This is a genomic window from Herbaspirillum aquaticum (genome assembly GCF_002213425.1).
Classification (GTDB): Bacteria; Pseudomonadota; Gammaproteobacteria; order Burkholderiales; family Burkholderiaceae_D; genus Herbaspirillum; species Herbaspirillum aquaticum.
Genome location: NZ_NJGV01000011.1, coordinates 1 through 115,343, shown reverse-complemented (window position 1 = coordinate 115,343; position 115,343 = coordinate 1). Strand labels below are relative to the sequence as shown.

Genomic DNA, 115,343 nt, shown 5'->3' with positions numbered 1-115,343 from the left:
TCTTCCTCGATCAGGGCCAGCGCCAGGTCGATCCCGGCGGAAATCCCGGCCGAGGTCCACACCTTGCCATCGCAGCAATAGATGCGGTCGCTGTCCACCTTTACCTGCGGATGCATCTGCTGCAGCTTGGCCGCCATGCGCCAATGCGTGGTGGCGCGCTTGCCATCGAGCAGGCCCGCCGCCGCCAGCACGAAGGCCCCGGTGCACACGCCCGCGATGCGGCGCGAACGGCTGGCTGCGCGCAGCACGTAGCGGCGCAGCGCCTCGGACACCAGCCCCTCGCGCGGTGCACCGCCACCGGCGACCACCACGGTATCGAAGGTGGCGCGGCCGATGCGCTCAGTCTGGATCATCGCCCCGGCCGAACTGCGGATCAGGCCGCCCGGCTCGGAATGCAGCGTGATCCGGTAGAGCGTGCGCGCACTCACGCGGTTGGCGGCATCGAATGCTGACAGCGGACCGGTGAAGTCGAGCATGCTGCAATCGGCAAAAATGAGGAAGGCGATGTCGCGCGCGGGCATGGTGCAGAAAACGTCAAATGGCTGGCAATGCCGGAATTATGACATCCAAGCCATGAGGCTGCACGCCACACTGAAAGGCCTGATTCCTACCGGAGACTGCCTTGTACACGCTATCCACTTCTCCCGAAAGCATCGCCGGCGCTCCCCCAGCCCATCGCTGGAAGGTCCTGGCCGCAGGCGTTGCCGCCAATGCCAGCTTCTCGGCCGTGTTCTCCGGCATCCCGGTGACTTCGCTGGTGCTGCGCAGCGACTATCACCTGAGCAATGCGCAATTGGGCCTGGCACTGGGCTTGCTGAGCCTGGGCGTGGCCCTGGGCGAACTGCCCTGGGGTGTACTGACTGATCGCCTGGGCGACCGCAAGGTGCTGCTGGCCGGACTGCTGGGGACCAGCGCTGCGCTGTGCCTGCTGATGGCGATGGCGCGGCCGGGGCGGGGCGTATCACCCTTTGTATGGTTATGCGTCGGCCTGACGCTGGCCGGATTGCTGGGCGGCAGTGTCAACGGCGCCAGCGGACGCGCCATCATGGCCTGGTTCGCCGAGGGCGAGCGGGGTCTGGCCATGAGCATCCGCCAGACGGCGGTGCCGCTGGGCGGCGGCATCGGCGCCTTGCTCTTGCCCACGTTGGCAGCGCGCGCCGGGTTCGGTGCGGTGTATGGCTTGCTGATGGCACTTTGCCTGGCCAGCGTCGCGCTGGTGTTGCTCTGGCTGCGCGAGCCGCACAAGGCAACGCACGCGCACGCGGCATCCCCGGTTGCGATGCCGGCCCTGCGCAGTCCGCTGGTCTGGAGACTGGCACTGGGCACCGGCTTGCTGTGCGCGCCGCAGGTGGCGCTGATCAGCTTCGGCGGCATCTTCCTGCATGAAGCGGGGCAGGCCAGTCTGCTCCTCATCAGTGTGCTGCTCACGCTGGTGCAAGTGGGTGCGGCGGTGGCGCGCATCGCCAGTGGCCGCTGGACCGACCGGCGCGGCCAGCGTCGTCCCTATCTGCGCGCTTGCGCATTGGGCAGTGCACTGCTGTTCCTGCTGCTGGGCGTGTCTTCACTCGACGCACTCTCCGTATCGCTGCCCTGGCTGGGCGGGTTTGTGGTCGTGGCCGGCGTGGTGGTCTCCGCATGGCATGGCGTGGCCTATACCGAACTGGCCGTGGCCGCCGGTCCGGCCCAGGTCGGCACGGCCCTGGGATTGGGCAACAGCTGCGTCTTCGGTGTCTTCTTCCTCACTGCCCAGGTCGTCCCGCTGCTGCTGCACTGGCACGGCTGGCCCGCCGTGTGGATCGGTACCGCTGGGGCAGCCTTGCTGGTGTGGCCGCTGTTTCCACCCGCGCGCAAGTCACCGGCATCAAGCTGATCCGGCAAAAAGGACCGGTCTTAGACGACCGGTCTAATTTTCCGTTAGAATGGGCCGCATGCGAGAACACTACGACCACAACAAGCGTCACATCCTGCAAGCCGGCCATGCGCTCATCGCGCAGAAGGGCTACACCGGCGTCGGCCTGGCCGAGATTCTGGCGGCTGCGCAGATTCCCAAGGGTTCCTTCTATCACTACTTCGGATCGAAGGAACAATATGGCCGCGAACTGATCGAGCATTATGTGGCCGGCTACCTGGAACGATTGGATCACGTCCTGTCCGACCATCGCCAGGGCGACAGTGCCCGCGAGCGCCTGCTGACTTACTGGGGTTACTGGCTGGAAAGCCAGTGCTGCGAGGAAGCCGAGCAGCGCTGCCTGGTGGTCAAGCTCTCGGCCGAAGTGGCCGACCTCTCCGACGACATGCGCCAGGTATTGCACGGCGGCACGCAGCGCTTCATCGAACGCATCGCCGCCTGCATCGAAGAGGGCATCGCCGAAGGCTCGCTGCACACCGTGCTGCAACCGCTGGCCACGGCCACCATGCTGTACCAGCAGTGGCTGGGTGCCAGCCTGCTGTCCAAGCTGGGCCGTGACCGTGCGCCGATGGAAGCGGCCATGCTGGTCACGCGCCACGTGCTGGTGGCACCGCAGTAATCACGACTGATCTGATAGTTTCGATGGCGCGCTGCGCCTCCCGATGAACCGAATACGGAAAGGATTTCCATGACCCAATTGCCCAAGACCAATCGCCGCATCGTCCTCGCCTCGCGTCCCGCTGCCGCCCCCACCGCCGAGAATTTCCGCCTGGAAGAAGTGGCCATCCCGGAAGTACAGGAAGGCCAGATGCTGCTGCGCGGTGAGTGGCTCTCGCTGGACCCCTACATGCGCGGCCGCATGAGCGATGCCCCTTCCTACGCACCGCCGGTGGAAATCGACGGCGTCATGACCGGCGGCGTGGTCTCGCGCGTGGTCAGTTCGCGCCATCCCGATTTCAAGGAAGGCGACCTGGTCATGGCCTACACAGGCTGGCAGGAATACGCCATCTCCGACGGCAGCGGCGCCAACAAGCTGCCCGCCGACTTCGCCCATCCCTCGCATGCGCTGGGCGTGCTGGGCATGCCCGGCTACACCGCCTATGCCGGCCTGATCGACATCGGCCAGCCGCGCGCAGGCGAAACGGTGGTCGTGGCCGCCGCCACCGGCGCGGTCGGTTCGCTGGTCGGCCAGATCGCCAAGCAGCGTGGCTGCCACGTGGTCGGTATCGCCGGTGGCGCGCAGAAGTGTGAATCGGCGGTCAAGGAACTGGGTTTCGATGCCTGTATCGACCACCGTGCACCTGACTTCGCCGGGCAATTGAAAGCGGCCTGCCCGCGCGGCATCGACGTCTATTTCGAAAACGTCGGCGGTGCCGTGCTCGACGCCGTCATCCCGCTGCTCAACATCCACGCTCGCGTGCCGGTATGCGGCCTGATCGCCCATTACAACGGCGGCAGCCTGGCCACCGAGAGCAGCGCCATCCTGCGCCGCCTGCTGACCCAGCGCATCCGCGTGCAGGGCTTCATCATCTTCGACTACTACGTCAATCGCCCTGACCTGTACGCCGCTTTCCAGAAGGAAGTCGGCACCTGGCTCAAGGAAGGCAAGCTGCATTACCGCGAAGACGTGGTGCATGGCCTGGAGAAGGCCCCCGAGGCCTTCATGGGCCTGCTGCAAGGCAAGAACTTCGGCAAGCTGGTAGTGAAGCTGGACTAAGTCCGCGCACCGAACACAGCAAGCCTTTTCCGGGGAAGCTACCCGGCCACCGGCACGGCCTCCAAGGGCCGTGCCGACTCGACAAGGATTCCTGCATGATCCCGTTTTCCGTCCTCGACCTGTCCCCCATCAACCAGGGCAGCACTGCCGCCCACGCCTTCCACAACAGCAAGGAGCTGGCGCAGCGCGCCGAGGCCCTGGGCTACAAGCGCTACTGGCTGGCCGAGCACCACAACATGCCCGGCATCGCCAGCGCTGCCACGGCCCTGGTGATCTCGCACGTGGCGGCCAATACCAGGACCATCCGCGTCGGCTCCGGCGGCATCATGCTGCCCAACCACTCGCCGCTGGTCATCGCCGAGCAGTTCGGCACGCTGGAGTCGCTCTATCCCGGCCGCATCGACCTGGGCCTGGGCCGCGCGCCCGGTTCCGACCAGCGCACCGCGCGCGCCCTGCGCCGCCATATGGGTGGGGATACGGCAGAGAACTTCCCGCAGGACGTCATCGAACTGCAGGAATATTTTGATGAGCCTTCGGATTACCAGAACCTGCGCGCCGTTCCGGGCAGCGGCCTGAAAGTGCCGATCTGGCTGCTGGGTTCCAGCATGTTCAGCGCGCAGCTGGCGGCCGAACTCGGTTTGCCGTTCGCCTTCGCTTCGCACTTTGCACCGGGCTTCATGAAGTCGGCCGTGCAGATCTACCGCGAGCGCTTCAAGCCGTCGGCGACCTTGAAGAAACCTTACGTGATGCTGGCCCTGAACGTCTTCGCCGCCGATACCCAGCGTGAGGCCGAGCGCCTCTTCACCTCGCTGCAGCAGCAGTTCCTCAATCTCATCCGTGGCACGCCTGGCCAGCTGCGCCCGCCGGTGGATGACATCGATGCACTGTGGCAGCCCGGAGAACAGGCCCACGTCGAGCGCTCGCTGTCCTGTGCCGTGGTCGGTGACCGCGAGACCGTGGAAGAAGGCCTGCAAGCCTTCATCGATGAACATGCGCCCGATGAGCTCATCATCACCGCGCAGATCTACGATCACGCGGCTCGCCTGCATTCCTTCGAGATTGCAGCGCAGGCACGCGAGGCATTGAAGGAGCCGGTCACGATCTGACCGATGCTGGCCACGTAAAAATGGCGGCAGGGACTTCGGTCCCTGCCGCCATTTTTTCATCCCTGCGAGGTGATGTGGATGATGCGGGTGATGCGGGTGATGACCTTATTCCATCCCCAGCATCCGCGCCAGGCTGTTGCCGCTCTTTTCGCTCACCAGGTGGATGTGTTCCTCCAGCGAGACCAGATGCGCTTCCATGGCAGCGACTGCACCCTCGCTGTCACCGCGTTCGATCAGGTCGACGATATGCGTGTGTTCATCATGCTCGCAGGCGGCATACCCGGCCGGCTCATGCAGGGCCACGATCAGCGAGCAGCGTGACACCAGTTCGCCCAGGTAGCGCTGCAGCGTGGCATTGCGCGACAGTTCGGCCACCCGCATGTGGAAAGAGGAGGCCAGGCGCGCCCAGTGGGTCTGCGCATAGCTGTGCATGACCTGGTGCTCTTCCTTCAACTGGCGGCGCAGCTTGGCGAGGTCGGCGCGGGTAGCGTTGCGCACGGCCAGGCGCATGATGGCACCTTCCAGTGCGCGCCGTGCCTCGAAGATCTCGCGCGTCTCTTCCGGCGTGGGCATGGCCACCACGGCGCCACGATTGGGCCGCAACTCGACGATGTGCTCGTGCGCCAGTTTCTGCAGCGCCTTCTGTACCACCGTGCGGCCCACGCCGAACAGTTCGCACAGCGCTGCCTCCGGCAGCTTGGTGCCGGGGGTGAGGCGCTGGCTCATCACGCTGTCGAAGACAGTCTGGTAGATGCGCACGATGATGTCTTCGCCCGCTTCGCCTTCCAGGACCAGGGGCGCGGTATCGGCCAGGTCATCGTGCCGCACGCGCGGACGCCCGGCGCGGCTCTGGCGGGCCGGGGCCGGTGCTGGTTTGGTGGCGTGCTCCTGGGACTTGCCAGTGCGGGAAGACGGCTTGGCCGTCTTGCGGGGAGAGAGGTCGCTCATCGTCTGGTCATAGGGTGGATCGTGCCCGGCCTCACTGCGCTGCCTGCAGGCTGCGCCACAGGCGCGTTGCCAGCCCGATCAGGGCCAGGTCGCTGCCGGCCGGGCCGAGCAATGATACGCCGATCGGCAGTCCGGCGGGAGTGGTGAAGGGCATGCTCACCTGCGGCAAGCCCGCCAGTCCGGCCACGCAGGTCAGGCGGAAGGTGCGCGCACGCACCTGGTCGATCTCGGCCGCGCTGGCATCGCGCAGGGGCGCCACGCTGGAGGCCGAAGGAATCACCGCGACCCCGTCGGCCCCCAGCAGCGAACGCACGCGATGCCGGACCAGGTCCTGCTTCTCGCGCGCGGCGCGGGCAGTCTCGGCGCTGATGTCGCGTGCCATGTCCCAGCGTGCCTGCACTGCCGGACCGAACAGCGGACGTGTTGCCGCGATCCACGCGCCATGGCATTGCCAGGCATCGAAGGCGGACGCCTGGATGTAGGCCTGGCGCCATTTCTCCAGTTCGCCTTCCTCGCCCGACAGGCGCATGTGCTGGCCGGGCAGTTCGCTGCGCAGCGCATCGTAGACCCGGTGGAGCGCCGGATGGAAGTCGGCATCGGCCAGTTCCAGCATGTCGAAGGGCAGCAGCACCTGGCGCAAGGGCAGCGTGCCGGTCTTGGGCAACAGGACCTGGCCGACGCGCTCGAAGGTGTCGGCGTCATGGGCCAGCCAGGTCGCCGTATCGAAGCTGGGACACAGCGGTGCCATGCTGGCCGTGGAGAGCAGGCCGAAGCTGGTGCGCAAGCCCCACACGCCGCAATAGCTGGCCGGCACGCGGGTCGAGCCGCCGGTATCGGTGCCCAGCGCGAAGTCGCACAGGCGCGCCGCCACCGCAGCAGCCGAACCACTGGAGGAACCGCCCGGCACGCGGTCCGGTGCGGCGCTGTTGACCGGCGTGCCGTAGTGATGGTTGTCGCCGTGGATGCTGTAGGCCAATTCATCGGTGACGGTCTTGCCGGCCAGGGTGGCACCGGCCTGCAGCAATTGGTCCACCAGCGCATTGCTGCGCGTGGGGACGGGATGGCTGCGCAGCCAGTCCGGGTTGCCGGCGCCGGTGGGGTGGCCGGCCACGTCGAACAAGTCCTTGGCCGCGAAGCGCAACCCGGCCAGCGGACCGCTGGCAGCGCCCGGCAGGGTGAAGCGGCCATGCGGCACGAAGGCGCCCACGTGGTCATTGATCTCGAAGGCAGTAGTGCGGTTGGCCGTGGCCTGGGCAGTGCTCAATTCATTCTCCTGGTGCGTCATGCCGGCTCAGAACGGCTGGCGTAATTGTTCGAGGCTGTCCACGTGGTCGCAGATGGCGCCGGGTGTGGTGAACCAGATCTCGCCGCGATCGCGTGCCGCCGCCAGGTGCTGCAGGGCGGTGCGCAGGTGGCGCAGGCGATAGGGCTGGCCGACCAGGTAGGGATGCAGGGCAATGCCCATCACCAGTGGCTGGCGCAGCGCCTGTTCGCGCATCTCGTCGAAGTTGTCCACGATCATGCGGGCGAAGTCGCGGCCATCCATCTGGCGCGCCACGATCATGGGGATGTCGTTCAATTCCTGCGGATAGGGAATCGACCACAGCGTCTCGCCGGTACGGGTGCGCATGCGCACCGGCTGGTCGTCATGGGCCCAGTTGAGGTTGTAGCGATAGCCGGTTTCCTGCAGCAGGTCGGGCGTGACCAGGCTCTCCGAAATCCAGGGCGAGAGCCAGCCCGTGGCCTGTACGCCGCTCTCGGCCTGGATGCGGCTGCGGCAGTGGCGCAGCAGGGCGGCTTCGGCCTCCTCATCGAGCGTGCCTTGCTGGTGCGCGTTGGTGTGGCCATGGCCGATCAGTTCATCGCCGCGCGCGGCGAACGCTTCCACCAGTTCCGGGCAATGATCGTAGAGCGCGGTATTGATGAGCACGCCGGCCGGCAGGCCGAGTTGCTCGAACAATTCCAGGCAGCGCCAGGCACCGACGCGGTTGCCGTATTCACGCCAGGCATAGTTGAGCACGTCGGGCTCCGGACAGACCGGTCCCAGCTTGGCCCCCAGGCCCTCCCCGAAGGCGAAGTGCTCGATGTTGAAGCCCAGGTACACCGCCAGCCTGGCGCCGTTGGGCCAGCAGTAATCGGGTCGGCGATGGATGGGCGAATAGCCGAAGCGGCCATGCGAGCGCAGCACCCCATAGGGGTTGCGTCCATCATCATGGCCCAGCGCCTCCTCGGCATTGGGCGGCAGGATCGTCGCTTGCATGCGGCCTCCTTACAGCTCGGCCAGGCCGGCGCGCACCAGCAGGCGTTCGGCACTGTCGTTCCACACATCCATCTGCACGATCAGGCCGTGGCGGATCACGTAGCGGTCCACGTAGCGATTGCCTTCGAAGGCCTCGCCATCGGGCCACACGCCATACAGGGTGCCCCGGTTGTAGACGATGGCCTGTTCCACCGTGGCACCGGCCACCACTTCGGTTCCCTCGAAACGCTTCTTGACCCAGCCATAGCGGGTGGCATTGAAGGCCGCGCACTGTGCCGGGTCGATCATTTCCCGGCCGCCGGTAAAGCGGATCTTCAGCTCCGGCGAGACGAAGCGACGCGCGGCCACCGGGTCGGGAATCATCAGCACGCGCAGGTATTCGTCCACCAGGGCGGCCGGATCATAGGGCAGGGGAGGCAGGGCTGCACCCTGCGGGGTGATTGATGATGGTGCGGCGTGCATCATTTTCTCCATGGTTTGCACAAGTATTGTGCATTATTGAATGCAAGTTAAATATCCGATCAGCAGCAATATGAGGTATTTAATGCCGCCACTATTAGATAGATATTGTCGGCAAAAATTAAGCCTTGCTGCTGCGCTTGGCATAGCCCTTGCATAAGTCATGCCGGGCAAAGCCACACTCACTTCTCGCAAACCTTTGGAGGCAACACCATGATTCGCCTGACCCGCCGTACCCTCATCGCCGCCGCAGCTGCCACCCTCGCCGCCGCCATGTCGCCGCTGGCAATGGCCGCCGACCCCATCAAGATCGGCCTGGTCACGGCCCTCTCCGGCCAGTCGGCGCAGGCCGGCGAAGCCTTGACGCGCGGCATGAGCATTGCCATCGACGAGATCAACGCCAAGGGCGGCCTGCTGGGCGGGCGCAAGCTGGAGCTGGTGCGCCGCGATGACGAAGGCAACCCGGCCAAGGGCGTGGTGGCCGCACGCGAACTGATCTTCAAGGAAAAGGTGGCCGTGCTCTTCGGCGGCCTGGATACGCCGGTCTCGATGGCCATCGTGCCCATCATCAACCAGGAGAAAGTGCCCTTCGTCGGTCCCTGGGCGGCCGGCACCGGCGTGACCAAGAATGGCGCCAATCCCAACTACGCTTTCCGCGTCTCGGCGGTGGATGAACTGGTGGACAAGGCCATGCTCAACTACGCCCAGAAGACCTTCAAGAGCAGCAAGGCCGGCCTGATCCTGGTCAACAACCCCTGGGGCGAATCCAATGAAAAAGGCATCGTCGCCGCGCTCGCCGAGAAGGGCTTGAAGCCGGCCGGTGTCGAGAAATTCGAAGCCAGCGACGTCGACGTGGTGCCGCAACTGAGCCGCCTGAAGGCGGCCGGTGCCGATACGCTGTACCTGGTGGGCAACGTCGGTCCCTCGGCCCAGGTGGTCAAGTCGCTCGACCGCATGGGCTGGAAGGTGCCGGTGGTCTCGCACTGGGGCCCGGCGGGTGGGCGCTTCACCGAGCTGGCCGGACCGAATGCGAAGAACGTGCACTTCATCCAGACCTTCAGCTTCTTCGGCAAGCTCTCGCCGGTGGGCGAGAAGGTGGTGGCCGAACTGAAGGCCAAGTATCCCGCCATCAAGGGGCCGGACGACATCACCCCGGCCGTGGGCGTGGCCAATGCCTATGACGGCATGCAGCTGGCCGCACTGGCCATCGCCAAGGCCGGCTCCACCAATGGCGATGCGGTGCGCGAGGGCTTCTACAAGATCGACCGCTATGAAGGTCTCATCAAGACCTACGTCAAGCCCTTCAGCCCGACCGTGCATGATGCCCTGCAAGCCGATGACTACGTCTGGGCGCAATTCATCGACAACCGCATCCTGCCGGTTGGCCTGACCCAGTAATACCTTTTGCAAAGACGATGCGCCGCCGCTGCCTGCATGAGCGGGCAGGGTGGCGCCAGGAGAACGCGATGCTGCTGTTGTCGGCACTGATCAGCGGATTCGGACTGGGCAGCATGTACGGTCTGATGGCGCTGGGTTTTTACATGACGTATGCCGTCTCCGGCACCGTCAATTTTGCACAGGGCAGCTCCATGATGCTGGGCGCCGTGCTGTGCTTCACCTTCGCCCAGACGCTGGGTTGGCCGATGTGGCTGGCCATCGTGCTGGCGCTGGCCGCCTGCGCGCTCTACGGCATGCTGGTGGAGGTGCTGGCCGTGCGCCCCTTCGCGCGCCAGGGCTCCAATGCCTGGCTGATGTCCACCGTGGCGCTGGGCATCGTGCTGGACAACCTGGTCATGCATACCTTCGGCAAGGAGCCGCGCAGCCTGCCTTCGCCGCTGGCGCAGTCCTCCATCGAACTGGGCGGCATGGGCCTGGGCGTGTATCCGCTGCACTTGCTGATCCCGGCCATCGGCCTGGCGCTGGCCGCGCTCTTGCACACGATCTCGCGCCGCACGCGCTGGGGCACGGCCCTGCTGGCGGTGGTGCAGAACCGTGATGCGGCGCGCCTGATGGGCATCCCCATCACGCGCGCCATCGCGGTGGCCTTCGCGCTCTCGACGCTGCTGGCCGGTGTGGCCGGCGTGCTCATTGCGCCGCTCTTCAACGTCAATGCCGACATGGGCACGCTGTTTGGCCTCAAGGCCTTTGCGGTGGCCATCCTCGGCGGCATCACCAGCGCCTGGGGCGTGATGATCGCGGGCCTGCTGTTCGGCATGGCCGAGGCGCTCATCACGGCCACGCTCGGTTCCGGCTACACCCAGATCATCACCTTCGCGCTGGTGATCGCGGTGCTGGCCATTCGTCCCAACGGCCTGTTCGGCCGCGCACAGGTGAAAAAGGTATGAATCGTTTACCCCATTCCATCGCCCGCAGCCTGCAGGCGGCCGCGCGGCCCGCAGTGGCCCCCGCGGCTGGCAAGATCAAGCTCGGCCTGGGCACACCCGCGGCGCTGGCGTTTTCTGCCGTGGGCCTGATCGCGGCCATGACGCTGGCCCTGTCGATCAACAGCTATTACGTGTTCGTGCTGGCCGGCATCGCGCTGGTGGCCATCGTCGGCATCGGGCTCAATGTGCTCATCGGGCTGACTGGCCAAGTCTCCTTCGGCCATGTCGGCTTCTACGCCGTCGGTGCCTACACGGTGGCCATCCTCACCACCAAGGTGCAACTCTCATTCTGGCTGGCCTGGCCGCTGGCGGCCGTGGTGGCCGGTGCGCTGGGCGTGCTGCTGGCCTTGCCGGCGCTGCGGGTGAAGGGGCCGTACCTGGCGATGATCACGATTGCCTTCAGCTTCATCATCCAGCACGCCATCATCGAACTGCGCGACCTGACCGGCGGCCAGAACGGCATCATGGGCCTGGCGGCACCTGCCTTCCTGGGTTTGCAGGCGGAGCGTGCGATTGCAGTACTGGGGCTGATCACGGCCGCCGTCGTGCTGGCCGCCTACTGCTGGCTCTCGCGCGGCAGCTGGGGCGCAGCCATGCGTGCGGTGCGCGACAGCGAGACCGCCGCCGAATCCATTGGCTTGAATCCGCTGGTCATCAAGACCGTGGCCTTCGCGCTCTCGGCGGCGCTGGCCGGTCTCGCGGGTGGTCTCTTCGCGCCGCTCTCCACCTTCGTCACACCGGATACCTTCAGCTTCATGCAGTCCATCCTGTTCGTGCTGGTGGTGGTGCTGGGGGGCTCGGGCTCCATCCTCGGTCCGGTGATCGGTGCAGTGATCGTGGGGGCCTTGCCGGAACTGCTCTCCAGCCTGGAGGACTATCGCCTTCTCTTCTTCGGTGCCTTGCTGCTGCTGGTGCTGTGGGTGGCCCCCGATGGCGTGACCGGCCTGGTAGGCAAGCTGGCGTCACGCCTGCGCAAGCCGGTGGAGCCTGCGCCCGATGCCGCTTTGCAAGAGGATGCGGAAGAAGTCGCGCTGCCGGTGCGCGCACGCCGCACGCTCGCCGCCGACGGCCTGACCATGGTGTTCGGTGGCGTGCGGGCCGTCAGCGATTTAGGTTTCGAGGTCCCGGGCGGTGCGGTCACCAGTCTCATCGGTCCCAATGGCGCGGGCAAGACCACGGCGCTGAACATGCTCTCCGGTTTCTATCGTCCCAGCGCCGGCCAGTTCACGCTGGGCCAGACGCCGCTGGCAGGGCTGGCCGCCTTCCGCATCGCGCGCCACGGCGTGGCGCGTACCTACCAGACCTCGCAATTGTTCGGCAGCCTCACGGTGGCCGACAACGTGGCGCTGGCCTGCGGCCGCGGCCGCCTGGGTGGCCTGCTCTCGGCGCGGGGCTTCGTCTCCGGCGAGGTGCGTGCGCGTTGCCGCCACCTGCTCGACTTCTGCGGCTATCGCGGTGCGCTCGATATCCCCAGTGCCGACCTGGCCCACGTCGATCGCCGCCTGGTGGAAATCGCTCGCGCGCTGGCCGCCGATCCCGATGTACTGCTGCTGGACGAACCTGCCGCCGGCCTCTCGCGCGAAGACAAGACCATGCTCGCGCAGCTGCTGACCAGGATCGCCGATGCCGGCATCAGTGTGGTGGTGGTCGAGCACGACATGGAACTGGTCATGCAGATCTCGCGCCGCATCGTCGTGCTTGATGCCGGCCAGCGACTGGCCATCGGCACACCGCAGGAAGTGCAGAACGATCCGGCGGTGCGCAAGGCTTATCTCGGCGAGGGCACGCAGCAGGCCGTGGCGGCCGTGCGCGCTGCCGTCAGCGGCGCCGACGAATTGCTGGGCGTGGGCGAGCTGGTCACCGGCTATGGTGCCGAACCGGTCCTGCACGGCATCAACCTGCAGGTGCGGCAAGGCGAGATGATTGCGCTGCTGGGCGCCAACGGCGCCGGCAAGTCCACCCTGATGCGGTCGCTGGCCGGGCTGCATCGGCCTGTCCAAGGCGGTATCCACGCCGGTGGCGTGAACCTGATGCACCTGCGCGCCGAACAGATCGTGCGCCAGGGCGTGGTGCTGGTGCCGGAAGGGCGGCAGGTGTTTCCGGAGTTGTCGGTGCTGGACAATATCCGACTCGGTGCTTTCCTCTATCCGCAGGATGTGGAGGCCCGCGTGGAAGAAATGCTGGGCCGTTTCCCGCGCTTGCGCGAGCGCCTGCATCACCGCGCCGGGCTGCTCTCCGGTGGCGAGCAGCAGATGCTGGCCATCGCACGCGGCCTGATGTCGCGTCCGCGCGTGCTGTTGCTGGACGAGCCATCGCTGGGCCTGGCTCCCAAGGTGATCGCCGAATTGTTTGCCGCCCTCGATCAACTGCGCCGCGAAAACATGACCATCGTGCTGGTCGACCAGATGGCCGCATTGGCCCTGTCGCTGGCCGACCGCGCCTACGTCATCGAAGGCGGACGCGTGGTGGCGCAAGGCACGGCCGCCGAGATCGCTGCCAATGACGCGCTGGCCAAGGCCTATCTCGGCGCGCATTGACGCCGGGTCACTGCAAGGATTGAACATGGAATCGACCCAGCCTTACGCCATCAACCTGCCCGACGTGGTGGACGAAGTGCGCCGCGCTTTTGAACGCTACGAAGTGGCCCTCACCACCAACCAGGTCGAGGTGCTCGATGAACTGTTCCTGGACAGTCCCCAGACGGTGCGCTACGGCGCCACCGAGAACCTGGTGGGCACCGAGGCCATCCGCGCCTTCCGCCAGGGACGTTCACCGAAGAACCTCATGCGCAAGCTGCGCGCCACCGTCATCACCACCTATGGCCAGGACTATGCCGTGGCCGATACCGAATTCACCCGCGAGGGCGAGGCGCGCATCGGCCGCCAGAGCCATACCTGGCTGCGTTGTCCGCAAGGCTGGCGCATCGTGGCCGCGCACGTCTCATGGATGGACGCGCCCAAGGCGCCGGCCTCCTGAAAGCCTGGCCATCCGCAGGTATCATCCTCGCAGCAGTTTTTTCATCTCGACAAGAACATCAGGAGTCAGCCATGTTGTACAGCAAGACCTGTCTGGGCGGAATGGTCACCGCTCCCCATCACCTGGCCGCGCAGGCGGGCGCGCAGATCCTGCGCGAGGGTGGCAATGCGGTCGAAGCGATGGTCGCGGCCGCGGCCGCCATCGCGGTGGTCTATCCGCACATGAACGGCATCGGTGGCGATGGCTTCTGGGTCATCAGCGAACCCGGCCAGGAGCCGGTGGCCATCCGCGCCTGCGGTCCCTCGGCGGCGCTGGCGACCAAGGATTTCTATGCGCAGCACGGCCACAGCGCCGTGCCCACGCGCGGGCCCCATGCGGCGCTGACGGTGGCCGGTGCGGTCGGTGGCTGGGCAGCAGCGCTGGACCATGCGCGCCGCTTCGGCCGTGCGCTGCCCTTGCCGGTGCTACTGGCCGATGCCATCCGCCATGCAAAGAACGGCGTGCCCGTCACCCGTTCGCAACATGAGCTCACCCGCGACAAATGGAGCGAGCTCAAAGACCAGCCCGGCTTTGCCGCCACCTATGCCGCCGACGGCATCCCGGCCCAGGGCAAGGTGCTGAAACAGTCAGCCCTGGCCGAGAGCCTGTCGCGCCTGGCCGAGGCCGGACTCGATGATTTCTATCGCGGCGACCTCGCGCAACGCCTTGCTGCAGGCCTGGAAGCGGCCGGCAGCCCCTTACGCCGCAGTGACCTGGAGGCCTTCCGCGCCCAGGTGGTCAAACCGCTGATGGTGCAGTTAACGTCAGGCCGGGTCTACAACCTGCCACCGCCGACACAGGGTGTCTCGGCCCTGATGATCATCGGCCTGTTCGACCGCCTCGGCATCGCGCAGGCGGAAGGCTTCGAACACATCCACGGCCTGGTGGAGGCCACCAAGCGCGCCTTCATCCTGCGCAACCAGCACGTCACCGATCCCGCCCACATGAGCGTGGATGCCGCGCACTGGCTGCTGGCCGAGGCGCTGGACCAGGAGGCCCAACAGATCGACATGCAGCGCGCCGCGCCCTGGCCGCATCCGGCCAAGCCTGGCGATACCATCTGGATGGGTGCCGCCGACGCGCAAGGCCGCGTGGTGAGCTACATCCAGAGCATCTTCTGGGAATTCGGCAGCGGCGTGGTCGTGCCCGACACCGGCATCGTGTGGCAGAACCGTGGCGCCAGCTTCACGCTGGATGACGGTGCCAACCAGTTGCAGCCGGGCAAGCTGCCCTTCCATACGCTGAACCCCTCGCTGGCACGGCTCAACGATGGCCGCACCCTGGCCTACGGCACCATGGGCGGGGAAGGGCAGCCGCAGACGCAGGCCGCGGTCTTCACGCGTCATGTGCTGTTCGGGCAAAACCTGCAGGCGGCTGTCAGTGCGCCGCGCTGGCTGCTGGGCCGCACATGGGGCGATGTTTCCACCAACCTGAAGGTCGAAGGTCGGGTACCGGCGGCCACCATCGAGGCTTTGCGCAATGCCGGCCATGAAGTGCAGGTGGTGGAGGACTACACCGACATGATGGGTCACGCCGGCGCCGTGTGCGTGCATCCGGATGGCCTGATCGAAGGGGCTACCGATCCGCGTGCCGATGGCGTTTGTGCCGGCGTCTGAGCACCAGCCCTGCCAATCCGCATTGCCTTTCCCTGCGCAGCCGGCACTGCCGGCTTGCGTGCCACCTTTGACGCAGGGCAGATCCTCACCAAGACTCGCCCTCCGTTGTCTTTTTGCATTTCCCGTTTGACAGGAAATGACGCTTATTGCGCTCTTTTACCGCGTTTGTCTCGGGTTTGAATCGCGAGGATTGGTGAGTTTTTTGCCGTAGAAAAAAATTCTCGAAGTTTTTCGGGAAATGCGATGAAAAACCATAGCTGTTCTGGCAAGATGCCGTAAACCTATGCGGTTCACAGGGGAGCCGTCATGCATCAAGCCGCGTCGCAATTTTGTCTGAATTGAACAAGAATAAAGCCCCATCCCCGCCCAATCTGTCTTCACTGATTACGCTGGGGGTGGTCATTACCGTGCTCATCACGACCGTGTCGGTACTGATCCTGGTGGATCAGTTCACCCGCGGTTATGCGCGTTCGGAAAGCGAAACGCGCATGAAGCAGCTGGCCTGGCAGATGCAGGACGCGCTGGAGCGCGGCATGCGGGAGCGCGAAATCGACCTGCGCCTGCTGGTGCAGCGGCCGTCGGTGCGTGCCGGCCGCGACTTGCCGCGGGTGCGCCGGGTCTTCAACGAACTGCAGGCCAATGTGCCGCATTACGCCTGGATCGGCCTGGCCAATCCGGAGGGCACCGTGATGGTGGCCACCAATGGCCTGCTCGAAGGCGCCAGCGTAGCCCAGCGTCCCTGGTTCCAGGAAGGCAGCAAGGGCGAATACGCTGCCGATTTCCATCCGGCCGTGCTGCTGGCGCAGAAGCTCCCGCCGCAATCCAATCCCTGGCGTTTCGTCGACCTGTCGGCCCCGGTGCATGACCTGGACGGCCATTACCTCGGGGTGGTCGGCCTGCACCTGTCCTGGTCGTGGGCGCGCGACATCGCCGCCAAGCTGCTGGATCCGGCCGGCAATCGTTACGACGTCGAGGTCATCATCGTGCGCGATGATGGCACCGTCATCCTCGGCCCCAAGGGCATGGAAGAGACCAAGCTCGACACGCCCAGCGTGCGCGCCGCGCAGGCGGCCGACAACGGTGGTTCGGTCATCGAGACCGGACCCGATGGCCGCCGCTACGTCAGCGGCTACGCCCGTACGGGTGTCAAGGGCGGCATGAAGCTGCACTGGAGCGTGATCGTGCGCCAACCCGAGACGGTGGCCCTGGCAGCCTTCCGCGACCTGGAAAAGCGCGTCATCGTGGTGGGTGCGCTCTCCGGCGTGGTGCTGGTGCTGCTGGCCATCCTGCTCACGCGGCGCCTGGTGGGGCCCATCAATGCCTTGTCGGCGGCACTGGAACTGCGTGCGGCCGGCCGACCCGACGTGCCTATCCCCCAGATCAACAGCTACCGCGAAATCCAGCTGCTCTCCTCGACCCTGGTCAACATGGTCGAGCGCGAAGAGACCTACCTGCGCGAAGTGCGCTCCCTCAACGAGAGCCTGGAGCAGCGCGTGGCCGAGCGCACCAGCCGCCTGCACGAGACCGCCAGCGCCCTGCAGGAAGCACTGGACCAGCAGCAGGCCAACCAGATCCAGCTGGAAGAAAGCGCGGCTGAGCTGCGCGCCATCCTGGAAAACGCCCAGGATGCCTTCATCGCCGCCGACGAGCACGGCCACGTGGTCGAGTGGAACCGCCAGGCCGAGCTGCTGCTGGGCTGGCCGCGCGACCAGGTGATGGGCCGCGACATGGCCGAACTGATCATCCCGCCCGACATGCGCGGCGCCCACAATCGCGGCATGGCGCAGTTCCTCAAGGATGGCACCAGCGTGGTCATCAACAACCGCATCGAGCTGCAGGCCCTGCATCACGACGGCCACGAGCTGCCCATCGAGATCACGGTAGGCCATGTCAAGCGCCAGAGCGGCCACCTGTTCATCGCCTTCCTGCACGACATCACCGAGCGCCTGGCCTTCCGCGACCAGATGCGCGAACTGGCCCTGACCGACGTGCTGACCAGCCTGCCCAACCGCCGTGCCTTCAGCGACCGCCTGCCCGAAGGCATGATGCGGGCGCGCCGAGCCGACCAGTTGCTGGCTCTGTTCTTCATGGACATCGACGGCTTCAAGGGGGTCAATGACCGCTATGGCCACGAAGCGGGCGATGAGCTGCTCATCGAGTTCGCGCGCCGCCTGCAGCGTTCGGTGCGCGATGTCGATACCGTGGCGCGCCTGGCCGGTGACGAGTTCGTGGTGATCCTGGAGAACCTGCAGACCCAGGAAGATGCCGTGATGGTGGCCGAGAAGATCCTGGTGACCATCCGCGAACCCTTCCAGCTGACACACTCCACCGTCAACATCTCCAGCAGTATCGGCGTGGCCGTCTACCAGCCCAACCTGGATGGCGAAGTCGGCCCCGAGGAACTGCTGTCCATGGCCGACAAGGCCATGTACGCCGCCAAGCGCCTGGGCAAGAACCGCGTCGAACTGGGGCGCGCAGGCGACGCCTGATCCGCCGGGGGCGATCCCGCCCGGCTTTTTCCTTTCCGTCATCCTTTCCTTTTTTCTTCCTCTGCCGCTGCGTCATTGCTGACGAGGCGCACCGTCTCATTTACGGTTTGTTTACGCTCCCGCGCCAAACATTTACCGGGATTTGATGCTGCTTTCCCTATCGTTCGACTGTCTCGTTTTCCGTCCCTGGAAGCGAACAACAACGTCAACAATGGAGTGGGAAATGTTGCAAACGGATTTTCTCTACATAGGCATGCTGCTCGTCTGCGGCCTCTCGATGTGGGGCTTCATCGCCCTGTGCAGCCGTCTGGAACGGCAGGAAGGGGAGAAGAAATGAACCTCATGACCCTGCTGGGGCTGGTGGTCTCCATCGCCCTCCTGCTGTACCTGGTCTACGCCCTGATCAAGCCGGAGGATTTCTGACATGGACAGCAACAATTATCTCCAGCTCGGTCTCTACCTGGCCGTCCTGCTGGTGCTCTCCCTGCCGCTGGGCTGGTACATGGCCCGCGTGATGGAAGGCAAGTCCCGCGTGAACCGGCTCTTCGGCGGCATCGAGCGCGTCTTCTATCGCCTCTGCGGCATCAGCCGCGAGCACGAGATGGACTGGAAGCAGTACGCCATCGCGGCCGTGCTGTTCAATTTCCTGGGCCTGATCGTGGTCTACCTGCTGCAGCGCGTGCAGCAATGGCTGCCGCTGAACCCGGCCGCACTGGCCAACGTCAGCCCGGATTCGTCCTTCAACACGGCGCTCAGTTTCGTCACCAACACCAACTGGCAGGGCTATGCGGGTGAAGCCACCATGAGCTACCTGACCCAGATGGCTGCACTGGCGGTGCAGAACTTCCTCTCGGCCGCCACCGGGATCGCGATTGCCTTCGCCCTGATCCGCGGCTTTGCCCGCCACAGCAGCAAGGGCATCGGCAACTTCTGGGTCGACATGACCCGCAGCACGCTCTACGTGCTGCTGCCGCTGTCGGTGGTGTTCGCGCTGGTGCTGGTGCAGCAGGGCAGCATCCAGAACTTCCGTTCCTACCAGGACGTGAAGACGCTGGAAGTGACCCACTACACCGTGCCCAAGCTGGATGCTGCAGGCCAGCCCCTGAAGGATGCCAAGGGCGAACCGGTGACCGAAGCGCAAAGCACCGACAAGCAGACCTTGCCCATGGGGCCGGTGGCGTCCCAGGAAGCCATCAAGATGATCGGTACCAACGGTGGTGGCTTCTTCAACGCCAACTCGGCGCACCCGTATGAGAACCCGACGCCGCTGACCAACTTCCTGCAGATGCTGGCCATCCTCATCATCCCGGCCGCCCTCTGTACCAGTTTCGGTGTGCTGGTCGGCGACCGCCGCCAGGGCTGGGCCATCCTGGCCTCGATGACGATCTTGTTCGTGGTGTTGACGCTGGTGTTGATGGTTGCGGAGTCGCAGCCCAACCCGATGCTGGCCTCGCTGCACGCTTCCGGTCCCGGCATGATGGAAGGCAAGGAAACCCGCTTCGGCATCCCGGCCTCGGCGCTGTTCGCCTCCGTCACCACGGCCGCCTCTTGCGGTGCCGTCAATGCCATGCACGACTCGCTCTCGCCGCTGGGTGGACTGGTGCCGATGCTGCAGATGCAGCTGGGTGAAGTGGTCTTCGGCGGGGTGGGTTCGGGCCTGTACGGCATGCTGATCTTTGCGGTACTGGCGGTGTTCATCGCGGGCCTGATGATCGGCCGCACGCCCGAATACCTGGGCAAGAAGATCGGCGTATTCGACATGAAGATGATGTCCATCGCCATCCTCATGACCCCGGCGCTGGTGCTCATCTTCACGGCGATCTCGGTGATGGTCGAAGCGGGCCTGGCCGGTATCGCCAACCCGGGGGCGCACGGTTTCTCGGAAATCCTCTACGCCTTCAGTTCGGCCGCCAACAACAACGGCAGTGCCTTCGCCGGGCTCTCGGCCAACACGCCGTACTACAACATCACCACCGGCCTCTGCACCTGGCTGGGCCGCTTCGGCATCATCGTGCCGGTGCTGGCCATGGCCGGTTCGCTGGCCGGCAAGAAGCGCCTCGCCGCTACCTCCGGCACCCTGCCCACGCACGGCCCGCTGTTCGTGGCGCTGCTGATCGGTGCGGTGATCCTGGTCGGTGCCCTGACCTATGTGCCGGCGCTGGCGCTGGGACCGGTGGTCGAGCACCTGCAGATGATGGCGATGTAAATGATTGGATGGATTCTGCCGGGCGCTGCGCCCGGCAGAGCAACCCGCAACGGATACCCTTATGACTACCCCTTCCAGCAATACTCCGGCTGCCAGCACCCAAGCCGTGCCGGCCGATGCCCTTCCTTCCGCCGCGCAGACTGCGCGCTGGATGTTCGATCCCAAGATCGTCAAGCCGGCCCTGGCCGATTCTTTCCGCAAGCTGTCGCCGCGCGTGCAATGGCGCAATCCGGTGATGTTCGTGGTCTACCTCGGCAGCATCCTGACCACGCTGCTGTTCATCCAGGCCGTCACCGGCAAGGGTGAGGCCCCGGCTGGCTTCATCTTCGCCATTGCTGCCTGGCTGTGGTTCACGGTGCTCTTTGCCAACTTCGCCGAAGCGCTGGCCGAAGGCCGCAGCAAGGCGCAAGCCGCTGCCCTGCGCGGCGTCAAGAAGAGCGTGATGGCCAAGAAGCTGCGCAGCAGCGACCAGACACGCGGCGGCGTAGCTGCGGCCGCCGTCCAGTGTGAAGTCGTCGAAGGCGGCAGCCTGCGCAAGGGTGACCTGGTGCTCATCGAAGCGGGCGATACGGTGCCCGCCGATGGTGACGTCATCGAAGGCGTGGCCACTGTCGACGAGAGCGCCATCACCGGCGAATCGGCGCCGGTGATCCGCGAATCCGGCGGCGACTTCTCGGCCGTCACCGGCGGCACGCGCGTGCTGTCGGACTGGATCGTGGTGCGCGTGTCGGTCAATCCGGGCGAAGCCTTCCTGGACCGCATGATCGCCATGGTCGAAGGCGCCCGCCGCCAGAAGACCCCCAACGAACTGGCGCTGACCCTGCTGCTGGTGGCGCTGACGCTGGTGTTCCTGCTGGTGACGGTGACCTTGCTGCCGTTCTCGATCTTCTCGGTCACCGCCGCCGGTGCCGGTTCGCCGGTCACGGTGACGGCGTTGATCGCCCTGCTGGTATGCCTCATCCCGACCACCATTGGCGGCCTGCTCTCGGCCATCGGCGTGGCCGGCATGAGCCGCATGATGCAGGCCAACGTGATTGCCACCTCCGGCCGTGCGGTGGAAGCCGCCGGTGACGTCGACGTACTGCTGCTGGACAAGACCGGCACCATCACCCTGGGCAACCGCCAGGCCGCCGCCTTCATGCCGGCTCCCGGCGTGGCCGAGCGCGAATTGGCCGACGTCGCCCAACTGGCCTCGCTGGCCGATGAAACGCCGGAAGGCCGCAGCATCGTGGTGCTGGCCAAGAACCGGTTCAACCTGCGCGAACGCGAGATGGCCAACCTGGGCGCGGAGTTCATTCCCTTCTCGGCGCAGACCCGTGTCTCGGGCATCGACATCGGCACGCGCCGCATCCGCAAGGGCGCAGCCGACGCCATCCGCAAGCTGGTGCGTTCGGCCGACCAGCGCCTGCCGGCCCAGGTGGAAAGCGATGTGGAAGCCATTGCCCGCCGTGGCGGCACGCCGCTGGTGGTGATCGAATGGAACAACGAGGCAGCCGTGATCAACCAGGGCGCACCGATCCGCATCCTCGGTACGGTGGAGTTGAAGGACATCGTCAAGGGCGGCATCAAGGAACGTTTCGGCGAACTGCGCCGCATGGGCATCAAGACCGTCATGATCACCGGCGACAACCGCCTGACGGCCGCGGCCATCGCCGCCGAAGCCGGGGTCGATGACTTCCTCGCCGAAGCCACGCCGGAACAGAAGCTGGCCCTGATCCGCCAGCACCAGGCCGAAGGCAAGCTGGTGGCCATGACCGGCGACGGCACCAATGACGCCCCGGCGCTGGCCCAGGCCGACGTGGCCGTGGCCATGAACAGCGGCACCCAGGCGGCCAAGGAAGCCGGCAACATGGTCGACCTCGACTCCAATCCGACCAAGCTGATCGAGATCGTCGAGATCGGCAAGCAGATGCTGATGACACGCGGCAGTCTCACCACCTTCAGCATCGCCAATGACGTGGCCAAGTACTTCGCCATCATCCCGGCCATGTTCGTGGCCAGCTATCCGCAGCTGGGCGCGCTCAACGTGATGCATCTGTCCAGCCCCGATTCGGCCATCATGTCGGCGGTGATCTTCAATGCGCTGGTGATCGTGGGACTGATCCCGCTGGCCCTGCGTGGCGTGCGCTATCGCGCCCTGGGCGCGGCCGTGCTCCTGCGCCGCAACCTGCTGATCTATGGCGTCGGTGGCCTGGTGGTGCCGTTCGTGGGCATCAAGCTGATCGACCTGCTGCTGACCGCCTTCGGCCTGGTCTGAACCCGATTACGACTCTCAAGGAAAGTCACATGAAAACCTCGACTCCCCATCCGCTGCGTCCGGCCATCACGCTCTTCCTCCTGTTGGGTGTGCTGCTGGGCGGCCTGTATCCGCTCCTGGTGACCACGCTGGCGCAGGCCTTCTTCCCGCAGCAGGCCAATGGCAGCCTGATCGAACGGCAAGGCCAGGTGGTCGGTTCGGAACTGATCGGCCAGAACTTCACCAGCCCGGCCTACTTCTGGGGCCGTCCTTCGGCGGCCGGTACCTTCCCCAACAATGGCATGGCCTCCGGCGGCAGCAACCTGGGACCAACCAACCCGGCCTTGACGCAAGCCGCTGAAGACCGCGCCAAGGCCCTGCAGGAAGCCGACCCCGACAACAAGGGGGCGATTCCCATCGACCTGCTGACGGCCTCGGCCAGCGGCCTGGATCCGCAGATCAGCCCGGCTGCGGCCGAGTACCAGGCCGGCCGTGTGGCCCGTGCGCGCGGCATCACCCTGGAGCAGGTGCGTGCCTTGGTGCGCGTCAACAGCGAGGCGCCGCAATGGGGCCTGTTCGGGGAACCGCGCGTCAATGTGCTCAAGCTGAACCTGGCGCTGGATGCGGCGGCGCCCTTGCCCAAGGCGGACGCGGTCAAGTAATCCCCTGCTGCCTGCAGCATGGCCGGTGGCACGCAACCCGCGTGCCACCGGCTTTTTGCCACTACAATGCTCCAACCCTGAACGCCCGACATGAACACCCGCCCCGACCCCGACGACCTGCTGGAACGCGTGATGCGCGACGAAGAGCGCCAGGCGCGCGGCCGCCTGAAGATCTTCTTCGGCTTCTCGGCCGGTGTCGGCAAGACCTTCGCCATGCTGGAAGCCGCCCAGGCGCTGGCTGCACAAGGCACGGATGTGATCGCCGGCGTGGTCGAGACCCATGGCCGCGCCGAGACCGAGGCCCAGCTCGCCGGTCTCACGCGCCTGCCCATGCACATGGTGCCGTACCGCGATCGGCAGTTGCCCGAGTTCGACCTGGATGCCGCACTGGAACGCCAGCCCGGCGTGATCCTGGTCGACGAACTGGCGCACTCCAACGTGCCCGGCTCGCGCCATGCCAAACGTTGGCAGGACATCGATGAACTGCTGCGCGCCGGCATCGATGTCTACACCACCCTCAACGTGCAGCACATCGAAAGCCTCAACGACGTGGTCGGCCAGATCACCGGCATCCGCGTCTTCGAGACGGTGCCCGACCATGTCTTCGATGAAGCCGACGACGTCATGCTGGTGGACATCCCGCCCGATGAATTGCTGGCCCGCCTGCAGCAGGGCAAGGTCTACCTGCCGCAGCAGGCCGAAAAGGCCGGGCGCCATTTCTTCCGCAAAGGCAACCTGATCGCGCTGCGCGAGATCGCCTTGCGCCGTACCGCCGACCGCGTCGATGCGGACATGCGACAGTACCGCGCCGACCGCTCCATTGCCCAGCTGTGGCAGGCGCGCGAGCGTATCGTGGTGGCCGTCGGCAGCGGTGCCGGCGAGGAACGCCTGATCCGCGAAGCCGCGCGCCTGGCTGCCAAGCTGCAGGCCGAGTGGCTGGCGGTTCACGTGGACCTGCCGGGCCAGCGCCAGGCGATGGAAGCGCGCGAGCGCGTAGTCTCTTATCTCAAACTGGCGCAATCCCTGGGCGCGGAAACGGCCAGCATCAGCGGTGAGGAATTGTCCGTTGCGCTGCTGCAATTCGCCCGCAGCCGCAATGCCGGCAAGCTGGTGATCGGCCAGGAAGCGGGCGGCCTGCGCCAGCTGCTGCGCTGGCCGCGTGGCACCCTGGCCCAGCGCATCGCCCGCAGCGGCGGTGAGATCGACCTCTACACCATCGCCCGCAGCCGCACCCGCGTGCAGCAGGAACAGTCCGGCACCGACAGCGCCGCCAGCGCCGCCGAAGCGTTGCTCACGCGTCGCCGCCGCACGCGCGGCACCTTGTGGGCGCTGGCCAGTTGCGCCGTCACCACCACGCTGGCCTTCGTGCTCGATGGCAAGCTGCATCCGGCCAACGTCATCATGCTCTACCTCGTCGGCGTGATGCTGGTGGCGATGCGCTATGGCCGTGCGGCCTCGGCGCTGGTGTCGGTGCTGTCGGTACTGTCCTTTGATTTTTTCTTCGTCGATCCGCGCTTCTCGATCACGGTCTCCGATGCGCAGTACCTGCTGACGCTGGCGGTGATGCTGGCGGTGTCGCTGTTCATCAGCTCGCTCACCGCGCGCCTGCGCCGCCAGGCCAGCGTGGCCATGCAGCGTGAAGGACGGGCCGCCAATCTCTACATGCTGGGCAAGGAATTGTCGGCGCTGCTGACGCTGGACCAGATCCTGGAAATCGGCCGCCGTCACCTGGCCGCCGTGTTCGGTGCGCGCATCGCCTTCTTCCTGCCCGACAGCGCCGACCAGTTGCGCCTGGCCGAGCCCGAGCAGGACAGCGGTGGTCCGCACGTCTTGAAGAGCGTGGATGCAGGCGTGGCGCAATGGGTCTACGACAACGGCCAGGCTGCCGGCAAGGGCACGGCGACCTTGCCCTCGGCTGCGGCGCTGTACCTGCCGCTGACGGCGACCATGCGCACGCGCGGCGTGCTGGCGTTTGCCATCGAGGGCGCCAGTGAAGAGGAGCGCCAACTGGCTGCCGCTCAACTGGCCTTGCCCGAGAATCGCCAGATGCTGGAAATTTTCTGCTCGCAGATCGCCATGGCCATCGAGCGCCTGCACTATGCCGAGGTAGCCCAGGATGCGCTGGTGACGATGGAATCGGAACGCCTGCGCAATTCGCTCCTCTCGGCCATCTCGCATGACCTGCGCACGCCGCTGACCTCGCTGGTGGGCAGCGCCGACGTGCTGGCCGCCAACGAGCGCCTGGATGAGGACGCCCGCGCCATGGCGCGTACCATCAGCGAACAGTCGCAGAAGATGGTCGGGCTGATGAACAACCTGCTGGACATGGCGCGCCTGCAGGCGGGCGTGGTGACCTTGAATCGCCAATGGAATGCGCTGGAGGAATTGACCGGCTCGGCCCTGCGCCTGCTGTCCAAGGCACTGGAAGGACGCCAGGTGGAGACGCGCATCGCGCCCGACCTGCCGCTGTTGCGGGTCGATGCCGTGCTGCTTGAACGGGTGTTGGCCAACCTGGTGGAGAACGCCATCAAGTATTCCCCGGCCGGCAGTGCCATTGCCATCAGCGCGCATGTGGAAGACAGCGATGGCCAGCCCCAGGTCAAGGTCTGCGTGAGCGACCACGGGCGTGGTTTCCCGCCGGCCATGACGCAGCATGCCTTTGAAAAATTCACGCGCGGCGACAATGAATCGTCCACCCCCGGCGTCGGCCTGGGCCTGGCGATCTGCCGCGCCATCATCGAGGCGCACCAGGGCCGCATCTGGATCGCGCCGCAGGAAGCCGGGCAGGGCGCAACCGTCTGCTTCATGCTGCCGGTGGAAACGCAACCCGCCCTGCCGGAAGAATAAGGACACCCCATGCAAGAACACGCAGGCAACATCGTCTTCATCGAAGATGACCCGCACATCCGCAAACTGGTCAGGAGTGCGCTCGAACAGGAGGGCTTCATCGTCCATGAAGCCAAGAGCGCACGCGAAGGCGTTACCGAAGCCGGGACCCGCAAGCCCGACCTCATCATCCTCGACCTGGGTTTGCCCGATGGCGACGGCAAGCAGGTCATCAGCGAAATCCGCAACTGGAGCAGCGTGCCCATCGTGATTCTCTCGGCGCGCACGCAGGAGTCAGAAAAGGTGGAAGCCCTCGACGCCGGTGCCGACGACTACCTGGTCAAGCCCTTCGGCATGCCCGAACTGCTGGCCCGCATGCGTGCGCAATTGCGCCGCCATGCGCGCGCGTCAGGCGCAGGGAAGTCCAGCGGCCGCTATCGTCTCGGGGAGGTGGTGGTGGACCTGCCGGCGCGCAGCGTGAGCCGCAATGGCGAGGCGCTGCACCTGACGCAGATTGAATATCGCTTGCTGGCCACCTTGTTGCGCGATGCAGGGCGCGTCATCACGCACCGCCAGTTGCTGGTGGCCGGATGGGGGCCGTCGCATGCGGAGGATGGCCACTACCTGCGCATCTACATGCAGCGCCTGCGCCAGAAACTGGAGCGCGATGCGGCCCAGCCGGTGCATATCCTCACCGAGATCGGCGTGGGCTATCGGGTGGCCGACGTGGTGGCCGAATGAAACTGGAGTGAACCGGCCTCAAGGCCAGTTCAGCAGCGGCAGGGCCAGTACCACCATCACGATGCAGCCCAGGTTCAACAGCATGCGCTGGCGCTTGAGCACGAAGGAGAGCAGCCAGGCCCCGGCCAGGAAGACGATGAAGTTGGCGAGGTATTGCTTGCCCGCCGCGGCCACCGGCAGCTCGGGCGCATCGGCCAGTCCCGAGAATTTCCAGGCGCAGACCAGTGCGGCCAGCACGGCGCAGTTGAAGTAGGTATTGACGGTCGGGAAGCTTTCTTCCAGATGGTCGGACACATCCACGCTCTCGCAGCGGCCCTCGCGATAGAGCGCCTCCAGCCAGTGCCGTTCGCCGCGCCAACGATAGAGCGTGGCACCGTCTTCGCGCGCTTCCTGCGCATGGGGCCTGCCCAGTCGCGCGTGCATGAAGTCCGGTGCGGTGTTGCGCCATTCGGCGGTCTGGGCAGCGCGAAAGCGTTGTTCCAGCGCGCGCGCCTTGCGGCGGCGTCCCAGCTGCTTCAGGGCCAGCTGGGCCAGGGCCAGGGAATTGAACAGGTAGATCCACTGCAGGATGGTGGCGTAGTCGGCTTGCATGGGCAGGTCGGTCAAGTGGGGCATGGATAAGGATGCCGCATCTTGCCGTCAGCTCGCCCGATTGTCCAGCCCGGCTGTGTGCCCAGACGGGAATGCCCGCCGGACGGCGGTTCTAGCGCGATATGAACCTAAAGATCCCCCCAGATATCGATCTGGCGGCGGATCTGGCCGGTACGCGCATCGCAGATGAAGAGAACTTCCCGCAGCGCATGGCGCACCACGTAGCGGAAGTATTCGTGGTCGGTACGGGCCACGAATTCCTCGCTCTCGATCTTCCCGGGCATGGAGTCGCTGATCTGCTGTCGGCATTCGTTGCGATGCTGCAGGGCTTGCGGCGAGGGGCCGTAGTCTTCCGGCGAGCGATAGGGGGCCACGGCCTGCGTGAGGGGCGCCATGCTGGCGCAGAGCACGAAGATCAGCAGCGCTACCAGCACGCAGCGATAGCGGCGGCGCTGGGCGGTACGCAGGAAGAGATGGCGCGGCGAGAGCGGGTGGAGGCGATCCTCGCCACGTTTCCAGTGCAGACGGCTACGCATGATGATGCACCTCTTTGTGATGATTCTTTTTGTCAGGCGACGGGCAGGACTCAGAAGCTCTTGTTGACCGAAGCGATCCACTGGTTGCTGCCGATGTTCTTGCCACGCAGCGTGTAGCCGGCAGCGGGCGCATTGCTGCTGGTCCAGGCCAGGCCCAGCACGTAACCGGAGAAGTCGCGCGAGAGGCCCAGTTTCCAGTCGGTGTAGGAGAGGTTGGCGGCATTGGGGCCGGTGTAGCGCTGGCGGCCGATGTGGGCCAGGCCGGTGATGCCGGCGAAGAGTTCATGGTTCACCGAGAGGTCGGCGTAGGTGCTGCCGCGCGTATCGGCATTGCCGAAGGTATTGCCGGTGCTGTACGAATACTTGAAGGCGATCCACTTGGCATCCACGCCGAGGTAGACCTCGGTGGTATCGGGTTTGGTCATGCCGGCCGGGTAGCTGCCGGGATAGGCGTAGTGCAGCACGCCGATGTCGCCGGTGAGCCAATCGGTGAGGGCCGGTTTCCAGCCGCCGTAGACATCGGCTTCGAGGCTGGCCGAGGCGGCCGGATTGGTGTCCGAGATCCAGCTGATGTTGGACATCCAGACACCGGCATAGAGGCCATTGTCATGGGTCAGGTCGAAGCCGCCTTGCAGGGCCGGTTTCTGGTTGGTCTGGGTGGTGCCGCGGAAGACGTATTGGCTGACGATGCCGATGTTGCCGGCCAGGTGCAGCGGCGAGGCGTTGGCATCCGGCGTGGCGGGTGCTGCTTCCTGCGCCTGGACCGGTGCGATCACGGCGATGGCCAGCAGAGCGCCTGCGGCGGCCAGCGTGGCCAGGCCCGCCAGCTGCGCACGGCGCAGGCGACGCTGGCCCAGCGGTGCCATGTCTTGCTGTGCGGGATAGTCGATGTGTTGTGGCGTGTGGCGGTTCATGATGCTGGTGGCTCCGTGGGTTGAAGAGCCGCAAGCTTAGAATCGCCGGTGTTTAATCCTGGTAAAACTTGAACCCGGTCCCGTAAACTTCATGTAAAGAAGCACCAGGTCATTGCCACTGCGGCGCCCGCTTTTCCAGAAACGCCTGTATCCCCTCCATCGCCTCCGCATCCATGATGTTGCAGGCCATCACCTCGGCTGCATGGGCGTAAGCATCAGGCAGCGCCATCATCTGCTGGCGGTACACCATGCCCTTGCCGCGCGCAATCGAGATGGCAGGCTTGCTGCAGATCTCCCGCGCCAGCGCTTCGGTGGCCGCATCGAGTTCGTCCGCGCGCACCGCCTGGTTGATGAGCCCCCATTGCGCGGCCGTGTCGGCATCGATGAATTTGCCCGTGACCAGCATCTCGAAGGCGCGCTTGATCGGCAGGTTGCGCGTCAAGGCCACCGCCGGGGTGGAACAGAACAAGCCAACGTTGATGCCCGAGACCGCAAAGCGCGCCCCCTCGCTGGCCACCGCCAGGTCGCAGGCAGCCACCATCTGGCAGCCGGCCGCCGTGGCCAGTCCCTGCACCTTGGCGATGACGGGTACCGGCAGCGCACGCAAGGACTGCATCAGGCGGCTGCAACGATCAAACAATTGCTGGTAATACGCCTGCTCGGGCGTGGCACGCATCTCGCGCAGGTCGTGGCCGGCGCAGAAGGCGCGGCCGTTGGCGGCCAGGATCACGCAGCGTACCTGCGGGTCCTGCTCCAGCGCATCGAGCTGCGCCTGCAGCGCCGCCAGCATGGCTTCCGAGAGCGCATTGAATTGCGCCGGGCGGTTCAGGGTGAGGGTGGTGATGCCCTGCGCATCATGGCGTAGCAGCAGGTCCTGGCTTGCCTCTTGCATGGTCTGGTCTCCACAGGTGATGGGCGCCCGTATCATGGTCGCGCCGGGCTTTCTCGGAAGACTAACTCAAGCGAGCCCCGCGTGCAGGGGGAAGGCGCTAGACCATCCCCAGCAACGCCTCGAGGTCTTCATCCTCACCCTGCGGCGCGGACATGTCGAGCACGCTTTCAATGTGGTGCAGGTGCGCCAGCATGGTCTCCACCGCCTCTTCGGTACGGCCGGCGGAGATGGCATCGATGATGTCGCCATGGTCGTCGTGGGTGCAGGCCGGCACCGTCGGCGAATCGTACAGCACGATGATGAGACAGGTCAGCGATGCCAGCTCGCGCATCATCTTGCTCATCACCGGGTTGTCCACCATGTCGGCGATGCGGATGTGGAATTCGCCCGACAGCCGGATGATGGCGCGGCGGTCGTTGTTGGCGCGCGCCTGCGCTTCCTCGGCCACGTGGGCGCGCAGCAGCGCGATGTGTTCAGGACGCGTGTGCTCGCAAAGATGGCGCAGCAGAGCCGGTTCCAGCATGCGGCGCGCGGCAAAGATGTTGCGTGCCTCTTCCGGCGTCGGGCTGGCCACGAAGGCACCGCGATTGGGAATGGTCGTGATCAGGCCCTCATGCGCCAGCCGCGCCAGCACCTCACGCACCCGCGTACGGTTCACGCCGAAGATACCGGCCAGTTTCTCCTCGACCAGCTTGGTGCCGGGCGTGAGGCGGTGTTCCATGATGGCGCCGACGATGCGCTCATAGATCGCATCCCCCGCCAGCGGTCGCACGCTGAAGGCCTGGCCGGGCAGGGGGCTGTTGTCCGGATGCTCGTGCTTGCTGTGTTTCTTGCGAGGGCTGCTGGCGGGAGTCGGGCGCATGGGTCTCTGTAGTGGCATTGGTTTGCCCGTCATGATAGCGGAAAATTGTGGGATTTGATTGTCACAAAATTGGCTGCCTACTGTTGCACTCTTGCGGGGCGAAGTTGTGCCCCGGCTTGGCGGAATTGGCTTGCTTTGGTGCGGACTCCCCTGTTTCTCGTCGGCAATGACAATCGCGGAAAATTCCCAGAACCCGCCATGCGAAAGGGGTTTGAGGCGCTTTCCCAAGCGCTGCGACATCCGCTTTCACGGCTGGCACAGGCTTTGCATAAACGGTGGCAATAGAAATCAGGATTGTCACAAAATAATTCATTCCGATTGTCCACCTGGGAGAAAACCATGCAACAGCAAGTCCGCAAGTCCCCCTCCGGCCTGTTCTTCAAGGCGCTTGCCCTGGCCGGCCTCGTGGCCTGCAGTACCTTGGGCGCCGGTTCGGCCATGGCCCAGGCCAAGCCCAAGATCAAGCTGGCCTACGCCAAGTGTGCGCATTGCATGTCCATGGCCATGGTGCCGGGGCTGGCCCAGAACGTGGAGATCGAAGGCATCAACTTCACCGCCGGCAGCGATGCCCTGACCGCGCTGGTGTCCAAGAGCGTGGACATCGCCCAGGTCACCTACCTGGCCTACGTCAGCGGATTGGACAAGGGCTTTGACCTGGTGGCCGTGTCGGGCCAGGTCAATGGCGGCTCGGAGATGCTGGTGGGCAAGGACAGCAAGCTGGCCTCGGATGACTGGGCCGGTCTCAAGAAGCTGATCGCGCAATACAAGGCCGAAGGCAAGCCCTTCCGCATCGCCGCCTCGCGCGGCAATGCGCAGGACCTGCACATGCGGGGCGAACTGGCCGGTCACGGCATCGATCCCTCCAAGGACGTGCAGTTCGTCAACATCCCCAATCCTTCCGATCACGCCGCTGCACTCTCGCGCGGTGAAGTGGAACTGATCTGTTCGGTCGAACCCTTCGCGTCGCAGATCCGCATGACCGGGGTTGGCAAGCATTTTGCGTATCCGTATGACCAGGCGGCCGGGCGCCTGACCAACCTGATCGTCACGCGTTCGGATGTCATCAAGGAGCAACCGGCTGCGGTCAAGGAAACGGTGGCAGCAGTGGTCAAGCTGGTGGATGTCCTGCAGAAGGACAAGCAGGGCTGGATCAACAGCATCGTCAAGGGCACCGGCCTGGATCCCAAGATCGCCACCGAAGCCCTCAACAATGCCTATCCCGACTACCGCATGTACCGCACGCAAACCAAGGCCATCGCCGGGATGATGAAAGACCTGAAATACGTTTCCACCGACGTGTCTGCGCTGGCCGAGAAGAACATGGACTACAGCTTCCTGATGAGCGTGACCGGCAAGCCCAAGACCGAACTGGGTTATTGATCCAGCACCCCACCAGTATTGAAGGAATCAACATGAGCGGATGGAAACAATCCCTGTCGGAAGCCAAGTGGCGCTTTGCGGTGCCGCTGTTGCTGGTGCTGTTCTGGGAGGCCTTCTCCCGCTCGGGCGTGATTCCGGCCTCCCTGCTGCCGGCACCCTCGCGGGTGTTCGCCACCTGGATGGACTGGATCTTCGGCATCAACGAAGCCGCCCAGGACAGCAGCGGCAAATGGATCTACGACGCCATGGCCAGCTGCCTGCGCGTGACCGCGGGCTACCTCATCGCCGCGCTCTCGGGCATCGCCCTGGGCGTGGCCATCGGCTGGTGGCGCTGGGTCGAGCGCACCATCGAACCGACGGTGCAGATGCTGCGGCCGATTCCGCCGGTGTCGTGGATTCCGCTGGCCATCATCTGGTTCGGCATCGCCAACAAGCCGGCCATCTTCCTGGTGTTCCTGGGGGCGTTCTTCCCTATCCTGATGAATACCGTCCACGGCGTCAAAACCGCCGACCGCAACCTGCTGCGCGCGGCCGCCATGGCCGGTGCAAAGCAGGGCCAGCTGCTGCGCTTCGTGATCCTGCCGGCGGCCATGCCCAGCATCTTTGCGGGCCTGCGCATCGGCATCGGCAGCGCCTGGATGCTCACCGTCACCGCCGAGATGGTGGCCGTCAAGAGCGGGCTCGGCTATGCGCTGTGGGATTCGTATTACTTCCTGCGCTATGACCTGGTGATCGCGGCGATGATCAGCATCGGCCTGCTCGGTTTCCTGGCGGACTGGATCCTCAAGCAGATCATGCATTCCATGCTGCGCTGGCAGCACGTGGCCACCGTGCAGGGCAAGGCCTGAACCAGCACCTCAACGATCAAGGACATCGCATCATGGCATTCATCGAACTGAACGATATCGTCAAGGTCTTCAAGGACCGCAAGCGCGGCACCGACATGCTGGCCATCGACCACGTGAGCCTGCGCCTGGAGAAGAAGGAATTCCTCTGCCTGCTCGGCCCCTCCGGTTGCGGCAAGTCCACGTTGCTGAACATGATCGCCGGCTTCGAGTTCCCGACCAGCGGCGTGGTCACGGTCGCCGGCAAGCCCATCACCGGCCCCGGTGCCGATCGCGGCATGGTGTTCCAGCAGGCCAACCTCATGCCCTGGCTGCCGGTATGGGACAACGTCGCCTTCTCGCTCAAGCTGCAGGGCAAGAGCGCAGCCGAGCGGCGCGCGGCGGCGCAGCCTTTCATCGAGACGGTCAAGCTCAAGGGTTTCGAGAACCACTATCCGAGCGAACTCTCGGGCGGCATGGCACAGCGTGTGGGCATTGCGCGCGCGCTGCTGCAGAACCCCTCGGTGATCCTGATGGACGAACCCTTCGCCGCACTCGATGCACAGACCAAGATGGAGATGCAGGAAGAACTGGTGGCCTTGTGGCAGCGCTACGAAGGCACCATCGTCTTCGTCACCCATAGCGTCGACGAAGCCCTGATCCTGGCCACCAAGGTGGCCGTGATGACGCATCGCCCGGGCCGCATGCGCGAGCTGATCGACATCGACCTGCCGCGTCCGCGCGATACCACCACACCCGAATTCAACCAGTACAAACGCCACGTGCTGAGCCTGATCCGCGAGGAATCGGCGCTGGCCCATGCTGACGCTGCCCTGCTGGCCGCCTGAAAGGAAACCCCATGATCCCCCGCACCCTGCTCGGCATGCTCACGCCGTCCTCCAACACCACGCTGGAGCCGGTCACCACCGCCATGCTGGCTGATATCCCTGAAGCCAGCGCCCACTTCGGCCGCTTCCGCGTGACCGAGATCGCGCTGTCCAACCAGGCGCTGGCCCAGTTCGATGACAGCGAAATCCTGCGCGCCGCCGAACTGCTCTCGCATGCCAAGGTCGGCAGCATCGCCTGGAACGGGACCTCCTCGGGCTGGCTGGGTTTCGATGCCGATGAACGCCTGTGCCGCCGCATCACCGAAGCCACCGGCATCCCGGCCTGTACTTCCGTGCTGGCCTTGAACGAGATCTTCGATCTCACCGGCGTGAAGCGCTTCGGGCTGGTCACCCCTTACCTGGACGAGGTGCAGGCCGCCATCATCGAGAACTACGCGGCCTCGGGGCTGGAATGCGTGTCCGAACGCCACCTGCGCAAGCAGGACAATTTCTCCTTCTCCGAAGTGGGGGCGCAAGAGCTGCGCGCCATGGTGCATGAAGTGGCCAAGGACAAACCGCAGGCCATCACCATCTTCTGCACCAACCTGCGCGGTGCACCGCTGGTGGAAGAACTGGAGCGCGAGGTCGGCATCCCGATCTACGACACCATCTCCACCGTGGTCTGGAAATCGCTGCAGCAGGCCGGTGCCGATCCTTCGCGCATTCGCGGCTGGGGCAGCCTGTTCCGCGACGTGCGCTAGCACCAACGCAGGGACCGGCCGCACCGGCGGCCTTTTCCATTTTCATTTTCAGTCTCACGCCCCGGCGCATGCCGGTGGCGCGGGGTGATACACGCTTGTTCGAAAGGAATACGGATGGAAAGCTTTGACCTGGTGATCCGCAACGGCACCGTTGCGACGGCCTCCGACATCATGCAATGCGACGTCGGCATCAAGGACGGCAAGGTCGCCATGCTGGGACGGGGCCTGCCGCCCGGCCGCGAGGAGATCGATGCCAGCGGCAAGCTGGTGCTGCCCGGCGGCGTGGATGCGCATTGCCACCTGGACCAGCCCATGGAAGAGGGCCTCAAAATGGCCGACGATTTCAGGAGCGGCACCATCTCTGCTGCCTGCGGCGGCACCACCACCGTGATCCCGTTTGCGGCCCAGGCCAAGGGCGGCTCGCTGCGCGCGGCCGTGGAGGATTATCATCGCCGCGCCGACGGCAAGGCGGTGATCGACTATGCTTTCCACATGATCGTCAGCGACCCCAGCGAGGAGGTGCTCAAGAACGAACTGCCGCAACTGGTGCGCGAGGGCTATACCTCCTTCAAGATCTACATGACCTATGACGATCTCAAGCTCAATGACCGCCAGATCCTCGACCTGCTGGCGCTGGCCCGCAGGGAAGGGGCGCTGGTCATGGTGCACGCGGAAAATGCCGACTGCATCGGCTGGCTCACCGAGCAGCTGGAAGAGGCCGGCCTGACCGCGCCGAAGTATCACGCCCACTCGCGCCCGATGATGGTCGAGCGCGAAGCCACCCATCGTGCCATTGCGCTCTCGGAGCTGGTGGATGTGCCCATCCTGATCGTGCATGTCTCCGGTCGTGAAGCCATCGAGCAGATCCGCTGGGCGCACGGTCACGGCCTGCGCATCCACGCCGAGACCTGCCCGCAATACCTGGTGCTGACGGCTGATCATCTCGATGACGGCTACCACGGCGCCAAGTGCATCTGCAGCCCGCCGCCGCGCGACAAGGCCAACCAGCAGTATGTCTGGGATGGCCTGGCCAGCGGCCTGTTCACGGTCTTCTCTTCCGACCACGCGCCTTTCCGCTACGAAGATCCGCAAGGCAAGAAGCCGGGCGGCAAGGAGGTACCGTTCCGCTACATCCCCAATGGCACGCCGGGACTGGAGACGCGCATGCCCATCCTGTTTTCCGAAGGCGTGGGCCGCGGCCGCATCGATCTCAACCGTTTCGTGGCGCTGACCGCCACCGACCCGGCCAAGATGTATGGCCTCTATCCGCGCAAGGGCACCATTGCCATCGGCAGCGATGCCGACATCGCCATCTGGGATCCGCATCGCCAGGTCACGGTCCGCAACAGCATGCTGCATCACGATGTGGACTACACGCCCTATGAGGGCATGTCGCTGACCGGCTGGCCGGTGCTCACGCTCTCGCGCGGCGAGATCGTCTGGCGCGATGGCGAGGTGCTGGGCACCCCTGGGCGCGGGCAATTCCTCCCCTGCGGCTTGCCGGACCCGGCCCGGCCCAAGGTGCAGATTCCTGGCTAACAGGAATTTATAAACAATTTATCGATTAATTGTCAGTTTGGCCTTTAGCGGGCGTGTTGCCAGCCGTAACCTGCATGGGGGGAGGATCGCCATGCATTGCCTGGCGGCAAGCTGGGGCCGCGTGGTCGTGTCATTCCCGCCAATGACGTTCCGTTCGCCATTCCCATAACGACCACGCCTCCACGCCCATGATGAATCGACTCTCGCTGAAGAAAAAACTCTGGCTGCCCCTGGTGTTTTCCTGGATAGCCTTGCTGTTCCTCTCCGTCTGGCACGCTTACCAGACCCGTGACCTGCAGATCGCCGAACGCCAGCGCGGCCTGGAGGACGTGACCGAAATGGCCTATACCACCGTGGCCGGTTTCGCCAAGCTGGAGGCCGACGGCAAGCTCTCCCGCGCCGAAGCCCAGCAAGGCGCCATTGCCCGCGTGCGCGACCAGCGCTACACCGGCGACGGCTATGCCACCCTGGTGGGTGCGGACTCCACCATCGTCATGCATCCCATCAACACCAAGCTCGATGGCCGCAACATGCTGTCCTTCAAGGATGCCAAGGGCAACGAGCTCTACAAGATGATCGCCGCCACCGGTGCCTCGCCGGCCGGCAAGGGTTTCCTCGAATACTGGTGGCCGCGCCCCGGCAGCGACAAACCGAGTCCCAAGATGGGCTTCGTCAAGCGCTTCAAGCCCTGGAATTGGGACTTGATCTGCAGCGTCTATTCCGATGACATCGAGGCCGACTTCCGCCGCGCCCTGGTGCAGGCCGTGGTGGTGCTGGTCGCCTTGGGCGTGCTGCTGTCCATCATCGCCGGGCTGGTCTCGCGCAACATCTTCCGCTCCATCGGCGGCGAGCCGGCCGAAGCGGCTGAGATGGCCCGCAAGATCGCCGGCGGCGACCTCACCGGCACCATCCGCACCAGCGGCGGCGACCAGCACAGCCTGGTGGCGGCCGTCGCCTACACGCGCGACCGACTGGTCGAGACCGTGCAGGGCATCCAGGGCGCGACCACCTCCATCAAGACCTCGGTCGATGAAATCGCCAACGGCAACATGGATCTCTCCAACCGCACCGAGCAACAGGCCGGTTCGCTGGAGGAGACCGCCTCCGCAATGGAAGAGCTGACCTCCACCGTCAAGCAGAACGCCGCCAATGCCCAGCACGCCAATGAGCTGGCCTCGGGGGCCGCCAAGGTGGCGATCCAGGGCGGCGAAGTGGTGGGCCAGGTGGTGCAGACCATGGCTTCCATCAATGCCTCCTCGCGCAAGATCGTGGACATCATCAGCGTCATCGACGGCATCGCCTTCCAGACCAATATCCTGGCCCTGAATGCCGCCGTGGAAGCGGCACGCGCCGGTGAGCAGGGACGCGGCTTTGCCGTGGTGGCCTCCGAAGTGCGCTCGCTGGCGCAGCGTTCGGCTGCCGCCGCCAAGGAGATCAAGCAGCTGATCGATGATTCGGTGGGCAAGGTCGATGCCGGTACGCACCTGGTGCAGCAGGCCGGGCAGACCATGCAGGAAGTGGTGGCCAGCATCCAGGGCGTCTCCACGGTCGTCAGCGAGATTGCCACCGCCAGCCACGAGCAGAGCGCCGGTATCGAACAGGTCGGTGAAGCCATCACCCAGATGGATGAAACCACCCAGCAGAATGCCGCCCTGGTCGAACAGGCTGCGGCCGCCGCGCAGTCGCTGCAGGAGCAGGCGGACAAGCTGGTCAATCTGGTCGGGATCTTCACCCTGGGTCGACAGGGGCAGGCGGGCTTGGCCGTGCGCTGAGGCTTGGCGACCGCCTGGCCGCTTTTTCTTTCAACTCGACCAAATACGGGGCGGTTGCTGCGGGACGGCAGGCCGCCCTTTTTGCATGGGGCGACGATGGGGCCGGAGTGGTGCATGCTGCACCAAATGCGTTATCGCGGATAAATAATCTTCAAATCAGCAATTTCGCGGCATGAAGTGCTGTGCAGGGAGTTTCCTCCCGTCAAATACGGCAGCACTATCTGCCGCCTCTTCTCTACCATGGGAGCCGTTTGGATGCGCTGCAGCATGCCTGCTGCGGCGCGCCGTTTCCTCTGGAGCCCCTGATGTCCACCGCCATTGCCGCACCCGCCCGATCCGCCAGCACCCCTTCCTCCCGGCCGCAGCCGATGAGCCGGCTGTTCCTGGTATGCGTGGTGCTGGCCATCTGCATCTGGGGCGGCAACTGGCCGGTGATGAAATTCGGCAGCCAGTTCATCCCGCCGCTGTGGTTTGCGGCCAGCCGTTTCCTGTCGGCGGCGATCCTCAGTTTCATCATCGCCGCAGCGCTCGGCAAGCTGCGCCTGCCCACCCGCCAGGAGTGGCCGGTGGTGGCCGGGGTGGGCGTGCTGCAGATGGGCCTCTTCACGGCCCTGGTGACGGGCGCCTTGCACTTCGTCATGCCGGGCCGCGCCTCGCTGATCGCTTATGCCACCTCGATCTGGGTGGTGCCGGGCGCAGCGCTGGTGTTGAAGCACAAGCTGAGTACCCAGCAATCGCTGGCCACCGTCTGCAGCTATGCGGGCATGGCCGTGATCGTGCTGCCGGCACTGCTGCATGCGGACATGCACAGCATGATCGGCTACCTGATGCTGAGTGCGGCTTCGCTGTCCTGGGCCATGAACATCCTGCAGATCAAGATGACGCCGGGCGTGAAGCTGGACTTTGACCTCCTGCCCTGGCAGACCCTGGTGGCCGCCGTGCCGCTGTGCGTGCTGGCCTTGCTGGTGGATGGCGCGCCGACGTTCCTGGCCGATCCGCACTCCTGGGGCGTGATCGCCTACACCGGTCCGCTGGCCACTGCGCTGACCTTCCTGATCGTGCTGCAGATGACCCAGCGCCTCTCGCCGGTGACGGTGTCGGTGTGCATGCTGGGGGTGCCGGTGGTGGGACTGACGCTGTCTTCGCTGGTCTTCGGCGAGAAGCTCTCGGCGGACCTGCTGCTGGGCATGGGCCTGCTGTGCCTGGGCCTGGTGTTGCCGGCGCTGCCGTCGCTGAGTTTGCGCCGCGTGCTCAGCAAGGCTTGATGTTTTCTGGCTAGCGATCGGTGAGATAACGCGCCACGCGCTCCCCGAGCAATTCACGCAGGGCACGCACCGTGGGCGAGAGGCTCATGCGATGCGTGCAGACCAGGTTCAGCGGCGACGCCTCACCCTGGTAATCCTCCATCAGCGCTTCCAGTTTTCCGTTGCGCAGGTCGGCCAGCACGTCCAGCCGCGACTTGTAGGCAATGCCACGGCCTTCCACGGCCCAGCGGTGCACCAGTTCTCCATCGTCGCAGACGCGGTCGCCGCTGACCTGCACCTGGATCGGTGCGCCGTCCTTGAAGAAGGTCCATTGCGAATGCAGCATGTCCGAGAGCAGATAGCGCAGGCAATTGTGCTGGCGCAGGTCGGCCGGCGTGCGCGGGCGGCCGTGGCGGGCCAGATAGTCGGGCGAGGCGCACAGCACGCGGCGGTTGTCCGGGGCCAGGGGCAGGGCCACCAGGCTGGAATCTTCCGGCGGGCTGTAGCGGATGGCCACCTCCACCGGCTGGCGGAACATGTCGGCCACGCGGTCGCTGATGCGCACCTGCAGGCTCACGGCCGGATGCTGGTCGAGGAATTCATCGAGCCACTGGCACATCAGGTTGCGCCCGAGATCGGAGGGCACCGACAACGACAGGTTGCCGCCGACCACGCGCCGGCCATGGGCCACGGCATCGCGTCCGGCATTGACTTCGGCCAGCACGTTGCGGGCATATTGCAGGTAGCGCTCGCCATCGGGCGTCAGGCGCAGGCTGCGGGTGGAGCGCGCCAGCAGGCGGGCGCCGAGTTCGCCTTCGAGGCGCTTCATGGCGGCACTGGCCACGGCGGGGGTGACGTCGTGCTGGCGGGCAGCGGCGGAGAGGCTGCCGTTGTCGGCGGCGCAGACGAAGATGGCGAGGTCTTCCAGGCGGATCATGAGCGGGAACGAGGACGAAGACGAATCAAAGCGCTCATTCTACTTTCAAATTATTTTTGAAAATGTTTCTGCCACGCTCCTCTTTTTTGAAACCGCATCCTGCCCGATGATGTCATTCAAGCCGCACCAGTCAATTCAGGAGCATTAAGCGCAATTTAATGCTCAACGCCAAACCATTAAACGCAAGGAAACCCCATGAGCCTGCTCCAAGCCGCCCGCAAACGCCACTCCACCAAGGCCTTCGACCCCAGCCGCAAGATCCCCGAAAACATCATTGCCGAACTGCGCGAGCTGCTGCGCCTGGCCCCGTCCTCGGTGAACTCGCAGCCCTGGCATTTCGTGGTGGCCTCCAGCGATGCCGCCAAGGCCCGCATCGGCAAGGCCGCCGAAGCCGGTTATCCCTACAACCTGCCCAAGATCCTCAACGCCTCGCACGTGCTGGTGCTGTGCGCCCGCACCGGCATCAGCGAGCCGCACCTGGAGGCCCTGCTGGAGAAAGAAGAAGCCGACGGCCGCTTCGTCAACGCCGATGCCAAGGCCGGCCAGCGCGGTTCGCGCCTGCTTTACAGCAACCTGCATCGCTATGAATTGAAGGATGCCCAGCACTGGATGGAAAAGCAGGTCTACCTGGCCCTCGGTACGCTGCTCCTGGGCGCGGCCGAACTGGAAGTGGATGCCGTGCCGATGGAAGGTTTCAATGCCAAGGTGCTGGATGAGGAACTGGGCCTGCGCGAGAAGGGTTTCACCAGCGTCGTGCTGGTCAGCCTCGGTTACAGCGGCGCCGATGACTTCAACGCCAAGCTGCCGAAGTCGCGCCTGGCGGCCGAGACGGTCTTCACCGACCTGTAATCGGCATCACGCATCGGCATCACGCGCTGGTCCCTCACACCTGATGGATCAGCGCATTGGCTGCCTGCTGCAAGGCGGGCAGCACGCGCGCCAGCGTCTGTTCCTGCGATTCCACCGCCAGCGGGAAGCTGAGGCTGAGCGCCCCCACCACCTTGGCATGCCGATTCTTGAGCGGCACCGCAATGCCGCGAACCCCCGTCTGCAATTGCTGCTCCACCAGGGCATAACCCTGCTGGCGCGCCTGCGCGATCAATTCGTAGAGGCGATCCGGATCGGTGATGGTGTGGGGCGTGAAGGGCGTCATGGCACAGGTGGCCAGCCACTCGCGCACCTGCTGCTCGGGCAGCGCGCCCAGCATCACGATGCCCGGTGAAGCCAGCTGCGCCGGTACCCGCGCGCCCAGCACGAAGCCGGTGGTCATCACGCGCGACGTGCCATTGCGCGCGATGAAGACCAGGTCCCAGCCATCGAGCACGCTGGCATAGACGGCCTCGCCGGTCTGCCCGGTGATCTGCTGCAGGTGGGGCTGCAGGATGCGCGGCAACGGTGCCGAATCGAAATACGACCAGCCCACTTTCAGCACCCTGGGCGTCAGGGCGAAGGTCTTGCCTTCGCTGTGCAGGTAGCCCAGGTGCTCCAGCGTGAGCAGGTAACGCCGCGCGGCCGTGCGCGACAGCCCGGTACGGGCCGCCACTTGCGCCGAGGTCATGCGCTGGTTGTCGTAGTCGAAGGCTTCCAGGATCAGCAAGCCCTTCTCCAATCCGGCAATCCAGTCGCGCCGGGCCAGGCCGCCCTCGCCAGCCTCGCTGCTGTCTTCCGGCAAGTCGATTCTCTCCACATCGCTCATCGCGGACTCCTCCTGTGCACGGTCCTCATACCCACATCATCAAGGTATTGGCCGTGGTCTGCAGCGCCGGCACACCGCGCGCGATGGCGTCCTCGCGCGAGCACGCGGCGATGTTGGAGGTCACGCTCAGGGCACCGATGACGCGGCCATTGCGGTTCTTGACCGGGATGGCGATGCCGCGCATGCCCATCTCGAACTGGTTCTCGGTGATGCCGTAACCCTGCTTGCGCATGGTGACGATCTCGGCAAAGAGCGCCGCCTTGTCGGTCATGGCCATGTGGGTGTGCGGGATCAGGGTGACGCGGTCGAGATAGGCGGTGATCTCCGCATCCTCGCGCATGCCCAGCAGCACCCGGCCAGCCGTGGTGGTGTAGGCCGGCAGGCGCGTGCCGGGTTCGAAACCGGCATTGACCAGTTGCGCGGCGGTCACGCGGGTGACGTAGACGATCTCGTCGCCATCGAGCAGCGAGAAGTTGGTGGATTCCTGCAACTGCTGCGTCAAGCGCTGCAGGAAGGGCACCACCGCGCGCGGCACGCGGGCCGATTCCAGGTAGGACTGGCCCAGGTTCAGCAGGCGCGGCATGAGCCAGAACTTCTTGCCGTCCGAGGCCGCCATGCCGGTATGCACCAGCGTCAACAGGTAGCGGCGCGCAGCGCTGCGGGTCAGTCCCACCCGCTCAGCCACTTCGCTGGCGGTCAGCTGGGGCGACTCGCTGGTGAAGGCCGTGATGACGTCAAAACCCTTCATCAATCCCTCGATCAGGTCACGCTTCTGGATGTCCAGTTCTACCGGGTTTTGGTCGATCATCGTAAAAAAATTCCAGAAATGAGTGATTGGCGAACAAGTTGCGCGATTATCGCACGTTTTGCTTCATATCGACCTTTTTGCAGGGGGTGGGCTTGGCTATACTCGGCTCCGAGACAAATCATCGGGATCATGATGAACACCATAGAAAACAATCCTGTCCCCACCAATCCGCTGGGCATCGATGGCATCGAGTTCATCGAATACGCCACCACCGAGCCTTTGGCGCTGGGTGCGGTGCTGGAGCGCATGGGCTTCGAACAGGTCGGCCGCCATCGCTCGCGCGAAGTGGTGCTCTACACCCAGGGCGAGATGAACGTGATCGTCAACGCCGACGTGTCGGCCTGGTCCGGCTTCGACCATGAGGTGCAGGCCACCAACCTGAGCGCCATCGCGCTGCGCGTGCGTGATGCCAACGAGGCCTATCGCCGCGTCACCGAACTGGGGGCCTGGCCCATTCCCACCCGCGCCGGGGCCATGGAACTGAACATCCCGGGCGTGCATGGCTGCGGCGACTCCATCATCTACTTCGTCGACCGCTATCGCGACTTCTCCATCTACGACGTCGACTTCAAGCCCTCCAGCCAGGAGCGGCGCAAGACCACGGCGTTGTCGGGCATGCATTTCTTCGGCCTAGTGCAGGCCGTGGGACCGGAGCGCACGCGTGAATGGATCGACTTCTATTCCTCATTGATGGGATTTTCGGTGCTGCCCGAGGGGCAGTTCTTCGGCATCCTGCCCAAGGGCAACCTGCTGGCCAGCCCTTGCCGCCAGTTCTACATCCAGTTGGTGGAACCGCCCGAAGGCACCGAAGACATCCAGTGGGAAGAAGAGTGGCTGCGTCTCGGCCTGGGCACGCCCGACGTGCTGCAGGCGGTGCGGCAATTGCAGGAGCGCGGCGTGATCTTCGTCGACCGCGCGCCTACCCAGATCAGCGAGCGCGGTGCGCTCACCCAGCTTTACAAGGGCGGCGTCAGTTTCGAACTGGTGCGCAGCCAGAAAGACAAGAACTGAGACCATGAAGGAAATCACAGGCACTACCCGCATCTTCCCCGTCATCGGCTGGCCGGTGGAACAGGTGAAGGCACCGACGCTCTTCAATGCGTATTTCAAGCGCCACGATCTGGATGCCCGCGTCATCCCGTTCAAGATCGAACCGGAGCGCTATTGCGAGGCCGTGCGCATGTTCATGAAGACCGAGAACGTCGGCGGCATCTTCGTCTCCATCCCGCACAAGCCCATGACGCTCGATGCAGTCGAACAAGCCACCCTGCGCGCCCGCGTGGCCGGCGCCTGCAATGCGGTCTACCGCGATGCCGAGGGTGTCATCTGGGGCGACCTGATCGATGGCGAAGGCTTCATCCGCGCGCTGGCGCGCACCGCCGCCGACCGTCCGCTGGTGTGGAACAAGACGCGCGCCCTGGTGGTCGGCACGGGGGGCGTGGGCTGCGCCATCGTCGCCTCGCTGGCGGCGCAGGGCGTGGCCGAGATCAGCGTGTTCGATACCAATCGTGCCGGCGCCGACGCCTTGCTGGCGCGCGTGGAAGCCGCCTATCCGGCGACCCGCGTGCGCTTTGCCCAGCCCGATGCAAGCGGCGTCGACCTGCTGGTGAACTGCACGCCGCTGGGCATGCACGTGGGTGATCCGATGCCCTTCGCGCTGGAGGGGGTGAGTGCGCAGGCCATCGTCGCCGACTGCGGCATGAAGATCGAGATGAGCCAGCTGCTGGTTCAGGCACAGGCCAAGGGCTGCCGCATCCAGAAGGGCAAGGAAATGCTGATCGAGCAGGCGCCGCTGTATCTCGAGCTGTTCGGCTGGCCCGGCGTGGCCGCGGACGACTTCCGTACACTGGGGGCATTGTGAACCTCGACAATTTCGGCATGGATACCATCACCCTGCCGGGTGGGCTGGAATCCAAGCTGGCTGCTTCCAAGGCGGCCGGTTTCTCGCAGCTCATGCTGTGGTCCAAGGACCTGGTGGGCTATCCCGGCGGGCTGGAGGCGGCCGTGAAGCTGGTGCGCGAGAGCGGCGTGCGCGTGACCGGCATCCAGGTCATGCGCGACTACGAGGGTTTGCAGGGCAGCCTGCACGACTACAAGGTGGACGTGGCCCGCAACCTGCTGCAGATCTGCAAGGCGGTCGGCGCACCGCTGCTGATGGTGTGCTCCTCGACCTCGCAGCATGCCAGCGGCGATACGCGCCACATCGCGCGCGACCTCGCCAAGCTGGCCAACCTGGCGGTGCCGCTGGGCATCCGCGTGGGCTTCGAGGCCTTGTCCTGGGGACGTCACATCAACCAATACATGCAGGCCTGGGAAGTGGTGGAGATGGCCGATCACGCCAACCTGGGCGTGGTCATCGATTCCTTCCACATCCTCGCCAACCGCGGCGCGCTGGAAGACCTGGATGCCATTCCCGGCCGTCGCATCGTGATGGTCCAGTTGTCGGATTTCATGTGGCGCGAGATCCGCACGCCCGAAGAACGGCTGGAGACGGCGCGCCATCTGCGGGTCTTCCCCGGCGAGGGCGAGCATTCGCTGGAGCTCTCCGACATGGTGCGGCGCCTGCATCGCGGCGGCTATCGCGGCGACTACAGCTTTGAAGTGTTCAATGACGATTACCTGCAGATGTCGCCGGCCGTGGTGGCCGAGCGTGCGCGCCGCTCGGCCAAGTGGGTCACCGACCAGGTGCTGCGGCGCGGCCTGCGGGTGCGCGAAGCGGTGGCCGCGTGAACGCGCAGCGCGACCTTTAACCTGCAGTCAACAATCTGAAAATCAGCAATTGGCAATCAGCAGCACCAACAGCTCGCCACAACAAAACCATAGCGAGCGGGTTTGACGATGCGTCACCGCCCTTTCAGGGAACGGGCCGCATGACGACAACAGAGGAGACCCCATGACACCGCAGCGCCCTTCATCCTGATCCCCCAGCCCCTTCCCTGCACACGCCAGGGTGCCGCGGGCCACCCGTTTCCTCCCGTTCGGAACATGCCGCGCAGCGCGCCGGCAGGGGACGCATTGCGTGTGCCGGGAGTCACGCTCCACCACCATCACCACAACCACAAACACAACAGAGATCCGAGACATGACAACACGATCCACCCGCCCATCAAGCGCACTGCGCACGCCCGTCGCCATGGGCCTGCTGCTGGCCGCCTCCGGCACGGCCCTGGCGCAGAGCACCGGCAACGTCACCCTCTATGGCACCGTCGACCAGTACCTGGGCTACATGCACAGCAGCAGCGGCAAGAGCCTGTGGGCGCTCAATGATGGCGCCATCCTGCGCAGCCGTATCGGCCTCAAAGGCTATGAGGATCTGGGCGGCGGCTATGCGGCCACATTCACGCTGGAAAACGGATTCGCCGGCGACACCGGCGGCCTGGCCGACAGCACGCGCCTGTTCGACCGCCAGTCCTGGGTCGGCATCAAGACCCCGGCCGCAGGTGAATTCCGCGTGGGCCGCCAGAACAGCGTGCCCTTCTTCATCGGCGGCGCCATCGACTACACCGAGCGCACCACCTACGGCTCCATCATCAATACCTTCGGCGTACCGTCGCGTTTCGACAATGACCTGTCGTGGAAGTCGCCGCGCTGGGCCGGTTTCCAGTTCGATATCCACTACGCCATGCCGGAGACCGCAGGCGAGGGACTGGGCCGTCGTGGTGTCTATCAGTTCGGTCTGGATTACACTAACGGCCCGTATCGCGCAGGCTATGCCGGCCTGGTGGCAAAACCCAATGCCGGCGGCCTTTACAGCAATACGGTGCAATACCATAACGTGTATGCCGACTACGACTACGGCCCGGGCAAGATCTACCTGGCCTACGTACGGAGCAACAACACCACCGCCAACGCCAATGGCAACAATGCCGCGACCATCCTCAACAATGTCAGCAATCCCAACAATTTCTTCGCCGGTAACGATGCGAATATCCAGCGCTTCTACAACGTCTACCAGGTCTCGGCGGACTATCGCCTGACCCCGCAGCTGCGCATCGGCGCGCTGTATGGCGTGATGGTCGACACCTCCCACAAGGACGGTGGTGCACAGGGCGGCAACGTGGGCGCCTACTACGACCTCTCCAAGCGGACCACGCTCTATGGCTTCGCCAACACCATGAAGAACCAGGCCAATGCCGGCTGGCGCTTCAGCGGTTCGGCCGGACCGGGCAGCAACCTGGCCGGGGCTGACGTCAATGGCAAGAGCCTGATCGGGCTGCAGATGGGCATCCTGCATCGCTTCTGAGTTCGCCCCGAGCCAGCCATTTCTTAATTTCGGCGGGCCGTCATCGCATCAGCATGACGGCCCGCCCGGCAACACCACGGAGACACCATGCAATCCTCTCATTCCAGCGATCACTCGCAGCAGAGCAAGAAGGCCGCCGCCAGCGGCTGGATCGGCTCGGCGCTCGAATACTATGACTTCTTCATCTATGCCACGGCCGCTTCGCTGATCTTCCCGCAGCTGTTCTTCCCCAAGGGCGATCCGACCACCGCCATCATCGCCTCGCTGGCCACCTATGGCGTGGGCTATGTGGCACGTCCCATCGGCGCCTTCGTGCTGGGTCACCTGGGCGACACCCACGGCCGCAAGAAGGTGCTGCTGTGGTGCATGTTCCTGATGGGCTTTTCCACCATCGGGGTCGGGCTGTTGCCGACCTATGACCAGGTCGGCCTGTGGGCCCCCGCGCTGCTGGTGCTCATGCGCCTGGCCCAGGGCTTTGCCGTGGCCGGTGAAATCTCCGGGGCCAGTTCCATGATCCTGGAGCACTCTCCCTTCGGGCGGCGCGGCTACTACTCCAGCTTCACCCTGCAAGGGGTGCAGGCCGGACAGATCCTGGCGGCCGCCGTGTTCCTGCCGCTGGCGCATTACATGCCGGCCGAACAGTTCAACGTATGGGGCTGGCGCATTCCCTTCCTGCTGAGCTTCCTGGTCATCATCGCCGGCTGGATCATTCGCCGCACCGTGGATGAGACGCCGCTGTTCAAGGCCACCGACAAGAATGAACTCAAGCGCCGCTCGCCGGTGGTGGAAGCCTTCCGCGACAGTTCGCCCAACATGCTGCGCGTGGTCTGCATGGCGCTCATGAACGTGATCCCGGTGGTGGCCACCATCTTCGGCGCAGCCTATGCGGTGCAGCCGGCCTATGGCATCGGCTTCGCCAAGGACGTCTACCTGTGGATCCCGGTGGTGGGCAATATCGTGGCAGTGCTGGTCATTCCCTATGTGGGCAAGCTGTCGGACCGCATTGGCCGCCGTCCGCCCATCATCGTGGGTTCCTTGCTGGCGGGCCTGTTCGCCTTCGCCTACCTGTATGCGATCAGCATCCGCAACGTGCAGCTTGCCTTCGTGATGTCGATCCTGATGTGGGGCGTGGTCTACCAGGGCTACAACGCGGTCTTCCCCAGCTTCTATCCGGAACTGTTCCCGGCCCGTTCGCGCGTCTCGGCCATGGCCATTGCGCAGAACGTGGGCACGGCCATCACGGCGATGCTGCCGGCCCTGTTTACCGCCGTGGCGCCCCCGGGCTCCAGCAACATCTGGCTGACCGTGGGCGGCATCGCCTTCGGCATCACCATCGTGTCGGCACTGGCAGCGCTGTCCGCCCGCGAGACCTATCGCATCCCGCTGGAAAAATTGGGCGAGCGTGATGCCCAGCCGATGCCGCGCAACGAGTACGAGCGTCTGCGTGCGCAGGCTGATCTGGAAGGGCGTTACGCCAAGTCCTGATCCGGTCTGGCTGTAGAAAAGACGTAAAAAAAGCGCTGTTCCTTCTGAGGGGAACAGCGCTTTTTTGTATGGCACGTAAATTATTTCCAGTCGTTCTCGGGATCGATGCGCTTGCGTCGCAGCAGCATCAGTGCTCCCAGCAACAGCAGCAGTGCCACCACCACCGCGCCCACGCCCATGCCGATGCGCGCCACCAGCAGCAGCGGCGAACGCGGGCCGCCCGCGCGGATCACGGCCACGTCCTCCGGTTTTACCTTGAGGTCGGGGTTGCCGTAATACTTCAGCAGATAGTTCGACAGCGCTGCCACGTCCTCATTGGAGAGCTTGTTGAGCGCATTGTGCTGATCGCCAAAGGGTGGCATGAAGACATGGCCGCCTTCAGCCGTCTCGCGTTCCACACCATAGAGGATGGTGGCGATCAGGTTGTTGGCATTCACGCCCGCCGTGGCCGAGTTGTGGAACAGCGAAGGATAGTAGCCATCGCGCGTACCTTGTCCGTTGTAGCCGTGGCAGGAAGCGCAGCTGGCCGAGAACAGGCGCGCACCGCGGATCTCCTCGGGACTGTCGGCGCCCAGTGTGCGGCCACGGAACTGCGCCAGCGCATTGCCGGCCTTGCCCTGTTCGAAGCGCGTGCCCAGCGTGGGCGGCGTCGACGAATCCGGGCCGATGGCCGGGGTCTCCTTGAGGTAGACGGCGATGGCGCGCAGGTCCTCGTCGGTCAGTTTGGAGAAGCTGTGCGTGATCGCCTCGGCCATGCTGCCGGCGGCCTGGGCGCGGCCTTCCACGCGTCCGCTCTTGAGATAGGCGACCAGCTCATCCTGGCTCCAGGTGCCGATGCCGGCCGTGGGATGCGGCGTGATGTTGGGCGCATACCAGGGACCGACCTGGGCACCGGAGAGCGCGAGATTGGTTTTCTCCTGCATCAGGAAGCCGCGTGGTGTGTGGCAGCTGCTGCAATGCGCCGGGCCTTCGGCCAGGTAGCGTCCGCGCAGCCATTGCGCAGAACGCTGCGGGGCCGGGGCCAGCGGCTGGTCCTTCAGGAACAGCGCATTCCACACCTTCATCGACGCCCGGATATTCATCGGGAAGGGCAGCGCGGTCTCGCGCGTCGGGGTATCGACCGCTGCCACGCCCTTCATGAAATACGCATACAGCGCATGCACGTCTGCATCGTTCAATGCGGCATACGCGGTGTACGGCATGGCCGGATACAGGTTGGCGCCATCGGCGCGCACGCCGCGCCGCAGGGCGGCGGCGAATTGCGCTTCGCTGTAGTTGCCGATGCCGTGCGACTTGGAGGGCGTGATGTTGGTCGCGATGATCTCACCGACCGGCGAGGCGATGGCCAGGCCACCGGCCATGGGTTTGCCGCGCGGCGCGGTGTGGCAGGCGATGCAGTCGGAGGCCACCGCCAGGTAGCGGCCGCGCTCGATCAGTGCCGCTTCGGGCGAGACGGTCGGGGCCGGTGCTGCGGCGGGCACATCAGGTGGCGCGCTCGCCGGCTCGGGTGTCTGCGCCAGCGCAGACGTGGCCAGCAGGGCAGCGGCGAGGACGAGGAGGTTCAGTGGTCGCATGCTCGTCCTCAGGCTTTCTGCAGTTGACGCACGATGGCATCGGCCGCCTTCAGGCCCAGTGCCGCCATGCTCAGGGTGCTGTTGCCGCAGGCGGTGCTGGGCATGGCCCCGCCGCCGGGCAGGAACAGGTTGTCGTGATCGTGCGCGCGGCAGTCGGGATCGACCACCGAATTGGCCGCATCCATGCCCATGATGGTGCCACCCATGATGTGTTTGCTCTGCGCAAAGGCGGGACTGACCTTGACGTCGGTCGCCCCCATCGCTGCCGCGATCTTGCGGCCGATCGGCAGCGAATACTGCTCGGCCGACTTGCGCGTGTAGTCGCCCACGTCGTAATGAATGGATGGACGGGGCAGGCCCAGCCAGTCCTTCTTGGCCGACAGCGTGAGCCGATTTTCCGGATCGGGCAGCACTTCATGGGCCAGCACGACGTCGGCGGTGCAGGCGGTCATGCGGCGGATTTCTTCGTCCAGCGCCTGGCCGACCAGGCCCTTCTTCAAGGCCGCGAAGGTCACGAAACGATTGCGCGCGAAATTGTTGTAGCGGAAGTAGGCGCCCGCATGTTCGGAACGGAAGCTGCCCTGCGAGGTTTCCATGATGCCGCTGTTGACCACCGGGCCGACACCGGACCAGTAGGGTTCGGACAGCGTGAGGGTCATGGTCAGTTGCGGATGGTCCATCATGTTGCGGCCGACCTGGTCGGAGCTGTTGGCCAGCCCGTGCGGGTTGCGGCTGTTGGCCGACATCAGCAGCAGCTTGGGGGTTTCGATACCGTTGCAGGCCAGTACGAAGATCTTGCCGGTGACGCGATGGCTGACCTTGTTGGCATCGAAATAGCTGACCGCGTTCACGCGGTTGGCCTCATCGGTCTCGACCCGGTACACCACGGCATCGGTGAGGATGGTCGCGCCCTTGGATTCGAGGCGCGCCAGCGCAGTGGCGGCATCGTACTTGGCACCGACCGGACAGACCGGCACGCAGTTGTTGTTGGCGCAGCAGGCCGGGCGCTCATCGTAGGGCATGCCGCTGTTGCGCGCCTGGGCCGTGGGGATGTTGTGGTAACCCAGTTCCCTGACCACGTCGGTGAAACGCTGCTCGCCCGGGCTGAAGGGCAGGGCCGGCATGGGGTAGGGCGCCGAGCGTTGCGGCGGCCATTGCAGGGCCGGGTCGGACGGACCGCAGATGCCCAGCTTGTGTTCGACGCGGGTGTAATACGGTTCCAGCACGTCGTAGCCGAAGGCCCAGTCGCGGCCCACGCCGTAGAGCGTGTGCAGCTGCATGTCTTCCGGCGTGAGGCGCCAGCAGGTGCCGGCCCAGTGCCAGGTGGAGCCGCCGGCGTAGCGGATGAAGGTCTGGGCGTATTTGTCGGGACCGGAGAGTTCCAGGTAGTGGTCGTCCGGATTCTCGCTGGAGGGCATGGGATGCGGTGCCCACGGACGCGGCGGATAGCAGGAGGAAGGATCGCCCTTGAGCGCCAGCGGCAGGTTGCGGAAGTTCTCCACCACCTCGGCACGTGCCACGCGCGGGCCGGCCTCCAGCATGAGCACGGGGATGCCTGCATCCAGCAGTTGTTCGGCGATCAGGACGCCCACCACGCCGGTGCCGACGATGACGACGTCGGCTTTGTCGTTGCTGTTCATACGATGAAATTGTCCCAGGTTGATCAGAAGCGCGGCATGTCGGCCAGCGGCACGGTGGCCTGGCGCCAGAGGTTGGGGCCGCTGATGCCGTAGGAGGGAATGGCGACCACGTCCAGCGTGGTCTGGTAGGTCAGCGCCTCTTCATAGGTGAAGACGGTGGCATTGCGCTTGGGCGAGGAGCAGCCGGTATACCAGGCGAAGATGATCCAGTAGGCCAGCGTCTGCTGCGCGCCGGCGGGGATGTCGGCGAAGAAGTCTTCCACACGGCGGGCCTGCTTCTGTTCGGCGATGGCCAGCAGCTGGCGCATCAGGGTGTCCAGGTCGGCATGTTCGCGCGCGGCCACTTCGAGCATGCGCGCGCCCACGGCGGGATTCAGGCGGTGGTTGACCAGCAGCGCGGACAGGCGCATGAAGGGCGCCAGTTGCGGGCTGTCAGCTTGCGGGATGGCCCAGGAGGGCAGGCTGGACAAGGCGACGTAGCTGCCCAAGAGGCTCACCCCGGTCAGCAGCAGGCTGCGCCGGGACATGGTGACTTGGCGGGGAAATCGGTTCATTGGCGTCGTTGGCATGTGCCTGGTGCGAGGAGGGGCCGAAGACCGCGGCCTCGATGGCCAAGACGATGCGTATTGTGGTGGAGAATGCGTGCAGCTGTCTTTAAGCTGTATTGCTGGTGGTATTGCTTCTGTATCGGTACTGTATTGGTGCTTCGTTGCGACTGTATTGCTCACTGTTTGCTGACCGTTCGCTGACGTGATGCTGCAGCATGAACGGTGCGCATGTTAACAGGGTTTGCCTTGAGGTGCAGGAAGGGTGTTGCAGCAAGGCATCTGCCCCATCATTCCGAAGTGCGCTCGCTGGTGCAGCGGTGTGCCGCCTCGCAAGGCTGCGCGCGGCGCCGGTATTTACCTCCCCAGGGTGCAACTTTTACGCTGTATGACAACCTTAGTCATACCGTGGGCAATCGTATAATGTCGAAAAATCACTAATCCTTTGCACAATAAAAACACCTGGCCTTCATCCACATGAGCGATCACCTGCCGTCCCATCCACCTGCCGCCCCGTCGACGCTGCGGCCCAGTCGCATTTCGTTGATCAGTACCGGTATCGCCGGTTTCGATGAGATCCTGGGCGGTGGCCTGCCGGCCGGCAGCCTCTACCTGATCCAGGGGCTGGCGGGCAGCGGCAAGACCACGCTGGCTTCGCAGGTCGGGTTTGCGGTGGCGCGCAGCGGCAACAAGGTGATGCTCCTGACGCTGATCGCCGAATCGCATGCCAAGATGCTCAATCATGTGAGCAATTTTGACTTCTTCGATGAAAACCTGGTCGGCGACCAGATGCAGCTGTTAAGCGGCTATGGCGCGCTGGCCAGCGAAGGACTGCGCGGCCTGCTGCGCCTGATCAGCGCCGAACTGAATCGCCATCGCCCGGCCATGCTGATCATCGACGGTTTCCGTTCGGTGCGCGATTCCGGGCCGTCGGACCTGAACCTGTCGGAGTTCATGCATTCCCTGAATGCACTGGTGTTCACCATGAATTGCACCACCTTGCTGCTCTCGCCGGTGGAAGGCAACATGCCCGAGTCCGAGAACACCCTGGTCGACGGCGTCATCGAACTGAGCCAGCTCGAGTCCGGCATGCAGCTGGTGCGCGAGATCAAGGTCTTCAAGCTGCGCGGGGCCAACCACCTGCTGGGCAAGCACGTCTTCGAGATCAACCAGAGCGGGGTCGAAATCTTCCCCCGCTTCGAAGCCACCGCCACCCGCGCCGGCAAGGTGCCGGGGACCTCGGATCGCTATGTCAGCGTGGGCATTGCGTCGTGGGACAAGTGCATCGGCGGGGGCGTGGTCAGCGGTTCGCTGACCTGTCTGCTGGGCAGTCCCGGCGTGGGCAAGACCCTCATGGGGCTGCACTTCATCGAACAGGGATTGAAGGACGGCCAGCAATGCCTGATCCTGGGCTTCTACGAATCGCCCGAGCGCCTGCTGGCCAAGGCCCGCAAGGCCGGCATGCAGCTCGATGAACATATCGACAGCGGCGCATTGCAGATGATGTGGCAGCTGCCGCTGGAGATGCTGTGCGACGACCTGGCCAAGCGCATGCTGGACAACATCGCCCGCCGTGGGGTGACGCGCCTGTTGATCGATGGCGTGGACGGCCTGCGCAGCATCGTGGTGCAGCAGCAGCGCATGCGGCCTTTCCTGGTGGCGCTGACCAATGAGTTGCGCGCGCGCGGCGTGACCACCTTCATCACCGAACAACTGCCGTATTTCCGCGAATCGCAGCCGCAGGTCGACCCCAATTCCTCGCAACTGTACGAAAACATGATGCTGCTGGAATACGTGGTGCAGGACAACGTCAACCGCCGCCAGATCTCGGTGATGAAGCTGCGGGAAAACGGCTACGACGGCGCCAGCCGCCTGATGAACATTTCGGATGCCGGCATCGAGATCGATGGGCTGGTAACCCCACATGCCGCGCCGGTTGCGGATGGACGTTGACCATGTCTGGTGTGTCACCCCCACAGCAGGCGGCACTGCCCCTGCTCCTGATCGTCGACGATGAGATTGATATCATCGACACCTATGCCATGCTGCTGGAGCTGCATGGCTATCGGGTGATCACGGCTGGGCACGGCGCCGATGCGCTGGCCAAGGCGCAGCAGCAATGGCCCGACCTGGTCATCTCGGACTGCATGATGCCGGTGATGAACGGGCTGGAGCTGTGTGCGGCCCTGCGCTCGCTGCCCGGCGGCACTACGCTGCCCATCATCCTCTGCAGCGGCGCCCCGGAGCGCCACGATCTGTCGCAATCCAGTCACAACCTGTTCCTGCGCAAGCCGGTTTTCTTCGAGCAATTGCTGGCCGAGATTGCGCGCCTGCTGCCGCCGCGTTCCTGATTCCTCCCTCTTCCTGACATTGCGCCCGGCCAAGCTCAGCCTTGGCCGGGCGCGGACTTGTGCTGCCGCCCCCTTCGCTTTTGCCCGGCTGCCCCCTGTGTTGCGTGCAGGGCGCACCAGCCTTGCGCCAGCGCAATGTTGTCCAACTTTCAGGAATTTCCTGATATCGCATTTTGTCGCCAACCATCACCATCAATCACGACAAGTCACCGTGACATCAGGTACGGGATAGAGGGCAGGAGGAGAAGTGATGGGAACTAGCAGCAAGGCACCGACCGTCCTGGTCGTGGAAGATCATGCCGAGTCGCGCGAGATGCTGTGCGGGATATTGCAGCAGGGCGGACTGCAGGCCAAGGGGGCGGCCGATGGTGTGGATGCCATTGCGCTCATGCAGGAGCAGGCCCCCAGCCTGGTGCTGACCGACCTGCGCATGCCGCGCATGGACGGCATGGAGCTGGCGCGCTACATCAAGTCGCATGAACGTTTTTCCCAGATCCCGGTGGTGCTGATCAGCGCCCACCTCCCGGCAGCCAGCGCGCGCATTCCAACGATTGCCGCTTTCCTGCTCAAACCCTGTTCGGTCGACCACCTCCTCGGAACGGTCACGGGGCTCTTGCGCCAACACGCGCAAAGCCACGCCCAGTGGAGTTTTCAGGTGTAAGGCATCTGCGAGTTTTTATGATTTTATGCGCAGATATTTTCTGTATAACGTTGTGATTATGGAAAGCATTTCCGCGCCTGCAGATGGTTCCGGGGTCACCTCCCGGCGGGGAGCGGGGATGCTCCGGCAGTCATAAAAACAGGTTTCGTCCGGAACATAAGAGTGATGAAAGTACTTATCGTAGAAAGCGATCTCGACTGGCGTAATACGTTGAGCGCACATGTGGGGGAATTGGGTTACGAAATCTCGGTCTGCTCGGCACTGGGCCAGGCCAAGGATATCCTCAAGAGTCGTCAGCCCGACATCCTGTTATCCGACATCGGCTTGCCAGACGGCAGCCTGCTGCCCGAGCTGGCATCGTTGCGGCAGAATTTCCCGTCCATGGGCATCATCATCCTCACGGCAGCTACGCGCAGCGAGGAGCGGGTGCGCTGCATGAGCGACGGCGCCGATTACTACCTGGTCAAACCGGTCAAGCTGGAAGAAGTCTCGGCCACGCTGACCGCCCTGGCGCGCCGCATGAAGACCGCGCCGCACCAGAGTTCGCCGCAGTCGGAGAAGTGGGCCTTCAACCGCCGCTCGGGGCGCCTGTCCAGCAATGGCTCGGTGGCGCTGCAATTCACCGACAAGGAAAGCATCGCCCTGGCCGCGCTGCTGCAAAGCCCCAATTATCCGGTCTCGCACACGCAACTGTTCGACCTGCTGCGTTCGGGCGGGGAGGAATACGATGCGCATCGCATCGACGCCCTGATCTACCGCGTGCGCCAGAAATTGCGCTCGCTGGAGGAAGCGCCCATGCAAATCCGCAACATCTACGGCGAAGGTTTCCTGATGCTGCGCCGCTCCTCGGCGGTCGATATCGTGCTCGAATCCTGAACCCGCGCCGCTGCCCCGGGCTCGCATGGGCGGGCAGGGCGCTGGTGCAATCCGGCTTTTGCTTCACCTTCCCTTGAAGCTCGCTTTGCAGCAGTGGCTGCCGGGCGGGCTTCTTTGCTTTTCCAGGTCAGGAAAATTCACATCATCCCGAACCAGCATGGATGCTGCCACCCTGCATGAAGGCGGCAAGAAATGCTGCGTTGCGGAAGCTTCGCCGCTTTTCGGGTATCATTAAGCAAGTTTCGACGCTAAATCGTATTTCTTCGCTTTACGTTTTCCGCTGAATCTGTCCTTCGCAGACATGCCCCGTGGTTTCCTGGCATGCCCTCTGCGGCCACCCGACCGAACAAGTTGAAGCAGGCCACCCGGCCCGCTGCGGCATTGCCATGGACCTCCTGGTCCCGGTGATGCTGGCGGCGGACTGTCGACCCGCTTTGCCGTTAGTGAACCATCATGACCACTTCCGCCCGATCTGCTGAATTTACCGGGGCTCTGAACGAGTCCCAGCACCGCCCGCTCACTTCCTCCGACTACCGCACGCTGGGCCTGTCCGCCCTGGGCGGCACGCTGGAGTTCTACGACTTCGTCATCTACGTGTTCTTCGCGGCGGTGGTCGGCAAGCTGTTCTTCCCCGCCGACATGCCGGAATGGCTGCGCATGCTGCAGACCTTCGGCATCTTCGCCGCCGGTTACCTGGCGCGTCCGGTGGGCGGCATCATCATCGCCCACTACGGCGACGTGATCGGCCGCAAGCGCATGTTCACGCTCTCCATCTTCCTGATGGCGGTGCCGACCCTGGTCATCGGCCTCTTGCCGACCTATGCCAGCATCGGCGTGGCCGCACCCATCCTGCTGCTGTTGATGCGCACCCTGCAGGGCGCTGCCATCGGCGGTGAAATGCCGGGCGCCTGGGTCTTCGTGGCCGAGCACGTACCGGCCAACCGCTACAGTTTCGGCGTCGGTTCGCTGACCGCCGGCATCACCGGCGGCATCCTGCTGGGTTCGCTCATGGGCATCTTCATCAACAGCGTCTACGCGCCGGAGGAAGTGGCGGGCTACGCCTGGCGCATTCCCTTCATCCTGGGTGGCGTGTTCGGACTGGTGTCGGTGTACCTGCGCCGCTACCTGGAAGAGACCCCGGTGTTTCGCGAGCTGGCCGCGCGCCGCAAGGAGTCCAATGAACTGCCGCTCAAGACCGTGCTGCGCGAACACCGCGCCGCCAGCGTCCTGACCGCCGGCATGACCTGGTGCCTGTCGGGCGCGGTGGTGGTGGTGATCCTGATGACGCCGTCCTACCTGCAGACCGTGCACCACCTGCCGGCCAAGCTGGTGATGCAGGCCAACTGCGCCGGCACCTTGATGCTGACCATCGGCTGCCTGGCCATCGGCTGGCTGTGCGACCGCATCGGCACCCGCGCCAGCATGATCATCGGCTGGGGTGGCCTGGGCCTGTCGACCTGGTGGTTCTACGGCCAGCTGCCGGGTTCGCCCGAGTCGCTGATCTGGGGCTATGCGCTGGTGGGCCTGTTCGTGGGCAGCATCTCGCTCACCCCCATCGTCTCCACCCGCGCTTTCCCGCCGCCGGTGCGCTTTACCGGCCTGTCCTTCGCCTACAACATGGCCTATGCCGTCTTCGGCGGCCTCACGCCGGTGCTGATCTCGCTGTGGATCAAGGCCGATCCGCAGGGGCCGGCGCTGTATGTGATCGGCTTGTCCATCCTGGGCGTGCTGCTGGCCTTCGTGCCGATGAGCAGCAAGGGCTACAAGGCCTGACCGCTCCCGTAAAGCAAGGCTGACCAGGCCCGGTAACCGCAAGGTACCGGGCCTGGTTTTTTTGTGCCTCGCCTCGCGTACAATGCCGGCCAACCGGAACTCCCCTCAGCGTTGACCATGCCCCTCGTCTTCCTGCCCGCGCGCTTTGCCAGGCGCAGTTGCCTGTGCCTGACCTGGATGCTGCTGGCCTTGCTGCTGGCGGCGTGTTCCCGCCATCCCCTGCCTGCCGAAAAGCTTTCCCAGGATGTCTACATCTGGCAGCGCCAGTGGACCCCGGCCCTGCGCACGGCGCTCTCTGCCTCCAATGCCCAGGTGGCGCGCTGGCACGTGCTGGCCGCCGAACTGGGGGCCTCCGGCCGCTGGATCGATATCGCACCGGATGCCGAGGCGCTGGCCAATACCGGTCGCCCGTTGATCATGACGGTGCGCATCAACGGCCAGCTGGCGCGCTTCGATGCCGCCGCGATCCAGGACCATCTGCTCGAACTGCTGGCCGCCTGGCGCCAGCGCGGCCTGCAACCGGCTGCGCTGGAGATCGACTACGACTGCGCCACGGCGCGCCTGCCCGAATACACCGCCTTCCTGCGCAGCCTCAAGGCCCGCATTGCGCCGACCGACCTGACCGTGACCGCCTTGCCGACCTGGCTGGCCAGCCCGCAGCTGGCATCGCTGCTGGCGGTGGCCGATGCCTCCACGCTGCAGGTACACGCCGTGCTCGATCCGCGCCTGGGTCTCTTCGATGGCGAGCGCGCCCGGGACTGGATGGGCCAGTACGCCGCGCAGACGCGCCGCCCCTGGCACGTGGCGCTGCCGGCCTACGGCTCGCGCGTGAGCTGGGATGCCCAGGGCCGTGTCGCCGCAGTGGAAAGCGAACGTCCGCTCCTGGCCGGTGGCCTGGGGCGCGAACTGATGGCCGAACCGCAGGTGATGGCGCGCTTCGTGGCCGAGGTGGAAGCGGCGCCGCCGCCGGGACTGGCCGGCCTGGTCTGGTTCCGCCTGCCGACCGGGGATGACCGCCGCGCCTGGAGTCTGTCGACCTGGCTGGCGGTGCTGGAACGCAAGCCACTCAAGGGCGGCCTGGCCGTGCAGCTGGTCGCCGGGCAGGGGAGCAATGCTCCCGCCGATATCCGTATCGACAATGCCGGCAATGCCGACCTGCCCTTGCCATTGCGCGTGCGCGTGAACCTTGCACCGCGTGAGGCCGCCTTTTCAGGGAACGTCTGCAGCGGTGACGGCATCAATGGCTACACGCTGGAAAGCGATGCCCGGGGACGCTACCTGCGCCTGGGCCAAGCCGGCCTGCTGCGCGCCGGCAGCAGCCGCACCATCGGATGGCTGCGCTGTGCCGACGGCACGCCGGCCCCCGAACTCACACTGGAAATGGGATCCTGATGACCAACATGAAGTTTTCTGCCGCTGCCCCCCGTGCCACGGGCCAGCGCAGCCTGCCCCGCCTGGGCCGCATGACCAAGATCGCCTGCGCCGCCAGCAGCCTGCTGGTGTTGGGCGCGGCCACGGTGGTGGCCTGCGGGCCGGATTTCCCGCTGCAGTTGCTGGATGACCGCGCCGGTACCCTCAGCAATACGCCCGCCAACTCTTTCGCCTGGGAAGCCGCCCATCTGGTGACCCCGGCCGACAAGCTGCAAGCCGATGAAGGCAGCGGCTACGAGCAGGTCGCGGGCCGGCCTGACGATCCGCACTCGCTGCGCATGATCGAGAAGGGGCAGCTGGAGGGCGCACAGTGGGCGGCTTTGCAGGCCATGCGCGCTGCGCCCGATGGCGAGGCCGCCTATGCGGCCGGTGCTGCCTTGCCACCGGCCATTCGTCTCTACACGGCCGGCGCCCAGGACTTCCGCGCCAATGCCCTGGCAGCGGCACGCCAGCGTTTTGAAGCGGTGCTGGCGCTGCCGCCGCAACAGGCCAGCGAACGCGCGGTGTGGGCGGCCTTCATGCTGGGCCGCCTGCACGCCATCGAGGGCCGCCGCGCCGAGGCCATCGCCAGTTTCACCAAGGCGCGTGCGCTGGCCGTGGGCGGTGCGCCCGATCCGCTGGGGCTGGCCGTGGCCAGTTACGGCGAACAGGCGCGGCTGATGCTGGTGGGGCAGAGCGGTCCCTGCAACTGGTCCGATTTCAATGAAGGGCGCGATTGCGGCGAGACCATCGCGCCGGTCGATTTCAAAGAGGCCATTCGCTTGTATGCAGAGCAGGCCGCACGCTGCTCAAGCAGCGCCCGGGATTCCCTGACGGCGCTGGCCGCATGGAGCCTGGGCCACGCCGACACCAGCGCCGCGCTCATCGATGATCCGGTCGCACAGCGGCTGCTGGTGGCCTATGCGCTGGCGCGCGTGGGCGACCTGGCCGAAGGCAGCGGCAACGGCGACAGCTACTACGATCCGTCCGCGCCCAACTCCGGTTCGTCCGGCTATCCCGATGCGGCGCGCAGCCCCAAGGTCAAGCCCAACAGCGTGCTGGTGACGCTGGTCGATGCCCTCAAGCGGCGCGGCCTGGAAAAGATCGAAGGGGCCGACCGCGTGGCCGCGCTGGCCTATCGCACCGGCCGCTACGACCTCGCTGCCACGCTGGCGAACCGGCAGGAGACTGCCTTGTCCTGGTGGGTGCGCGCCAAGCTGGCGCTGCGTCGTGGCGACACCGCCGCCGCCGTGCAAGCCTACGCGCGCGCCGCGCAAGCCTTCCCGCGCAACGATGACAGCCTGGACCCGGCCAATGCCAGCTTGCTCATGGGTGAACAGGGCGTGCTGACGCTCTCGCGAGGGCAGTACGTGGAAGCCCTGGCGCAGTTCCACCGAGCGGCCAGCGAGAGCGAGCGCCAGTCACGCGGTACTTACTACAACTATTTCGGTGGGGCTAGCTATGCCAGTGATTTGTCTTATGTGGCCGAACGTGTACTGACCACCGATGAACTGAAGACCTACGTCGATGCCCATGCCCCGGCCTCGCCCATGCCCGCTCCGGAAGCCGTGGCCAAGGCGGCTCAGAAGGAGGGGCAAGGCCAGTCCTCGCTGCACTGGGTGGCGGTGGGCCTGTCGCCCGTCACCGTGGAAGACAACCTGCGCCAGCTGCTTGCGCGACGCCTGGTGCGCGAGGGGCGGGTGGAGGAGGCACTGCCCTATTTCCCGGATGATCGCGACGAGCGCTTTGCGCAGAGTACCTATGATGCCGAGGGGCGTGAGGTCCTTGCCACTTGGCGACTGCGGGCCAAGGCGCGCGAGTACGGCCAGGCACTGGAGCGCGGCCAGCATGCCTGGCGCGCCAACAGTCGCGCCCAAGGCTGGTACGAGGCCGCCGTGATCGCGCGCCGCCAGGGCATGGAGATCATGGGGTATGAACAGGGCCCGGATTTCACCGTCTTTTCAGGCAGCCTGCCGGGGGGTGTTGGACGTGGCATGGGCATGTATGGCAACGAAGACAAGCCCTTGCCGGACAACCCGCAAGCCAGGGCCCAGGCCGATCTCCCGGGTCCGCTGGTGACAGACGGCGAGCGCCAGCGCTATGCCGCCACGGAAGCCAAGCCCTACAAGCGTTTCCATTACCGGGATATCGCGGCGGACTACGTCATGAAGTCCGCCGATGCCTTGCCCGCGCGCTCACAAGCCTTCGCGGCGGTGCTGTGCCAGGGGGTGAATTTCGTGTATTACGATCAGCCGCGCGCAGAACAGCTCTACCTGCGCTACGTGAAGGAAGGGGCGGCCGTGCCGTTCTCGGCCGACTTCGGCCAGAATTGTGTGGAGCCGGATTTTGCTGCCGCGGCCCGCTTCCCGTACGTACAGGCATGGCGCACCACCCGTCGCTGGGTGGCGCAGCATCGCGCCCTCAGTGCAGCGCTGTTGCTGGCGGCGGTGGCGGGCACAGGATTCGGCGTGGCGCAGTGGCGCCGCCGACGTGCGCCCAAGACGGTCGCTTGATCTTCAGTTGACCAGCTCGCGCTTCAATTCGGAGATGAGGGCGGGGTGCAGCGAGCCTGCACACAGGAAGGCCGGCCACTGCCCCTTGACCAGATCCATCTCGCGCTCGTCGCGGCACAGCAGGATCACCGGCACGTCGGCCAGTTGCGCCTGCGCCTTGAGGTAATGCGCCAGGCGCAGGCCGCTCATGCCTTCCATGGCCAGTTGCGCCAGCACCACGTCAGGGCGGTCCAGGGCAATGTGCTCGATGGCGTCGTTGCCGCTGCTGGCGATCTGGATGTCGATGTCGTTGATGGCCAGCCATTCCGTCAGCGCGCGGCTGACTTCCGGCTGGGTGGTGGCGATCAGGGCGGTCTTGTGCATGATTGGGCTCGCGCGAAGTCATGGGGCAAGCTCATCATGCGCTGGCGGCAACATGGCCGCCATCGGGGTTTTCCTGAGGCAACTGTCGCCTGCGCATGCAGGGGTAGCGTGGGGCGATGCCTGCAGACAAGATCAGGTGTTGACGATCTCCCCGCCATTGGGATGCAGTACCTGCCCGGTCATGTAGGAGGCGCCTTCGGTGGCGAGAAAGACATAGGCCGGCGCCACCTCATCTGGCTGGCCGGGCCGCCCCAGCGGTACGTTCTTGCCGAAGCTGGCCACTTCTTCCTCACTGAAGCTGGCGGGAATCAAGGGTGTCCAGATCGGCCCCGGTGCCACCGCATTGACGTGGATGCCGGCCGGGGCCAGCTGCTGTGACAGTGAGCGCGTGAAGGCCACGATGGCCCCCTTGGTGGCCGCGTAGTCCACCAGGTGCTTGCTGCCGCGATAAGCGGTCACCGAGGTGGTGTTGATGATGCGCGCGCCACGCGTGAGGAAGGGCATGGCTTCCTTGACCAGGTAGAACATCGAGAAGATGTTGGTGCGGAAGGTGTGCTCCAGCTGCTCGGCCGAGATCTGTTCGATGCTCTGTGCCGGGTACTGCTGGGCCGCATTGTTGACCAGCACGTCCAGGCGGCCGTAGGCATCCATCACGGCGCGCACGGCGCTGCGGCAGAAATCGGGCGAACCGACGTCGCCGGGGATCAGCAGGCAGGGCGCATCCATGGCCTGGATATCCTTTTGGGTCTGGCGGGCGTCTTCCTCCTCATCCAGATAGACGATGGCCAGTCTCGCCCCTTCGCGCGCGTAGGCCAGCGCCACGGCGCGGCCGATGCCGCTGTCGCCACCCGTGATGAGCGCGACCTTGCCCGCCAGCCGTCGCCCGGGTTCGCCGGCCGGTGCGCTGTGCGGGCGCGGCTGCATCTCCTGTTCGCTGCCCGGTTGATGGGTTTGGTGCTGGGGCGGAAGGCCTTCGGGTCTGGTTTCGCTCATGCTGTCCTCCTTGTATGGATTACTTATAGTAAAAAGTCCATACGAACCGGTCTGTAGTCCCGCACCGTGAGTTGGGTGCGGTCGCGCACTGACGGTGATGACGGAGAGGCTGAAGATGAGGTCATCGCATATTGTTATGCACAGCGGTTCGTTGACGGCAGTGGTGTGCGCACACACACTGTCAGGCCCATGGAAAGCGCTGCAAATGATTTATAGTCGTGCTTTGAACCGGCGCAGCCCGGTCGCGGCAGGCCGCAACATCCGTTTTAGGGCCTGTTCACATTAAATCTGCGAGATGCGTTGCCCCCAGAAGGCGTGGTGGCAAGGCGCGCGTCAGGGCTGGTGGTGGTGCCACCAGCCCTGACGTGCAACGCGGCCAGCGCGCCTTCTGGGGGCAACCCTCCGGGAGAGGCCGCCAAGCGTCGCCTGCCGTTGTTGCAGCTCCTTGCCGTGGCACCACCACGGCGCGTCGCCGCGCCTAGGCAGACAACGCTTGGCGACCTCTCGCACTCGCAGATTTAATGTGAACAGGCCCTAGAGAAAGGGAGACATGTCAACACCCCATCCAGCTGGCAAGCAGCTCTGGCGCTTGCGCGAATTCGTGACCGGGTTTGCCGGCCTGCTCGATGCGCGTGCCGACCAGGCTGCGATCCTGCACGGCGGCGCCGCCTTGCTGCGCCAACTGGTCGCCCATGATGACTGGCTGCCCGATGCCTATGCCCAGCCGCATCCCGAGCGTTACCAGCAATTCCTGCTGCATGCCGATTCGGCGCAGCGCTTCTCGGTGGTGAGCTTTGTATGGGGACCTGGACAGCGCACCCCCATACATGACCACACGGTCTGGGGCTTGATCGGCGTGCTGCGCGGTGCCGAGCATGCGCAATCCTTTGCCTGGGAACACCAGCAACTGCAGCCCGCAGGCGAACGCACGCTCCTGCAGGCGGGGCAGGTGGAGGCGGTGTCGCCGGACCTGCCCTCCCTGCACGATGTGCACCAGGTCAGCAATGCGCATGCCGACCAGGTGTCCGTCAGCATCCACGTCTATGGCGCCAACATCGGCGCGGTGCGGCGTTCGGTCTACCATCCCGATGGTCGGCGGGTGCCGTTCATCTCGGGATATTCCAATTCCACCTTGCCCAACATCTGGGACCTGTCCATCGAAACTGCCACCCCATGAGTCAAGAACACGCTACTGCCGTCCTGCCCGTCGTGAGTTATGCCGAAGTGCGCGCCGCCTTGCTGGCGCGCGAGGAAATCGCCCTGCTCGACGTGCGCGAGGAAGCGCCGCATGCGCAATCCCATCCGCTGTTCGCAGCCAATTTCCCGTTCTCGCATCTGGAGTTGAATGCCTTTGCACGCCTGCCGCGCCGCGATGTGCGCATCGTCACGCTCGACGACGGCGAAGGCCTGGCCGTGCGCGCCGCGCTGCGCCTGCGTGCGCTCGGTTATAGTCACGTCGGCGTGCTGGCTGGCGGCGTGCGGGGCTGGAGGGAAGCAGGAGGCGAACTGTTCCAGGATGTGAACGTACCCAGCAAGGCCTTTGGCGAACTGGTCGAATCGAAGCGGCATACCCCCTCGCTGGCGGCCGAAGAGGTCCAGGCCCTGCTCGACAGCGGCGAGGATGTGGTGGTGGTCGATGCGCGCCGCTTCGACGAATACCAGAACATGAACATTCCCGGTTCCATCAGCGTGCCCGGTGCGGAACTGGTGCTGCGCCTGCCTGCCATTGCCCCCGATCCGAAGACGCGTGTGATCGTCAACTGTGCAGGCCGCACGCGCAGCATCATCGGTACGCAGTCGCTGGTCAATGCAGGGCTGCCCAATCCGGTCCATGCATTGCGCAATGGCACCATCGGCTGGACCCTGGCAGGGCAGGCGCTGGAACACGGTCAGGCGCGCCGCTTCCCGGAAACGGTCGAGGCCAGCCAGCGTGAACAGGCGCGTCGGCAGGCGCGCAGCGTCGCTGACCGGGCGGGCGTCAAGCGCATTGCGCTGGCACGCTTGGGCGACCTGGCGCAACCGGACCGCACCGTCTATCGCTTCGATGTACGGACGCCCGAGCAATACCGATCCGGACATCTGCCGGATTTCCTGTCCGCGCCCGGCGGGCAGCTGGTGCAGGAAACCGAGATGAATGCCCCCGTGCGCGGTGCGCGCATCGTGCTGGTCGATGACGATGGCGTGCGCGCTGACATGACTGCCTCATGGCTGGCGCAGATGGCGTGGGAAGTCCATGTGGTCGACGGCGTGACGGCGGCCGATTTCACGGTCAGCGGCGACGCCCCGCGCGACTTGCCGGAGGTGGCACTGCGGCCTGAGCAGCGCATCAGCGCGCAGCAGCTGCAGCGCTGGCTGGAGGCCGATGACGGTACGGTGGTGCTGGATGTGGCCCTGAGCGCGCGTTATGTGGCCGGACATGTTCCGGGGGCCTGGTTCGTGCTGCGCTCGGAGATTGCGGCAGCAGCGCGCCGCTTCCCCTCGGCCACGCGCTTCGTGATCACTTGCGGCAGCGCCTTGCTGGCGCAGTTTGCAGTACCGGATTTGCAGGCGCTGGTGAGCCAGCCGGTGTTCTTGCTCGAAGGCGGCAACGCAGCCTGGTCACAGGCCGGCCTGCCGCTGGAGAAAGGCGAGGCCCATCTGCTCTCGCCGCGTATCGACCGTTATCGCCGTCCCTATGAAGGTACCGACAATCCGGCCAGCGCGATGCAGGCTTATCTCGATTGGGAATTCGGATTGGTGGAACAGCTGGGGCGGGATGGGACGCATGGGTTCTTCGTGATTTGACAAGACGACCCGTGTCGTGCAATTGGTTGACTGTCGCTTAACAGCGTCACATTGCTGTCACAGGAATGAAATATGATCCGCGGTCTATCCAAAAATCACGACGCGGGCGAGCACGGTGGAAAGTCATTTCAGTCTGACTCCGGCGACAGGGAGCAAGTTGTTCCAACCGACAGCGGGAGCGCTGGCGGTCCAGGTGCCGGTGGTCCAGTTCGATGAGAACAATGCTACCGTCCTGGAGATCTTCGGCCAGCACAAGGAGCTGGTGAGCCTGCCCGTGGTGGAGCGGCAGCGGCCCATCGGGCTCATCAGCCGCCACATCTTCATGTCCCAGATGTCCAAGCCGTATCACCGCGAGCTCTACGAGCGCAAGAGCTGCATCGCGTTCATGGACAAGGACCCCCTCATCGTCGAAGCCGATACCCCCATCGAAACCCTGGGCGCGCTGGCCGTGGCCTCGGGCGACAAGACCCTGGCCGATGGTTTCATCATCGTCGATCAGGGCCAGCTGGCCGGGCTCGGTGCGGGACTGGCCTTGATGCGTGAACTGGTGGCGATGCAGGAAGAGAAGAACCGCCAGGTCATGCAAAGCATCGACTACGCCAGCGTGATCCAGCGCGCCATGTTGAGCGCCTCGCGCGCGGCCATGACCGAGGCGCTGGACGATGCCTGCCTGGTCTGGGAACCGCGCGACGTGGTCGGCGGCGACTTCTATCATTTCGAAGCGCATCCCGGTGGCTGGTTTGCTGCGGTCGCAGACTGCACCGGCCATGGCGTGCCGGGCGCGTTCCTGACCCTGATCGCTTCCTCGGCGTTGAAGCAGGCGCTGGAACTGCACGGCCCGCACGATCCGGCGCGCCTCATGCGCGACGTCAACCGCAGCATGAAGCGCGTGCTGGGGCAGCACGGCCAGTCCGGCAAGCCCTCCGAATCGGACGATGGCATGGATGCCTGCTTCTTCTGGTTCGACCGCGCCACCCGTACCCTCACCAGCAGCAGCGCCAAGATGCCGCTGTTCCTGCTGGTGGCCGATGGCACCGAGGTACTGACCATCGAAGGCAAGCGCGTCGGCCTGGGCTACGTCGATACGCCCGACGACATGCAGTGGGACAACCACAGCCAGCACCTGGCACCGGGGGCCATGATCTTCGTCTGTACCGATGGCGTGATCGACCAGATCGGCGGCCCCAAGCACATCGCCTTCGGCAAGCAGCGCCTGCGCCGCACCCTGCTGGAGCACGGCAAGCTGGCCATGCCTGAGCTGGGCCGCGTGGTCATGGACATCCATGCGCATTACCAGGGCACGCAGCGGCGGCGTGACGACATCTGCTTCTTCGGCGTCCGCCTGGACGCCGCCCATCAAGATTCTCAACACGGAACACAGGCATGAACAGCATCCAGCAGGAGTGGGCGGAGTTCCACAGCTATGTCGCACGGCGCGATATCGTCTTCTACTACGTCGGCTATTTTTCCCAAACCATCATCGCCGCCATGGCCGAGGCCGTGAAGCTGCGCGCCGAGCACACCGGCGCGCTGGCGCAGACCCGACGCAAGTTGTTCTCTTCCTTCATCGAGATGGCGCAGAACATCGTGCACTATTCGGCAGACCTGCACGAGAAGGAAGGAAAAGTCACAGAGCCGCCGATGCGTCACGGTGCGGTCTACATCACCCAGACCGATGGCCGCTACTTCCTGCATTGCGCCAACCCGGTCGACACCGAGATGGCCGACAAGCTGCGCGAAAAACTGGAACACCTGCGCTCGCTGACCAACGACGAAATCAAGGCCGCCTACAAGGAAATGCTGCGTGCCGAAACACCGGCCGACAGCAAGGGTGCGGGCCTGGGTTTCCTGACGGTGGCGCGCGATGCCAGTGCGCCGCTGGACTTCGAATTCTCCCGGCCCGCCGACGATGGCGCGCAGACCTTCTATCTCCGGGCCACCATCTGAGGGCCCGCTGCCTCTGACACACGACATCATGGACAATCTATTCATCGCCGCCAGCGCCAGCTCTCCCGAAGTGGACTTCCGCTTCGACCAGCGCACGCTTTCGCTGAAGGGCGAATCCTATCCCGAGAATGCCGCCCAGTTCTGGGGCGAGATCATCACCACCTTGCGCCGCTTCCTGGCCGACGATGAGCAGGGCAGCACGATTACCGTCAACGTGGCGCTGGCCTACTTCAACAGCTCCAGCACCAAGATGCTGTTCTCGCTTTTCGACGCCCTGAACGAAAAGGCCGAAAGCGGCACCGAAGTGGTCCTGAACTGGTACCACGACGAGGAAGACGACACCATCTTCGAATTCGGCCAGGAGCTTCAGGAAGATTTCTCCGCGCTGGTCTTCCACGATCACGCGGTCCAGAGCTGATGGACGGCGGCGACCTTTTTGCGGCCGAAGCCGAAGCCCTGCATCGCGCCACAGCGGTGCTGGCCGATCCTGCCAGCGAGCCCGCCAGCCATCGTGCGGCGCTGGAAGAACTGGTGCAGCACTATGGCCAGCTGATGCGCCAGAGTCGCCGCCTGATTTCGCGCAGCGACCGCACCGAGCGCGAGCTGAACCTGCTCAATGCACGCCTGACGCAATTGAGCGATGAGCTCGATTACAAGGCGCGCCACGACAATCTTACGGGCGCCCTCAATCGCGGCGCCGTGTTCGAGCAGGCACACCGGATCCTGGAAAATTCGGCGATGTCGCTGATCGTGCTGGACATTGATTTCTTCAAGCGCATCAACGATGAATTCGGCCATCCGGCCGGCGATGCGGTGATCCGTGAACTGGTCGCGCGCCTGCGCACCGGGCTTGCCGGCCAGGGCGTCATCGGCCGCGTAGGTGGCGAAGAATTCACCATCCTGCTGGCCGGCGTGGCGCTGGAGCAGGCGGTGGTTCTGGCCGGCAAGATCCGCCAGGCCATCGCTGGCGAACGCTTCCAGTGCCTGCCGGCTCGTCCGGTCACTTCCAGCTTCGGCGTGGCCTGGGCGGCAGCGGGCACGGATTTCGAAGAAGCCTATGCGCGTGCGGACCAGGCCTTGTACCAGGCCAAGCGCAGCGGACGCAATCGGGTGGAATCGGAGGAGTCGGTCACCGGCTGAGCGCCGGTGGCCGTCATGGATGCAGGGTAGCGCGGGCAGGCAAGCCAGGGGCGGGTTCCTGACCGGCCGGCTTTCTCAGTAACGGGTCATCGCTGCCACCAGCGCGGCCAGCGAGCCAGCATGCATCTTGCGCATGACCTGCTGGCGATGGGCTTTCACGGTGCGTTCGGAGGTGCCCAGTTCGGCGGCGATCTGCTTGTTGAGCCGTCCCTTCACCAATCTTTCCAGCACTTCGCGTTCCCGCCGGGTCAGGGTCTTGAGCCGCTGGTAGTGCTCCTGCCGCTGCTGCATCTGCGGGCCGGATTCGTCGAAGGGCATGAGAGCGCCACGGAAGGCCTCCACCAACTGCTGGCGCAGCATCGGTTGGGGGCCGTGCTCTGCGGTGGATGCCAGCGGGATGTGTTGTCCTTCTTCCTGGAGGCCGCCGTAGCGGGGCGCTTCCGGGGCATTGGCGGCCGCCGCACCGGTGATGACGATCAGGGGACGGCCCAGTTCACGTTCATCGAGCAGCGAGCGCAAGCGCGGGGCATCCAGGTTCTGCATGTGAACTTCCAGCACCAGGCCGCCAGGGGCGTTGCCGTTGGTCTGTTGCAGGAACTGGTCGGCCGAGCGGTGGTGGGCGACGTGGAATCCGGCGGCTTCCAGCAGGCGGACCAGCGGTCCACCGTGGGAATCTTCACCACCGACGATATGAGCGAGATGTGCAGTTGTCATGTTTTTCTTCCTTGACCGATAGGAACGCATCGAACGGGTCTAATGGGCTTCACCGCTCCCTCGCCGGATGAGACTGTTGTAGTTGGCGAGGACATGCGGGAAGAAAAACGCAGTTTTACCGGGATGTCGAAAATAGTCGACGAAGCTCGAAATTCAGGCCGGTGAGTTCAAATTTATTCGGAAATTACCTCGTGATATTTCGAGAGTGTGTCGCAGTGCAATGTGCGATACGGTCGCGGCATGCCCCCACAAGCCCCTCAACGCGGAACGGAACAAGCGGACATTGCGCCTGGGGCCATGTGGCCGAGGCGGTGCGGCGCCGGCATTGCGGCGTTGGGTGGGGCGGTAGTGTCAGCAGGTGCAGTGGCCGGCCGGGCGTATTGCCTGGTCAGGGCAGCGGGGCCGGGGCGGCGGTATCAACCTGGATCCCGCCAACGACCTGGGCGCGTCCCAGGGCTTTGGCCTGGTACAGGTTCTTGTCGGCCAGGGCCACCAGCGCGGCCGGCGTGCTGCTGTGGCCGGGGGCCTGCACCGAGGCCACGCCGATGCTGAGGGTGACGAATTCGCTGGCCTCCGAGCGGGCATGCGGCAGATGCAAGCGGGCCACGGATTCGCAGACGGCCTTGGCCAGCATCACGGCCTGCTCAGGGCCGGCCATGGGCAGGATGCAGGCAAACTCCTCACCGCCATAGCGCGCCACGCAATCGTAGCTGCGGTGGAAATTGCTGCGGATGGCGTGCGCCACGTCGGCCAGGCAGCGGTCGCCGGCCTGGTGGCCATAGTGGTCGTTGTATTTCTTGAAGTAATCGATATCGATCATCAAGAGCGACATGGCCTGGCCGGAACGCTTGCACAGCTCCCACTTCTCGGCCAGCTCGCTGTCGAACTTGCGGCGGTTGAACAGACCCGTGAGCGAATCGGTGACGGCGATATTGCGATAGAAATCGGATTGCAGCTTCAGCGTCAGGTGGGTCAGCACCCGCGCCTTGAGGACCGTGCCGTTGATGGGCTTGCTGATGAAGTCCACCCCGCCCGCATCGAAGCCCTTGACCTCGTCTTCTTCGCTTTGCAGCCCCGTCAGGAAAATCACCGGAATGCCCAGCGTGGCGGTGTTCTGCTTGAGCCGTTCGCAGGTCTCATAGCCGTTCAGGCCGGGCATTTTCACATCCATCAGGATCAGGTCCGGCACCACCTTTTCGCACAGCTCCATGGCCTGCATGCCGCTGGTGGCCATGAAGATCTCGTAGTCCCCTTTGAGCAGGGCATTGGCCAGGCGGATGTTGATGGGCTGATCGTCACACAACAGCACGCGCGGGCGGCTGCCACGCAGCGAAGAGAGTTCTTCCAGGATGCGTTTCAACGGGGTTCTCCGAAATGTTGATCGAGATGCGCCAAGGCTGCCGGAAAATCGAGTCGTTCGATCAGCGCCCACAACTGCTGGTAGCTGGGCTGTTGCAGCAGTCCATGGCGCTTGCCCAGCGCTTCAGCCAGGTCCAGTGCTTCGAGATTGCTCGACAATAACAAGGCCCGCAGTGCTTGCCTATCAGGAAAATCGGAAGCCTCTGCAGTGGCATCGGCCGGCTCCGCGCCAACCGGCGGCGTCGCCGTGCCAGGGGCAGTGGATATCCCCTGCAGCGCCTGTACCGCCAGTTGCTGCAAGACCACACCCGCATCGCGCCGTACCGCGCCCAACTCCTCTTTCCAGGCCGTGGGAATGACATTGGAGCTTGTACTTTGGCCAGCCCGGCACACGCGCTCGATCCCGGCGAAATACCCGGCCAGGCCACTGGCTCCGATGGTGGCACACAAGCCCTTGAGCGCGTGCGCGACCTGTTCGATGCCGCCTTGCGAGGACTGCGCCAGCGCTGCCTCGTAGTCCGCGAAGAGGCGCTGCAGTTCCGGCCCGGCAGCGTCCAGCGTGGTGCGATACACGTCACTGGCCTGGCGGAAGCGGCGCATCAGTTCGGCATGGGTGTCGACCTGCTGGCGATCGGCGGGCTGCTCTTCAACGGGCGTGGTCTCATCCGGCTCCCTCTCCAGCACAGGTGTGCTGCGGTCATGCTGGAGGTGCGACAGCAGTGTCGGCACCAGCGTGCTCACGTCGATGGGCTTGGCGATGTGGCCGGCCATGCCGGCATCGATACAACGGCGACGGTCTTCCGGCGAGGCGTTGGCGGTCATGGCCAGGATGGGGATGTGGCGCAGGTCCGGCTGGCGGCGGATGCGGCGGGTGGCTTCAATGCCGTCGATCCCCGGCATCTGCAGGTCCATCAGGATCAGGTCGAAGCAGCGTTCGGGATCGCTGGCCATGGCCACGCCCGCACTGCCGTTCTCGGCGCAGCTGACCTGCGCGCCGTACAGCGCGAGCAGGCCGGTGGCGACCTGGCGATTGACGGCATTGTCTTCCACCAGCAGGATGCGCACGCCCTCCAGTTCGCGTGCAGTCTCGCCGGCGGGCGGATGGTCGGCCGGCGTGGGCTGGTCCGCCGCGCGCGCCTGCGAGAGCGGCGTGGGGTCATCGATCTCCATGGACAGGTCGAACCAGAAGCGGCTGCCGCGTCCCGGTTCGCTGCTCACCTGCAGCTGTCCGCCCATGAGCTCTACCAGATGGCGGCTGATGGCCAGTCCCAGTCCGGTGCCGCCGTAGCGGCGGGTGGTGGAGGCTTCGGCCTGGGTAAAGGCATCGAAGATGTCCTGCAGGCGTTCCGGAGCAATGCCGATGCCGGTGTCGCTGACTTCTATTCGCAGCATCACTTGCCGGGCATTGTCCCCCGCCAGGCGCCGCAGGGCCACGTCGACGCGCCCCAGGTGCGTGAACTTGAGGGCGTTGCTGATCAGGTTCACCAGCACTTGCTGGAGGCGATAGACATCGCCCACCACGCGTTGCGGCAGGTCGCCATCCAGCACGATATCCAGGCTCACGCCCTCCTGCGGCGGGTTGCCGGCCAGGATCGCCGCCAGGTCGCTGCGGAAATGCTCCAGCGAGAACGGCTGCAGATCCAGGTGCACCTGCCGGGCATCCATCTTGGAGAAATCCAGCAGGTCATTGAGCAGGTTGAGCAGGGACTTGGCCGATATCTCGGCCTTGTTCAGGTAGTCTCGCTGGGCCGGCTGCGGTTGCGTTCTCTGCAGCAGCTGGATCATGCCCAGCACGCCATTCATCGGGGTGCGGATCTCGTGGCTGACGCTGGCCAGGAACATGCTCTTGGCGGAGTTGGCCTGTTCGGCCTTGAGGCGCGCTTCGACCAGGTTGTTTTCAAATTCGATGCGCTGGGTGATGTCCAGGTTGATACCGATCACACGCACCGGCACACCCATGCCGTTGCGGTCGACGTGGGCGCGTGCCTGCACGAAGCGGATGCTGCCGTCGGCGCGCACCACGCGAAACACCGGTTCGAACTCCCCGGTGCCGGCCAGCGCAGCCTGCAGGGCCGATTCCACATAGCCGACATCGTCCGGATGCACGCGCCTGCGCCAGCCTTCATAGGTGGTGACCTGGCCGCTGCTGCCATCGCCGATGCCGTAGATCTCGGCGATCTGGCGGTTGAATTCGAACGTGTCGCCGGCACGATCCCAGACCCACACGCCCAGCTTGGCCACTTCGGCGGCCAGCATGAGCTGGTCGCGAGCCGCCGCCAGCTCGGCTTCCTGCTGGCGCTGCAGGCTCATGTCCACGGCAATGTAGAGGTCGCCCAGGTGGCGCTGGCGGTGATCCAGCATGGACGTCTGCTGACGGGTGACCGGCAGCGTCACGCCATCCTTGCGGCGGTAGCGCAGGTCGCTCACGGCCTTCTCTTCCAGCGCCGCCTGGGCGCGGATGGCGGGATTGTTGAGGCGGCCCGAGAAGGCCTCTTCCTTCATCTGCCCGATCACTTCCTCGGCGCGATAGCCCAGCATCCGTTCGGCACCGCGATTGAACAGCGTGATCATGCCATCCGGTGCGGTGGCGATGATGGCCACGCCGGTGGCCGAACTGAGCACGTTGTTGAGCAGGGCATTGGCTTGCTGCACCTGGTCCAGCAGCGACTGGTTCTGTGCCAGTGCATCGCTGAGCTGGTTGCGGTTGTGGGTGATTTCGGTGACGTCGTGGGCCACCACATAGAAGCCGATCACCTCGCCTTCCTCGGTGATGTCGGGGATGTAGGTGGTCAGGACGTGCTTGTAACCGTTGACGGCATCGGTGAACGTCCGCTCGAAGGTCTGCTTCTCGCCGGCCAGCACGGCATCGATATGCGGCAAGGCCGATTCGAACAGCTCGTAGCCGACCAGGTCGGGCATGTACATGCCCGTGATCTCGCCGGGGCCGCGCCCGAAGACGCGTTCGTAGGAGGCATTGGCGAAGCGGTTGATGAGATGCTTGTCCCAGTAGCCGACCAGCGAGGGCATCACGTTGAGCACGGTCTGCAGCATGGTCTTGGCCTGGTGCAGCGCATCGGTGCGCTGTTGCACGGTCAGCTCCAGTTCCTCGTTGATGCGGTGCAGTTCACGTTCGATGCGTTTTTCGCGGGTCACATCGCGCAGCATGAAGGCTTTGCCGATCTGTTTTCCGCTCCTGTCGCGCAAGGGGAACAGCAGTGCCGAGGCATAGCCCACGGCTTCGCCCGGCAGGCTGATCACGTGTGGCGACTCGTGCCGCTCAGCGGCGGCGCCCAGGCCGGGTTGCGGTTGCAGCCCGCTGCGGCGCTGGTCCAGATCGTGCAATGCCGCGTGCGTGGACAGGGGCGTGCCCAGCGCCATGGATTCGGGTACCCGCAAGGTGTCGGTAGCGCCCTTGTTCCAGGAAGTGATGCGGCCCTGGGCGTCGGTGGTCACGATGGCATCCGGTGAGCTGTCCACTACGGCGGCCAGCAGCGCACGTGCTTCCTGCAGCTTGCCTTCGCGAGTGGAGAAACTATGGTAGGCCAGGGCGATGGCCACGATCAGCATGACCAGCGTCGCGCACGAGAGCAGCATGGCGCGGTCGCTGACGAACTGGTGCGCATAGGTGTATTCGGGCGCCGCCCGCACGACCAGTTTCCAGGCCCGTCCGTAGAGGGGCACCGCAGTGTCCAGGCTGACGGCGTCATTGAGCTGGTCAAAGCCGTCGCTGCGGAACAGTTCGACGGCGGGTTCGCCAGTGGCCACGTCCTCCACCCGGATCTCCAGCGAATGCATGCTCCAGCGCCGGTTCAGTTCGGAGAGGATGTCATGCACCGACAAGGGGGCATAGGCCCAGCCGATGATCTTCTCCTGGCGCTGTTCCATGGTCGGCGGGGTGAACGAGCCGGCATAGATGGGCAGCAGGAACAGGTAGCCGTTGGCGGTATTGCCTTGCCTTTGCACCAGCCTGATCGGCGTGGTCAGTTCGGCGCGGCCGGTGAGCATGGCGTGGTCGGCCGCCGAGCGGCGCTGCGGCGAGGAGGCGATGTCCAGTCCCAGCGCCTGGCGGTTGGGCCCGATGGGCTCGATGTATTCGATGACGTAGCGCTCGCCGGGATTGCTGGTCATCTCGGTAATGTTGGAGAAGAGGAAGTGATCCTCCCGCATCTTCTTTTCATAGGCCGCGCGTTCGGCCTGGGAGACGTAGCGGATGAAACCGAAGCCACCGGCCCAGGGGAACTCCTGGGTCAGGTCGCGGCTGTCCACGTAGCGCAGCAGCTTTTCCCGGTTCAGGTCGTTGGCCCCGATGGCCAGGATGGCGCCTCGGGTGCCACGCAGTCCATGTTCATAGCGGCGCAGCAGGGATTCGATATCGTCGCGAATCCAGCGGCTGTCCCGCGACAGGCTGTCGTGCACCTCCCTCTGGTTCAGCTGGGACAGGCCGGCGACGCCGGCCAGCAGCAGACTCAAGGCGATCAGCAGGAAAAGTCCGGTATTTCTGGTGATTCTGGTCATGGTTTTCCATTTTTCTTGTGAAACTGCATCGCGTCCCCCAACGCGAACAGGCGCCATGCGCCTGAACGTCTTGCTGATTGCACCAGCCTCACGGCGCGTCGGCAATCGGGAAATTCCCGGGTGCACCCGCCAGCTGGCAGGCTTGCTTCGACGCCTGGGTGTTGCTGTACGAATGCTGATGCGTCAATGCAACAGGATCCTGGCCTTCAGCGGCATTTCATCGATCTCTTCAAAGCGCCGCAACCGCGCCAGGATGGCTTCGTCCAGCACGTGTTCCTTGTTCAGCAGCAACACGCCGGACCGGGTGCGCAGATCCTCGGCCAGCTTCATGCCCACGCGCAGGTCTTGCGGCGCCAGCAGGCGGGTCTGCTGTTCGAGTGCCAGCCGTTGTTCTTCCATCATGGCGATGAAGGTGTTGACTATCACCGGGTCATAGCGATGGCCGGCGTGCGTGCGCAGCATGGACAGGGCTTTTTCGGGACTCACGTTGTGGCTGGTGATGCCGCCATTGCACAGGCCCTCGAAGTCGCGCACCACGGCCAGGATGCGCGAGCCCATCGGGATGGCGTCGCCCGAGAGGCTTTCCGGCACGCCACGGCCGTCATAGCGCTCGTGCTGGTGGCGGATGATCTCGCCGGTCTCGGCCAGGGTCGGGATGGGCGTGAGCAGCATCTGGCCCTTCACCGGGTGCCACAGGAAACGCTGCAGTTCCTCGCTGCTCATCTTTTCGATGGGTTTCCTGACCAGTTCATCGGAGAGATCCAGCTTGCCGATGCCGTGCAGCATGCCGGCCATCATGGTGTCCTTGGCGTGGTGGCTGTTCATGCCCATGCGCAGCGCCAGCTGTTCGCACCAGCGCGCGATGCGGGCTGACTGGCCATTGGCCAGGCCGGCGCGCAGTTCACTGATGTCGGAGAACACGTGCAGCATCGAGAGGAAGGCCTTCTGTTCCTCTTCCTGGGCGTTCTCCAGGAACAGGACCGTCTGCCGCAGCTCTTCCGTGCGGGCTTGCACCTGGCGTTCCAGCTGGCGGTTGAAATCGGCCAGTTGCAGGTTCTGTTCGCGTACCTTGCGTTCCAGTGACATCTTCTGCTTGCGCAGCTGCTGTTCCTCCAGCGCGTGGGCTACGATCATGAGCAGCTCGCGGTCTTCCCAGGGCTTGGAGAGGTAATGGTGGATGCCGCCATCGTTGATGGCCGAGATGGTGCTGCCGATCTCGGAGTAGCCGGTCAGCAGGATGCGCATGGTGGCCGGCCATTGCTGCTTGACCTGGGCCAGGAACTGGGCGCCGTTCATGCCGGGCATGCGCATGTCGGAGATCACCAGGTCGACCTCGGCGCTGGCCAGGATATCGAGCCCGGCTTCGGCGCTGGTGGCCGTGAGCAGGCGGTAGCCCTGCGGCCGGAAGGTGCGTTTGAGTGCCGACAGGATGCTCTGTTCATCATCGACCAGCAGCACGCAGGGCGGCGGCAGGGCGAACGGGTCGGCTTGTTGCAGGGTCTGGAGTTCCTGGCTCTGGATGGCGGTCATGATGCGTCTCCTGGTTCGTCCGATGCTGTGCTCGGTGGCTGGGCGCTGGCGGGATCGATGGGCAGTTCGATCCGGAAGGTGGTGCCTTTGCCCATTTCACTGCTGACATGAATATCGCCGCCATGCTTCTTGATGATGCCGTAGGACAGCGACAATCCAAGCCCGGTCCCGCTGCCGACCGGCTTGGTGGTGAAGAAAGGTTCGAAGATGCGGTTGATGTGTTCCGGCGCGATGCCGTGTCCGGTATCGCTGATGGAGACGGCCACGCGCTGGCCGCAGCGTTCGGTGCGGATGGTCACGCTGCCGCGTTCCTGGATGGCCTGGGCCGCATTGACCAGCAGGTTCATGAAGACCTGGTTCAGTTCCGACGCCAGGCACTTGATCATGGGCAGCTCGCCATATTGCTTGATGATGGTGACCTTGTACTTCAGTTCGTTGTTGGCGATGTTGAGGGTACTGTCCAGGCCGCGATGCAGGTCGGCCATCTGCCAGTTGCTTTCGCCGGTACGGGAGAAATCCTTCAGGGACTGCACGATGTTCTTGACGCGTTGCAAGCCCTCGTTGGATTCAGCCAGCAGTTCGGTGACGTCTTCGCTCAGGAACTGCAGGTCGGCCCGTTCCTCGAAGGCCTGCATCTCCGACTGCGCCACGCTGGAAGGCAGGCTGCCGTTGGTGACGCACTGGTACAGCTTGATGCCTTCCAGCAGCGTGGCCACGTAGTTGCCCAAGGTGTTGAGGTTGGCGTTGACGAAGCCGATCGGATTGTTGATCTCATGCGCCACCCCGGCGGCCAGCTGCCCGATGGAGGCCAGCTTCTCGGACTGCATCAGCTGGGCCTGGGCCATCTTGAGCTGTTCGATCAAAGCGCTCTGCTCCTCGGCCTGGCGCTGCAGGGTGTCTTCCATCTGCTTGCGGCCGGTGATGTCGGTCATGAGACCGATCACTTCCAGCGGTGTCCCCTCGGCATCGCGAATCAGGCGCAGGGTGTCGTGCATCCACAGGTAGCTGCCGTCGTGGGTGCGGAAACGGTATTCGTAGATCTTCTGGTCCTCCACGAACAGCATGGCCAGGCTGGAGAAGATCGCTGCCGTGTCGTCGGGGTGGATGTGGTTGAACCAGAAGTTGGGATCGTCCAGCATTTCCCAGGGCTCGTAACCCAGCACGCGGGAGGCGTTTTCGCTCACGAAGGTGAGCTGGAAATCGCCCGAGGGCACGCTGCTGTAGATGATGGCAGGGGTATTGCCGATGATGTGGCGATACCGTGCGTTGGCCTTGACCAGCGCCCGGGTGTCGGGCGCGTCATCGGCATGGGTGCGTTGGCTGGCGCACTCGTTGGCCATCAATGCTTCGCTGTGTCCCATGTTCGCCTCCTCAGCGATGGCTCCGGATCAGGGGCTGGAGCCGCGCCCTCCAGGTCATGCGGCGCGGGGCAGGGCCATGCGCTTGTCTTCTTGCGTGGGCAAGGCCACGACCGTCGCGGCCATGCCATCCAGGTTGAATACGCTGATGGCCTGGATCATCTGCTGCGTCGACTCTTCCAGGCTGCCGGCGGCGGCCGCAGCCTCCTCCACCAGCGCTGCATTGCGCTGGGTCACTTCATCCATCAGGACCACGGCTTCGTTGACCTGCTGGATGCCGGTCTGCTGTTCGCCCGACGCGGCGGTGATCTCGGCCACGGCGGTAGCGGCCTGCGTCACCGAGCGCATGATGCCGCCCATGGTGTCGCGCATGTCGCCGGCCAGCTTCACGCCGGTGCTGACCCGCTGCGAGGATTCGTCGATGAGCAGCTTGATTTCCTTGGTGGCCTGGGCCGAGCGCTGTGCCAGGTTGCGCACCTCACCGGCCACCACTGCAAAGCCGCGTCCCTGCTCACCGGCGCGTGCCGCTTCCACGGCCGCATTCAAGGCCAGGATATTGGTCTGGAAGGCGATCCCGTCGATCAGCCCGGTGATCTGCTTGATCTGCTCGGCGCTTTTGTGGATCGCATCCATGGTGTCGTTGATGTGGTGGATGGAGGCTTCGCCATCGCGCGTGGTGGCCAGCGCTTCTTCCACCAGGCGGTTGGCCTGGCGCGCGTTCTCGCTGTTCTGGGTCACGGTGGAGGCCAGCTCTTCCATGCTGGCAGCGGTTTCTTCGAGGCTGCTGGCTTGCGATTCGGTGCGGGAGGACAGGTCCATGTTGCCGCGTGCGATCTCGCCGGTGGCCTGGGCAATGTGCAAGCCGCTGCGGCGCACGTCGCCCACCGATGCCACCAGGTTGACCCGCATCTGTTCCATGGCCTGCAGCAGGGCGCCCATTTCATCGCGGCGGGCCTGCAGGTCGGCCGCGGACAGGTCGCCACCCGCGACCCGGCGCGCCTGCCCCACGGCACGCCGCAAGGGGGTGAAGATGCGCTTGGCCAAGGTCATGCGCAGCAGCGCCAGGCTGCCCAGGGCGGCGCCCGTGGCGACCAGGGTTGGCAGGCTGCTGGCGTGATCGGCGCACTGCCCGTTCAAGAAGGCCAGCGCACAGATACCGGCCGCAGCCGTGCCCAGTCCCAGATCCAGGCGTGTCTTCAGCGAGACCTGCGAAACCTGGCGCAACTTGCCGCGCAGGCCGGTCGGCACCACTTCTCCGCGATGTACGGCGATGCGGGCGCCTTCCTTCTTCAGTTCCTGGTAGGCCTGCTCGGCGGCGGCGATCTCGGCGCGTGCGGGCTTGGTGCGGACCGACATGTAGCCGGTGCATTTGCCGCGTTCCCAGATGGGCGTGACGTTGGCCTTGACCCAGTAGAAGTCGCCATTCTTGCAGCGGTTCTTGACCAGTCCGGTCCAGGGCAGGCCAGCCTTGAGGGTGCTCCACAGGTCGGCGAAGGCCAGTTCAGGCATGTCGGGATGGCGCACGATGTTCTGCGGCGCACCGATGAGCTCTTCTTCCGTGAAGCCGCTGATGTGGATGAAGGTCGGGTTGACGTAGGTGATGCGCCCCTTGGTGTCGGTCTTGGACACGATGGAGCAATGAGCATCGATTTCGCGCTCTTGTTGAGTGACCGGCAGGTTCAGGCGCATGTTCATTCCCCGAAAAATTGTTTGATGGAATCATTAAAGCACAAAATCATTGAAATCACTAAAAAAATGATTCTTTATGGGAATAAACGATAAATTCGTTGCTCCGACCCCACTGTGTTGTCAAGGCGAAAAGTCTGCTGCAGATCTTCGTGTTGACATCCTTTGTCATTGATTTTTAAGGATAAATGCTAATTGGCGCGGCCTTGTTGAGGCGCCTTTCCCAAGCATTGGAAAGACCGTTCCTTGATTCTTAAAATGATTAAATTGATTTAATTGTTTATTTGCGCTCTAATGATGAGCATCAGAAGGGAATTCCGGGGCGAACTGGTCGCGACGCAAGCGGCGGTAAAAGGGGGAGGATGTGAACAACAAAAGCAAGGTGGTGGTCCTGACCATCATCGCCACCATCGTGGCGGCCACGGTGCCGGTGATCGGCATGCTGTGGCTGTCGCGCCAGGCAGTGATCCAGTCCGAACATGAACGCCTGGCTCGCTATGCGGAAAGCGTGGTGGACCGCGCCGAGGCCACCTTCCAGAACAGCCAGCGCGCGCTGCGGTCGCTGTCGCCCTTGCTGCTCTTGCCCTGCTCGGATGAGCACATCGCACAGATGCGGCTGATCGCGGTCAATTCCGGTGCCATCGAGGAAATGGGCTATTACGAGTCCGGGCAGTTGAAATGCACTTCCTGGGATCGCCGTGCCCAGGCGCTGCGCCGACCACTGCCGGAACTGGCCTTTACCACCGAGGACGGCATCGGTGTGGCGCTGGCCGAAAACTCCTTCGTCACCGACGGGCCCAGCATGATGGCGCTCCAGTACGGTGCTCACGTGGCGCTGGTCCAGCGCCAACGATTCATCGACGTGGTGCTGGAAGATGGTGTGCACGTGGTGCTGGCACGCAATGGTTTCGGGCTGGTCGCGCAATACGGCATGCCGGTGTCGGCCGGCATGGCCGGCCGCGCGCTGCGCGGGCTGGGCACCCAGGATTTCGATGGTTTCTTCGTCTCGACTGTCAGCCGCGATGGCTGGACCGCCGCCGCCATCATCGATGGCCAGCAGGTGGTGGAGACCATGACCAGTGAACAACGCTGGTTCCTGCCGGTGGGCGTGCTGCTGGGCCTGGGCCTGGTCCTGCTGGTGCTGCGGGTGTCGCAGGCACGCCTGTCGCCGCTGGCCGATTTGCAGCTGGCGGTGCGCAAGAAGGAATTCATCGTCTTCTACCAGCCCATCATCGAACTGGCCACCGGACGTTGCATCGGTGCCGAGGCGCTCATCCGCTGGCGCAGGCCGGACGGCAGCATCGTGCGGCCGGACCTGTTCGTGCCGCTGGCCGAGGAGAGCGGCCTGATCCTGCCCATGACCGACCTCGTGATCGCCGCCGTGGTGGATGAACTGGGCGACACCTTGCGCGCTGACCGTGCACTGCATGTGGCCGTGAACGTGGCGGCCCAGGATATCAAGACCGGGCGCATCATCGACGTGGTCAGCCAGACGCTGGCCGGTACCGACATCCGTACCGAACAGCTCTGGATGGAAGCCACCGAGCGCGGCTGCATGGACATCGCCTCGGCCCGCGTGACGCTGGCGCGGGCGCGCGAACTGGGACATTCGATGGCGCTCGATGACTTCGGGACCGGTTATTCCAACCTGCAGTACCTGCAGGGGCTGCCCATGGATGCGCTCAAGATCGACAAGTCCTTCGTCAGCACCATCGGTACGGGCGCGGCCACCAGTGCGGTGATCGATCACATCATCGCCATGGCCAAGAGCCTGAACCTGTTCATCGTCGCCGAAGGCGTGGAAACCCTGGCGCAGGCCGCCTACCTGAGCGAGCACGGGGTCAATTTCGCCCAGGGCTGGCTGTTCGCCAAGCCCTTGCCGGCAGATGAGTTCATTGATTTCTATCGGTCCACGCTGGCCGATTACGGCACCGGGCCGGAGAACATCCGCGTCCCCGAGCCCGGCCTGGCCTGACCTGACCTGGCTTCCCCGCCATTCTTGATGGCCTGATCCGCCTACGGCGCATCAGCGCTTGCCCGAGCCTGTGCCCTGCATGCGCAAGGCCAGCGCCAGCGCCTGGTCCATCCCCGCCATGTGCCGCACCAGCATGGCCGGGATCATGCCCATGACGATGTCGGCCAGGGGCGCATTGCCATCATCCAGGTAGGGCCGCAGGCGATGCAGCAGTGCCAGCAGCTCGGCATGGTCGCGGCGATGGGCACGGATCTCGCCGTAGCCGATCTGGTCCATCATCTCTTCTTCTTCCCGGAATCCTGCTTCGATCTGCGCTACCAGGGCCGCATAGGCGCTGGCAAACCGCGTCGGCGGCACCACCGCCAGCGCGGCCACGCTCTCCAGGACTTCACGATGCTCGGCATCCATCGCAGCCAGCAGGGCCGGGATGCCTTGGGCCGGTCCCTTGCTGCCGGCGCAAGGGACGAGGGAAACGACACGTTCAGAAGTGGGAACCATGGCCAGCCTCCTGGGACAGGACGACCGCACGCGGGTCGGGGCGGAGACATCCGCATCGCCGGCCCAGGCGTGCCGGAGGGATGTTCAGTCCTGATTCTAGGAGCCTGGTCTCGAAATAATTTGAGGTAGCTCAAGCCAGTCGGGATTGGTCAGGCGCTGGAGCCAGCCAGGCTGGCAAAAAGCCCCACGGCACCGGGAGGGTGGCGTGGGGCTTGTCCTGCTGGCCGACAGGGTGTCGGCCGTGCGCTTGTAAAAAGCGCCGTTCCTGGCTCTGCAGTAGGTGCCGTCAGGGGGGCAGCACCTTGCGCAGCATTGCTGCCAGTTCAGGCGGTGAAAACTTGGCGACGTAACCATTGGCGCCTACCGAGCGCACATGGTCTTCGTTGGCCGCGCCGGTGAGTGAAGAATGGATCACCACCGGCAATTGTTTGTAGAGGTCCGAGGCCTTGATCTTGCGGGTCAGGGTGAAGCCATCCATCTCCGGCATTTCCAGGTCGGTCAGCACCATGGCGACCTTGTCGGTGAGGGGCTTGTGTTCCTGTTCCGCTTCGCGGGCCAGCTCCTGCAATTTCTTCCAGGCTTGCAAGCCATCGGTGGCCATCACATAGGGCAGCTTGAGATCGTTCAGGCATTGCTCGATGAGGGCACGCGCCATGCGCGAGTCGTCGGCCGCCAGTACCACCGAGCCCGGCTTGATCTTGAGTTCGTTGTTGCCCGGCGCGGGCGGCTGCATCTGTTCCTTGACCGGCGAGACCATGTTGAGGATCTGCTCCACGTCCAGCACCTGCACCAGCCGGCCACCGTCCTGGGCCGAATCGAGACGGGCGATGCTGGTGACCACGTTGCCGGAGGCATTGGAGTCGGCCGGCAGGACCTGGCTCCAGTCCAGGCGCACGATTTCTTCCACCGACTCGACCGCGAAGGCCTGGGTATGCCGGGCGAACTCGGTGATGAGCAGGATGTTCAAGCCGTGGCCCGGCTTGCAGCCAGCCACCGCCGGCAGGTCCACCACCGACATCACCTGGCCGCGGATGTTGACCATGCCCAGCATCGGGGAGCGCATGCCGGCGGCGGCGGTGATGTCCATCATCGGGACGATCTCGCGGATCTTAAAGACGTTGATGCCGTACAGTTCGCCCGGCTTGTCGGTGCTGCCTTCGGGGTTGCCGAGGCGGAACAGCAGCAGCTCGAACTTGTTGCTGGAGGTCAGGTTGGTCCGTTCGTCGATTTCTTTTTGGAAGGCGTCCATGGTGTCCTCAGGTCTTCAGAATTGTTCCCAGTCACCGTTGTCGGCGCTGTCGTGCTGGCTCTTGGCCGGTGCCGACGGACGTGCTGCCGGGGCTGACGGGGCGATGGCCTTGGGGCGCGCTGCGCTCACTGCCGGGCGTGCCGGGGTGATGTTGCGCGGGGCAGCGGACATCATGGTCGGCTTGGCGCTCACCGTTGCCGGCACGTCGCTGGCATCGAGGCGGAACACGCCCACCGTCTGGCTCAGGCGCGCTGCCTGTTCCTGCAGGGCCTTGGCGGCAGCGGCAGCCTGTTCGACCAGGGCGGCATTCTGCTGGGTGTTTTCATCCATGTGCACGACCGCATTGTTGATCTGCTCGATGCCCTGGCTCTGCTCGGCACCGGCGGCGGTGATTTCGGCCACGATGTCGGAGACGCGCTTGACGCTGGCCACCACCTCGTCCATGGTCTGGCCGGCTTCGCCGACCAGCTTGGTGCCGGTATCCACCTTGCTCACCGAGTCGTCGATCAGGGCCTTGATTTCATGCGCTGCGGAGGCACTGCGCTGGGCCAGCGAACGCACTTCCGAGGCGACCACCGCGAAACCGCGTCCCTGCTCCCCGGCTCGGGCCGCTTCCACGGCGGCGTTCAGGGCCAGGATGTTGGTCTGGAAAGCGATCCCGTCGATGACGCCGATGATGTCGGCGATTTTGCGCGAAGATTCATTGATGGCATCCATGGTGTGAACAACCTTGCCCACTACCTGGCCGCCGGCCTGGGCCACCTCGGACGCGGTGACCGCCAACTGGTTGGCCTGGCGGGCATTGTCGGAGTTCTGGCGTACGGTGGAGGTCAGTTCTTCCATGGCCGAGGCAGTTTCTTCCAGGGCACCGGCCTGTTGCTCGGTGCGGGAAGACAAGTCCATGTTGCCGGTGGCGATTTCGGCCGAGGCGGTGCTGATGGTGTCGGTACCGATGCGCACTTCCTGCACGATGGTGAGCAGGTTGTCGTTCATCTGCTTCAAGGCGCCCATCAGTTGGGCGGTTTCGTCGCGACCCGTGTTCTCGGGAATGCGGGCGGTCAAGTCGCCTTCGGCCACCTGCCGGGCAATCGAGACGGCCTGGGTCAGCGGACGGGCCACCAGGCGGGCAATCCACCAGGACAGGGTCATGGCCAGCACGACGCAGGTGGCGATCAGGGCAAAGATGGCCATACGGGCCTGTTCGTAGACGGTGCTGGCCTGCTGTTCCGAGGCGGCCGCGCCTTTGCTGTTGACCTCGCTCAGTTCATTGATCTGGTCCTGCAGCTTGCGGTAGACGGGGGTGGAGTCGGTCATCAGGACGGCGTAGGCAGCCTGCTTCTGGCCATCGATGAACAGTTTCTCCATGCGGTCATGGGCGGCCTTGTAGGCGGCGATGTTGCGCTGGATTTCCGGGTAAAGCTCCTTTTCGCGCGGCTCCGAGATCAGGCTGCCGTAATGCGCCACTTCCTTTTCCAGCACGGCCATCTGCTTGTTGCCACGCTCACGTGCAGCCTGCTCTTCCTTCTTGTCTTCAGTCAGCACTTGCTGCATGTCGAAACTGCGCGAGCGCGCCAGTGCCAGGCTGATCTTGGACAGGGTGTCGATGCTGGGCAGCCAGTTGCGCGCGATGTCGGTGGAACTCTGGTTGACCTGCGCCAATTGCGCAATGGAGAAACCGCCCAGCGCCACGATGAACATCAGCACGACGAGGAAGCCGGCATTGAGTTTGTGGGCTATCTTCAGATCGTAGAACCATTTCATGATGACACTCCTGATAAATGCGCCGTGTTGGAATATTCATGTGCGCTCAGGAACCATCATAAGACGGCTAAACAAATAAATCAAATAAAACGATTTAATCAGTTGTTTTATTTTCGTAAGGATTTTCCTGAATTCAACTCAGGTTTATCGATCTCAGGCTTTTTGCAGCCACTTTTCCACGGCATTCATCAGGCCGACCTGGGTGAAGGGCTTGCTGAGGTAGTCGTCCATGCCGGCATCGAGGCAGCGCTGGCGGTCGCCTTCGATGGCGCTGGCGGTCAGGGCGATGATGGGCGTGCGCGGGCGGCCATGGGCTTGCTCGAAGCTGCGGATCTCGCTGGTGGCCTGGTAGCCGTCCATGATGGGCATCATGCAATCCATGAGCACCAGGTCATAGTTGCCGTTGCGGATGGCCTCCAGCGCCAGCTGGCCGTTCTCCACCTCCTGCAGGATGCAGCCGCGCCGCGCCAGCAGGATGCGCAGCAACTGGCGGTTGATCTCGGTATCCTCGGCCACCAGGATGCGGGCGCCGGTCAGGGCAGAGGGGGCGGCCGTGGTGGTCGGCGTCAGTGGGGCGAGCGGGTTCACCTGGGCCGGCGATACCGGTGCAGCGGGGGCAGGGCTGGCGGCGGGTTGCGGGGCAGGTGAAGCATCATTCTTCATGGCCGCCTGCGGCGGGGCCTCGGGGCGATCCGTGGTCACGCCTTCCGGGCAAAGGATGTCGAAACTGAATTTGGTGGATTGTCCGGGCACGCTCTGGCAGGCGATCTTGCCGCCCATCAGTTCCACCAGGTTCTTGCTCATGGCCAAGCCCAGTCCGGTCCCGCCAAAGCGGCGCGAAATCGAGGTGTCGGCCTGGGTGAAGGGCTGGAACAGCTGGGCCAGGGCTTCCGGGGAAATGCCGATGCCGCTGTCGGCCACGGTAAAGAAGACCCGCCAGCGCGCAGGCGAGGATTCTTCCCGTTGCGCCGACATGCTCAGCCGCACGTAGCCGGCCTGGGTGAACTTGATGGCATTGCTCAGCAGGTTGCCCAGCACCTGCTTGAGCCGCGACGGGTCGCCCACCAGGCAGAGCGCGTCATCGCAATCGATGCGCACATCCAGCTGCACCTCCTTGTTGTGGATCGAAGGCCGGTACAGCTCGGCAACTTCGCGCACCAGCCGCGCCGGATGGAAGGCCACGCCCTCCAGATCGAGCTTGCCGGATTCGATCTTGGAAAAATCAAGGATGTCGTTGATGATGCGCACCAGTCCGCCGGTGGCGCTGTGGATGCTGTCGGCATAGTGCTGCTGCTTGCTCGACAGGCCTGACTCCATCAGCAGTTCGGACAAGCCCAGGATGCCATTCATGGGCGTGCGCACTTCATGGCTGACCATGGCCAGGAAGCGCGACTTGGCCTGGTTGGCCTGGTCTGCTTCTTCCTTGAGATGCAAGGCCAGTTGCGCATCCTGCTCGCGTCGCTGGACCTGGCGCAGGGCCATGCCAAAACCGCCGATGAGGCCCACCAGGCTGATGGCGGCCACCAGCATCAAGGGATACATCGACTCCAGCCATTCGGTGAAATAGACCTTGTCGGTGACCCCGATCTCCAGGTACATCGGCGCATTGCGCACCGGCCGGTGGATACCCAGCCAGTGCGCCTGCATGAAGTAGTAGGGTTGCTTGGCGCTGGTGCCGGCCGGGCGCGGCAGGTGCAGGTCAGCCAGCGGCTTGATGTCACGCCGCACCGTGGTGTCGTGCACCAGGGATGTGGTGATGAGGGGCTTCTCGTCTTCCCGCGCCAGCAGGATGGAAAAGGGCTTGTCCTTGGTCACGGCACTGAAGAACTCTTCAAAGAACGAGTTGGGCAGGGCCACCACCACGATGGCCAGCATGCGGCCCTGGCGGTCATTGATGCGGCGGGTGAGGTAGAAGGTCGGCACGCCGGCCGCGCGCGAATTGACGGTTTCGCTCAGGAAATCCTCGGTCGAGGCATTCTGGCTGTGATGGAAAAAATAGTCGCGGTCGGTCAGGTCCAGCGGCGGCGCCGGGAATACCCGCGACAGGCTCACGATGCGGCCCTGGGCATTGCTGATGCCGATGCCCGAGATGAAGGGCAGGCCGCGGATCTTTTCGCGCATGGTGCGGGAATACTCGGGCGTGCTGACGTGTTCGCGCAGCTGGGTGTCGTCGTTGACGTTGGCGGCTTCGATGTCGGACTGGATGCTGTCCAGCACCAGCCGGGCCGAGGAAATGGTCTGGGCGGTGCTCTCGGCCAGCACCGTGGAAAGCGTGGCGAGGTCGTTGCGCCAGTCGTTGAGGCTGGCACGGTACAGCAGGCTGCCGGAAATGATGACAGTGGCCGCCAGCAGCGCCAGCAGCAAGGCGCCCAGGGTAACGGCGGACTTGCGGATGCGCGGCGGGGCGGGAAGCGGGCCGGAGGCGGGCGTGGAGGGTGTCATGGACGGGCAGGCAGGGCAGGGAGTGCCCCCGCAGGTCAGGACTGGGGCTGCGAGCGCGCGCAGCGCCCGATCTCATCCAGCACCGGTGCAAAGCTGGCCTGCAGCTGCACCAGGTCCTCCGGACGCGGTGACTGTCCTTGGCGGGCGGCCTGTTCGGTCTGCTGCAGCAGCGCCGTCAGCGGCTGCGCCTGGAACATGGCACTCATGCCTTTCAAGGCATGGCTCTCATGCCGGATGCGCTCGGCGTTGCCGGCCAGGGCAGCTTCTTGCAGGCGGGCGAAGATGGGCGGCGCGCTCTCCAGGAAAGTGCGCGCCAGCGACGCCACGGTGCCGGCGTCCCCGCCCACGGCATCGAGCAGCTGGCTCGGGTCGATATGGTGATAGTCGGTCAGTGGCTGGCCCGGTTGCACGGTATTCCCCTCTCTTCTTTGCGGCCGATTACTTCGGCTCTTGCAGCGGCAATGTGAAGCTGAACGTCGATCCTTGATGTTGTTTCGACTGTAACATGAGTTGGCCGCCCATGAGCGTCACGAGGCGCTGCGCAATGGTCAGTCCCAGGCCCGCGCCGTCCCTGGCGCGCTGTTCGCTGTCATCAGCCTGGGTGAACTTCTCGAAGATGGTATCGACTTGTCCGGCGGCAATGCCGATGCCGGTGTCCTTGATGCGGATGGCCAGCTGGTCGCTGCTGCGGTCGACTTCCACCAGTACGCGCCCGGTGTCGGTGTAGCGTACGGCATTGCCGATCAGGTTTTCCAGCACGCGCAGTACCTTGCGCTGGTCGCATACGATGATCTGCGGAACATCGTCGCTGATGCGGCATTCCAGCTGCAGGCCCTTGGTCTGGGCCGCCTGGTAATGGCGGGCGATGGCCTGGCTGACCAGTTCGCGGATGTTCTCGGGTTCGCTGTGCACGGCCACGCGGCGGTCTTCCAGGGCGGTGACTTCGAGGATGGACTCGACCAGTCCCAAGAGGCGGTTGCCGCTGTCATGGATGGCAGTGGCATATTGCGCCAGCGGCGACTCATCCAGCTCTTCGCGCAGCGCATCCGAATAGCCCAGCACGCCGTTGAGCGGAGTGCGGAATTCATGCGACATGTTGGACAGGAAGCGTGACTTGGCCTGGCTGGCCTGCATGGCTTCCTGGCGGCTCCTCACCAGCGAGCCGGCCATCCAGATCAGCACCGCATTGAAAACCAGAACGGCCAGGGTAATGAGCGAGGCCAGCGTCAGGGTGCGGTTGCGTTCGCGGTAGTAGGGGGCCAGGCGCTCTTCGATGTCGATGCCCACCGAGGCGTAGAGCGGATAGTCGCGCAGCTTGTGGAAGGCGTAGATGCGCTCGCGGCCATCGACCCGGCTGAAGGCTTCAACCACCCCCTTGCCTTGCGCCAGCATGGCGGCGTAGACCTTGCCGCCGTTGACCTGCTCGCCCATGGCATCCATGTCTCCCGTGCGGCGCACGCGCGCGATACCGTCGGCCCCGACCAGGGTGATGACACCGTGGTGGCCCACATCGATCTGGTGGTACAGGCTGGTGAAATACTGCGGATCGATGGACACCACGATCACGCCGCCAAAGCTGCCGTCAGGACGGTTGATGCGGCGCGTGAGCTGCAGCGACCATTTCTTGGACACGCGCCCCAGCACCGGCTTGCTGATGAAGAGCTTGTCCTCGCCGCCTTGCACCTGCACGTGTTCGCGGTCGGCCAGGTTCAGCGGGGTAAAGGGTTTGCTGGAGAGCACCACGTCACCCTTGGCGTCGACGATGGTGAAGAGGTTGTAGACATTGCGCGCCACCAGGCCGTTGGAGATTTCGGTGGCCAGGTCCAGGGACTGGCCGCGCTCGGCATAGCGATAGCGCAGGTAGAGTGCGGCCTGGTCGGCAGCCTCGACAGTGCGGTAGGCGTGTTCGAGGAACAACCGCGACAGCGACTGGGCATCGCGGCGGGCGTCCTGCAGGTGGTTCTCGCGGCTGGCGTTGAGTTCCTTGAACGCGCCCAGCCACAGGCCGCAGATCAGCAACAGCGAAAACAGGCCCAGGGCCAGGCGCAGGTCGATGCGCACGAACCGGAGGGAGAGAGGGGGGTGTTTCCGGTCATCCATGGCACTGCTGGCCTTTCCTGTGTGGGCCCTTAGCGGGTCTCGCGCTCCCTGCGGGCACAGCAGGCCCGCATGTAACCGCGCAATTCATCAAAATTGACCGGTTTGGGGAAAAACACCACCCCGGCCGGGATACCACCGCGCATGGTCATCTCTTCCTCGTCCAGGCTGCTGACGATGGCAATGCTCACATCCTGCAGCTCCGGATCGTGGAGGATGGTCTTGACCACTTCGTAGCCATCCATGCCTTCCATCACGATATCGGCCAGCACCACATCGGGTTTGCTGCGCGCGATCTCCAGCAGCGCCTTGTAACCGTTGTCGCAATACACCAGGTCCAGCGGCAAGCCCCAGGAACCCATTGCACCGGCATAAAGCTCGCGCTGCAGCCGGTTGTCTTCGATCACCAGGACTGCCGTGCGGCCGTTGCTAGGGCGTGGCGCCGCACTGCTGCGGCCATGTTCTGCGGCCTCGCCCGCCGACGACGAGCCGGGCGTGGACTTGTAGGCATGCACGGCCGCCAGCGGAATGCGGCGATGTCCACCCTTGGTCTTCCAGGCCTCGATGATGCCGGCCTCCACCAGTTGCTGGACGGAGGACACCGAGATACCCAGGATGTGCGCCGCTTCCTGCGTGGTGCACACCTCGGAGCTGGTTGTCTTTGCGGTTTTCATAAATTCATTATCGGTATTTTACCCAAATAAATCAAATTCATTATTTAGAATTTGAATTCGGTATAATCGGTTTTCGACGAAAAGCAACAGTGCTGCCGTCAGGCAAGACTTTCGCGGCCCATTATGCAGAGAATTTCGTGACTTCGTCAGATTTTGTGTATTTTGCCTGCTTTTACAGGATCCGGCAGCTTTATCGCGCCATGGGAGCGGCGCCCGGGAGTGTCACAGGGTATCCAGCTGGCTGCGCAGGTCGGCGGCGCGTTGTTGCAGGGCCTGGACATCCTCCGCCTGCATTTTCCTGATCTGCTGATAGGCCATGCCCATGCGCGGGTTGTTGCCGAAGGTGGACTGGTGGCGCAGGAAGAAGTCCCAGTACAGGGCGTTGAAGGGGCAGGCATCGCTGCTGGTCTTTTGCTTGGGATCGTAGGCGCAACCCTGGCAGTAGTCGCTCATGCGGCCGATATAGGCGGCGCTGCTGACGTAGGGTTTGGTGGCGATGATGCCGCCATCGGCCCATTGGCTCATGCCCAGGGTATTGGGCAGTTCCACCCACTCGAAGGCATCGATGTAGATGCCCAGGTACCAGTGATGCAGTTCTTTGGGATCAAGCCCGGCCAGGAGCGCGAAATTGCCGATTACCATGAGGCGCTGGATGTGATGCGCATGCGCCGTCTCCAGCGACTGGCCGATGGCGTGGCGCAGGCAGTTCATGCGGGTCTGGCCAGTCCAGAACCAGGCCGGCAGCGGCAGGCGGTGCGCCAGGGCGTTGCGTTCCTCGTAGCCGGGCATCTGCGACCAGTAGATGCCGCGCACATATTCACGCCATCCGATGATCTGGCGAATGAAACCTTCCACCGCCGCCAGCGGCGCGCGGCCTTCCCGATAGGCCTCCTCGGCGCGGCGCACCACTTCCAGCGGATGTAGCATCTTCACATTGAGCGCGAAAGACAGCAGCGAGTGAAACAGGCGCTGGGCCTTGCTGCTCATGGCGTCTTCATAGTCGCCGAAATGCGGCAGGACGGTAGTGATGAAATGATCGAGATGCTGCAGGGCTTCGCTGCGGTCCAGCGGCCAGCGCAGCTGCGTGGCCTGGGGATCGCCAAAGCTGCGTACGCCTTGTGCCTGCAGCATCTCCCACAGGGCGCCATGGTCGTGGGGCTGTCGCCAATCCCGGGGCTCGGGGGGATTGCCGGGCCAGCGTTTGCGATTGTCATGGTCGAAATTCCATTGGCCGCCTTCAGGCTTGCCATCGGCATCGAGCAGCAACTCGAAGCGGCGCCGCATCTGCCGGTAGAAATGTTCCATCAGCCACTGCTTGCGGCCTTCGAAGAGGCGCGGCAGTTCGTTGCGGGCGGTGAGGAAGTGTTCACTGTCGACCACGGCGGTCGCGCCCTGGTGGGCGTGCGCCCAGGCCTCGCCCCACTGCCGCAGGGCCTGGTCGACGCGCCATTCATCGGGCGACTGCCATTGGATGCAGCCAGCCTGGTAGTGCGCGGCCAGGGCGTCGAGATTGTCCACCAGCGACTGCCGGTTGCTGGGGTCGTCCAGCCGGATGTAGCGTACCCGGTGGCCCGACTCGCGCAAGTGCTCGCCGAAGGCGCGCATGGCCGCGAAGATGGCCAGGATCTTCTGCGCATGGTGCAGCACGTAATCAGTTTCGGAACGCACTTCCATGAGCACGTAGACCACCTCGGGATCGGGCTGGTCGAACCAGGAATGCTGTGCGTTCAACTGGTCGCCCAGGATCAGGCGCAGGGTGGAAGCGGGAGTGGCTTGCGCGTCGGTCTTTTTCTTCATGATCTGCGAACGGAAAATTGCTCAGGCAGCGTGCTGGCGCCCATAGCGCCCCAGTGCCACGAAGGCCGCCAGTTTCAGCACGCAGGGCAGGGCCGCGTAGACCAGCGGCAGGCTGCTGCTGGGCCCTTGCCCGGGCTGGTAATCCAGCGCCGACAGCAAGGGCAGGGCAATGCCCGCCAGTGCCAGGGCCAGCTTGCCCAGCATGGTCAGGATGCCGAAGGCCGCCCCCACCGAGGCGCGCTGCGTGACCACGCGTGCCAGCAGGACGGGTGGCAGCAGCAGGTCGGCACCCAGCGCGGCGCCGGTGGCCAGGCAGACGAGCAGGAAAGCCCAGCGGTCCCCCGGCCCCAGCAGGACCGCCCCGACGAAGCCGGCAATGGAGAGCAGCATGGCCTGGCGCCAGCAGGCGATGGTGCCGACGCGGCGCGCCAGGGCGCTCCACAGCGGCAGCCCCAGCGCGGCCGCGCCGAAGTAAGCCGCCAGGAAGCCGCCGGCCAGCGCGCGTTCCTGGAGTTGATCCTCGATGAAGAACAGCGCCAGCGTGGCCGGAATGGCGGCCGACAGGGCATTGAGCAGATAGGGGGGCAGCAGCGAACGAAACGCCCGGTTGGCCCACAGTGCGCGCAGCGAAGCGCCCCAGCGCTCGCCCTGCGCCATCATTGGCGGGGCCGGCTGGCGCAGCAGCAACAGCAACGACAAAGCCAGCACCGCGCCAAAGAACAGGCAGTACCAGGTGATGCGCTGGTCGATCAATGCCGGATCGGCGGCCAGGATGCCGACCGGCACCACGCTGGCCAGGATCACCCCGGCCAGGCCCGCGCCTTCACGCCAGGGGACGGCGCGCAGGCCTTGCTCCGGCAGGCGCGAACCCAACGAGAGGTAGGCGATGCTCAGCATGCTGTGCGCGCCATAGGCCAGCACCAGCATCGCCACCAGCCATACCATGGCGGCCTGCGGCGAGGACGGCGGTTTCCAGAGGCAAATGAAGGCTGCTGCAAGCACCACGCCTGCGGCCGCCATCCAGCGCTTCTGCCGTTGCGCCGAGCGATCCAGCAAGTGACCAAACAGGGGATCCTGCAGCATGTCCAAGAGTCGCGCGGCGAACAGCACCCAGCCCAGCGGCGCCAGGGCCAGGCCCACATGGCTGGCGTAATACGCCGGGATCTGCACGAACAGCGGCAGCGCCGCCATGGCCAGGGGCGCGCCCAGCATGCCATAGGCGGCGTTGCTCCAGCCGGAGGCGGGCGCTGGCGAGGATTGCGGCACTGCGCTCAAGGCGCCTCCCCGAGCAGGCGTCGGCGCAGGTTTTCATCGCGGCTGGGCTGGCCCAGCCAGATGTTGAAGAAGGAGCGAGCCAGTTCCGGATCGGCAATCTCGGCCAGCATCTTGTCGCGGTCATACAGGCGCATGCCGCGCTGGGGCAGGTAGACGCCGACCAGCTCGTCACCATCGGCCACGTCGACGAAGGCGCGGTTCAATTCGCTCTTCCAGCGCGCCAGGGTGGTGCCGGCGATGGGGGCCGGGCTCATGCGCTGGATCTCTTCGATGGAGGTGGAGGCCAGCTTGTCGCGGCTGATCTTGACCTTGTAGTCCAGCTGCAAGGCAAACGGCTGGCTTTCATCCAGCGGTTTCTGCGGCGCCCACAGGGTGGCCTGGTAAATGCGGAAACCCAGCCAGGTCATGGTGCCGCTGCCCACCGTCTGCAACTGCGCCGGCAGGGCCTCGCGCCAAGGCTGGGCGGCCTGTGCGGCGCGGCCCGGCCAGAGCGCGAACAGGGCCAGCAGGAAGGCGCAGCACGCCAGGCGCAGCGGCTGGCAGTCAAGGGCACGGACGGTGGCGTTGGACATCGGATGTCTCCTCATGGGCAACAAGATGACTACCAGTATAAGATAAAAGCTACCAATTGGTATTTTATATTTACTGGTTGGTATGCATGGGCGGAACTGCATCGCCGGCGCTTCTCAGCGCGTCCATTTGCGCTCGTAGTCCATCTCCGCAAAATGCTGTACCAGGAAATCGACGAAGACCCGCACCTTGGCGGGCAGGTGCTTGCGGCCCTGGTAGGCGATGTTGATGGTCAGGCGCGGCAAGTCCCATTCATCCAGCACCGGTACCAGGCGGCCTGCCACCACGTCGTCATAGATGATGTAGTTGGGCTGGATCAGGATGCCCAGGCCCTCCAGCGCAGCGGCGCGGATGATCTGGCCATCGTTGGATTGCATCAGGGCGGCGATGTCGAGCTGTTGCTCGCGGCCATCGCGATGGGTGAAGCGCAACTGGTTGGGATTGTTGGAATGGCTGTAGACCAGCAGGTCATGGGTGGCCAGTTCTTCCAGCGAACGCGGCACGCCGCGCGCGGCCAGGTAGCCGGGCGAGGCCGCCAGGATGCGGCGGGTGGCGGCCAGCCGGCGTACGGCGATGTTGGAATCGGGCTCGAACTCGCGGGTACGGATGGCCACGTCGATGCCGCTGTCGAGCAGGTCGACATAGCGGTTGGCCGAGACCACGTCCAGCGTGATGTCCGGATAGAGGCGATGAAAGCGCGGTAGCAGCGGGCTGATGTGCTTCATGCAGAAAGACAGCGAGGACGTCACCCGCAGCAGCCCGCCGGGGGCGACGCTGTTGGCATTGACCAGGGCTTCGGCCTCCTTCATCTGCGTCAAGGCCGCCTTGCACTGGCGATAGAAGGCCTCGCCGGTCTGGCTCAGCCCCAGGCGGCGCGTACTGCGTTCCACCAGGCGCGCGCCCAGGCGTTCTTCCAGCGCGGCCAGGCTGCGGCTGGCGGCGGCATTGGACATGCCCAGCACCTCGGCCGCGCGCGAGAGGCTGCCCAGCTCGGCGACCTGCACGAAGAGTTCGAATTGATTCCAGCGGTCCATAGGGCGGGCTTCCTGGCGAGGTGGACGGTCTGAAGTGGAAAACAGTTTTCCACTTTCGTCATATATCTGCGAAAAGATAAGACCTATATTACCGCTCAGCGGAAAAATCAGTCTGATGACAACAACGACGAGGAGACCATGCTCAATCTCAATGAAGACACCATCACCCAGGCTGTGCTGGCGCGCCATGCCGGCATGCCCGACGAACGACTGCGCCAGATCATGACCAGCCTGGTGCAGCACCTGCACGCCTTCGCCCGCGAGGTGAAACTGACCGAGGAGGAGTGGTTCGAGGGGATCCGCTTCCTGACCGAGACCGGCCAGCTCTGCTCGGACAAGCGCCAGGAATTCATCCTCCTCTCCGACACCCTGGGTCTGTCGACCCTGGTGATGGCGCAGCAGAACCACAAGCCGGCCGGCTGCACCGAAGCCACCGTGTTCGGTCCCTTCCATGTGGAGAACTCGCCGATCTATCCCCTGGGCGCGGATATTTCCAACGGCGCCAAGGGTCAGCCCTGCTTCGTCAGCGGCACCGTGCGCGGGCTGGATGGCCAGCCCATCGCCCATGCCAAAATGGAAGTGTGGCAAGCCGATGAGGATGGGTTCTACGACGTCCAGTATCCTGACCTGGACCAGTTGCAGGCGCGCGGCACGCTGCACACCGATGCGCAGGGGCGTTACCACTTCCGCAGCATCCTTGCCAATTCCTATCCGATCCCGCATGACGGGCCGGTGGGCAAGATGCTGGAGACCCTGGGCCGTCATCCGTGGCGGCCGGCGCACCTGCATTTCCGCATCCAGGCCGAGGGCCATGAAACGCTGATCACCCACGTCTTCCGCCGGGGCGACGAATACCTGGAGTCCGATGCCGTCTTCGGCGTACGCTCCACGCTCATTGCCGACTGGCCGCGCCACGAGGCCGGACCGGCGCCCGATGGCAGCCTGTGCGACCAGCCGTTCTACACATTGGACTATGATTTCATCCTCAATCCCCAGCGCACCTGACCCTGCCATGACCTTGCCCACGCATCGCTTCACCTATACCAGCGCTGCCGCCCGTGTGATCTTCGGGGCCGGCAGCTTGCAGCACCTCGTGCGCGAAACCGAGCTGCTGGGCGCGCGCCGCGCCCTCGTGCTATGCACACCCGGCCAGCGCGCCGAGGCCGAGCGCGTTGCGGCCCTGATCGGGGATCGTTGTGCCGGCGTGTTTGACCAGGCTGTCATGCACGTGCCCATCGAGACCGCGCGCCATGCCCGCGAAGTTGCACGCGAACTCGGTGCGGATTGCGCCATCGCCATCGGTGGCGGCTCCACCATGGGATTGGGCAAGGCCATCGCGCTGGAGTCCGAGCTGCCCATCCTGGCCATCCCGACCACCTATGCCGGCAGCGAGATGACGCCCATCTACGGCATCACCGAAGCCGGCCTCAAGAAGACCGGACGCGCAGCCCGCGTGCTGCCGCGCACGGTGATCTACGATCCCGAACTGAGCGTGGGCTTGCCGCTGAAGCTGTCGGTAACCAGCGGCATCAATGCCATGGCCCATGCGGCCGAAGGCCTCTATGCACCGGACGCCAATCCCATCATGTCGCTGCTGGCCGAAGAGGGATTGCGTGCGTTGGCCGCGGGGTTGCCGCAGCTGGTCGTGCGCAGCGAGGACATCGCTGCCCGCAGCCAATGCCTGTATGGCGCCTGGCTGTGCGGCACGGTGCTGGGCAATGTCGGCATGTCGCTGCATCACAAGCTGTGCCACACCCTGGGCGGCAGCTACAACCTGCCGCATGCCGAAACACATACCGTGATCCTGCCGCACGCGCTGGCCTACAACGCGCCAGCTGCACCTGAAGCCATGCAGCGCATCGCGCGGGCTTTAGGGGCCGACGATGCCGCGCAGGGCGTGCATGCATTGGCTGCCGGGCTGCAGGCCCCGCTGTCCTTGCGCGAGCTGGGCATGCCTTATGACGAGCTGGATCGCTGCACCGACATCGCCCTGCAGAATGCCTATGCCAATCCGCGCCCGCTGGAGCGCGTGGCGCTGCGGGCCTTGCTGGAGAACGCCTGGCAGGGGCGTGCGCCCGGGTGACGTATAGTGTGGCGGTGCAAGCGTTACGTAGACGACGTTCAAACCACCAGGAGACCGCCATGCCACGAACCACCCGCAGGCCGATGCTGCATCCGGCCTTGTTGAGTCCTTTCCTCATCGCGTTGCTGGCCGCTTGCAGCAGCGCACCTGAAAAGCCTGCCAATGATCAGTCGGCGGGCACGCCACAAAGCTGCAGCCAGTTGCGCGAGATGACGCTCCCGGCTGCGGCCATCGGCTTGCCCACCGGTGGCGCGCGCGTGACTGCGACCGACACGGTGGCCGCCAGCGGCGAGGGGGCCAAGGCCATCGGTGCTTACTGCAAGGTGAGCGGCGAGATCAGCCCGGTAGATCCCGCTGCACCGGCGATCCGTTTCCAGGTGGACCTGCCGGCGCAATGGAATGGCAAGGCGTTGATGTTCGGTGGTGGCGGCTATGACGGCACCATTCCGGATGTCGCCGCCAACGTCCCCGCCGGTGCGGCCACGCAGCCCGGTCCCCTGGGGCGCGGCTATGCCACCTTCGCCAGCGATTCCGGCCACCAGGCCAATGCCACCACCTCGCGCGATGGTTCGTTTGGCAGCAATGACGAAGCCTTGCGCAATTTCGCGGGCGATGCCTTGAAGAAGACGCGCGACGCGGCGCTGGCGATTGTCACCGCGCATTATGGGAAGCGCCCGGCGCGCGTGTATTTCGCCGGCGGCTCCACGGGCGGACGCGAAGCCCTGGCCATGGCCAGCCGGTGGCACTCCGATGTGGATGGCGTGATTGCCCTGTATCCGGCCTGGAATGCCGTCGCGCTGAACCTGCAGTTCGGCCGCATGACGCAGGCCATGGCGCAGCCGGGAGCCTATCCCGATGCGGCCAAGCGCAAGCTCCTGTTCGATGCCGCCATGGCGACGTGCGACCGCCTCGACGGCGTGGCCGATGGCGTCATCAGCAACGTCGATGCCTGCAACGCGCGTTTCGATCCGGCCACGGCGTCGGTGAACGGCAAGCCCTTGCGTTGCGAGGGCGGATCAGAAGGCGGTGACGGCTGCCTGTCGGACGCGCAGATCGCCACCTTCAAGGTCTTCAGCACGCCGCTGGAGTTGCCTTATCCACTGGCCAGCGGCGAGACGCGCTATCCCGGTTTCAACACCTGGGGCACGGATTGGGGCACGGGTACGGGCAGCCCTTTCCAGGCCATCATCCAGACATTGGGGCTGGGCACCGAGCAGCCCGCCAATCCGATGCCGGCTGTGAGCGGCAAAAGCAGTCCGCCGTATCACAGTACCTTCTGGGACCAGTGGGTGCGCTACTTCGTTACGCGCGATGTGAACTTCAATCCGCTGGCGCTGGATCCGCTGCGGCCCGGTCAATACCAGGCGCGGGTGGTGGCATTGAACGGCTTGCAGGATGTGAACCAGACGGATCTCTCGGCCTTCCGCAACAAGGGCGGCAAGATCCTGATCGCGCATGGTACGGCCGATGCGCTGGTCAGCACGCAGGCTACGCGGCAGTATCTGGGGCGCTTGCAGAAAGCGATGGGACAAGATCAGCTTGAAGGCTTCGTGCGCTACTACGAAATCCCCGGCTATGGGCATGTGTTCGGTACGGCTTTCAATGCGTCCTGGGATTCACTGACGGCGCTGGAGCAATGGGTGGAGCAGGGGAAGGCACCGGTGGATCAGATCGTGGTGGATACCACCGTGGTACCGGGCCGCAGCCGGCCGTTGTGCCGGTATCCGGCTTGGCCGCAGTATCGCGGGAGCGGGTCGGTCAATGAGGCGGGGAGTTTTGTCTGTGTGGTGCGGTGATCAAGCCGAGGCCTGACAGATCGTACGCCGGACGTGAGGCACGCCTTCGTACATCGGTTCAGGCAATCGCCAGCATCTGCTCCCTGCGTGCCGTGATCTTGCGAATCTTGCGCTCCAGCGTATCTGCGTTGAAGGGCTTGACGATATAGCCGTCCGCTCCACACTCTGCAGCATGGAGGATGTTGTCCTTATGGGTCTCAGCAGTAACCATGATCACCGGGAGATGCGCCAGGTCAGGGTTGCTGCGGATCTTCTTGAGCAGCCCGATCCCATCCAAGAGCGGCATGTTCCAATCGGTCAAAACGAAGTTGATGGAACTGGCCCCAGATTCCAGGATCTTCCACGCCGTGCTGCCGTCATCTGCCTCCGTTTGGCGAGAATAGCCAATGTCTTTGAGCAGTGCGCTGACAATGCGACGCATCGGAGCGAAATCATCAACGATCAGGAAGTGGAGGTCTGCGGTGGCCATATGCCGTCCTTTCTTGCGAGTCTCGCGGTGGGGTCGCATGGAACTGCGACCATGCGATGAAGATTAGCAAGTGGGCCTGTTGTGAAAAATCATACGTTGGTATCAGACCTCTTTTTTTGTGACATGCCGGATTGCAATCGGCAACGCGCAATCGTCCTGATCAAACCGCGCAAGTGATTGCATGCGCGCGCCCAAAGCAACTGCTGTTGCCACGATGGGCAATCCTGAAAAACAGGAACCATTCAAACCAAAGCCCTGCTTGGTTCATACCTTGGTGTTACAGAAAAGTCCAAGTCCGTCGGTGATAATCTGGCGCTTGAAGTGCATCAACATCTCGACTGTGCTTTTAATGCGTATGCCGTCAATGAATGCGCACTCAGCAATCGGGGCGGTCACTGGATTGAGAAGTCACGCGTTCGCTTGGAGGGGTAATGGATTCGCACGCATTGGCAAGATGGGCTGCAACGACGTCGGCAACGTTGGTGCTGATCAAGATCGTGGAGCGGTGGCGAGCGCTACGCCAGATCGATGCTAGCGTGGCCTTGTCCTCGACATCAAAGCTGGGAAACAAAGTGTATCTGCACAATGTGACTGATCGTCCGATCATCATTACGCATTGGAGGATCTACATGGCATCGGGTCTGCGACACCAGCGCGACGTTAAAGAGATTGACCGAGCCGAATCGGGGGCGCACCGCATAACGATTGCGCCTCTTTCGTCGCACGTTCTCTTTTTTTTCGATGAGAATCATTTCAACGGAAGCGCCGAGTTCCTTGACGGACGGCGGCTCTACATCGAAATTTGTATTGCGGGCAAGTGGACCAGAACGTTAAGCCTGCTTCCCTGCAAGGATCCGCTGCTCGATTTCTTCTCCCGCAAATTGCACAGGGGAAGAAAATAGCATGCGCCAGACATGTCCCTGGCCTCTCTTGCCCCGCGGTGAATCGGGATTCCATCAAAATAAAAGAGCGGAGAGTGCGGGCTCATCCTTAGGTATAACTAGACGATCGCTGGACGGCTCTGAGACACTCCCTCCCTGACGCGAATGCTGCTGCAAGCCCTATGCTTGGTACGACTCAACTGGCCAGCGATATTCAGGAAACGGCATGAACCATTTCATCTCATTTTTTTAAAGTTGTTGGATGCAATGATTCCGTAAATTTCGCCAGCGTTCAAATGATGCATGACGCATTGTCAGCGGCCAGGCGAAGGGCGGCAGCATCATGTGCCATCGGCACCCATGTCTCCTGTGTGTTATCCGATGTATGTCTCCCGCCAGCACTTCCCTCTGGCGTTCACCGCACATGGGGCTATCCCGTGTGCGGATTTTTTTATTCCAATGAGCATCAGGAACCGATGCAATCCCGGAAGTCTGAACCTGGGGCATTCTGGTCGCGCTGGCAAAGATATTGCAACCCACCACCGGAGCATGGGGATGAGGTGATGAGGATTATTTTTCCATCACGCCGGGATGCGAGGATAGCTGTTCTGTCAGCAATTCGATGAAGGCCTTGACCTTTACCGAGCCACGCCGGTTAGCTGGATAGATGACGTAGATCCCTACGTCCATCGGGCCAGGATTTGCTTCGTAATTGTCCAACATGGAAACCAGTCGTCCGGCACGCAAATCTTCTCCAACCAGCCATCGAGCCAGCATAGCCACGCCTCTTCCGGAGATGGCCGCCTGACGGATCATCTCCGCGTTGTTTGCGAAAAAATTTCCTTGGACGTCAACCTCTTCTATATCTGCACTGTCATCCTCGTGGTGGCGGAAGCGCCATCCCCTGCGCGGCCCATCGTAACTGAACTGCAAGCAGCTGTGCGCCAGCAGGTCAGAGGGCCGCTCTGCCGGGCTGTGCGTGCGCAGATAATCGGGACTGGCACAGATGACCCGGGCATGCGCGGCCAGCCTGCGAGCGATCATATTGGGCTGGTCGCCCAGCACGCCGATTCGTACCGCTACATCGATAGACTCGTCAATCATGTTGCTCATCCCGTCGCTCAACTGTAAATCAAGTTGCAGATGAGGATAGCGACGATGTAGCTCGCGGCAGATGGGTGCCAGATAGAGCGTACTGAAGGTCACCGGAGCCGTGACTTTCAAAACGCCATGTGGCTCCTGCTCCAGATTGGCAGCTTGCGCATCAGCGCTCTCCAGCTGCTGCAGAACAGCGACCACCCGTTCATAGAATTCGCGGCCACCTTCGGTGAGCGTAACGCTGCGTGTGCTTCGGTGGAGCAGCTTTACACCGAGCCTTTCTTCCAATGCATCCACCAGCCTCAACACGGAAGAGGGAGCGAGGTCCATCTGGCGGGCGGCAGCGGAAAAACCCGCGGTGTCGGCCACTGCCACGAATGCTTGCATTTCGGAAAATTTGTTCATGAGCACCTTTGCGTTCTACGCAAGAGCCTTCGTCAATTTCCAGATATTATCAGCGCCGAGCTGGAAAGTTAGAGTGTGCGCTCATTACACCCAACGGGGGCTCACCATGAACGCATTACTCCGGCCAGTCAACATTGGCTCACTTTGCCTGTCCAACCGAATCGCCATGGCACCAGTCACACGCGCCCGTGTCGGTTCCGATGGCGTGCCTACGGCGCTGACCGCGCAATACTACCGGCAGCGCGCTTCGGCCGGACTCATCATCACCGAAGCGACCAATGTGTCCCCGATGTCGTCCGCCTTTGAGAATGCGCCAGGTCTCTACCATTCAGACCAGGCGGCCGGCTGGCGTGAGGTCGCCAGCGCTGTCCATGAGGCGGGAGGAAAGCTCTTTGTTCAGTTGTGGCATAGCGGTCGGGTGAGCTCCTACTCCCTGCTTGACGGAGCTGCACCTCTCTCACCCTCCGGGATCAACGAAGACCTCGGTCTTTTGCAGGTCTATGGCGCTCTGCGCAATGGTTACTACACGCGTATCGCAGCTTCCCCATCACGCGCCATGGACGTCCAGGAGATCTACCAGGCGATAGAAGAATTTCGTACCGCCGCACGCAACGCGGTATTGGCCGGGATCGACGGTGTGGAGATCCATGCGGCAAATGGATATCTTCCACAGCAGTTCCTCTCTTCCCATGTCAATCGGAGGGGAGATGAATTCGGCGGCAGCCTGGAGAACCGGGCACGCTTCCTCCGGTTGGTCATCGAAGCTGTACTGAAAGAATTATCAGCACAGCAGATTGGTGTGCGCCTCTCTCCCTTCGCCCTGTATAACAATGCCATTGATGGTGATACGCATCGCACGTACACCTATGTGGCGCAGATGCTCAATGAATATGGGGTCGGTTATGTGCATGCTGCAGATACCAATGCATGGGGCGGAATCAAGGACATGCCGCAGATTCTGGACATTGTGCGTCCGAATTTCCACGGCATGCTCGTTGCAAATGGCGGCTTGACTTTCGAAGACGCCGAAAAATTGATTGCTTCGGGAAGAGCAGACGTCGTGGCTTTCGGTCGCCAGTACATCGCCAATCCGGATCTTGTGATGCGTGTTGCGCAGGGAGGTCCGTTCAACGAACCCGATCCATCTACGTTCTATGGCGGGGACCATGTCGGCTACACCGATTACCCCAGCCTGAGCTGACTGTACGCAGGGCCATCACGAGTGGCGTTCCTGCGCAGGCATCCCGCATCGTCTTCTCAACTCTTGCCGGAGCGTGACCTTATGAATCGCAACCCCAGATTGCGCCTACCCCACTTGTCTATCACCCCTCGTCAAGTCCATGGCACTCAGTTTGATCAGCGAGGACAGTTCAGCTCCTTACCCCGCACTTTGCGAATGCGGCGCTTGCTCAAGAAGGAAGCGCGCAATATGCGTATCGGGCGATCGTTGCTGATGCAGCGCGGGCCTGTCAATCCTCCCGATGCGATGCATGACGGACGCAGTGAGACGTTGGCATGTCTGCAGCGCGCTCTGGACAACGCGGGGCAGGGAATACCCCATCTGGCTCTGGCCCATGTAGAGGATTGTCGGGACTACCTGCGAGCTCTGATCCCGACACTGCAAAAAGTGGAGCTTCGAAATACCAGCCAGAGCATCGAATCCCTCAACATGATTCTTGCCCAGGCACTGCACGACGCAGGCACTCTTATCGAGGCGAGTCTCTCCGCTGAATGGAAGTTGTTGGACCGCTACCGGAATTATGCGGAGCACATTTTCAATTACACCCCCAATGGATTGCTGGTCATGGATGCCCAGTTCCGCATCCGGACTATCAATCCTGTGATGCGTCGGATTCTCGACCTGTCTCCGGATGAATCTGTGGACGGTGTGGCGTTATCGACGCTATTGAAGGTACCTGCTCTGCATGACGCTGCCAAGGAGGTGCTTGCCAGCGGCGTACCGCACCAGGGGATCAATATGATGGATGAGGACGGGCGCAGATATTGTGAGCAATACCAGCTCGGCCTTTCTCGCTTCAATGATCGTGACGAGTCGCTACTGCTGCTGGTGGCGCATGATATTGCGCGTGTACTGGAAGCTAAAGCTGCGCTGTCAGACAGCGAAGAGCGTTTCAGGCTCTCTTTTCATCAGGCTGCGGTCGGACTGGTGCATTTTGACGCCAGCGGTCGCATTTTGCGCAGTAACCGAAAACTTCAACAAGTACTGGGTTACGACGCAGCCGAGATGCAGGCCTTGTATTTATGCGATTTGGCCGACCCGGAGGAAGAGTGTGATTACGACCAGATGACGCAACGTATCCTCAACGGAGAGATCCAGGACTACGTGAGCGAGAAACGCTATGTCCGCAAGGATGGCGAGTCGATCTGGGGACAGGTGACGGTCTCATCAATGCGCGAAAGTAGCGGTGAGATTCATTTCATCGCAGCTATCGAGGATATAACCGAACGCAAGGCGACGGAATACCGCATGCGTCATCTGGCCAGTCATGACCACCTGACCGGGCTGCCCAATCGCAGCCTCATGATGGACCGGCTGGCCATGGCGATTGAGCAGTCGCGGCAGGCGTACCCATCCAGGCAAACGTTGGCGGTCCTGTTTGTCGACCTGGATCGCTTCAAGAACATCAACGACAGTCTCGGCCACGATGTGGGTGACCAGGTGATCATCGAAATCGGACGACGCTTGCTGGCATGTGTTCGTCCTGGTGATACCGTGGCGCGTCTCGGTGGCGACGAGTTCGTCGTGGTTCTGGTCAATGCTGGTCAGCAGCACCATATTGCTCTCGTTGCCGACCGCATACTCAAGGCCATTTGCGCCCCCATGCTGCTCAACGGCCACGAACTGTTCCTCGGTGGAAGTATCGGTATCAGCCTGTATGACCGGGATGGTACCGATAGCGCCACCTTGCTCAAAAATGCCGACACCGCGATGTACCAGGCGAAGCAAAGCGGGAAAGGGCGCTATACCTTCTACGTCAACGAAATGAGCAAGGACGCCCTTCAGTTCCTGCGTATGGATGCCGCGTTGCGACGCGCGATGGAGCGTAAAGAGTTTCACCTGGTGTATCAGCCACAAGTGAGTATTGCTGACGGCCGCATTATCGGTTTTGAGGCCCTGTTGCGCTGGCAACCTCCGGGCGAGGCGGTGATTCCGCCGGACCAATTCATCGGTTTGGCCGAAGAGACCGGATTGATCGTCCAGATCGGAGAATGGGTGCTTCAGACCGCATGCCATCAACTGGTGGCATGGCAACGCGCTGGCCTTTGTCCGGACGACATAAAGATGTCGGTCAATCTCTCTGCTACCCAGTTTCGCCAGGCCGATATGGTGGATACGGTGCGCCGGGTGCTTTCTGCAAGCAAGTGCCCAGCACGTTGCCTGGTTTTGGAGATCACCGAGAGTGTGATCATGGATTCGCCAGAGTCAACTGTAGAGATTCTCAATGCACTGAGTTCGTTCGGCCTCCAGCTGGCAATAGATGACTTTGGCACTGGCTATTCAAGCCTGAGCTACCTGAAACGCTTTCCGATACATACGCTGAAAATCGATCGAAGCTTCATTCGTGATATCTCGATCGATGGCAACGATGCAGAGATCGTCAAGGCAGTCATCGCGTTGGCGCATGCAATGAATCGCAACATTATTGCTGAAGGCGTTGAGGATAGCGTGCAGCTTGATTTTCTCCGTCATCACGGATGCGACCAGGCGCAGGGTTTCTATTTTGGCCAAGGCATCGTTCATGAAGAGGCAGCAGCAGTCCTATCTCGTCAGCAGCTGCCTTTCCCCGCTATCCGCGCTGCGTGACAGGCGGGAACTATCATCTCATCTCAAAAAAAGGAAATCGTATGGTCAGGCTAAGCTTTCAGAAAAAACTCTGGCTTCCTTTGCTTGCCAGCCTTTGCTGCCTGTGTGCCGTGTCTTTGCTTCACATCATGGAGGCGCGGCAGCAGCGTTACGAAGAGCGGCAAACAGATTTGACCAATCTGGATAGAGCCGCCTTGAAGATCGTTGAGGGCTTTGCTGATGAAGCCGCAAAAGGCAATCTCAGTACTGAAGAGGCGCAGCGGCAGGCCAAGGCCGTACTCAAGAATATTCGCTATGGAAAAGACGGTTACATCGCAATTCTCGGAATGAATGCGACAGCGATCCAAAATCCAGGCCGGCCCGAGAACGATGGCAAGGACATGAGCGGTTTCAAGGACCCAGCGGGCTTCCCCGTGTTCTTGGAAATTGCCCGGTTAGCCGCTTCTCCTGAAGGAGAAGGGTTCATGCGGTATCTTTGGCTGCGTCCCGGGACAGATTTGCCCTCGGCCAAACTGGCGCGCATCGTCAGCTACAAACCTTGGGGCTGGGCGCTGGTGGCGGGAGTATTCGTGGATGACATCGAGGAGGCTTTCTACGCTTCGCTGGCGAGGAGTGCAGGGGGGCTTGCGCTTGTGAGTCTGTTGCTCTCGATGATTGTCGCGCTGGTCAATCGCAGTCTGATCCGCACCTTGGGCGGCAGTCCCGAATATGCCGTGTCGGTCGCGATGCGAATTGCTGAGCAAGATTTGAGTCAGCCAGTAAAGTTGCGCAAGGGGGACAGCAGCAGCCTGATCGCATCGATGGCCGTGATGCAGGACCGGCTGGCGCGGATGATTGCCTCTATCCGAGGCAGTGCCGAGGCCATTGCGGCCGCCTCAACGCAGATTGCCAGCGGGAACCTGGATTTGTCGGCCCGCACTGAAAGTCAGGCAGGTTCCCTTGAGGAAACAGCTGCGTCCATGGAGCAGCTGACCCAGACGGTAGCTTCCAACACCCAGCATGCGCTTGACGCCAACCAGTTGGCATTATCGACTTCAGATCTCGCACGACGAGGCGGGATGGCCATGCAGAAGGTGAGCCAGACGATGGAAATGATCAGCGCTAGCGCCGGACGGATTGAAGCCATCATTTCTTCCATCGATGGTATCGCGTTCCAGACAAATATCCTTGCGCTAAATGCTGCGGTAGAGGCAGCCCGTGCCGGCGAACAAGGCCGGGGCTTCGCGGTGGTTGCATCGGAAGTGCGTGTGTTGGCGCAACGAAGCGCCGCAGCTGCCAAGGAAATCAAGGGGCTCATCGACGCCTCTTCAGCCAGCATCGCTATGGGAGCCAGTATCGTGAAGGAAGCCGACGGCACAATTAGCGATGTCGTGCACAGCGTGAGCGAAGTGGTTTCGATGATTGCGGCCATTTCCGCTTCTTCGACTGAACAGCGCACTGGTATTGGTCACATCAACGTAGCGATCTCGGAGATGGATAGCGTTACCCAGCAGAATGCTGCGCTGGTGGAAGAGGCTGCAGCCTCTGCCGCCAGTCTGCGAGATCTGGCTGCGGTATTGTCCCAACTGGTCAGCCAATTTCAGCTCGGTGCGAGGGATCTCGTTGACCCCACAGTATCGCTAGGGCCGGTAGAAGCATCCTCTCCATCAAACGGGACTCCCCCCGTATTTGTTCCACCGCGACATCTGAAGCTGGTGCGCGCATAGAAGGCGGGGCTACGAAAGTACCGGAAGCGTTCTGGAAAGATGCTGTTCCAACACAGCAATGAAGGCTTGTACTTTGAGAGCAGCTTCGCGATTGGGGGGATATACCGCATACAAACCAACGTCCATGGGGCCGGGATTGGCTTCGTAGTCTGGAAGGATCCTCATCAGCCGACCTGCCAGGACATCTTCCATGACTAGCCAGACGGGTAATAGTGCTACGCCATAACCACCCAGGCAGGCCTGGCGTAGCATCTCGGAATTGTTGACCGACAATGAGCCACGTACGTCAACAGCCTGAACAGATCCATCCGGGTTGCCCAAGGGACGGAATCGCCATTGGTGCGCTTGGCCGCCATACGAAAAGATGAGGCAATCATGCCTGGCAAGATCGGCTGGTGCCAAGGGTGTGCCAAATTCATCGAAGTAGTCGGGGCTGCCGCAGATGATCCTCTCGTGCCTGGCAAGCCAGCGTGTAGTCAGGCCGGGGTGCGGGACGGGCTTGCCGATACGAATGGCAACGTCCACCGAGTCTTCTGCCAGGTCGCTGATTCCGTCATTGAGGTCGAGATGCACTTTGAGCTTGGGATACGTCTGCTGCAATTCACAAAGAGCCGGGCCCAGATAAATGGTGCTGAAGGTTACCGGTGCGGAGATCGTCAGTCGTCCCTGCGGTACGCCTTCTTGTGAGGCGAAATTCTCCGCCTCTTCGATCTGTTCCAGAATGAGCAGTACGCTGTCGTAATAAAAACGTCCGCTGTCAGTCAGTGTCACGGTACGGGTGGATCGATTGAGCAGTCTGACGCCGACACGTCTTTCCAACGCATCGACAAGACGTACCACTGATGAGGGCGCGATGCCGAGATTGCGGGCGGCTGCGGAAAAGCCGCCAGTACTGGCAACAACTGAAAATGCCTTGAGCTCAGAAAACCTGTCCATGCCGCGTCATATCCTTTGAAACCAGCATCAATGATCAATGAGGGGCAGACGCTCCTCCAGCTGGAGGCACCCCGTCCGCTGGAAGGCATTGTACCGGTGTAATGTGAAAGGAAAAGACTTGCTCCGCCAGCGGCAGCAGCATGCGGTGTGCGGTTGATGTACTTTCTGGCCAGACGCGTAGTTTGTGCTGGCTGTGCAGGTTGGGAGCGTTGCGTCAACGTCCCGATATGGTCAGGACCGTAGCAGATAAGGCGACGAAGATACCGTTTGTTTTGTCTAGGCCTGGTGGAACATCAGCAACTTCCCGGTCCTCATTCCCTGCATTAGCAATTGTTTTCCGAACGCAACCTGGCGCGGTTCCCAACTTGCCAGCGCGGCATCAATATCGGTTGTGTTGGCCTGCAAGGCATCAGCCAGGCTTAAGGCATTGGCGGCGGCTTTCAAGGTACTTGCCGCTGTATGCGGGCGTGGAATCGAAGCGGCATCGCCAAGGATCAACACTCGTCCGGTCACCATCTTGTCGACAGCCAAATCGCGCACGGCCTGTACAAATGGTGCATCAGTTGCGCGGACAATCTCTTGAAATTGGGGCGGCAAGAGCGACCCTGCTTCTTTATGCAAGTAGTCTCGCCAGCGCGCGGCAAGTCGACCTTCCGGAACCGAATAAGCGCGCTGTCGTCCGTCACGGTCCAGCATCACCTGTTCAAGCAGGGTGGCACTGGCGACTCGGTACCAGACCCAGTTGTAGAGACGTTCTTCGGGCCATATGCTGTTGCCGGCCCCAGGTACCAGATAACCCAGGATGTGTGATCCCACATTGTTCGCGAATCCGAAATTGCCGTGTAATTCGGAGCGCATCGAATTTGTCATTGCTGATTCTGGCAGGAGGCCGCGCCAAGCCAAATAGCCGGCATAACCGGGTAGCTGCGATGGCCAGATTTGCGAACGGACCTGTGAGTTTCCGCCGTCTGCGCCGACTAACAGGTCGCCACTGGCTTCACTGCCGTCCTCAAAGTAGGCCGTCACATGGCGCAGTCCATCGTCCTGTTCCACGTGGGTGAGGGTTTTATCCTGGTGGTAATGCTTCATGTCGAAAGCCGACTTGAGAGCACCGTATATCAGGGGCCAGGAGGTCTGGATTTGCGGTGCATATCGTCTTGATCGGATGTTCCCGCCCCTATCGAGCACCACGCGGTCCATCGAAGGGACACCCCAGGCTTTCCGATGCTTGTTGATCCCGATGCGCCTGAAGACCTCCAGTACCTCAGGCTGCAGGACGATACCACCGCCGCGGCTGTCGAAATCACCTGTAGAACGCTCATATATATCAACTTTCCAGCCTATCTGACGCAACAGTGTGCCGACGAATAGTCCGCTTAGCGAGCCGCCAATGATGATGGCTCGAGGTTGGTGTCCCGAGGATTCCGGGTTGACAGGAGAGTGGTGGGCCATGATGAGTCGCCATTATTTTGCTGACCTCAATATGCCGCAGATGTGCTGAAGAGAGAACCTCGTCAGGGCAGAAAAGGCTTTTGCTCGGGTTGCAAAGACCTGCTGCATGCCGTTGCATACAAGCGCAGCGGCATGTGCCTTGACCTCAATGGTTGCCGATAGACGAAAAAAATCCCCAAGCGTTTGAATTCTTGGGGATTTTAGACTCCACTGGAACTAGCTGGACTGATGTTTGGTGGGCCGGCGACACTCAAACAGCACTCGGAATGTCTTGAATATACGACGCTTTTCCATTCTGGCCGAAAAAATTACCCCTAAAAATACCCCTAAGACTGTCGATTGCAGTCGAGCTTCGTTGGATGCTATCGGATAAATCGGCGTACCTTTGAATGCCATTCGTCCCCGCTCACCCATTTTTCTGGTGTAAATTTCGTCCTTGTCCCGGCTTGACTTACATAGGGGCAATCGTTCATCATAGTTTTACTGCATCCGAAATAGACAGATGGGATTTACTTGGTGAAAACTGAAAGAAGGGTTTATTGAAGTATCAAAATTAAAATATGCGACCTAGGTACGGTTCCTCTTATTGGACTGTGCTATGGGGAGTTCGCGTGAGCACTTAGTGCCATAAAGCTTGCGACAAAGTTTTGTTGTAGGCACCCACCATACACCGTATTAATGGCCTGTTTTTCAAAACTGACGCCACTTAGCGAGTCGATTGGCACCTCTGACGTGTCAATTCGATCTGCGAACAAATATCTGAGCTGAGCTAGGTTCTGTTCCTCTTCGAGCCAAGCCGTTAACGTTCGGCCAGTACACCTCTCTAAAAATCAGCCGCAAGTAATTTGCAGTTGATCCCACAAAAATTCACCTAGAGTCAGGCGTAGTGTCTCGTAAGACTTGCGCCTTCAAACGACTCAGAGCGGCTTTTGCTGCTCACCCGGCTCCATGACTCATTTGAGTTCATTCGGCCTACGCGACCAAAAATCCAAAATTTATCGATTAATCCGCGCGGCAATAGCGCAAAGTACTGTCGCGCATTTCGGAGTGAATATGCAGAATCGCATGGTAGACATCAAGTATGTCTGTGAGATGTTTTCTATTAGTCGTTCATCGGTATACGAGAGGCTGAATGAAGAAGGGGAATATTTTGATGAGTTTTTTCCGCGCCCGGTCTCCGTTGGTAAGCGCTCAAAGCGTTGGTCTGAAAGTGAGCTAAATGCCTATCAAGAAAAGTTGCTGAGCAACGGTGATGACATGGAAGGGGGTGTGCTGTGACGACCCCATTGGCTCCTATTGAAACTCTGTCTCGTACTTCTCGCCTTTTTCTTGAAGAGAACTCGTGGTCCGATGTGGCAGACCGATTGATGATAGCCCACGTGTCCGATTGTGCCACCCACCTAACAGGCTCGTGCTTTCAGGTAGAAGACCCCAAGAGCAAGATGCCTCGACCGCTCAATACCTATAGTCTCATCGTTGCACCACCAGGATGCGGCAAGACGGACGCGGGTGAGGCAATACGACGGTTCTACGGTGAACTTGTCCAGCAGCACGAGCGAGAACGCGGAGAGATGTTGCGTTGTTATCAGGATAATCTTATCGCTTGGCAGGCACGGCAATCGGGTCTGACTAGGCGGATCAAACAGATTGAGTCCCACCATGACATGTCTGATGAGGAGCGTAATGAACGGCTTCAGGACGTTGAGCAGCGGCGGCAGCAGCTTCTTAGCGAAGAGCCCGTTGAACCTTTAACCGCGCCGTGTAGAGGTAATGATGCTTCTTTCGCTGGGATGAAGAAGCGAGTCACCGAGAACCCGAACCTGTGGATCTGCGTTGACGAAGGCGCGCTGTTCTTTGCTAAGCAAAATGACGCGACTGTCTCTCTTTTTAATAGTAGCTACAGCGGCCAGCCGCACAAGAGTCTGACGGCTAACACCTCCTCAGAGCCGGTGAAACCGATTTTGACTATCTCGATCGCGACCCAGAGAAAGCCATTAGATCAATTTCTAGACTCTGCCATGGGAGCGCTTTGCCTCGGTACCGGATTCTTTAATCGGTTTGCGGTCGTCTATGTGGATGCAGATGACGTGGCTCGTGCAAAGAAATTTGAAACGGCTGAGCCGGGACGAGCATCTGAAGCTTACTTTTCGACAATGCGCCATTTCTTCGAGGAAGGGGTCAAGCAGGGAGAAAAGGGTTACGACATGAGGCCAATCTTAAAGGTGTCGCGTCGGGCTACTCATGTTGCCGAGTCCGCTGAGCGTTGCATCAGGTCGGTTGTGGCCGAATATGCTCCGTTCTTCGATGAGCTAAATTATCCAGTTCGTGCTTACGAGCGCGTGATCCGGATGGCGGCGGTTGATCACGCTTTTGAAGGTGTCGACGGCGACATTACCGCTGAAGAGATCGAAAATGCATTAGAACGTGTGATCTGGCATATCGATAACTTCCGCTTGCTGTTCGAGCGTACTGATAAATCCTATCTTCATCTGGAAGATGCCGATCGTATCGCTGAATTGCTTTTCAGGCGAGGACGGAATCGCCCCTTCCCAATTTCGCAGATGAAGAGCATGGGGCTTGAGCTGTCGATGAGCAATTTGCGGCTCCGTAATGGGATCGCCTGTTTGCTCAAAGAACGGCGTTTAAAACAGATTGAAACACCGGGAGGGGTGCATTTCAAGTTGTGCTAGCCGCGTCCGGGATTCGCAGGAAACCGGGAAGAAATTTCTTATTATTTTTAATTTATTTTAAGAGATATCTCGGAAAGATCATCAGTTAAATAAATCCTCGGAAAAGGAGGGTGTTTGGCCTGCCATTTGTCGAACACTCTCCATCTCTCAAAACGTTGGCATTTCTGGTTTTAAATAAGATAAAGAAAATCAATCTATTTAATTTACTCAAACTACATACCTAATAAATTCAATCTGAATATTCATCCAAATATCAATCTGAGCTGTCCACAACCAACCATCATCAATCAATTCATTGATTGTGATGAAATGAAAGGAAATGAATCGATGAATCACCTGCAAAGGCATGTGGTGCCGCACTGATCATGAGTGCTGAGCTGCATAGCAGCGGCGCTGGCGAAAATGAAGTAGACAGTGCTGCTCCTGACTTATCTACGATACTAAAAGATGATTTACCCACAAGGGAGCTTGTGATGCTATTTCATCAGAAGAAAGACACGGTCTTTCTAGAAGATGGAACAGCGAGAATAACTCCAAACAAGACCAGGTTGATTTCCACTTTGTTGTCGTTCACAGAGATGGTATTCAAGGGTAAAGAACTGCCATACCGCGTGAAGATCAATAAGCACGGCGTAAGGAGCTACGAAGAGCAAAAAATGGCTAGCATGATCAAGATGATGCCCTTGTTTGCTCGGTTGATGGATAGTGACTTGGCATCTGCTCCCGATGTTTCCCTGGTCATCAATGAGTACCGTGATCATCCGGTAGCGTACTACCGAAACTTAGGCGGGGATGCCAGTGGTAGAGAGTTTGCCGAGACGGCCAATGCTTTTATTTTGCATCTGAAGAAAAGAGCAAAGGAAACCAAACTTGCCTACCGAATGAATCAGTGGTCGCGTAACGCGGATAAGAACGTGAAGAAGCTGCGTAGCTATCTGAAGTGGATTGTAGGCAAGACCGCGAGGATGGTCTGGATACGCTTGGATCTACATCTGCGAAAAGGCGATCCTCTTGAGGCCTATCGCTTAGCTGATCTTGAGCAGGAGCTTATTGAAAAAAGAGAGCGCGAATACCTGGACTTCATGGACGGAGTCAGCGCCCATGAGATCGACTTTGGCGTTGACCGTGTTAGCTTCTTCGAGATTGCTAAGGCGAGGACCGAGTACCTGGATGGTATTCGTCATCATAAGCAGCTTAAGAAGGGCTACGTCGGCTGTGTCTGGTCCTTGGAATTTGCCACTATTGAAGGATATCACCTGCATATCGCATTTTGCTACGACGGATCTGTCGTTAATGGATTTGATCATGTTGGACTGGCCGAGAGGCTGGGAGCCGCCTGGGTAAAGCACACCGAGGGTGCTGGGTATTACTTCAACTGCAATCGGAAGAAGTACGAGCGGCCCGCCTGCGGGATCGTAGAGTACTGGGATAGCGCCAAGTTATCCAATTTATGGCGTGCCTTGCTGTACTTGGCCAAGAAGAGCCAACTAGCGAAGGTCAAGGCGTCTCCACACTCTAAGACCTTTAGCACCGGTCAGATGTCTTTGAAGCGCTCTGGACGTCCTCGATCAAAGAAGGACGGCCTAGCGGAGGTGGATTTGGATTCTTCGTAGTAACTGGGGAGTACTGAGATGGTTCGACTGCGAAAATGCGAACTATCTCAGTAGCCTGGAGCGGCCATTGCCGGTCCGTCTTATGGTCGACTCCAGGCGGATTTTTGTTGACGCGCGGAACAGCGCGAATGGCACCATTCCTAATTATGTACCTGCACAGGGACTACTAATGACACACTCTTTTCAAACGACTGATACCGAAGCTGATAAATCTTTTGATATTGACAAGCTGCGTGCAGCGCTGCAGGACTATCAACTTGCGCCTCGTAACCCGAAGAAGGGGGCATTCCTGGAACTGTACCCGGTCATCCAAAAGCGCTTGACTGATGGCCTGACCGTCAAGCAGCTGCAGCAAATACTGCAGCGGAATGGATTAAGCATCTCGCATGCGACTCTCATGCGCTATTTGAAGGAAGCTCGTGAACAGTCCGAGAAACTATCAGGGCCAGTATCAGCTATGCAGCAGGCGTTGTTGGCGGGACAAAGACGTTGATAGTATTTACTTAAAACCAGAAAATAAAATGCCATCGGTGAAATTCATCCCCAAAGATCGGAGATGAATCCAACCTTTTTTGGGGTAGCATCTCGCGGGCTTTTTTATTATAAATCAGTGGCGATGGCGGTCAGCGTGTAATGCGCCGCCGTCTCTCTAGCTCGCTACCGCGTAGAATAATCAAAGAGATGAATGGTGTCAGAGTTAACGACAGAAAAATCCACCATATCGCACTTCTACCAGTTCGCTTCGCATATATGCCGATGACTACAAACATCCCTAGATATGTCATCGCGAGTAGTCCGATAATGATAGCCATTGGTCATTTTCCTTTGCTCACTTGAAGGAAAAGAAATCCCAGGATCGGATCGACCAGCATCGAAAGGAAGAACCAGACAAGGAAGCTTCTTCCAGAAGACTTGGCAGCTAGGCCAACTAGAAATGATCCAAAAAGCCAAAAAATAAAGAGAATTGGAATGGCACGCATGTGAAGAAATGATCTATGAGGGAATCGGAGTGGCACTTGTCGGGCGCCCTCCGGTTTCTTATTGAAGAAAATCGCGTAATGCAAAGTGCTGTGTGCGGGAATTGATCCTATCGGAATGAATAGGTGAAACTCCCTTGATTGGTGGTTAAGACAACTTCCTTGACGCTGCAGCTAAAGGCGAAGAGCTTCACACCTTGCCCGTATTTGAAGGTGAGCGGGAGAGGATAAATTCCTCCGAGTTTGCTTTTGCAATTGCCGCGATTGATGTTGAAGCCGGTAAGTACGATCTGATCGGCCACCGCTTGGAGTTGAACAACGCCTACTCCCTAAAGTGGACCCCGAATTTGAGACACTGATTTAAGCTGTCGTCCTGGAAGGGATGACGAGAATGAGTGAAGCAAAGAAGAAGCGAAATAGCT

93 protein-coding genes (1 of these 93 running past the window's edge) are annotated in these 115,343 nt (G+C 63.1%); 54 read left to right on the top strand and 39 right to left on the bottom strand.

Annotated features, from left to right (window positions below):
* On the bottom strand, positions 1 to 521 hold the 5' portion of the coding sequence (locus tag CEJ45_RS13825) for a GlxA family transcriptional regulator (protein WP_088755670.1). Its footprint begins 436 nt before the window's first position; 521 of the gene's 957 nt are visible here — the first part of the coding sequence; the start codon lies at positions 519 to 521; the stop codon falls past the left edge of the window.
* A gap of 101 nt (positions 522 to 622) precedes the next feature.
* Between CEJ45_RS13825 and CEJ45_RS13820 the strand changes: the two genes are divergently transcribed.
* The 4 genes from CEJ45_RS13820 to CEJ45_RS13805 all read left to right on the top strand — a co-directional run bounded on the left by CEJ45_RS13820 (position 623) and on the right by CEJ45_RS13805 (position 4,732).
* Entirely contained in the window at positions 623 to 1,870 is a 1,248-nt protein-coding gene (locus CEJ45_RS13820) for an MFS transporter (protein ID WP_088755669.1), read from the top strand.
* A 58-nt stretch (positions 1,871 to 1,928) separates the two neighbouring features.
* Complete coding sequence (locus tag CEJ45_RS13815; RefSeq protein ID WP_088755749.1) at positions 1,929 to 2,528, top strand: TetR/AcrR family transcriptional regulator; 600 nt, start codon at positions 1,929 to 1,931, stop codon at positions 2,526 to 2,528.
* A 69-nt stretch (positions 2,529 to 2,597) separates the two neighbouring features.
* Positions 2,598 to 3,626, top strand: coding sequence for an NADP-dependent oxidoreductase (locus CEJ45_RS13810; protein WP_088755668.1), 1,029 nt, complete (start codon positions 2,598 to 2,600; stop codon positions 3,624 to 3,626).
* 95 nt (positions 3,627 to 3,721) lie between these two features.
* Entirely contained in the window at positions 3,722 to 4,732 is a 1,011-nt protein-coding gene (locus CEJ45_RS13805) for an LLM class flavin-dependent oxidoreductase (RefSeq protein WP_088755667.1), read from the top strand.
* A gap of 105 nt (positions 4,733 to 4,837) precedes the next feature.
* Here CEJ45_RS13805 and CEJ45_RS13800 read toward each other — a convergent pair whose 3' ends face one another.
* From CEJ45_RS13800 to CEJ45_RS13785, 4 genes are read right to left on the bottom strand one after another with little or no spacing between them, the layout of a single operon-like run.
* Positions 4,838 to 5,680, bottom strand: coding sequence for a GntR family transcriptional regulator (locus tag CEJ45_RS13800; protein WP_088755666.1), 843 nt, complete (start codon positions 5,678 to 5,680; stop codon positions 4,838 to 4,840).
* Between the two features lie 31 nt (positions 5,681 to 5,711).
* A complete protein-coding gene (locus CEJ45_RS13795; protein WP_229296876.1) occupies positions 5,712 to 6,944 on the bottom strand; it encodes an amidase in 1,233 nt (410 codons plus the stop codon).
* 27 nt (positions 6,945 to 6,971) lie between these two features.
* Positions 6,972 to 7,940 (bottom strand): polysaccharide deacetylase family protein, encoded by a 969-nt coding sequence (locus CEJ45_RS13790; protein ID WP_187697681.1) that lies wholly within the window; start codon positions 7,938 to 7,940, stop codon positions 6,972 to 6,974.
* 9 nt (positions 7,941 to 7,949) lie between these two features.
* Positions 7,950 to 8,402 (bottom strand): hypothetical protein, encoded by a 453-nt coding sequence (locus tag CEJ45_RS13785; protein WP_088755664.1) that lies wholly within the window; start codon positions 8,400 to 8,402, stop codon positions 7,950 to 7,952.
* Between the two features lie 210 nt (positions 8,403 to 8,612).
* Between CEJ45_RS13785 and CEJ45_RS13780 the strand changes: the two genes are divergently transcribed.
* The 12 genes from CEJ45_RS13780 (at position 8,613) to CEJ45_RS13725 (ending at position 26,574) form a co-directional block, all read left to right on the top strand.
* Positions 8,613 to 9,797: an ABC transporter substrate-binding protein gene (locus CEJ45_RS13780; RefSeq protein ID WP_088755663.1), complete on the top strand. Its 1,185-nt coding sequence runs from the start codon at positions 8,613 to 8,615 to the stop codon at positions 9,795 to 9,797.
* A gap of 68 nt (positions 9,798 to 9,865) precedes the next feature.
* Positions 9,866 to 10,744, top strand: coding sequence for a branched-chain amino acid ABC transporter permease (locus CEJ45_RS13775; RefSeq protein WP_088755662.1), 879 nt, complete (start codon positions 9,866 to 9,868; stop codon positions 10,742 to 10,744).
* Complete coding sequence (locus tag CEJ45_RS13770) at positions 10,741 to 13,320, top strand: branched-chain amino acid ABC transporter ATP-binding protein/permease (protein ID WP_088755661.1); 2,580 nt, start codon at positions 10,741 to 10,743, stop codon at positions 13,318 to 13,320. Before CEJ45_RS13775 ends, CEJ45_RS13770 begins: the two co-directional genes overlap by 4 nt.
* Positions 13,321 to 13,345: 25 nt before the next feature.
* Positions 13,346 to 13,759, top strand: coding sequence for an oxalurate catabolism protein HpxZ (gene hpxZ, locus CEJ45_RS13765; protein WP_088755660.1), 414 nt, complete (start codon positions 13,346 to 13,348; stop codon positions 13,757 to 13,759).
* Between the two features lie 71 nt (positions 13,760 to 13,830).
* A complete protein-coding gene (locus CEJ45_RS13760; RefSeq protein ID WP_088755659.1) occupies positions 13,831 to 15,414 on the top strand; it encodes a gamma-glutamyltransferase family protein in 1,584 nt (527 codons plus the stop codon).
* Between the two features lie 338 nt (positions 15,415 to 15,752).
* Positions 15,753 to 17,903: a diguanylate cyclase domain-containing protein gene (locus CEJ45_RS13755; RefSeq protein ID WP_241517343.1), complete on the top strand. Its 2,151-nt coding sequence runs from the start codon at positions 15,753 to 15,755 to the stop codon at positions 17,901 to 17,903.
* Positions 17,904 to 18,236: 333 nt separating this feature from the next.
* The gene (gene kdpF, locus CEJ45_RS13750; RefSeq protein ID WP_088755657.1) at positions 18,237 to 18,326 is read left to right on the top strand and encodes a K(+)-transporting ATPase subunit F; all 90 of its coding nucleotides are present in this window, start codon (positions 18,237 to 18,239) and stop codon (positions 18,324 to 18,326) included.
* A 1-nt stretch (position 18,327) separates the two neighbouring features.
* Positions 18,328 to 20,109 carry a potassium-transporting ATPase subunit KdpA gene (gene kdpA, locus CEJ45_RS13745; RefSeq protein ID WP_088755656.1) on the top strand — a complete coding sequence of 594 codons (1,782 nt, stop codon included), beginning with the start codon at positions 18,328 to 18,330 and terminating at the stop codon, positions 20,107 to 20,109.
* Between the two features lie 61 nt (positions 20,110 to 20,170).
* A complete protein-coding gene (kdpB, locus tag CEJ45_RS13740) occupies positions 20,171 to 22,366 on the top strand; it encodes a potassium-transporting ATPase subunit KdpB (protein ID WP_088755655.1) in 2,196 nt (731 codons plus the stop codon).
* Positions 22,367 to 22,395: 29 nt separating this feature from the next.
* Positions 22,396 to 23,007 (top strand): potassium-transporting ATPase subunit KdpC, encoded by a 612-nt coding sequence (gene kdpC / locus CEJ45_RS13735; protein WP_088755654.1) that lies wholly within the window; start codon positions 22,396 to 22,398, stop codon positions 23,005 to 23,007.
* A 90-nt stretch (positions 23,008 to 23,097) separates the two neighbouring features.
* Positions 23,098 to 25,854 (top strand): sensor histidine kinase, encoded by a 2,757-nt coding sequence (locus CEJ45_RS13730; RefSeq protein WP_088755653.1) that lies wholly within the window; start codon positions 23,098 to 23,100, stop codon positions 25,852 to 25,854.
* 9 nt (positions 25,855 to 25,863) lie between these two features.
* Positions 25,864 to 26,574, top strand: coding sequence for a response regulator (locus CEJ45_RS13725; RefSeq protein ID WP_088755652.1), 711 nt, complete (start codon positions 25,864 to 25,866; stop codon positions 26,572 to 26,574).
* A gap of 18 nt (positions 26,575 to 26,592) precedes the next feature.
* Here the strand turns inward: CEJ45_RS13725 and CEJ45_RS13720 are convergent, their stop codons facing one another.
* From CEJ45_RS13720 to CEJ45_RS13700, 5 genes are all read right to left on the bottom strand, one after another.
* On the bottom strand, positions 26,593 to 27,189 hold the full coding sequence (locus CEJ45_RS13720) for a hypothetical protein (RefSeq protein WP_241517342.1): 597 nt from the start codon (positions 27,187 to 27,189) through the stop codon (positions 26,593 to 26,595).
* A gap of 104 nt (positions 27,190 to 27,293) precedes the next feature.
* Positions 27,294 to 27,701 carry a hypothetical protein gene (locus CEJ45_RS13715; protein ID WP_088755651.1) on the bottom strand — a complete coding sequence of 136 codons (408 nt, stop codon included), beginning with the start codon at positions 27,699 to 27,701 and terminating at the stop codon, positions 27,294 to 27,296.
* Positions 27,702 to 27,751: 50 nt separating this feature from the next.
* Positions 27,752 to 28,615 (bottom strand): TorF family putative porin, encoded by an 864-nt coding sequence (locus CEJ45_RS13710; protein ID WP_088755650.1) that lies wholly within the window; start codon positions 28,613 to 28,615, stop codon positions 27,752 to 27,754.
* A gap of 109 nt (positions 28,616 to 28,724) precedes the next feature.
* Positions 28,725 to 29,507, bottom strand: a complete 783-nt coding sequence (locus tag CEJ45_RS13705; RefSeq protein WP_088755649.1) for an enoyl-CoA hydratase — start codon at positions 29,505 to 29,507, stop codon at positions 28,725 to 28,727.
* Between the two features lie 97 nt (positions 29,508 to 29,604).
* Entirely contained in the window at positions 29,605 to 30,369 is a 765-nt protein-coding gene (locus CEJ45_RS13700) for a GntR family transcriptional regulator (RefSeq protein WP_088755648.1), read from the bottom strand.
* Between the two features lie 339 nt (positions 30,370 to 30,708).
* On the opposite strand from CEJ45_RS13700, the gene CEJ45_RS13695 reads away from it, so the two are divergent.
* The 7 genes from CEJ45_RS13695 to CEJ45_RS13665 all read left to right on the top strand — a co-directional run bounded on the left by CEJ45_RS13695 (position 30,709) and on the right by CEJ45_RS13665 (position 38,737).
* Entirely contained in the window at positions 30,709 to 31,749 is a 1,041-nt protein-coding gene (locus tag CEJ45_RS13695) for an ABC transporter substrate-binding protein (RefSeq protein WP_167386304.1), read from the top strand.
* A 32-nt stretch (positions 31,750 to 31,781) separates the two neighbouring features.
* Positions 31,782 to 32,597 carry an ABC transporter permease gene (locus tag CEJ45_RS13690; protein WP_088755646.1) on the top strand — a complete coding sequence of 272 codons (816 nt, stop codon included), beginning with the start codon at positions 31,782 to 31,784 and terminating at the stop codon, positions 32,595 to 32,597.
* Between the two features lie 32 nt (positions 32,598 to 32,629).
* The gene (locus CEJ45_RS13685; RefSeq protein ID WP_034330555.1) at positions 32,630 to 33,421 is read left to right on the top strand and encodes an ABC transporter ATP-binding protein; all 792 of its coding nucleotides are present in this window, start codon (positions 32,630 to 32,632) and stop codon (positions 33,419 to 33,421) included.
* An 11-nt stretch (positions 33,422 to 33,432) separates the two neighbouring features.
* Positions 33,433 to 34,161, top strand: a complete 729-nt coding sequence (locus CEJ45_RS13680; protein WP_088755645.1) for a maleate cis-trans isomerase family protein — start codon at positions 33,433 to 33,435, stop codon at positions 34,159 to 34,161.
* Positions 34,162 to 34,275: 114 nt separating this feature from the next.
* The gene (hydA, locus tag CEJ45_RS13675; protein ID WP_088755644.1) at positions 34,276 to 35,700 is read left to right on the top strand and encodes a dihydropyrimidinase; all 1,425 of its coding nucleotides are present in this window, start codon (positions 34,276 to 34,278) and stop codon (positions 35,698 to 35,700) included.
* A 188-nt stretch (positions 35,701 to 35,888) separates the two neighbouring features.
* Positions 35,889 to 37,472 (top strand): methyl-accepting chemotaxis protein, encoded by a 1,584-nt coding sequence (locus CEJ45_RS13670; RefSeq protein WP_277622424.1) that lies wholly within the window; start codon positions 35,889 to 35,891, stop codon positions 37,470 to 37,472.
* 305 nt (positions 37,473 to 37,777) lie between these two features.
* Positions 37,778 to 38,737, top strand: a complete 960-nt coding sequence (locus CEJ45_RS13665) for a DMT family transporter (protein ID WP_088755643.1) — start codon at positions 37,778 to 37,780, stop codon at positions 38,735 to 38,737.
* A gap of 10 nt (positions 38,738 to 38,747) precedes the next feature.
* On the opposite strand, the gene CEJ45_RS13660 is transcribed toward CEJ45_RS13665, so the two are convergent.
* On the bottom strand, positions 38,748 to 39,653 hold the full coding sequence (locus CEJ45_RS13660) for a LysR family transcriptional regulator (protein ID WP_088755642.1): 906 nt from the start codon (positions 39,651 to 39,653) through the stop codon (positions 38,748 to 38,750).
* A gap of 195 nt (positions 39,654 to 39,848) precedes the next feature.
* Between CEJ45_RS13660 and nfsB the strand changes: the two genes are divergently transcribed.
* The gene (gene nfsB, locus CEJ45_RS13655; RefSeq protein WP_088755641.1) at positions 39,849 to 40,502 is read left to right on the top strand and encodes an oxygen-insensitive NAD(P)H nitroreductase; all 654 of its coding nucleotides are present in this window, start codon (positions 39,849 to 39,851) and stop codon (positions 40,500 to 40,502) included.
* A gap of 34 nt (positions 40,503 to 40,536) precedes the next feature.
* Here the strand turns inward: nfsB and CEJ45_RS13650 are convergent, their stop codons facing one another.
* Both CEJ45_RS13650 and CEJ45_RS13645 read right to left on the bottom strand, forming a co-directional pair.
* On the bottom strand, positions 40,537 to 41,349 hold the full coding sequence (locus CEJ45_RS13650) for an IclR family transcriptional regulator domain-containing protein (protein ID WP_088755640.1): 813 nt from the start codon (positions 41,347 to 41,349) through the stop codon (positions 40,537 to 40,539).
* Positions 41,350 to 41,374: 25 nt separating this feature from the next.
* The gene (locus tag CEJ45_RS13645; protein ID WP_088755639.1) at positions 41,375 to 42,157 is read right to left on the bottom strand and encodes an IclR family transcriptional regulator domain-containing protein; all 783 of its coding nucleotides are present in this window, start codon (positions 42,155 to 42,157) and stop codon (positions 41,375 to 41,377) included.
* A 129-nt stretch (positions 42,158 to 42,286) separates the two neighbouring features.
* Here CEJ45_RS13645 and CEJ45_RS13640 point away from each other — a divergent pair, with 129 nt between their 5' ends.
* From CEJ45_RS13640 to CEJ45_RS13620, 5 genes are all read left to right on the top strand, one after another.
* Positions 42,287 to 43,168, top strand: a complete 882-nt coding sequence (locus tag CEJ45_RS13640) for a 4-hydroxyphenylpyruvate dioxygenase (protein WP_088755638.1) — start codon at positions 42,287 to 42,289, stop codon at positions 43,166 to 43,168.
* 4 nt (positions 43,169 to 43,172) lie between these two features.
* On the top strand, positions 43,173 to 44,018 hold the full coding sequence (locus CEJ45_RS13635) for a shikimate dehydrogenase family protein (RefSeq protein ID WP_088755637.1): 846 nt from the start codon (positions 43,173 to 43,175) through the stop codon (positions 44,016 to 44,018).
* Positions 44,015 to 44,887 carry a sugar phosphate isomerase/epimerase family protein gene (locus CEJ45_RS13630; RefSeq protein ID WP_034330567.1) on the top strand — a complete coding sequence of 291 codons (873 nt, stop codon included), beginning with the start codon at positions 44,015 to 44,017 and terminating at the stop codon, positions 44,885 to 44,887. The genes CEJ45_RS13635 and CEJ45_RS13630 overlap by 4 nt, the downstream gene beginning before the upstream one ends.
* A 352-nt stretch (positions 44,888 to 45,239) precedes the next feature.
* Complete coding sequence (locus tag CEJ45_RS13625; RefSeq protein WP_088755636.1) at positions 45,240 to 46,400, top strand: porin; 1,161 nt, start codon at positions 45,240 to 45,242, stop codon at positions 46,398 to 46,400.
* A gap of 87 nt (positions 46,401 to 46,487) precedes the next feature.
* The gene (locus CEJ45_RS13620; protein ID WP_088755635.1) at positions 46,488 to 47,885 is read left to right on the top strand and encodes an MFS transporter; all 1,398 of its coding nucleotides are present in this window, start codon (positions 46,488 to 46,490) and stop codon (positions 47,883 to 47,885) included.
* 80 nt (positions 47,886 to 47,965) lie between these two features.
* Here the strand turns inward: CEJ45_RS13620 and CEJ45_RS13615 are convergent, their stop codons facing one another.
* Genes CEJ45_RS13615 through CEJ45_RS13605 form a run of 3 tightly spaced genes read right to left on the bottom strand, consistent with a single transcriptional unit; the run spans position 47,966 to position 51,653 of the window.
* Positions 47,966 to 49,459 (bottom strand): cytochrome c, encoded by a 1,494-nt coding sequence (locus tag CEJ45_RS13615; RefSeq protein WP_088755634.1) that lies wholly within the window; start codon positions 49,457 to 49,459, stop codon positions 47,966 to 47,968.
* Between the two features lie 8 nt (positions 49,460 to 49,467).
* A complete protein-coding gene (locus tag CEJ45_RS13610; RefSeq protein WP_088755633.1) occupies positions 49,468 to 51,099 on the bottom strand; it encodes a GMC family oxidoreductase in 1,632 nt (543 codons plus the stop codon).
* A gap of 23 nt (positions 51,100 to 51,122) precedes the next feature.
* A complete protein-coding gene (locus CEJ45_RS13605; protein WP_187697680.1) occupies positions 51,123 to 51,653 on the bottom strand; it encodes a sorbitol dehydrogenase family protein in 531 nt (176 codons plus the stop codon).
* A gap of 468 nt (positions 51,654 to 52,121) precedes the next feature.
* On the opposite strand from CEJ45_RS13605, the gene CEJ45_RS13600 reads away from it, so the two are divergent.
* The 7 genes from CEJ45_RS13600 to CEJ45_RS13570 all read left to right on the top strand — a co-directional run bounded on the left by CEJ45_RS13600 (position 52,122) and on the right by CEJ45_RS13570 (position 61,228).
* Positions 52,122 to 53,597, top strand: a complete 1,476-nt coding sequence (locus CEJ45_RS13600) for an ATPase domain-containing protein (RefSeq protein WP_088755631.1) — start codon at positions 52,122 to 52,124, stop codon at positions 53,595 to 53,597.
* 2 nt (positions 53,598 to 53,599) lie between these two features.
* Positions 53,600 to 53,995, top strand: a complete 396-nt coding sequence (locus tag CEJ45_RS13595) for a response regulator (RefSeq protein ID WP_088755630.1) — start codon at positions 53,600 to 53,602, stop codon at positions 53,993 to 53,995.
* A 250-nt stretch (positions 53,996 to 54,245) separates the two neighbouring features.
* Positions 54,246 to 54,656 (top strand): response regulator, encoded by a 411-nt coding sequence (locus CEJ45_RS13590; RefSeq protein ID WP_088755629.1) that lies wholly within the window; start codon positions 54,246 to 54,248, stop codon positions 54,654 to 54,656.
* 165 nt (positions 54,657 to 54,821) lie between these two features.
* Positions 54,822 to 55,532 (top strand): response regulator transcription factor, encoded by a 711-nt coding sequence (locus CEJ45_RS13585; RefSeq protein WP_088755628.1) that lies wholly within the window; start codon positions 54,822 to 54,824, stop codon positions 55,530 to 55,532.
* A gap of 453 nt (positions 55,533 to 55,985) precedes the next feature.
* Positions 55,986 to 57,305 (top strand): MFS transporter, encoded by a 1,320-nt coding sequence (locus tag CEJ45_RS13580; protein ID WP_088755627.1) that lies wholly within the window; start codon positions 55,986 to 55,988, stop codon positions 57,303 to 57,305.
* Between the two features lie 117 nt (positions 57,306 to 57,422).
* Positions 57,423 to 58,697 (top strand): DUF3142 domain-containing protein, encoded by a 1,275-nt coding sequence (locus tag CEJ45_RS13575; RefSeq protein WP_187697679.1) that lies wholly within the window; start codon positions 57,423 to 57,425, stop codon positions 58,695 to 58,697.
* An 8-nt stretch (positions 58,698 to 58,705) separates the two neighbouring features.
* Positions 58,706 to 61,228 carry a hypothetical protein gene (locus CEJ45_RS13570; protein WP_088755744.1) on the top strand — a complete coding sequence of 841 codons (2,523 nt, stop codon included), beginning with the start codon at positions 58,706 to 58,708 and terminating at the stop codon, positions 61,226 to 61,228.
* 3 nt (positions 61,229 to 61,231) lie between these two features.
* Here CEJ45_RS13570 and CEJ45_RS13565 read toward each other — a convergent pair whose 3' ends face one another.
* Together CEJ45_RS13565 and CEJ45_RS13560 are read right to left on the bottom strand one after the other, a co-directional pair.
* Positions 61,232 to 61,591 carry a response regulator gene (locus tag CEJ45_RS13565; RefSeq protein ID WP_088755626.1) on the bottom strand — a complete coding sequence of 120 codons (360 nt, stop codon included), beginning with the start codon at positions 61,589 to 61,591 and terminating at the stop codon, positions 61,232 to 61,234.
* 132 nt (positions 61,592 to 61,723) lie between these two features.
* Entirely contained in the window at positions 61,724 to 62,584 is an 861-nt protein-coding gene (locus CEJ45_RS13560) for an SDR family oxidoreductase (RefSeq protein WP_088755625.1), read from the bottom strand.
* 550 nt (positions 62,585 to 63,134) lie between these two features.
* On the opposite strand from CEJ45_RS13560, the gene CEJ45_RS13555 reads away from it, so the two are divergent.
* From CEJ45_RS13555 to CEJ45_RS13530, 6 genes are all read left to right on the top strand, one after another.
* Positions 63,135 to 63,761 (top strand): cysteine dioxygenase family protein, encoded by a 627-nt coding sequence (locus CEJ45_RS13555; protein WP_088755624.1) that lies wholly within the window; start codon positions 63,135 to 63,137, stop codon positions 63,759 to 63,761.
* A complete protein-coding gene (locus tag CEJ45_RS13550; protein WP_088755623.1) occupies positions 63,758 to 65,368 on the top strand; it encodes a rhodanese homology domain-containing protein in 1,611 nt (536 codons plus the stop codon). Before CEJ45_RS13555 ends, CEJ45_RS13550 begins: the two co-directional genes overlap by 4 nt.
* Before the next feature lie 115 nt (positions 65,369 to 65,483).
* Complete coding sequence (locus CEJ45_RS13545; RefSeq protein WP_088755622.1) at positions 65,484 to 66,755, top strand: PP2C family protein-serine/threonine phosphatase; 1,272 nt, start codon at positions 65,484 to 65,486, stop codon at positions 66,753 to 66,755.
* Positions 66,752 to 67,315: a SiaB family protein kinase gene (locus tag CEJ45_RS13540; RefSeq protein ID WP_088755621.1), complete on the top strand. Its 564-nt coding sequence runs from the start codon at positions 66,752 to 66,754 to the stop codon at positions 67,313 to 67,315. The genes CEJ45_RS13545 and CEJ45_RS13540 overlap by 4 nt, the downstream gene beginning before the upstream one ends.
* 28 nt (positions 67,316 to 67,343) lie before the next feature.
* Positions 67,344 to 67,733 (top strand): DUF1987 domain-containing protein, encoded by a 390-nt coding sequence (locus CEJ45_RS13535; RefSeq protein ID WP_088755620.1) that lies wholly within the window; start codon positions 67,344 to 67,346, stop codon positions 67,731 to 67,733.
* Positions 67,733 to 68,455, top strand: coding sequence for a GGDEF domain-containing protein (locus CEJ45_RS13530; RefSeq protein ID WP_088755619.1), 723 nt, complete (start codon positions 67,733 to 67,735; stop codon positions 68,453 to 68,455). The genes CEJ45_RS13535 and CEJ45_RS13530 overlap by 1 nt, the downstream gene beginning before the upstream one ends.
* Positions 68,456 to 68,530: 75 nt before the next feature.
* On the opposite strand, the gene CEJ45_RS13525 is transcribed toward CEJ45_RS13530, so the two are convergent.
* From CEJ45_RS13525 to CEJ45_RS13500, 6 genes are all read right to left on the bottom strand, one after another.
* The gene (locus CEJ45_RS13525; RefSeq protein WP_088755618.1) at positions 68,531 to 69,169 is read right to left on the bottom strand and encodes a response regulator transcription factor; all 639 of its coding nucleotides are present in this window, start codon (positions 69,167 to 69,169) and stop codon (positions 68,531 to 68,533) included.
* A 388-nt stretch (positions 69,170 to 69,557) separates the two neighbouring features.
* Positions 69,558 to 70,529, bottom strand: a complete 972-nt coding sequence (locus CEJ45_RS13520) for a diguanylate cyclase (protein ID WP_088755617.1) — start codon at positions 70,527 to 70,529, stop codon at positions 69,558 to 69,560.
* A complete protein-coding gene (locus CEJ45_RS13515; RefSeq protein ID WP_088755616.1) occupies positions 70,526 to 75,043 on the bottom strand; it encodes a CHASE domain-containing protein in 4,518 nt (1,505 codons plus the stop codon). The genes CEJ45_RS13520 and CEJ45_RS13515 overlap by 4 nt, the downstream gene beginning before the upstream one ends.
* A gap of 183 nt (positions 75,044 to 75,226) precedes the next feature.
* The gene (nosR, locus tag CEJ45_RS13510; RefSeq protein ID WP_088755615.1) at positions 75,227 to 76,573 is read right to left on the bottom strand and encodes a response regulator c-di-GMP phosphodiesterase, NosR family; all 1,347 of its coding nucleotides are present in this window, start codon (positions 76,571 to 76,573) and stop codon (positions 75,227 to 75,229) included.
* Positions 76,570 to 77,934 (bottom strand): ATP-binding protein, encoded by a 1,365-nt coding sequence (locus CEJ45_RS13505; RefSeq protein WP_187697678.1) that lies wholly within the window; start codon positions 77,932 to 77,934, stop codon positions 76,570 to 76,572. The genes nosR and CEJ45_RS13505 overlap by 4 nt, the downstream gene beginning before the upstream one ends.
* 54 nt (positions 77,935 to 77,988) lie before the next feature.
* The gene (locus CEJ45_RS13500; protein ID WP_088755742.1) at positions 77,989 to 79,620 is read right to left on the bottom strand and encodes a methyl-accepting chemotaxis protein; all 1,632 of its coding nucleotides are present in this window, start codon (positions 79,618 to 79,620) and stop codon (positions 77,989 to 77,991) included.
* A gap of 361 nt (positions 79,621 to 79,981) precedes the next feature.
* Between CEJ45_RS13500 and CEJ45_RS13495 the strand changes: the two genes are divergently transcribed.
* The gene (locus tag CEJ45_RS13495) at positions 79,982 to 81,592 is read left to right on the top strand and encodes an EAL domain-containing protein (protein WP_088755614.1); all 1,611 of its coding nucleotides are present in this window, start codon (positions 79,982 to 79,984) and stop codon (positions 81,590 to 81,592) included.
* Between the two features lie 51 nt (positions 81,593 to 81,643).
* On the opposite strand, the gene CEJ45_RS13490 is transcribed toward CEJ45_RS13495, so the two are convergent.
* From CEJ45_RS13490 to CEJ45_RS13440, 11 genes are all read right to left on the bottom strand, one after another.
* Positions 81,644 to 82,090 carry a bacteriohemerythrin gene (locus CEJ45_RS13490; RefSeq protein WP_088755613.1) on the bottom strand — a complete coding sequence of 149 codons (447 nt, stop codon included), beginning with the start codon at positions 82,088 to 82,090 and terminating at the stop codon, positions 81,644 to 81,646.
* A 286-nt stretch (positions 82,091 to 82,376) separates the two neighbouring features.
* Complete coding sequence (locus tag CEJ45_RS13485) at positions 82,377 to 83,339, bottom strand: chemotaxis protein (RefSeq protein ID WP_088755612.1); 963 nt, start codon at positions 83,337 to 83,339, stop codon at positions 82,377 to 82,379.
* A 15-nt stretch (positions 83,340 to 83,354) separates the two neighbouring features.
* A complete protein-coding gene (locus CEJ45_RS13480) occupies positions 83,355 to 85,100 on the bottom strand; it encodes a methyl-accepting chemotaxis protein (RefSeq protein WP_088755611.1) in 1,746 nt (581 codons plus the stop codon).
* Between the two features lie 153 nt (positions 85,101 to 85,253).
* Entirely contained in the window at positions 85,254 to 87,542 is a 2,289-nt protein-coding gene (locus CEJ45_RS13475) for a hybrid sensor histidine kinase/response regulator (RefSeq protein ID WP_088755610.1), read from the bottom strand.
* A gap of 35 nt (positions 87,543 to 87,577) precedes the next feature.
* On the bottom strand, positions 87,578 to 87,952 hold the full coding sequence (locus CEJ45_RS13470) for an Hpt domain-containing protein (RefSeq protein WP_088755609.1): 375 nt from the start codon (positions 87,950 to 87,952) through the stop codon (positions 87,578 to 87,580).
* Between the two features lie 28 nt (positions 87,953 to 87,980).
* Positions 87,981 to 89,642, bottom strand: coding sequence for a sensor histidine kinase (locus CEJ45_RS13465; protein ID WP_187697677.1), 1,662 nt, complete (start codon positions 89,640 to 89,642; stop codon positions 87,981 to 87,983).
* A 29-nt stretch (positions 89,643 to 89,671) separates the two neighbouring features.
* Positions 89,672 to 90,313 carry a response regulator gene (locus CEJ45_RS13460; RefSeq protein ID WP_088755608.1) on the bottom strand — a complete coding sequence of 214 codons (642 nt, stop codon included), beginning with the start codon at positions 90,311 to 90,313 and terminating at the stop codon, positions 89,672 to 89,674.
* A gap of 222 nt (positions 90,314 to 90,535) precedes the next feature.
* Positions 90,536 to 92,110, bottom strand: coding sequence for a cryptochrome/photolyase family protein (locus CEJ45_RS13455; RefSeq protein WP_088755607.1), 1,575 nt, complete (start codon positions 92,108 to 92,110; stop codon positions 90,536 to 90,538).
* Positions 92,111 to 92,131: 21 nt separating this feature from the next.
* Positions 92,132 to 93,385 (bottom strand): MFS transporter, encoded by a 1,254-nt coding sequence (locus CEJ45_RS13450; RefSeq protein WP_088755606.1) that lies wholly within the window; start codon positions 93,383 to 93,385, stop codon positions 92,132 to 92,134.
* Entirely contained in the window at positions 93,382 to 93,957 is a 576-nt protein-coding gene (locus CEJ45_RS13445; RefSeq protein ID WP_088755605.1) for a chalcone isomerase family protein, read from the bottom strand. Before CEJ45_RS13445 ends, CEJ45_RS13450 begins: the two co-directional genes overlap by 4 nt.
* Positions 93,958 to 94,071: 114 nt before the next feature.
* Entirely contained in the window at positions 94,072 to 94,989 is a 918-nt protein-coding gene (locus CEJ45_RS13440) for a LysR family transcriptional regulator (protein ID WP_088755604.1), read from the bottom strand.
* 138 nt (positions 94,990 to 95,127) lie between these two features.
* On the opposite strand from CEJ45_RS13440, the gene CEJ45_RS13435 reads away from it, so the two are divergent.
* From CEJ45_RS13435 to CEJ45_RS13425, 3 genes are read left to right on the top strand one after another with little or no spacing between them, the layout of a single operon-like run.
* Positions 95,128 to 95,994, top strand: a complete 867-nt coding sequence (locus CEJ45_RS13435; RefSeq protein WP_088755603.1) for an intradiol ring-cleavage dioxygenase — start codon at positions 95,128 to 95,130, stop codon at positions 95,992 to 95,994.
* Positions 95,995 to 96,001: 7 nt separating this feature from the next.
* On the top strand, positions 96,002 to 97,072 hold the full coding sequence (locus tag CEJ45_RS13430; protein ID WP_088755602.1) for a maleylacetate reductase: 1,071 nt from the start codon (positions 96,002 to 96,004) through the stop codon (positions 97,070 to 97,072).
* A 59-nt stretch (positions 97,073 to 97,131) separates the two neighbouring features.
* Positions 97,132 to 98,868, top strand: coding sequence for a tannase/feruloyl esterase family alpha/beta hydrolase (locus CEJ45_RS13425; RefSeq protein WP_206601750.1), 1,737 nt, complete (start codon positions 97,132 to 97,134; stop codon positions 98,866 to 98,868).
* 58 nt (positions 98,869 to 98,926) lie between these two features.
* On the opposite strand, the gene CEJ45_RS13420 is transcribed toward CEJ45_RS13425, so the two are convergent.
* Entirely contained in the window at positions 98,927 to 99,337 is a 411-nt protein-coding gene (locus CEJ45_RS13420; protein WP_088755600.1) for a response regulator, read from the bottom strand.
* Between the two features lie 431 nt (positions 99,338 to 99,768).
* Between CEJ45_RS13420 and CEJ45_RS13415 the strand changes: the two genes are divergently transcribed.
* Positions 99,769 to 100,239 (top strand): hypothetical protein, encoded by a 471-nt coding sequence (locus CEJ45_RS13415; RefSeq protein ID WP_088755599.1) that lies wholly within the window; start codon positions 99,769 to 99,771, stop codon positions 100,237 to 100,239.
* 549 nt (positions 100,240 to 100,788) lie between these two features.
* Here the strand turns inward: CEJ45_RS13415 and CEJ45_RS13410 are convergent.
* Positions 100,789 to 101,721, bottom strand: a complete 933-nt coding sequence (locus CEJ45_RS13410; RefSeq protein ID WP_088755598.1) for a LysR family transcriptional regulator — start codon at positions 101,719 to 101,721, stop codon at positions 100,789 to 100,791.
* Between the two features lie 106 nt (positions 101,722 to 101,827).
* Here CEJ45_RS13410 and CEJ45_RS13405 point away from each other — a divergent pair, with 106 nt between their 5' ends.
* From CEJ45_RS13405 to CEJ45_RS13395, 3 genes are all read left to right on the top strand, one after another.
* Positions 101,828 to 102,922 carry an alkene reductase gene (locus CEJ45_RS13405; protein WP_088755740.1) on the top strand — a complete coding sequence of 365 codons (1,095 nt, stop codon included), beginning with the start codon at positions 101,828 to 101,830 and terminating at the stop codon, positions 102,920 to 102,922.
* A gap of 204 nt (positions 102,923 to 103,126) precedes the next feature.
* Positions 103,127 to 105,547, top strand: a complete 2,421-nt coding sequence (locus CEJ45_RS13400; protein WP_158214917.1) for a putative bifunctional diguanylate cyclase/phosphodiesterase — start codon at positions 103,127 to 103,129, stop codon at positions 105,545 to 105,547.
* A gap of 41 nt (positions 105,548 to 105,588) precedes the next feature.
* Positions 105,589 to 107,253, top strand: a complete 1,665-nt coding sequence (locus tag CEJ45_RS13395; protein WP_088755596.1) for a methyl-accepting chemotaxis protein — start codon at positions 105,589 to 105,591, stop codon at positions 107,251 to 107,253.
* Positions 107,254 to 107,262: 9 nt separating this feature from the next.
* Here CEJ45_RS13395 and CEJ45_RS13390 read toward each other — a convergent pair whose 3' ends face one another.
* Complete coding sequence (locus tag CEJ45_RS13390; protein ID WP_088755595.1) at positions 107,263 to 108,189, bottom strand: LysR family transcriptional regulator; 927 nt, start codon at positions 108,187 to 108,189, stop codon at positions 107,263 to 107,265.
* A 276-nt stretch (positions 108,190 to 108,465) separates the two neighbouring features.
* Positions 108,466 to 109,641, bottom strand: coding sequence for an FAD binding domain-containing protein (locus CEJ45_RS13385; RefSeq protein WP_088755594.1), 1,176 nt, complete (start codon positions 109,639 to 109,641; stop codon positions 108,466 to 108,468).
* 1,065 nt (positions 109,642 to 110,706) lie between these two features.
* Between CEJ45_RS13385 and CEJ45_RS24815 the strand changes: the two genes are divergently transcribed.
* The 4 genes from CEJ45_RS24815 (at position 110,707) to CEJ45_RS13365 (ending at position 114,437) form a co-directional block, all read left to right on the top strand.
* On the top strand, positions 110,707 to 110,919 hold the full coding sequence (locus CEJ45_RS24815) for a helix-turn-helix transcriptional regulator (RefSeq protein WP_158214916.1): 213 nt from the start codon (positions 110,707 to 110,709) through the stop codon (positions 110,917 to 110,919).
* An 89-nt stretch (positions 110,920 to 111,008) separates the two neighbouring features.
* On the top strand, positions 111,009 to 112,331 hold the full coding sequence (locus tag CEJ45_RS13375; RefSeq protein ID WP_088755592.1) for a DUF3987 domain-containing protein: 1,323 nt from the start codon (positions 111,009 to 111,011) through the stop codon (positions 112,329 to 112,331).
* Positions 112,332 to 112,696: 365 nt separating this feature from the next.
* Positions 112,697 to 113,944, top strand: coding sequence for a YagK/YfjJ domain-containing protein (locus tag CEJ45_RS13370; RefSeq protein ID WP_088755591.1), 1,248 nt, complete (start codon positions 112,697 to 112,699; stop codon positions 113,942 to 113,944).
* A 169-nt stretch (positions 113,945 to 114,113) separates the two neighbouring features.
* Positions 114,114 to 114,437: a hypothetical protein gene (locus tag CEJ45_RS13365; RefSeq protein ID WP_088755590.1), complete on the top strand. Its 324-nt coding sequence runs from the start codon at positions 114,114 to 114,116 to the stop codon at positions 114,435 to 114,437.
* The last annotated feature ends 906 nt before the right edge of the window (positions 114,438 to 115,343 follow it).

Coding starts and splice junctions, on each gene's coding strand:
- CEJ45_RS13475 (WP_088755610.1), bottom strand. CDS start 87,542: ATGACACCCTCCACGCCCGCCTCCGGCCCGCTTCCCGCCCCGCCGCGC.
- CEJ45_RS13435 (WP_088755603.1), top strand. CDS start 95,128: ATGCTCAATCTCAATGAAGACACCATCACCCAGGCTGTGCTGGCGCGC.
- CEJ45_RS13590 (WP_088755629.1), top strand. CDS start 54,246: ATGGGAACTAGCAGCAAGGCACCGACCGTCCTGGTCGTGGAAGATCAT.
- CEJ45_RS13725 (WP_088755652.1), top strand. CDS start 25,864: ATGCAAGAACACGCAGGCAACATCGTCTTCATCGAAGATGACCCGCAC.
- CEJ45_RS13395 (WP_088755596.1), top strand. CDS start 105,589: ATGGTCAGGCTAAGCTTTCAGAAAAAACTCTGGCTTCCTTTGCTTGCC.
- hpxZ (WP_088755660.1), top strand. CDS start 13,346: ATGGAATCGACCCAGCCTTACGCCATCAACCTGCCCGACGTGGTGGAC.
- CEJ45_RS13610 (WP_088755633.1), bottom strand. CDS start 51,099: ATGAACAGCAACGACAAAGCCGACGTCGTCATCGTCGGCACCGGCGTG.
- CEJ45_RS13670 (WP_277622424.1), top strand. CDS start 35,889: ATGATGAATCGACTCTCGCTGAAGAAAAAACTCTGGCTGCCCCTGGTG.
- CEJ45_RS13700 (WP_088755648.1), bottom strand. CDS start 30,369: ATGCGCCCGACTCCCGCCAGCAGCCCTCGCAAGAAACACAGCAAGCAC.
- CEJ45_RS13500 (WP_088755742.1), bottom strand. CDS start 79,620: ATGCGCCTGAACCTGCCGGTCACTCAACAAGAGCGCGAAATCGATGCT.
- CEJ45_RS13525 (WP_088755618.1), bottom strand. CDS start 69,169: ATGACAACTGCACATCTCGCTCATATCGTCGGTGGTGAAGATTCCCAC.
- CEJ45_RS13390 (WP_088755595.1), bottom strand. CDS start 108,189: ATGGACAGGTTTTCTGAGCTCAAGGCATTTTCAGTTGTTGCCAGTACT.
- CEJ45_RS13405 (WP_088755740.1), top strand. CDS start 101,828: ATGAACGCATTACTCCGGCCAGTCAACATTGGCTCACTTTGCCTGTCC.
- CEJ45_RS13650 (WP_088755640.1), bottom strand. CDS start 41,349: ATGAGCGATGTGGAGAGAATCGACTTGCCGGAAGACAGCAGCGAGGCT.
- CEJ45_RS13570 (WP_088755744.1), top strand. CDS start 58,706: ATGAAGTTTTCTGCCGCTGCCCCCCGTGCCACGGGCCAGCGCAGCCTG.
- CEJ45_RS13810 (WP_088755668.1), top strand. CDS start 2,598: ATGACCCAATTGCCCAAGACCAATCGCCGCATCGTCCTCGCCTCGCGT.
- CEJ45_RS13720 (WP_241517342.1), bottom strand. CDS start 27,189: ATGCCCCACTTGACCGACCTGCCCATGCAAGCCGACTACGCCACCATC.
- hydA (WP_088755644.1), top strand. CDS start 34,276: ATGGAAAGCTTTGACCTGGTGATCCGCAACGGCACCGTTGCGACGGCC.
- CEJ45_RS13815 (WP_088755749.1), top strand. CDS start 1,929: ATGCGAGAACACTACGACCACAACAAGCGTCACATCCTGCAAGCCGGC.
- CEJ45_RS13490 (WP_088755613.1), bottom strand. CDS start 82,090: ATGGTTCCCACTTCTGAACGTGTCGTTTCCCTCGTCCCTTGCGCCGGC.
- CEJ45_RS13680 (WP_088755645.1), top strand. CDS start 33,433: ATGATCCCCCGCACCCTGCTCGGCATGCTCACGCCGTCCTCCAACACC.
- CEJ45_RS13565 (WP_088755626.1), bottom strand. CDS start 61,591: ATGCACAAGACCGCCCTGATCGCCACCACCCAGCCGGAAGTCAGCCGC.
- CEJ45_RS13615 (WP_088755634.1), bottom strand. CDS start 49,459: ATGCGACCACTGAACCTCCTCGTCCTCGCCGCTGCCCTGCTGGCCACG.
- CEJ45_RS13665 (WP_088755643.1), top strand. CDS start 37,778: ATGTCCACCGCCATTGCCGCACCCGCCCGATCCGCCAGCACCCCTTCC.
- CEJ45_RS13780 (WP_088755663.1), top strand. CDS start 8,613: ATGATTCGCCTGACCCGCCGTACCCTCATCGCCGCCGCAGCTGCCACC.
- CEJ45_RS13410 (WP_088755598.1), bottom strand. CDS start 101,721: ATGAACAAATTTTCCGAAATGCAAGCATTCGTGGCAGTGGCCGACACC.
- CEJ45_RS13485 (WP_088755612.1), bottom strand. CDS start 83,339: ATGGACGCCTTCCAAAAAGAAATCGACGAACGGACCAACCTGACCTCC.
- CEJ45_RS13580 (WP_088755627.1), top strand. CDS start 55,986: ATGACCACTTCCGCCCGATCTGCTGAATTTACCGGGGCTCTGAACGAG.
- CEJ45_RS13730 (WP_088755653.1), top strand. CDS start 23,098: ATGAACACCCGCCCCGACCCCGACGACCTGCTGGAACGCGTGATGCGC.
- CEJ45_RS13690 (WP_088755646.1), top strand. CDS start 31,782: ATGAGCGGATGGAAACAATCCCTGTCGGAAGCCAAGTGGCGCTTTGCG.
- CEJ45_RS13555 (WP_088755624.1), top strand. CDS start 63,135: ATGTCAACACCCCATCCAGCTGGCAAGCAGCTCTGGCGCTTGCGCGAA.
- CEJ45_RS13420 (WP_088755600.1), bottom strand. CDS start 99,337: ATGGCCACCGCAGACCTCCACTTCCTGATCGTTGATGATTTCGCTCCG.
- CEJ45_RS13505 (WP_187697678.1), bottom strand. CDS start 77,934: ATGGGACACAGCGAAGCATTGATGGCCAACGAGTGCGCCAGCCAACGC.
- CEJ45_RS13595 (WP_088755630.1), top strand. CDS start 53,600: ATGTCTGGTGTGTCACCCCCACAGCAGGCGGCACTGCCCCTGCTCCTG.
- CEJ45_RS13605 (WP_187697680.1), bottom strand. CDS start 51,653: ATGAACCGATTTCCCCGCCAAGTCACCATGTCCCGGCGCAGCCTGCTG.
- CEJ45_RS13600 (WP_088755631.1), top strand. CDS start 52,122: ATGAGCGATCACCTGCCGTCCCATCCACCTGCCGCCCCGTCGACGCTG.
- CEJ45_RS13800 (WP_088755666.1), bottom strand. CDS start 5,680: ATGAGCGACCTCTCTCCCCGCAAGACGGCCAAGCCGTCTTCCCGCACT.
- nfsB (WP_088755641.1), top strand. CDS start 39,849: ATGAGCCTGCTCCAAGCCGCCCGCAAACGCCACTCCACCAAGGCCTTC.
- CEJ45_RS13585 (WP_088755628.1), top strand. CDS start 54,822: ATGAAAGTACTTATCGTAGAAAGCGATCTCGACTGGCGTAATACGTTG.
- CEJ45_RS13685 (WP_034330555.1), top strand. CDS start 32,630: ATGGCATTCATCGAACTGAACGATATCGTCAAGGTCTTCAAGGACCGC.
- CEJ45_RS13515 (WP_088755616.1), bottom strand. CDS start 75,043: ATGACCAGAATCACCAGAAATACCGGACTTTTCCTGCTGATCGCCTTG.
- CEJ45_RS13640 (WP_088755638.1), top strand. CDS start 42,287: ATGATGAACACCATAGAAAACAATCCTGTCCCCACCAATCCGCTGGGC.
- CEJ45_RS13365 (WP_088755590.1), top strand. CDS start 114,114: ATGACACACTCTTTTCAAACGACTGATACCGAAGCTGATAAATCTTTT.
- CEJ45_RS13620 (WP_088755635.1), top strand. CDS start 46,488: ATGCAATCCTCTCATTCCAGCGATCACTCGCAGCAGAGCAAGAAGGCC.
- CEJ45_RS13625 (WP_088755636.1), top strand. CDS start 45,240: ATGACAACACGATCCACCCGCCCATCAAGCGCACTGCGCACGCCCGTC.
- CEJ45_RS13455 (WP_088755607.1), bottom strand. CDS start 92,110: ATGAAGAAAAAGACCGACGCGCAAGCCACTCCCGCTTCCACCCTGCGC.
- CEJ45_RS13705 (WP_088755649.1), bottom strand. CDS start 29,507: ATGCAAGAGGCAAGCCAGGACCTGCTGCTACGCCATGATGCGCAGGGC.
- CEJ45_RS13535 (WP_088755620.1), top strand. CDS start 67,344: ATGGACAATCTATTCATCGCCGCCAGCGCCAGCTCTCCCGAAGTGGAC.
- CEJ45_RS13635 (WP_088755637.1), top strand. CDS start 43,173: ATGAAGGAAATCACAGGCACTACCCGCATCTTCCCCGTCATCGGCTGG.
- CEJ45_RS13575 (WP_187697679.1), top strand. CDS start 57,423: ATGCCCCTCGTCTTCCTGCCCGCGCGCTTTGCCAGGCGCAGTTGCCTG.
- CEJ45_RS13440 (WP_088755604.1), bottom strand. CDS start 94,989: ATGGACCGCTGGAATCAATTCGAACTCTTCGTGCAGGTCGCCGAGCTG.
- CEJ45_RS13385 (WP_088755594.1), bottom strand. CDS start 109,641: ATGGCCCACCACTCTCCTGTCAACCCGGAATCCTCGGGACACCAACCT.
- CEJ45_RS13760 (WP_088755659.1), top strand. CDS start 13,831: ATGTTGTACAGCAAGACCTGTCTGGGCGGAATGGTCACCGCTCCCCAT.
- CEJ45_RS13530 (WP_088755619.1), top strand. CDS start 67,733: ATGGACGGCGGCGACCTTTTTGCGGCCGAAGCCGAAGCCCTGCATCGC.
- CEJ45_RS13775 (WP_088755662.1), top strand. CDS start 9,866: ATGCTGCTGTTGTCGGCACTGATCAGCGGATTCGGACTGGGCAGCATG.
- CEJ45_RS13710 (WP_088755650.1), bottom strand. CDS start 28,615: ATGAACCGCCACACGCCACAACACATCGACTATCCCGCACAGCAAGAC.
- CEJ45_RS13560 (WP_088755625.1), bottom strand. CDS start 62,584: ATGAGCGAAACCAGACCCGAAGGCCTTCCGCCCCAGCACCAAACCCAT.
- CEJ45_RS13805 (WP_088755667.1), top strand. CDS start 3,722: ATGATCCCGTTTTCCGTCCTCGACCTGTCCCCCATCAACCAGGGCAGC.
- CEJ45_RS13660 (WP_088755642.1), bottom strand. CDS start 39,653: ATGATCCGCCTGGAAGACCTCGCCATCTTCGTCTGCGCCGCCGACAAC.
- CEJ45_RS13370 (WP_088755591.1), top strand. CDS start 112,697: ATGAGTGCTGAGCTGCATAGCAGCGGCGCTGGCGAAAATGAAGTAGAC.
- kdpC (WP_088755654.1), top strand. CDS start 22,396: ATGAAAACCTCGACTCCCCATCCGCTGCGTCCGGCCATCACGCTCTTC.
- CEJ45_RS13415 (WP_088755599.1), top strand. CDS start 99,769: ATGGATTCGCACGCATTGGCAAGATGGGCTGCAACGACGTCGGCAACG.
- CEJ45_RS13790 (WP_187697681.1), bottom strand. CDS start 7,940: ATGCAAGCGACGATCCTGCCGCCCAATGCCGAGGAGGCGCTGGGCCAT.
- kdpA (WP_088755656.1), top strand. CDS start 18,328: ATGGACAGCAACAATTATCTCCAGCTCGGTCTCTACCTGGCCGTCCTG.
- CEJ45_RS24815 (WP_158214916.1), top strand. CDS start 110,707: ATGGTAGACATCAAGTATGTCTGTGAGATGTTTTCTATTAGTCGTTCA.
- kdpB (WP_088755655.1), top strand. CDS start 20,171: ATGACTACCCCTTCCAGCAATACTCCGGCTGCCAGCACCCAAGCCGTG.
- kdpF (WP_088755657.1), top strand. CDS start 18,237: ATGAACCTCATGACCCTGCTGGGGCTGGTGGTCTCCATCGCCCTCCTG.
- CEJ45_RS13375 (WP_088755592.1), top strand. CDS start 111,009: ATGATAGCCCACGTGTCCGATTGTGCCACCCACCTAACAGGCTCGTGC.
- CEJ45_RS13460 (WP_088755608.1), bottom strand. CDS start 90,313: ATGAAAACCGCAAAGACAACCAGCTCCGAGGTGTGCACCACGCAGGAA.
- CEJ45_RS13480 (WP_088755611.1), bottom strand. CDS start 85,100: ATGAAATGGTTCTACGATCTGAAGATAGCCCACAAACTCAATGCCGGC.
- CEJ45_RS13445 (WP_088755605.1), bottom strand. CDS start 93,957: ATGTCCAACGCCACCGTCCGTGCCCTTGACTGCCAGCCGCTGCGCCTG.
- CEJ45_RS13430 (WP_088755602.1), top strand. CDS start 96,002: ATGACCTTGCCCACGCATCGCTTCACCTATACCAGCGCTGCCGCCCGT.
- CEJ45_RS13770 (WP_088755661.1), top strand. CDS start 10,741: ATGAATCGTTTACCCCATTCCATCGCCCGCAGCCTGCAGGCGGCCGCG.
- CEJ45_RS13550 (WP_088755623.1), top strand. CDS start 63,758: ATGAGTCAAGAACACGCTACTGCCGTCCTGCCCGTCGTGAGTTATGCC.
- CEJ45_RS13645 (WP_088755639.1), bottom strand. CDS start 42,157: ATGATCGACCAAAACCCGGTAGAACTGGACATCCAGAAGCGTGACCTG.
- CEJ45_RS13785 (WP_088755664.1), bottom strand. CDS start 8,402: ATGCACGCCGCACCATCATCAATCACCCCGCAGGGTGCAGCCCTGCCT.
- CEJ45_RS13715 (WP_088755651.1), bottom strand. CDS start 27,701: ATGCGTAGCCGTCTGCACTGGAAACGTGGCGAGGATCGCCTCCACCCG.
- CEJ45_RS13425 (WP_206601750.1), top strand. CDS start 97,132: ATGCCACGAACCACCCGCAGGCCGATGCTGCATCCGGCCTTGTTGAGT.
- CEJ45_RS13540 (WP_088755621.1), top strand. CDS start 66,752: ATGAACAGCATCCAGCAGGAGTGGGCGGAGTTCCACAGCTATGTCGCA.
- CEJ45_RS13695 (WP_167386304.1), top strand. CDS start 30,709: ATGCAACAGCAAGTCCGCAAGTCCCCCTCCGGCCTGTTCTTCAAGGCG.
- CEJ45_RS13465 (WP_187697677.1), bottom strand. CDS start 89,642: ATGGATGACCGGAAACACCCCCCTCTCTCCCTCCGGTTCGTGCGCATC.
- nosR (WP_088755615.1), bottom strand. CDS start 76,573: ATGACCGCCATCCAGAGCCAGGAACTCCAGACCCTGCAACAAGCCGAC.